This is a genomic window from Microcystis aeruginosa NIES-4325, from assembly GCF_008974145.1.
GTDB classification, from domain to species: domain Bacteria; phylum Cyanobacteriota; class Cyanobacteriia; order Cyanobacteriales; family Microcystaceae; genus Microcystis; species Microcystis aeruginosa_G.
The window spans coordinates 24579-128027 of record NZ_BJKP01000009.1; the positions used below are offsets into that span (position 1 = coordinate 24579).

The following is a 103449-nucleotide window of genomic DNA, read 5'->3' on the forward strand; positions in this document are numbered from 1 at the left end:
AAAAAGCTGAAAAGCTGAAAGGCTGACGTAGCAAGGGATAGAAAAAAGATCAAAAAAAATTGCCAAAAGGGGTTGACAAACTTAGGGAAGTTAGATACATTGGTAAATGCGCGGTTGAAGCGAAGCGAAAGCGAAGCGAAACAAACGACGCTGGAACCTAGACAAAACAATAGTTTGAAAGCCAAGCAAAACAGCCTCGTTTAGAAGCAATTCTATAACAAAAAAGTCAAACCCGCAAGGGGGAGACAAAAAAAAGTCAAAAGAATCAAACGATTCATCATGGAGAGTTTGATCCTGGCTCAGGATGAACGCTGGCGGCGTGCCTAACACATGCAAGTCGAACGGGAATCTTCGGATTCTAGTGGCGGACGGGTGAGTAACGCGTAAGAATCTAACTTCAGGACGGGGACAACAGTTGGAAACGACTGCTAATACCCGATGTGCCGCAAGGTGAAATCTAATTGGCCTGAAGAAGAGCTTGCGTCTGATTAGCTAGTTGGTGGGGTAAGAGCCTACCAAGGCGACGATCAGTAGCTGGTCTGAGAGGATGAGCAGCCACACTGGGACTGAGACACGGCCCAGACTCCTACGGGAGGCAGCAGTGGGGAATTTTCCGCAATGGGCGAAAGCCTGACGGAGCAACGCCGCGTGAGGGAGGAAGGTCTTTGGATTGTAAACCTCTTTTCTCAAGGAAGAAGTTCTGACGGTACTTGAGGAATCAGCCTCGGCTAACTCCGTGCCAGCAGCCGCGGTAATACGGGGGAGGCAAGCGTTATCCGGAATTATTGGGCGTAAAGCGTCCGCAGGTGGTCAGCCAAGTCTGTCGTCAAATCAGGTTGCTTAACGACCTAAAGGCGGTGGAAACTGGCAGACTAGAGAGCAGTAGGGGTAGCAGGAATTCCCAGTGTAGCGGTGAAATGCGTAGAGATTGGGAAGAACATCGGTGGCGAAAGCGTGCTACTGGGCTGTATCTGACACTCAGGGACGAAAGCTAGGGGAGCGAAAGGGATTAGATACCCCTGTAGTCCTAGCCGTAAACGATGGATACTAGGCGTGGCTTGTATCGACCCGAGCCGTGCCGAAGCTAACGCGTTAAGTATCCCGCCTGGGGAGTACGCACGCAAGTGTGAAACTCAAAGGAATTGACGGGGGCCCGCACAAGCGGTGGAGTATGTGGTTTAATTCGATGCAACGCGAAGAACCTTACCAAGACTTGACATGTCGCGAACCCTGGTGAAAGCTGGGGGTGCCTTCGGGAGCGCGAACACAGGTGGTGCATGGCTGTCGTCAGCTCGTGTCGTGAGATGTTGGGTTAAGTCCCGCAACGAGCGCAACCCTCGTTCTTAGTTGCCAGCATTAAGTTGGGGACTCTAAGGAGACTGCCGGTGACAAACCGGAGGAAGGTGGGGATGACGTCAAGTCAGCATGCCCCTTACGTCTTGGGCGACACACGTACTACAATGGTCGGGACAAAGGGCAGCGAACTCGCGAGAGCCAGCGAATCCCAGCAAACCCGGCCTCAGTTCAGATTGCAGGCTGCAACTCGCCTGCATGAAGGAGGAATCGCTAGTAATCGCCGGTCAGCATACGGCGGTGAATTCGTTCCCGGGCCTTGTACACACCGCCCGTCACACCATGGAAGCTGGTCACGCCCGAAGTCATTACCTCAACCTTTCGAGGAGGGGGATGCCTAAGGCAGGGCTAGTGACTGGGGTGAAGTCGTAACAAGGTAGCCGTACCGGAAGGTGTGGCTGGATCACCTCCTTAAAGGGAGACCTAATTCGAGACAGGGTGAAAAAAAAGTAGCCCAGTCTTCTGAATCAATCCCAAAAGGTCGGAACGAGGTATGTGGCTTTCAAACTAGGTTCTGGGTTCACACAAGACCTGAATCAGGAACAAGGGCTATTAGCTCAGGTGGTTAGAGCGCACCCCTGATAAGGGTGAGGTCCCTGGTTCGAGTCCAGGATGGCCCACCTGCACAGGTGGCAAAAACAGAAAAGGAAGCGAGGAATCAGCACCTTATCTTACTCATATAGTAAGAGAGAATGCTGGCTCTGAGTACAGAGTCCAGAGGAACCTTGAAAACTGCATAGAGCTAGGTGAAAAAGCCAAAAAAGAAGACCGCAAGGTCAAGCTAATAAGGGCTAACGGTGGATACCTAGGCACACGGAAGCGAAGAAGGACGTAGTTACCGACGAAACGCTTCGGGGAGCGGGAAGCAAGCACTGATCCGAAGATATCCGAATGGGGCAACCCTAAACACGACCACCTGAATACATAGGGTGGAGCGAGCAAACCTGGTGAACTGAAACATCTTAGTAGCCAGAGGAAAAGAAAGCAATAGCGATTCCCCCAGTAGCGGCGAGCGAAAAGGGAACAGCCTAAACCAAGTTCTTCGGAACTTGGGGTCGTGGGACAGTGACAAAAGACTGGGAAATTTAGACGAAGCGGCTGAAAACCGCACCAGAGAAGGTGAAAGTCCTGTAGTCGAAAAAGGCACCAGCTTAACTGCATCCCGAGTAGCATGGGGCACGTGAAATCCCGTGTGAATCTGCCTCGACCACGAGGTAAGGCTAAATATTCCCGTGTGACCGATAGAGAAACAGTACCGCGAGGGAAAGGTGAAAAGAACCCCGGAAGGGGAGTGAAATAGAACATGAAACCGTTAGCCTACAAGCAATGGGAGGACGATTGAACGTCTGACCGTGTGCCTGTTGAAGAATGAGCCGGCGACTTACAGGTTATGGCAGGTGAAGGGGGAAGACCCCACAGCCCCAGCGAAAGCGAGTCTGAATAGGGCGATACGTCATAATTTGTAGACCCGAACCCGGGTGATCTAACCATGGCCAGGATGAAGCTTGGGTAAAACCAAGTGGAGGTCCGAACCGACTAATGTTGAAAAATTAGCGGATGAGCTGTGGTTAGGGGTGAAATGCCAATCGAACTCGGAGCTAGCTGGTTCTCCCCGAAATGTGTTGAGGCGCAGCGGTAGTGGAAGTTTAGTCGGGGTAAAGCACTGTTTCGCCGCGGGCTGGGAGACCGGTACCAAGGCGAGGCAAACTCTGAATACGGCTAAAAAAACTACCAGTGAGACGGTGGGGGATAAGCTTCATCGTCAAGAGGGAAACAGCCCAGACCACCAGCTAAGGTCCCCAAATGATAACTAAGTGAGAAAGGAGGTGGGAGTGCATTGACAACCAGGAGGTTTGCCTAGAAGCAGCAACCCTTAAAAGAGTGCGTAATAGCTCACTGGTCAAGCGCTCCTGCGCCGAAAATGAACGGGGCTAAGTTATCTACCGAAGCTGTGGACTACATTGTAGTGGTAGGGGAGCGTTCTATAGGGGGTGAAGCAGTAGCGGCAAGCAGCTGTGGACTCTATAGAAGTGAGAATGTCGGCTTAAGTAGCGAAAATGTGGGTGAGAATCCCACACCCCGAAACCCCAAGGTTTCCTCCGCAAGGCTCGTCCACGGAGGGTCAGTCAGGACCTAAGGCGAGGCTGAAAAGCGTAGTCGATGGACAACGGGTTAACATTCCCGTACCGATTAATGATTGTGCCGGAGAACGGAGAAGGTCAACGTCAGCTGGATGTTGGTTACCAGTGCAAGCAGTCAAGGCGATGAGAGGTGGCGAAAACACCAGGAGCTAAGACGCGAGTCCCACCTCCCAAGGGAGGGAAGTGGCGTTGATCAAGCTTCCTAGAAAAGCCCGAACCACGTTAATCATTAATTGCCTGTACCCGAAACCGACACAGGTGGGGAAGTAGAGAATACTAAGGGGCGCGAGATAACTCTCTCTAAGGAACTCGGCAAAATGACCCCGTAACTTCGGGAGAAGGGGTACCCTCGCAAGAGGGTCGCAGTGAATAGGCCCAGGCGACTGTTTACCAAAAACACAGGTCTCCGCCAAGTCGTAAGACGCAGTATGGAGGCTGACGCCTGCCCAGTGCCGGAAGGTTAAGGAAGTTGGTCAGGAGTAATCTAAAGCTGACGACCGAAGCCCCGGTGAACGGCGGCCGTAACTATAACGGTCCTAAGGTAGCGAAATTCCTTGTCGGGTAAGTTCCGACCCGCACGAAAGGCGTAACGATCTGGGCACTGTCTCGGAGAGAGACTCGGCGAAATAGGATTGTCTGTGAAGATACGGACTACCTGCACCTGGACAGAAAGACCCTATGAAGCTTTACTGTAGCCTGGAATTGGCTTCGGGCTTCGCTTGCGCAGGATAGGTGGGAAGCTTTGAAACTCTCCTCGTGGGGAGGGTGGAGCTAACGGTGAGATACCACTCTGGCGAGGCTAGAATTCTAACCCTGACCCCTAATCGGGGCGGGAGACAGTTTCAGGTGGGCAGTTTGACTGGGGCGGTCGCCTCCTAAAAGGTAACGGAGGCGCGCAAAGGTTCCCTCGGTCCCGTTGGAAATGGGACGATAGAGTGCAAAAGCAGAAGGGAGCTTGACTGTGAGACCCACAAGTCGAACAGGGACGAAAGTCGGCTTTAGTGATCCGACGGCACCGCGTGGAAGGGCCGTCGCTCAACGGATAAAAGTTACTCTAGGGATAACAGGCTGATCTCCCCCAAGAGTTCACATCGACGGGGAGGTTTGGCACCTCGATGTCGGCTCATCGCAACCTGGGGCTGAAGTCGGTCCCAAGGGTTGGGCTGTTCGCCCATTAAAGCGGTACGTGAGCTGGGTTCAGAACGTCGTGAGACAGTTCGGTCCATATCCGGTGTAGGCGTAAGAGCATTGCGAGGAGCCTTCCTTAGTACGAGAGGACCGGGAAGGACGCACCGCTGGTGTACCTGTTATCGTGCCAACGGTAAACGCAGGGTAGCCATGTGCGGAGCGGATAACCGCTGAAAGCATCTAAGTGGGAAGCCCACCTCCAGATGATTGCTCTCATGGCATTAAGCCAGTAAGGTCTCGGGTAGACTACCCGTTGATAGGCTCTAGATGGAAGCTCGGTAACGAGTGCAGTCGAGGAGTACTAACCGACCGAGGGCTTGACCTCATTCTTCTTTCACCACTTTTTCTCTAGCTTTTGCAGTCTTGAGGGTTCTACCCTTCCTGGTGTCTTTAACGTGATGGCACCACTCCGATTCCATCCCGAACTCGGTTGTGAAACTTCACCGTGGCCAAGATACTTGTCGGGTTGCCGACTGGGACAATAGCTCGATGCCAGGATTATTCTTTCCCACCCTCCAATCCCACAAGATTGGAGGTTTTGGTTTTTAGGAAAAATCAGAGGATTTTAAATCTAAACCTCGCTCAAATATTGTATCTATGGCTAACATTTCTCCATCGCTAGTCATAAATTTATGATTTTTGGTTGCTTGGATAGTTTGCCCATTTTCTAGGGTGTATTCAAAGACTTCTTGTAAACCTCGCTCGTGCCATTGAGAGATTGGTTGACTATAGATAAAGCCATTTTTATCTACACTATAAACAGTGCAGTTAATTTCTTCGCTCACAATTTTAGCAATTGGTAATAATCCGTATTCCTCAGTTAAAATTAATGTCTCACCTCCCAGACAATATTCGGCAAAATTTACCATCTGTTCAAAGAGATTTTCAGCGATTCTTTTTTCTACGCCATTTTTAGCAGCACCATCGATAAACATCTCCCTTTGTTTCTGCATTTCGGAGGCTTTTTTCTTACCCATTGCTCGACGCAATAGATCCGCTTCTCCTAGGGAATAACCAGCTAAATCCTGCGCCATTTTCATGATCTGTTCTTGATAGACTAAAACCGCGTAGGTTTCCTTAAGAATTGGTTCCAATAAAGGATGATCATAACGAATGGGTTCTCTACCGTGTTTTCTGCCAATAAAGAGAGGAATTAATCCCGCATCTAAAGGACCGGGGCGATAGAGTGCTAGGATTGAAGATATGTCCTCAATCCCCGATGGTTTTAACTCTTTAACGATCTGTTTCATCCCCGATGATTCTAACTGGAAAATACCTTCTAAATCCCCTTCTTCTAGTAATCCGTGGGTTTTGATAATATCGGGAGGTAGTTTTTTATGTTCCCCTTTAGCCCGAATTTGCAGGGCTTTTCTTTCATCTAAAGGCAATTGATCTAGATCGATATCTATGCCCTGATTTTGTTTAATTAAATCGGCGGTTTTTTTCAAAGTAGTTAAATTTCTTAACCCTAAAAAGTCCATTTTTAACAATCCTAATGATTCTAAATCCTCCATAAAATATTGGGTAATTACCGCCCCATCATTATTTTTCTGGAGGGGAACCACTTCATCTAAAGGTTGGGAAGAAATGACGACTCCTGCGGCATGAACTCCGAAGGTTTTGTTAGTACCTTCGATACGAATTGCCATATCTAACCAATGACGCACATGGGGTTCTGTGTCGTATCTTTCTTTAAATGCTGGTTCGGGAGTTTCATCGGAAATCATCACTTTTAAGGGTGTGGGTTTACCGCGAGAAACGGGAATCATTTTCGCCATTTTGTCCGATTCGGCGTAGGGAATATCTAACACCCGCGCCACATCTTTTAAGACAGCTTTTGATGTCATGCGGTTAAAAGTAATGATTTGGGCAACATTAGCCTCACCGTATTTTTCCGTAACGTATTGGATCATTTCATCCCGTCTCTCGATACAGAAATCCGTATCAATATCAGGCATAGATTTTCGTTCAGGATTGAGAAAACGCTCAAATAATAAACCGTGATGAACGGGATCAATATTGGTTATTTTTAAAGAATATGCTACCAAAGAACCCGCCGCAGAACCGCGTCCTGGACCGACGGGAATATAATGATCTCTAGCATATTTTATATAGTCCCAAACGACGAGAAAATAGGTAGAAAATCCCATTTTCTGTAACATTTTTAATTCGTATTCAAGCCTTTCTTTGTAAACAGGTTCAATCTCGTGACGCGAAGGACATTTCAATCTTTCTAGTAATCCTAACCAAGCAATTTCTTCTACATAACTATCAGCAGTATGTCCCGCAGGAACTGGATAGTTAGGTAGTCTTGGTTCATTAAAGATGTTATAAGGTTCGACTTTTTCTGCTACTTCTAAGGTATTATTAATCGCTTCTTCAATCACATCTTCTGGCAGATGATCACGGAAAAGTAAACGCATTTCATCAGCAGATTTTAAGTATTCTGTGCCACTATAACGGAGGCGTTTGTCTTCAGTAATTAACTTGCCAGTTTGAATACAAAGTAAGGCATCGTGTGCCTCTACATCGTAACAGGAAATAAAGTGAGAATCGTTAGTAGCAACTACTTTAATTCCTAATTCTTTAGCAATGTTAACTATTTCTACATTAACAATCCTATCTTCTTTAGAACCGTGGTCTTGAATTTCTAAATAAAAATCATCACCAAAATTTTTTTTATACCATTTAGCAGTTTCCTTAGCCAATTTCCTGTTATTAGCCAAAATTGCTTGGGGAATCTCTCCACCCAAGCAAGCACTGGTAACTATCAATCCTTCGTGGTATTGTTGGAGTAACTCTTTATTGATACAAGGACGAGCAAAAATGCCTTTACCTTGAATACCTTTTAAATTAGAAATAGTCGTTAATTTAACCAGATTTTTATAGCCTTGTGTGTTTTTAGCTAAAACAACTTGATGATATTTTCGGTGGCGAAGATTGACTTCAATATCGCCATTGACTACATACATTTCGTTACCAATAATTGGTTTTATTCCCTTATTACGGCAGGTTTTAATTAATTCGATCGCACCATACATGACTCCATGATCGGTTAAAGCGATCGCCAGTTGTCCTAATTCGATTGCTCGATCAATTAGTGCTGGTAATTGGGAAGCACCATCAAGTAAGCTATAATCACTGTGAATATGTAAACCGACAAAAGACATAATTTTTCAGGCAAAAGTGACAGATAAAAAGAAAAAAACTAGAATTTACTGACCTTTAATTTTCAGCAATCACAGTCTATTTTTAGGGTTGATTCAGAATCCTATAGGGGAAATAACCTTCTTCTAAATTAAACCATTGTTCTCGGAGTTTCTGGTTATCATTGCTGCCGACAACAGTATCAACAAATTTTTTCCATTCGGGATCGTTTTTGGGTAAAATACAGCCATAAAGTTCGGTGGTAATCGGTTGACGGGGTAGTAGCACAAATTCTCGGGTATCCTGTCCTTGTTTAACGATTTCCCCCAGTAGAAGAATTCCATCACTAACCACTGCTTTAACTTCTCCCCTTTGTAATTTTGCCACTGCCTCACTTCGATCGCTGACAGCTTGCCAATTAGCCAGAGGATAGATATAACGAATAATACTATCGGTGGTGGTGTGGGGAATATAGGCAATCGCAACTGCCGCTAAAGTGTTATTAATATCTATTTTATCAACATTTTCACTTTTAGTTAGAAATTGCGCTCCTGTCATAAAATAGGGAATAGAAAAATTAACCCTTTCTAGTCTTTCTTCCGTAATTGTTGCCGCATTACAGGATAAATCTACTTGTCCCTGTTCCACTTGTTGAAAACGATTATTAGCCGTCGCTTCTGTAAAGGTTATTGTAACCGGTTTACCCAATTGTTGTTCTAATTGACGTTGGACTAAGCGCATTAATTCCACTCCGTAACCCGTCCATTGTCCCGTTTTCTCATCAATATAACTAAAGGGGACACCATCTTTTCTGGCTGCCGCTTTTAATTCTCCCGTGCGAGCAATTCTTTGTAAAACTGTTTCTGCTAAGACTGATAAATGTAGGTTATTTATCAGTAAAAGACCTAGAAAAATAAGGCAAAAGTTTTTAGACATATCAAGAAATCAAGAAAGAGATAGGGAAAAAAAGCTAACAGCCGACGCGCGATTAGCAAGTGCCGCTATATTTTAACTACGATCCTCAAATAATCCACTCAAACGTTCTACTTCTGTTTGTGCTGTGTACATAGGAGTTCCAGCCAGAATTCCGGTAACATTGCGGAAAGGTTGACCGATGTGCATACCTTGATGATCGATCGAAAATTCACGAATATCCTTATCGTGCATAGAACCGCGCATTTTTAAAACAGTGATACCGCGTCGCATTTCTCCATACATTTCCACATAGCGCAGCAGAATAATTGAATCAGTAATTGTAGAAATATGTGCCTCTGTAATCGAGGAACCTCCTAATAAAGTGGGAGTGGTGGAAGTAAATAATCCTCCCACCTCTTTTTGCTTAATAAAAGAAGTCAAACCGATAATAAATTCACGAAATCCTTTCAGATTAGAAACCCTTTCTAAAGCAGATAAACTATCTACTGCCACTCGATTCGGTTGAAACTCCTCGATAATTTCCTTCATCATAATTAAATGATTTTCTAAACCAGTGGTTTCGGGATAACGGCAGACTACCTTTAATTTACCTTCCTTTTCCATGCGGTCATAATCCACCCCCCAACCGGTAGCATTTCTAAATAACTGTTCGCGACTTTCCTCGAAGGCAAAAATTAAACATCTTTCCCCATTGGTTACTCCCCCAGCCATAAATTCTGTCACCATCAGGGTTTTTCCTGTTCCTGTGGCTCCCGAAACCAAAATAACCGAATCGCGGAAGAAACCACCCCCACACATTCTATCGAGTTCCAGGCTGCCGGAAGTAATACGAATATTAGAGGATTTTTGTTCTAATTCAATAGCTGATAAAGGAATAATCACGGCCCCTTTATTGGGAATAATTGTAAAAGGAAATTCTCCTTTTTGGTGATCGGTTCCGCGATATTTTAAAATTTCGATCGTCCTTCTTCTTTTCTCATCGGTTAAAACGTTGCGTAAAATCACCACATTATCGGCCACAAACTCCTCCACCCCATAACGACTGATTTCGCCGTATTCTTGGGTTCTTTCCGCGGTCATAATCGCTGTTACTTCCAATTCTCGCAAAGCGGTTGCCAGACGAAAAAGATCACTTCTCACTTGAGCGCTGTCACTTAAATGGCTAAAAATTGCGCCTAAAGAATCCATAGACACCCGTTTGGCTTTATTTTTGCGGATAGCAAACTCAATGCGAGCGATTAATGCGCCTAGGTCGTATTCTCCTGTCACCATCGGCTTTTCTTCCGGTTGGGGGGAAGCATCGACAAAGGCCCATTGGCGATTTTCCTCCCACTGCCGGATATTCCAACCAAAACCACCCATATTTTTTCTGAGTGCGTGGGGTGGCTCCTCGAAGGTGACAAAAACGCCATTTTCTCCATTTTTGATGCCTTCTGCGAGAAATTGACAGGCAAAGACCGTTTTAGCACTTCCTGCCGTCCCCGCTATCAAAGTTGCTCTTCCTTTCGGCAATCCCCCTTCCGAAAGAAAATCAAAGCCGGGGATTCCTGTTTCTAACTTCTCAATCAACTCTAGGGGATTATTTTGCGTCATTTAAGTTCTCTATGAAAACGAGCCAATGTTTATTGTACCTATTTCAGTGACCAGCGATACCAGAAATTCATCCCTAGTTTGACAGTTTGAGCATTGGTAATAAAATTTCCAAGACATAGTTTAAATGCCGGACAGCTTCACCCAAGAATAAATGGAAACTAGATAAGCAGGTAAATCTCGGCTACAATTAACCAAAACAGCAATAAACTAATAGTCAGAATCAAAGTAAGTTTTGTATTTAGTTGATTAATAGTATTCTTGACAACTTTGAGAGAGTTTAAGGTATAATCATACTTATTTGCTCTACTATGGAACATACAACCGATAATAATCAAAATCAGCAAGAAAGCGATAATCAAAAAGAAAAAATAGCAAGAGATAATAAACCCATCCTGAAGATTGATCCTAAGAAAACTATACCCTACATACAGGAAGGAATCAAACCGAAAAATAGATAAATTCTGTTTATTTCAGGGTTCCTTGAGAGGTGCCATTATTTGACGCATCTCAAGGAAAAATAAAGTAAATTTCTCTGACTATAAAGGAACTTGAGTAATCCAATCTTGATACTTTGGTTCCTGATTGAGAACGATAGAACTTAACTTTTCTTTTAACTGATAAGTAATCGGTTTAGCCGCGGGTAAAGAAAAAGTTTCAATCCTTTTAATCGGAGTAATTTTCGCCGCAGTGCCACTTAAAAACACCTCATCAGCGATAAATAACTCCGTCTTATCTACGGGTCTTTCAATAACCGGAATACCCAAATCCCGCGCAATAGTTAAAACACTATCTCTAGTAATACCCTCTAGGATATCTTGGTCAAAACTAGGAGTAATTAGCTGACCATTTCTGATGATAAAAATATTCATTCCCGTCGCTTCACAGACTTTACCCTGAGAATTCATTAAAATTGCCTCATCAAACCCGGATTCTACCGCTTCCGTTTTTGCTAAAGCAGAAGTGATATAAGCGGCGCTAATTTTACCTCGCAACGGGAAACTTCTATCCTCTTGACGATACCAAGAACTAATCCGACAATTAACCCCATCGGCTGCTAAATAATCATCCATTTCTAGACCATAGACTAGAAAATCCTTCTCGATACCATGCAATCGCGGGGCAATTCCCAACCCAGAACTATAGATAAGGGGACGAATATAAAAAGGTCGATGACACTGATTATTTTTGACAAAATCGATAATTATTTGATAGATTTTATCAGCAGGAATCTCGTAATTAAGAAACTTAGCACTTTGACTTAAACGCTGACAATGACGTTCTAATCTAAATAATAATATCTGTCCCGGATTGTTAGGGTCGGGAGTACCTCGTAAACCACCGAAAGCGGCAGTTCCGTAGTGTAGCGCGTGGGTAGCAATGGATAATTTTGCCTCAGTAAAAGGGATAAATTTATTCTCAAAATAGGCGAGAGGAAGGAAAGTAATTTCGGCGGTAATAGACATTTTTTTGTTGATTTAACCAAGAATTAAACGGGATTTACCCATGCGGAAAAATTTTGTTTCTGGCTATTAGAAGGATTTTCTACCCTGATAATTTCATAGCGAATCGTCTGCGGGGCAGCCAGTGGAACAGCAAGGGTTCGCAATTCATCGAGATGAAAGACTGTTATCTGAATAATATCACCTGCGCGGTAGTCTTTTAATCTTTCGTTTAACTGTTCCGCCGTCACCCGCAATCCATCGATAGCCAATAATTCATCATCAGCATTAATTCCCGCTTTTTGGCAAGGGGAACCCATCTCGACAAATTTAATTATTTCTTTACCCGCTTCACTCTGTACCCGCATTCCCAGATGAGGTATCGTCTCCCCATTGCTAACACCCCGCAGATAGAGTCCAAAGGGTTCAAGATATTGATTAAAGGGTAATTCTGCCAAACCGTCGATATAACGCTGGTAGAAGTCGCTTAAATCCACTCCCGCAGCCGATTCGAGAATTGCCTGCAATTCCCCATCGGTATAACCAATCTCCTCTTTACCGAAATGTTGCCACATCGAGCGTAAAACATCATCGAGGGAACGACGGTTATCGGTGTGGGTGCGAATTAGTAAATCCAGAAGCAGCGACAATAATTCCCCCTTGAGATAGTAGGAAATTTGACTATTATCACTATTGCTATCCCGTCGATAGAGTTTTATCCAAGCATCGAAACTCGATTCGCCTAGCGGTTGGACAAGACGGCCGGGTATATTGAGATAACGGGTTATTTCTTTGCTTAAAAGCTCTAAAAAAGTCTTACTATCGTATATTCCCGCCCGTAGAGGGATTATCATATCGTAATAACTGGTGGTTCCTTCGGCAAACCAGAGGGAAGAAGTATAATTTTCTGCATCATAATCGAAGCTTTCTAAAGCTTTTGGGCGAATACGCTTGATATTCCAGAGATGAAAGAACTCATGGGCGACTAATTGCAGAAAACGATTATATTTATCCTTATCTCGCAATCCCAAACGCGCATAGTTAAGGGTACAGGAATTTTTATGTTCTAGTCCCCCGTAACCAGCCGCCGAAAGATGTAGCAAAAAGAGATAATTATCATAAGGGAGTCCACCGAACATAGCGGACTCGGTTTGAATAATTTTAGTGGTATCAGCGATAATTTGACTAGGATTGGCGTTTCCCCGTCCCCAGATAGCTAATTGATGGGGTTTTCCCTCGACGACAAAATCGTATAACTGATGAGTCCCCACTTCCACAGGACTGTCCACTAGGGTATCGAAATCGGGAACGTGAAAGGTGTTTTTCTGTCCGGGTAAAGATTGTAAGGCAGTGGTAACGCGCCAATCGCCATGGGGGGGGATAATTGTCAGGGTGAGGGGATGTTTTTGATAATCGGGGATATAGAAAAATAAAGCAGCCCCGTTGAAGTAACCGTGAGTATCATCAAGATGGTTGGTTCTGACGGTTAAATCGTGGGCAAAAACGCGATATTTGACCGTTATTTCGGAACTGTCACCATTGTCAATCTGCCAGTGATTTTTAGCAACTTTGCGACTGTTAAGGTTAATAGCTTGAAAATCTTGAACTAAACGGGAGTATTCCCGCACTAGATAGGAACCGGGAGTCCAAACCGGCATTTTTAGGTTTAAAATCGGAGCTTGCCAACCGGTAATCTGTAGAGTGACTTCAAAGAGGTGTGAAGTCGGTTCCGACATAGCCACTTGATAGCTGAGACTTAAACGAGTTGAGGAGATGGTAGTGGGGGAAATAAGACTGGTCATCGGCATTAAAGAGGCTTTTAAGTTATTCTACTGAATCTGGCTATTAAACACTGATTATTTATTCCCCCTTTTGCAGGAGTGCCTCTCCTGATATGTAGCCTATACTCAACGGATTTAGTATTACTTGCGATTTTATCACTCAATCCAAGCTTTTGGGGGGTTCTACCCCCCAAACCCCCCGTTGGGGGCGTGGCGCCGCCCCCAAACCCCCCGCGCATTAGTTTTTCGGTGGGATGCTTACACGCAGCCGCTGACGCATCTGTAATAAATTAAGAGTCACTTCCCCTGCATGAGTGCCTCTCCTGATATGTAGCCTATACTCAACGGATTTAGCATTATGGCAGTGCGAAAAATCCGATGGTTTTCCCAGATTTGACCTCTTGCATAATTAATTTTTGATGGTTCAAAAACAGCAAAAATAAGGATTAAATGTCCTAAAATCTGTAAATATACTATTTAATTGATTATTACTTATTCTTAATTCTCCTGACTACTGACTACTGGCTACTGGCTCCTAACCCTAACAACAATTTTCGATTTTTACAAGCGGTCTATTTTACCGAGCAGTTTTGGAACTGTAACCCCCGCAAATCCTGCGAGGGTTTTTTGGCCGATTCAGCGTCTTTCTGCTGGGGGGGCGGGAGGAGCCACATCGGGGGGAGGAGTTACCGGTAGGGGAACCGAACGAGTTTCGGGATCCGCCACATTGACGGGAACGGTAATCGGTTCGGCTGCTGCGGGGGCCGTATTTTCAGGACTAGGAGCAGCGGCGCTGGTAGGACCGGTGCTAGTACGCCGACGACTAGAACGGCCTTGGCTGGGTTCGCTAGTATTAGAACGGACGATAGTTTGCTCACGACTTACCCGAACCCGTCGCCGTCTGCGGATAGGTCCTTCGCTGGGGGAACCCTCATCGCTGCTGGCTAAACGATTGTTAGTAGTTTGGGTAAAGTAGGTACGTCGGGGTTTAATGGGTTCCGCTTTTACTGTCACCGGACGTTTGCCTAAATTCGGTTCTGGGAAACCTTGATAGGGAATATCCTTAATTGCTTCTAACATAAATTGTCGCCACATCCAAGCGGACATGGTACTAGCTCCATTGGTGGGTTTATTATTGTCATTACCGAGCCAAATTCCGGTGACTAATTGGGGAATATAACCGACAAACCAAAGGTCGCGAGCCTTATCAGAAGTACCAGTTTTTCCCGCCACCGGACGACCAATTTGTGCAGGGGTTCCCGTTCCCGAATTAACCACATCCTGCAGCATCCAAGTCATCGTCGCTGCCGTGTTTTTATTCAGAGCAGTTTTCGGTTTAAAATTGGCTTGATAAATTACCTTACCATGGCGATCAAGTACCTGATTAATACCGTAAACTGGTTGATGCACACCATTATTAGCAAAAGTCCCGTAGGCGCTGGTCAATTCTAAAAGATTGACTTCCGAAGCACCCAAAGCCAAAGAATAAGTGGGTAAAAGTTTCGACTGGATACCCATATCTTGAGCTAATTTAATCACCGGATTCCAACCCACAGCCACTAACACCTGAACTGCCACCACATTCAGGGAAGAAGTCAAAGCATCGCGCATGGACACCTCGCGGCCGCTATACCTATCCCCGTAGTTTTCCGGTTTATAACCATCCACCACATACTGAGCATCTTTATAACTGGAATAGGGCGATTTCCCCGCCGCAATCGCCGCCGCATAGACAAAAGGTTTAAAAGTAGATCCCGGCTGACGTTTTGCCTGTGTCACCCGATTGAATTGATTCTTATCGTGGTCAATTCCTCCCACCATAGCCTTAATTTGCCCATTTTTGGGGTCAATTGCCACTAAAGCCGCCTGTTGGAAGTTCTGCCACCTGCCATAACGAGAAACCGCTCTTTCTACCACTTCCTCCGCTTCGCTTTGCCAACGAGGATTAAGGGTAGTTTTTACCACCACTCCCCCCGCTTCTAGGGTTTTAGCGGGAACCAGTTGCGGCAGTTCTTTTTCCACATAATCGGTAAAATAGGCCGCTTGCCGTTGCAGACGTTTTAGGGGACTGGTTTTCAGTACTAGGGGAGATGCGATCGCCAGTTGCGCTTGAGCATTAGTAATAAATCCCACCTCGGCCATAGTTTTGAGGACGATATTACGCCGTTCTAGGGCAGATTTAGGGTTTTCGAGAGGAGAATAGAGACTAGGAGCGGGAACAATGCCAGCAAGGGTGGCAGCCTCGGCTAGAGTTAATTTATCGACGGGTTTACTGAAATATAACCAAGCGGCATCGGCAAGACCGTAGGCCCCGGAACCGAGATAAACTAGGTGAAAATAACGCTCTAAAATCTGGTCTTTTGTGTATTTATCTTCTATTTTCTGAGCTATACGCATTTCCCGTAATTTGCGATCAAAACTTCTTTCTTGGGATAAAAAGACAATCCGGGCTAATTGTTGGGTGATGGTGCTGCCTCCTTCCACCACTCCCCCGGCTCTCAGGTTAGAAAAGAGAGCGCGAGCAATACCCTGGCCATCAACTCCCCCGTGTTCGCGAAAACGACGGTCTTCACTAGCGATAAAGGCTTCCTGTACCAGTTGGGGAACTTGGGCAATTTTCACGGTTTCGTAGGTACTAGGGCCATTTTGCTTGAGGATTTCCCCATTAGCTGCTTGAATGGTTAGGGTGCCGGGACGAGTATATGTTTGTATATCGGCGATATTTTGCGGTAAAGAGGTTTCAAGGCGATAAATGCCCCAACCTACCCCCAAAACGCCCCCTGTTACGCCTAATCCTACTCCCAAGTACAACCCAAAGCGGGGATGTTGTCGCCATTGCGGTAGGGGGGAATTGTCGATCAGGGTAGTAAATTTGTTCTTTAGAAGTTTTATTGTCTCTAGAGCCTTGCTACTGGTTCGGGAGACTAAATTAACCTTTTTTTCTTCGGAAGTGGCTTCTAGTGGCTTTTCTCCAGCAACTGGCGCAGATTTGGAGTCGATAGTATCAACTTTAGGGGCTTGCTCGGAATTTTCTAATTTATTAGCGAGATTATGAAAAAATTGACTAAGTTTTTGTTTGTATTTCATGTTAATTGAGCGGGTGAGGGTGAGGGTGTGGGGTGTGGGGAGAATAAATAAAAATAATCTCCTGTCTCCTGTCCCCTGACGACTGACTCTTTAAAGATCGCTAAATTGTCGCCACCATTGCTGGAGAGGGTAATAGACGAGGGGAGTCCAGAGACTACTAAGCAGAGCAGCAGTGAGGGCAATGCGTTGATAATCGATCCAAAGATATGCGAGATTTTTGCCTCCTTGTAGATAGTATTGAAAAGCGATCGCACCATCGGCGATTAAAGTCATAACAAAGACAATTAAGACCACGGCGATCAATTCTTCTTTAACATAACGTTGTCGGTGTAAACGGGAAGTGAGGAAACCGATCAGACCAAAAACCATGATATGGGAAGGATAATTAGAGGTAAGACTATCTTGAATAGCGCCGATCGCTAATCCGGCAACCACACTATCGAGACAAGAGCGATTGAGACTCCAACTAACCAACCAAATCAGTAACCAGTTGGGAGCGATGCCTAAAATCTCCATTCCAGGTAGCCGCATCAAGGAAAGAAAAGCACAGAGAAGCAGCGAAGCGATAGTGACTAAAATATTCAGTATAAAACGAGAACGGGCTGATAAACGGCTTAATTTCAGCATAATTCCCCCTCTCACTGCTGGGGTTGCGGGTGAACGAACACCCATTCGAGATTGTCCACGGTGGCGGTAAATTCAATTTTGGCGGTAGGGGCGGGATTTTCCTGTAAATTAAGGGAAATTATGCGACCGATGGGCAACCCTGGCGAAAAAAGACTACTAAAAGCCGAAGTTGTCACCACATCTCCTGGTTTGACATCGGGAGCTTTTTCAAAAAAGCGCAGGGTGGCGACTTGGGAATTCTGACCTTGAATCAAACCCATGGACCGACTACGATTTACCGTTGCTCCGATGCGACTTTGGGAATTACTGACCAATAAAACTTTGCTGGTGTGGGGAGTAACTTCCGTAATCCGTCCCACTAAACCGCCAATTCCCGTCACCGAAGCACCCACTGGCACACCATCGGCGCTACCCCGACCGATAATTACCTGTTGCCACCAATCATCGGCGCTGCGGCCGATAATTGGGGCAGAAATCAGGGGTTTTTTCTGGGTTTGATAATAACCAAGCTGTTTTTTTAATTGTTGATTTTGATATTCGACTTCACTTAAACGATTTTGTAATTCTCGCACCCGTTGATCGGCCAGAAGTTGCTCTTGCAGATTAGTTTCCTCTCCCTGAAAAGGACGAGTTAATAAACCATACAATTCTAAAATCGCCCCACTTTGATAGGTGCGAATGTACCAAGCTACCCCCAAAGCGGCAGCGAGCAGCAAAAGTCGCCATCCCTGCTGTGTCCATTTTCGTCGTGCTGAATACATGAGCGATTTAAAACCTCTTGGCTGTGTAGAGTGAGAATCCGTCCATTTTTCCGCTGCTGATGGCTAACGGCTAACCGATCCTAGTGACCTTTAGACATTGCGAGTTGTTTCATTAACGATCCGCTCAAAGAGTTTCTGATTTTTTAACACTTCTCCCGTGCCTTTGACCACACAGCGCAGGGGATCTTCAGCGACATGGGTAACGATACCAGTTTCGTGACTGACTAGGCGATCGAGTCCCCGTAATAAAGCACCTCCTCCCGCTAACATGATGCCGCGATCGATAATATCGGCCGCTAATTCGGGGGGAGTTTTTTCTAGGGTACGTTTGATCGCATCAACGATCACGGAAAGTGGCTCATCCATACTTTCCCGCACTTCTTCTGCTTTTATGGTCACGGTGCGGGGTAAACCGGACATAAGATGCAATCCCCGCACTTCCAGAGGAGGAAATTCATCTTCGGGGGAGGGATAAGCGGAACCAAGGCGAATTTTGATATCTTCGGCCGTGCGTTCCCCGATAATCAGGTTATGGACTTTTTTCAGATAAGCGATAACTGCTTCAGTGAGTTCATCCCCGGCCACACGGACGGATTCGCTGATCACAGTCCCATCGAGACTGAGAATCGCCACTTCCGTCGTGCCACCACCGATATCGATGATCATATTTCCCGTCGCTTCCGAGACGGGTAAACCGGCACCCAAGGCCGCCGCAACTGGTTCATCAATTAACCCCACTTCTCGCGAGCCGGCATTTTTGGCCGCATCCACCACCGCGCGTCTTTCTACCCCAGTAATCCCACTGGGAACACCGATTACCATGCGGGGATTGCCAATCGTGCCATCGAGCGCTCGTTTGATGAATTCCGCTAACATGATCTCGCAACTGTAAAAATCGGCGATTACCCCATCGCGCAGGGGTCGCAGTGCGGTGACATGGCCCGGAGTCCGACCGAGCATTTTTTTGGCCTCCTCCCCGACAGCGACCGGGTTACGATCTTGATCGATCGCTACTACCGATGGTTCCTCTAAAACGATGCCTTTCCCTGATACATAAACGAGGGTGTTTGCTGTCCCCAAGTCTATACCTATGTCCCTTGATAAGCCTAGTCCTCTAAAAAAACCCACTTGTTTTCACTCCTGTTCTTATAAAAAGTTACTATAGCTAGACTTTCGATCGAATCGACTTGGATTCTATTACGTTTTGTTTCTCAAGTCTAGTTAATTATCGCTTCTTTCTCCCCGGATTTACGCAGGTATTTGCCCTAATTTTCTCCCTAGCCACCGGTCAAGGCTAAGGTTTCGGGCTAAAATGAACATACTATTGTACTAAATCGAGGCTTTAAGACCATGAGTTTAAATCTGGTTCATTTGGTGGGACGAGCGGGGAGAGACCCGGAAACGAAGTATTTCGAGTCAGGTAAGGTTTTATGTACTTTCACTTTAGCGGTTAATCGTCGCTCTAAAAATAGCGAACAGCCGGATTGGTTCGATCTGGAAATTTGGGGCAAAACGGCGGAAGTGGCCGCTAATTATGTGAAAAAAGGCGGTTTAATCGGGATTAAGGGTTCTTTAAAAATGGATACCTGGAATGATAAAAACACGGGATTAGCTCGTTCTAAACCGGTGATTCTCGTTGATCAATTAGATTTACTCGGTTCTAAACGCGATAGTGAGGCTAATTCCGAGCGAGAATTTTAAAGCTTGAGCGGTATCATTTCCCGATTTTAGGTGTGTTAACCCCTAGTAACACACCCTTATTAGACCCCTTGTAAAAATCAAAAATTAGGGTAAGCGCATCTTAACAATCTTTGACAAAATGAACTTTATGTGAGTTGTTTACCCAGAGAGCGATTCAGGCATATTTGAGGAGAATTGGCCATCTCAATTGTTAAGCAAAAACCGACCAAATGTGAAGATTTCGTAACTATTCTGATTGACTGGTATCACTTGAAATGCCCATGCGGATCACAACATTGGCCAATTGTCAATAGCTTTTGAGATGCTCTCACCCTGACTTAGGAAGCAGAAAAATTAGCTAAATTAACAAGATGTACTCTCAGACAATTTCAAGAGAGATAGGCTTTTAGTGGCTTGAGAACAAGCTTTATAAATCTATTCATAATATAGCAAAAAATGGGTTGTTTAGGACGCTTTCAATTTTCAAACTCTTATCGGTCAAGGGTTTCAGCGATTGATTGTCCTAACCACCCCGATCTTTGCTATATTTATTATGAAAACTTTTCTGACTTTTCTTCAGCTATTTATGAATGTCTAAATGATGCCCATCTGAAACATAAAAAAGAACTGGATTCCCTGCTGACTCTACGATTTCAGAAGTTTAATAAATCTCAGATTATGAACGTCTAACGTATATCTCGACGCTTGACTACTGCTAATTCTGTTTTAGGTGTTTGAAAGCGAATACAGCGGATTCAAGCTTAGTCTGGTACATCCTCTAAGTGGAAAGACTTATCCAATAAGGAGTTGTCTGTACCAGATGGATAGATGAACCGCCGTAAATGAAAAGGCTAACGGTTAAAATAACTGGTAAACAACATCATTTATCTTTGCGCCTAACCTACCCTATTTTGCCTCCTTCTAACGCCAAAATTATTTTGATTTTAACTATCGGTGTGGTTTCGGTTTCTGCATCGGCAATTTTTGTCCGGTTAGCGATCGAAGCGGTAGGTAATGCTACGATCGCATTTAGTTTATTTTTAGCGACTTCCCGTCTGATCTTGGCTTCGGTTGTCCTAATTCCGAACTGGTTGACCTTATCACGCCAAAAAGTCCCTATTCAAGCCTATTATTACGCAGTGGGGGCAGGATTTTGTTTAGCTCTCCATTTTGCTACTTGGATTACTTCTCTATCCTACACATCGATCGCCGCTTCTACCACTTTAGTCACCACTAATCCCCTCTGGGTTTCTCTGTTGGGTTGGTGGTGGTTTCGAGAAAAACCGACAAAATTAACTTTTATCGGCATTTTTGTGGCTCTAACGGGGGGATTATTGATTGTTTTAGCCGATCGAGATGTCAGTAGTTCTTATCCTAACCCTTTATTGGGCAATAGCTTGGCTTTAATTGGGGCAATTCTCGTCAGTGGTTATATTCTCCTCGGACGGGAAGCACAAAGAAAGGGTTTAAATATTAAGAATTATATAACTGTAGCCTACACTACCGCAGGATTAGCTTTATTACCTTCTATTTTTTTATTCGGTCAAGGTTACGAAAGCTATCCCCTATCCGTGTATGTTTATGTGTTAATGATGGCGATTTTTCCGCAATTAATCGGTCATACTAGCTTTAACTGGGCTTTGCGATGGGTAGCACCGACAATAGTAACCATGGTAATTTTATTAGAGCCAATTGCCGCTAGTCTGTTAGGAGTGTTCATTTTTGGTGAAATACCAGCCCAAGAAGTCATTTATGGCGGATTAATTCTGTTAATTGGCGTAGGCATTGCTATTTTAGGCGGATAAGCTGTTAGTGTATCTAAATTACTGGTTAAATGTAATCTCGATCGCCGCTTGTGATCACAGACAAAGAATAGATTAGTGTAGAATGCTAACTGGATGAGAGTTTAGACAATCTGACTCACTTGAGCAATAGGGGTTGCGGGGAATTAATTCCCTGACTAGAGTTAGAAATATCCCATCATCTGGGTACTCTGTAGTTGAGGACTAAAAAAAGCCAGCAGTTTTGAGGAAAAACTTGGGAGGATTAGGAAGTGAAATCAAAAGGAAAGAGGATACCGCTAAAACTGTCATCATCTGAGTCAGGTTTCTCCCTGTTAGAAGTAATCATTGCCATTTTAACTATTACCGCTTTCTTAACGGGAACCCTACAGTTAATGGCAGTGGATGCCTTATATAAAGTTCGGTCAGAAAGACAGGCTCAAGCTAACTTTTGGATACAAGAAGACTTTGAGGATACTAAATATTTAGCTTCGACTTTAGATGTCAACTCCACCCCTGCCAACCCTAATATCAGTCTAAATGTGTGTACAGATAGAAGTGAGGGTTATGCCACAGCTTTAAGAAGAGAACTAACGGCTACTCCCGTCCCCAACCCTATACCGACGGACCCCCAGTTAGTAGCAACACGAGAAATTGTCGGTAAAAACTATTCTCTCTTTCGGACTTTTAATACTACTCTGGATAATCCCCATCGCCTTCGTATTGATTATCGAGTCCAATTGGCACAAGGTGAAACTGCTAACGATTACCGCAACCAAGAAAATGTTATTGCTAGAAGTTCTGTCGAGGTGATTCCCGATGCGTCGTTTGAATGTCCATAAAAATCAGGGTTTTACCCTGTTAGAAATTTTGGTAGCCTTGGCAATTACGGGAATTCTTGCCGCCTTAACCCTACCTAATTTATTAGCTTGGTTAAATAGCAATAAAGTCCAAGAAGCCACCGATTCTATACAATCAGCCCTAGAGGATGCCCAAAGACAAGCTGTCCGTCTAGGGAGAATTTGCACGATTAATTTTACTAACGGGACTGGCACTAATCCCACGGTTTATCGGCAAATAACCGCCAGTGAAGCAGGTTGTTTAGTGGCGACTAATACTAACGCGGGTTCCCTAAATCTGCCGCAGGAAATATTTATGGTGGTGAGTAATTTTCCTATCCAGGGCGGCAATCCAAGGATTCGCTTTTCTTTTCGGGGTCATGTGCCGGATTTAACCTTTGTTCCGCCGCAAAACCAAGCGATAATCGTATTATATCCCGCCGCCAATGCCTCCGCTGCGCCCTATCCTAACCAAGAAAGAAAGTGTATAGTTATCGCTTCTCTGTTAGGAATAGTTAAACAAGGTACTTATAACGGCACTTCTCTAACTAACCTCGATGCCCGTCAATGTCAAATCCGTCTCGATGGAACTGAACCCTAATCAGTTATCAGTTATCAGTTATCAGTTATCAGTTATCAGGTGTGAGTTTTTAGTTTACTGATTACTGTTCACTGTTCACTGATTACTGATTACTGTTCACTGTTTACTTTTGATTGCTCAGAAATAGTCGTAATTTCAATAAACTGAGAGTTTGACCGAGATTGAGGGGAAGGAGGGAAATGCCTTCTAACCGCGATTGTAACCAACCATCACCCCAATACCATTCGTGATAGCCATCGATGCCTTGACTCAAAAGCAAGCGTAAACACTGGTCATCGGCCGATAAAACCTGATGTTGTACGGGAATTAAACCTAACCAAGAGGTAAAAGTCAAACCTTCCTCTAATTTATCGGGTAGATTAGGCGAGAGCATTTGCGGCCACAGCCATTGACGGAGATGAGCGGTTTTGAGCAAACTATCCCGGATAGCCCGTTCACTGGCCGAGATTTCGATACGCAGCTGACTTTGTTGAAAATTGCCGAACATATTACTGTCTCCCAGTTAGAACCTACTTAGGTTTTATTGTCCAATAATTTTTGTTAAGTTAGTTAAAGAATAACCAAAAATTGCGACAGCGTTTTCCAAGGATAACAGTAAGTAGTATGGCAGATAAATTAATCCGCGCCACGGCCGCCGATGGGGGAATTAGAGTAGTAGGAGTGATTACCACCCGTTTAACCGAAGAAGCTCGCCAAAGACATCAATTATCTAACGTAGCCACCGCCGCTCTCGGTCGCACGATGGCATCGGCTTTACTCCTGGCTTCCAGTTTAAAAAAACCCGGTTCTAGGATCAATATTCGCATTAAAGGCGATGGTCCGCTAGGTGGGGTCTTGGTTGATGCCGGACTCGACGGCACGGTGCGCGGTTATGTGGACTATCCCCAAGTAGAATTACTCCCCAATGCTAAGGGTAAATTAGATGTGGGTCGCGCGGTGGGTAACAAGGGTTATGTGCGAGTCTTACGAGAAGAAAAAGGTGAGGAGAAAAATGAACTTCAAGAAAGCATCGTCGAGATAGTTTCTGGGGAAGTGGGGGAAGATATCGCCTACTATCTAGACCAATCGGAACAAATTCCCTCCGCTTTGCAAGTGGGGGTTTTTGTCGGTACGACCACAGGAGTAACGGCCGCTGGGGGAATTTTATTACAAGTTCTCTCGAAAGAGGCCGCCAGGGATGAGGTCTTAGTGGCTCGTTTAGAGTCGAGATTGCGAAAATTAACGGGATTTACACCCCTTTTACGGGCAGGAAAAGGCCTAGAAGATATTTTTCAGGAACTTCTCGGAGATATGGGTCTAGAAATTTTTCCGGCTGTGCAGCTGCTGCGTTTTGATTGTGATTGTTCTTTTGAACGGGCCCTAGGGGCTTTAAAATTCCTCGGGGTCGATGAATTAAAAGACATTATCGAAAAAGATAAACAAGCGGAAGCCATCTGTGAGTTTTGTCGGGAAGTGTATAATGCCAACGAGAGACAATTAATCGAATTAGTCGAGTCTTTACAGGCTGAATCTTGCTGAGAAGTCGGGCAATGAGCGCCATTAGGGTAAAATCTATCTAAAATATCTGCCGGGGAGTCGTGAATGTTTAAAGGAAAAGAATTAACCAAAAATCTAGTCAAACGAGAATCGATTGACTCCCTGACTCGTTGGCCAGAGAAAACTAAGTCTTTTCTTTTTCTCTTTTGGTACCGATACCAGCATCGTTTCACTTGGAAAGTTTGGGCGGCTTTATTTGTGGTGGTCTTTGGCGGTGTTGGCTTTCTCGCCACTTGGCAGTTATTAAATATGCAGAAGTCGCCCAATTGCCCCAAAATCTTCTGGCCTATCGCTTCTGCTTCCCTGCGTCTCTACTGCGCTCAACTTTCCGCCGATAGTCGCACCGTGGCAGGTTTACTCGAGGCAATTGCCCTAGTGGAAGCTTTACCCGAAGATCATCCCTTGCGATCGCAAGTTAATCAACAGTTGGAAGAGTGGGCGCGAGATATCCTTAATTTGGCAGAAAAAGACTATCAAGCGGGAAATTTGGGGCAAGCGATCGCTAAAGCTCGTCAAATCCCCAATAATATGGCAGTAGCGGCAATTATTGAAGAAAGAATCGCTAAGTGGCAAGGAACTTGGACGGAAGGCAACGATATCTTAAGCAAACTAGAGGAAAATCTTCGCGCTTCCAACTGGAATCAATCTTTCCGTCTGGCAGTGGATTTATTGAACTTAAATAACGAGTATTGGGCAACGGTTAAATATAATGATGCGATCGCTAAAATTACCGTCGCCCGGGAAGATAGCAGTAAATTAGATAATGCCTTCAATCTCTTTGCCAGGGGCGGTCTCGACAATTGGTTGAAAGTCATCGAAGAAGCTAGAAAAATTCAATCTAGCAGTTATGCCTATCAGGAGGCACAAAAATTAATCGGGAAAACCGAGGATAAACTAAAAGAATACGCCGAAAGATTAATTGAGCGGAAGCAATGGCAAGCTCTCCGGGATTTGGCTAACCAAACCCCCAAAGACCTCAAAATCAAAGAAGATGTCACCGATTGGTCTCTCTTGTCCGCAGCGGCCTTAGATGCGGAAGCCGGCACGGTGGAGGGATTGGAAGCAGGCATACTGGGACTAGAACAAATCGACCCTTCTCGACCTCTCCATCAAACGGCCCTAGCTATGAGGGAGCGCTGGCAGTTACAGGTACAGGATCTAAAAATATTGTCTGAAGCTAGAGATTTAGCACAAGCAGGTACGATCGAGCAGTATAGCGCCGCTATCGCGAAAGCGGGCGAGGTTCCCCAAGATAATCCCCTCTGGTCGCAAGCACAGCAGGAAATTGGCTCTTGGAATCGTCAAATACAAGTGATTGAAGACCGACCGATTTTAGAACGGGCGCGGGAAATAGCTCTCCCCGGCGATATTAATTCCCTCAGTAACGCTATTATTCAGGCCCGGGCCATTGGTAAGAATCGGGCATTATACACCGATGCCCAACGGGAAATTGGCGACTGGCAAGTGCGGATTGAACGCATGGAGGATCAACCCATTTTAGATCAGGCTCAAGCTTTGGCCAATCTCAAAGACTATAGCACGGCGATCGAAACTGCCAATCAAATTCCTCCTGGTCGCGCTCTTTCCGCAGAAGCGTTCCAAAATATCCGTCGTTGGCGCCGAGAATTGCGGGCCCGTCAAAATCTCCAACAGGCTAATCAATTAGCGGCGACGGGAACCCCAGAAGGTTTAACCCGGGCGATTGCTTTAGTTACCAATATTTCCACTAAAACCGATGCGGGTGTGCAACGGAGTGAATTGCTGGAACGTTGGAGTTATCAGCTTTTGTCTTTAGCCACGGCCCAAGCTAATAATGGCCGTTATCTGGAAGCTATTCGCCTTGCTGAATCCGTATCCCCAGAAAGTACCGCTTACAGTTCGGCTCGCTCCCAAATGCAGGGCTGGCGCAATATTCTCCAACCTCCGGCCCCGGCGCCAATAGTTGAATCGACTCCCCTTTCCCCAGAGTCCCCGATAGAAGCACCAAGTCCTGGTCGATAATCAGTTTTAGAGGCTGTTTTTGCCGTGAATTTCCCCTAATGGGACTTAGGCGTTTTCGGTTGCTCAGTAATAGGACAAAATTAACTTCTTGGTTAGCAGACAAGAGGTAGTTATACTAAATATTGTTATTAAAGACTGATTATTTATTCTCCCTTTTGCCTTCTGCATGAGTGCCTGTCCTGATATGTAGCCTATACTCAGCGGATTTAGTATTAGATATGTATAATTAATTGTGTCTAGCTACTTAACAATATCTGTGACATTGGCTCAAAAAAAGTAACTTTTTTCCTAACCAGAAATCTTTGACAAGATCGTGCAATTATGCTAAGTTCCATCAAGTACCATCCCACCTCTCGGTATCTACTCCCTTGACAGGAAAAAGGTTATTATGACCAATAATAGCTTTTTAAAGCTATGATTAGGGTTTTATCCCCAGAAAAGTACCTGTTTACTTAATAAAGAAAATTTGATGAACTTATATAATAATGCTTGGTAGTGAAGCTTCTCAATAATTGATTCCCCATGACTTGGTTATATAAAACCCCCGGCATTCCCGATGAACTGTTTGAACGTTTGCCCGGGATTCCCTTAAGTAAACGCGAGGTGAGATTATTGATGATTTCCGCTTTGCGGTTAGGCGATGGGGGGGTTTTCTGGGATATCGGGGCGGGAACCGGCACTATTCCCGTTGAAATTGGCTTATTATGTCCCAATAGTCCGATTATTGCCATTGAAAGGGATGAAGAAGTGGCCAGTTTAATCCGCCGTAATTGCGATCGCTTTGGGGTAAAAAATGTTACGGTTTTTGAAGGCAGCGCGCCCGATTGTCTGCCCAATATATCCCTAGCACCCGATCGGGTCTGTATCGAGGGCGGCAAACCGATTAAATCGGTCCTGCAAGAAGTGTGGCAATACCTGAAACCCAACGGCCGCATCGTGGCCACGGCCAATAACTTAGAAACCCTCTATCAATTTTCCGAAGGCTTTTCTAATTTACAGGCCCGTAATATCGAGATTGTCCAAGCGGCAGTAAATCGCTTAGAAACTAGGGGTATTCACCAAGTTTTTGCCGCCGTCGATCCCATGTTTATCCTGAGCGGCGATAAACTTTAATTGGGGATAACCTTCCATAAAGTTTTCTTAATCTATATAATTAGAACAATGCCGCCTAATTTCTCTGGATTAACCATGCCTTGGCCACGCATTGTCAGCGCTATTTTTGCTATTGCCTTCGCACTGGGAATTATTATCGTTGGGGGTTGGTATTTCACCCTCGGCATCGGTGTTATCGTCTTTTTGGGACAATTAGAGTATTTTCGCTTAGTTCGCGCCAAAGGCATTGAACCGGCCGCTAAAACCACTCTCGTAGTTTCACAATTACTACTGCTGACGGCAACTATGGCAGCCCCCCTCACCGATGCCATGTTTCCCCTGGCCGGGGCGTTAATTTGTTTTTATCTGCTCTTTCAGCCGAAAATGGCGACAATTGCCGACATTTCCACCTCAATTCTCGGTCTGTTTTACGGTGGTTACTTACCCAGTTATTGGATTCGTTTACGGGTCGGTTTTTCTCCCGAAAGTAGTCCCGTGGCCATGGCCAGTAACTTACCCCTGATGGGATATTGGCCGGAATCCTGGATGGAACCGAAATTATTCCCGGCTGCTTTGACAGTGACTTTTCTAGCTTTCGGTTGCATTTGGGCCGCCGATATCGGAGCCTATATCATGGGAAAATGGTTAGGGAAAACCATTTTATCACTGATTAGTCCCAAAAAAACTGTGGAAGGTTCCTTTTTTGGCATTTTAGGCAGTATAGCGATCGCCGAGTCGGGTGCTTGGTATTTAGATTGGCCCTATTGGCAGCTGACGGGTTTAATTTTGGGCTTATTAATTGGTATTGTCAGTTTATTGGGTGATTTGACCGAATCGATGATGAAACGCGATGCCGGGGTCAAGGATTCCGGGCAGTTAATCCCCGGTCACGGTGGTATACTCGATCGCACTGATAGTTATGTCTTCACCGCTCCCCTAGTATATTATTTCGTCACTTTACTGCTGCCCTTGTTGCGTTAGTAATTTGTATCTTCTCCAGTCGCCGCGCCCTTGGCAGTTCTCCAGTGCTAAATTAAAGATTAAATCCAAATTTGCGATTATGTCAGCAGTCGTCCATCCCCGGGGTAAAGTTTATCTTCTCGGTGCGGGAATCGGTCAGAGCAGTTTTCTCACCCTGCAAGCGCGAGCAATTTTAGCCACGGCCGAGGTTTTGCTGTACGATGCCCTAGTGGATAGTCAAATCTTCTCCCTAGTGCCGAAAACCTGTATTTTAGTCGATGTAGGCAAACGGGGGGGACAACCCGGGGCCGAGCAGAATCAGATTAATCGGATACTGGTTAATTATTGTCAAGAGGGAAAACGGGTTATTCGGCTTAAAAGTGGTGATCCTGGTGTTTTTGGGCGAGTATATCCTGAAATGTTAGCCTTAAAGCAGGCTGGCTGTGATTTTGAATTGATAACCGGTATTTCCTCCGCTTTAGCCGCTCCTTTATTGGCTGGAATTCCCCTGACGGAAAAGGATATTAGTCGCTGTTTTGCGGTCTTGAGCGCTCACGATCCCGAGTCTCTCGATTGGTCAGCTTTAGCTAAAATTGATACACTGGTACTATTGATGGCTGGTCAGTCTTTAGGGCAAATTATCGAGAAATTATACCAAAATGGGCGGAATATTGACGACTCGATCGCTATTATCCGTCAGGCGGGACGCAAGGAGCAACAAATTTGGCGCGGCACTTTAGAAAATATTCTCGCTCAAACCGCCGGAGTGTCCCTCTCACCATCTATTATGGTCATTGGTCAAGTTGTGGATCTGGCGATTATGTCCTCTCCCCCACCCCTAGGCGGTAAAACTATTGTTATTACCCGTGCCGCCGAGCAAACGAGTCAATTTAGCGAAATTTTGCAAAATCAAGGCGCAGAAGTCCTAGAAATGCCAGCTTTAGAGATTCGTCCCCCCGACCGTTGGCAAGGTTTAGACGATGCCATCGCTCAGTTAAAAGAGTTTGATTGGCTGATTTTAACTTCTGCCAATGCTGTTAATTTTTTCTTTGATCGCTTGACATTTTGGGGAAAAGATGCTAGATCTTTAGCGACAGTAAAAATCGCCGTGGTGGGCAAAAAAACCAGCCAAGTTTTGCACTCACGGGGATTAAAAGCAGATTTTATACCGGGGGATTTTGTCGCTGATGCTTTGGTAAAAGAGTTTCCCGACCCGATTAGGGGGCAGAAATTCCTCTTTCCTCGCGTGGAAACGGGAGGCAGAGAGATATTAGTGAAGGAATTAACGGCCAAAGCTGGTCAGGTGACGGAAGTGGCCGCATATTATTCCGGATGTCCGGCACGCATGGATAGTGGCATCTGGGAAGCGTTTCGAGATGGGAAAGTCGATATAGTCACCTTTGCCAGTTCCAAAACCGTCCAGAATTTTTATCAGTTATTGCTGCAAGAAACGGGAGAATTATCGGTTAATTCCCTATTAGAAAAAGTTTGTCTGGCTTCTATTGGTCCGCAAACTTCAAAAACCTGTCAAGAGTTATTTGGTCGTGTTGATATCGAGGCGCAAGAATATACCCTAGAAGGATTGACTAGCGCTTTAATCGAGTGGAGTAATACCTGACATCCTCGCCGCCGTATTTGCGGCAGCCCGGATTGGGAGGATCAAAGCCCCCCTGATCAAGAAGGATCAAAGCCCCCCTTATCAAGGGGGATTGGGAGGATCAAAGCCCCCCTGATCAAGAAGGATCAAAGCCCCCCTTATCAAGGGGGGTTGGGGGGATCAAACTTCCAATTACTCCACAAACTCCCTCAAAATTACTCAAAACTTCTTGATTAGTAAAGCGGATTACTGTTAATCCATAACCTGATAAAATTTGGGTTCTTTCTAAGTCATAGGCTTGAGCATCTTCCCTATTATGACTATCACCATCAATTTCAATCACTAATTTTAATTCGGGGCAATAAAAGTCAACAATAAATTGATCAATCGGTCTTTGGCGATGAACTCTATATTGAAAAATTTTTAAGTATTCATACCAAAGTTTTCTTTCAGCTTTGGTCATGTTTTTACGGAGTTCTTTAGCTCGTTCTACGAGTTTGGGATTGTAGGGTAGATGATGATGATTGGTTAATTGCATAAGCTTACTTTCTGGTTAGTCATGTTACCGTACTTAGCCCCCCTTATCAAGGGGGGTTGGGGGGATCAAACTTAACGTGATTGCAGTGTTATTTATTAAAAAAAGAAAGATTATTTTTCAACTAATAAGTTTAGCATATATAGAGTTTTCTGTTCGCACGAGGTACATTATTAATGTTGAAAAGCTTAATCAGCAAAGGTTTAACTGTGCCACCCAGGGGTGAGAACCGCTATAATATCCCTTATCAAGGAGTCGTAGGCGGGGGGATGAAACTTAAAGCGATTGCGTTTTTTTATTAAAAAATCAGGTGTTATTGTTGATAAGTTTTGCTGTTAGCAGGGGAATTTTGGGGGGCAGTTTTGAGGTTTGATCCCCCCAACTCCCCTTGATAAGGGGGGCTTTTTACTGGTTTAAGATGATGGGTTAATTGCATAGGTTTGATCCCCCCAACCCCCCTTGATAAGGGGGGCTTTTTACTGGTTTAAGATGATGGGTTAATTGCATAGGTTTGATCCCCCCAACCCCCCTTGATAAGGGGGGCTTTTTACTGGTTTAAGATGTCTAAATCTGTGATATATTACAGGTTACAAGTCTCTGCGCGAGAAAAGTGATATACCACCTCACAAACCCCTCTTCATCCTTCTTCAAGGGTAGGTGTGCGTGTTTACTACTTTTTAATAAAAAAGTTAGCTCATCATAGCTCAACCAGTTTCCGCTCCTGCGCCAACCCACCTCGTCAGCGAATTTTTTATACACATCATAATCGTATTCCCCTGGGACACCACCGCAATCCAGCCAGACTTTTTTCTGCACAGAAAAGCCAAATTTGCCGCCGCTATTATCTACCCAGAGCTTATCAATCGTGCGTAACTCTTCACAGGGAAAGTTGTTAATGCTTTCTTCATCTAGCCAGCCTTCATCTTCCCTTTTAGCAATTAACAACATTAACCGCATCGTTTCCTCATCGGCTTCGCGCCATTGGCCATTTTTCAGATAGGTTTCTAGTTGTGTAAAGAGAGAAGTCTGTCGTTTTTGTTCTAAAAATTCCAAACCGCGACGTTTTTTAACAGGTAATTCTCGATAACATCGCTCCGCTAATCCCTGAGCTTTAGGATTAGATTGATTATAAAAATAGACAATAAAATCAGTCGGATTAGTCAATAAAGTGGCATACATAATGCAAGCCTCGTACCAGAGATTTTGCTCCCAATTTTCCTTGAGTAAATTTTCCTGCTTTAACCGTTTAACTTCCAAAGCGATTAAATAAGACTGAAAAAGATTATGGGCAAACTCATAGTATTCATCTTTTTTCAAAATTAACTCGCTCACATGAATTAACCGCTCTACAAAATCCTTAGCCGAAGTGCTTTCAGGATAACCCAATTCCTGAATAAAATTTTGTGTAGAACTCAGTAATTCCGAATATTCAATCGTGGTTGTATTTCCCATTTTCAGGGCTAATTGTTGTAATACCCGTTGACGATGATTTTCCTCATTATTATCTAAAATCATATCAATGCCCCTAGCTTGAGGGCGAGTGATCAATTGCAGATCAAAAATTCGGCGAAATAAATCCACTCGTTGCTGAGGTAATTTTTGTCCCGAGCCAAAGTTTGCCCGATGTAACTGTACTATCATATTCAGATTTAAGGGATTTCTCGCCAAGGCTAATAGAGTAGAACTTTCCCCGGAATCATCGAGAGCAAATAACTGATTAATTAAATTCTTTGCTTTATTGTCGGCAGCTTCTTGTTTAGCTTTTAAACTTCTGCTAACTCTGGTTTCCTGCTCTTGCCAGAAATACCATTTATACACAAAATCCTGAATATTTTTATCGGTAAATTCATTAATAAACACCTTTTGCCGAGGTTTATGCTCAGAGCTAAACGCTTGATAGCCTTTGGGACGAGAGGTTAAAATAAAATAGTTTTGGCGAAAATCATGCCACTGTTTGCCAATCCATTGACTGACTTTTTCGGCATATTCGGGTTTAACTTCATCAAAACCATCAAACATCACTATAGCGGTAAGCGATTGAGTGAGATACAGACTAAGCTTTGCCTAGCATGGTTTATAGCTCGTGACACTGTACCTCATACGACTGCACACCGCTATAACATTCGCTGACGGGTTAAATGACTTTTAGCCCAGTTCTGAGGTAAATCTAATTCTTGAGAAATATCTTGTTTAAGATGTCGCTCAATTAAGGTTGGTAAATCCAATCCTTCTGTGGTGGTAATCACTTCCTGCCATCTCCGTAAACGTAAAAAGACAGGAATTAAAAAAGGTGCATTTTGTTTGGGTTGTTTTAGAGCGTAGTTATAGGCTAAATGACGCAATAAAGTTGTTTTTCCTCGGCCACCAGGAGCCAGAATTAACAACCGTAAATTTGTCCTCTTTTTAGCCCGTCGCAATAAATCCCAAATATCATCCCCCGTACCTTTAGATTCTTCTTCTGATCGCAGTTCTAATTGACTCAGATCCAAATTAATAAAAATTTCTTCTAGTTCTGGGGTAGAAAAACCAAAGATTGCATCTTCAATCCCTTCAATATCATCATAACGACAATCTGAATCCCGTAATTTAATTAAATATTTCCCGTCAGGATTAGCTAATTGCCAACGTATTTTTTCCAGTCCTTTGTCTAGCCAAACAAAAAAGCTTAAAGCTGTACCTTTACCGTGATCTTTACCTTTGGTTCTTGCCACTTCTAAAAACGCTTTACTCCAGGCTGATCCGTAGGTAAAAAAGCCCGTGACGATAAAGGTGACTCCCCCGACAATAATCGCGTTAACCGTGTCATGTTGACTAAGCCAAGTTAAGATGCCTGTAATGCTACCCCCGATAATTGGAAGGGAAGGAGCGGAGGTTCGGAGTTGATGGGCAACAAAAGCAGTGATTTTTCCCGTCCAAACTTGAGCCTGTTCCTTTTCCTGGTCAAAATCTGATTCTTTTTTCTCCTCAGATTCGGATTCTTCCGGCTTTGTGGTTTTATCGTCCATAAACCCCCTTTGATCAACCTCTTCTAATTATATTAGACCCCTTTGGAGTGGTGTTATTGGCTTATACCATTTTTCAAAAAGTGTTTCATACATGGTATTAAGTCAGTGGTTTCAATTAAATTGAAGATAGATTTTGGGTTCGATCCCCTCTGCCCCCCTTGATAAGGGGGGTGTTTGACAACTTAGCATCAAAATCTCTGTTTATTTTAATAATAATAAACGCTGGGGAGATAAAGTAACAGTCCAAGGCAAAGCTTGCTCCTTAATCTCTAACCATTTATCCTTATATAACTCTGCTTGGATATGAAAATCTCGGTCGTGGTTGGAGGGTTGATTAAGTTTCAGATAGAGAGTCACCCGATGGTGTCCTTCAATGGCATTAGCTAACCAACAGGGAAAAGTATTAATATTGCTTAAATCTCGACCAAAAATAATTTGATGGGCGCGAATTCCCGTATAGGCTAAATAGTCGGGAATTCCGGTGACGGTGTATAATTTAACATCCCAATCAATGGCTTCTAATTGTTGATTATTAATAATTATAGCACGGGAAAAATTCTTACAGCTGGTAATCTTGGCCAAACTAACGCTATCTGGTCGCTCGAAAATTTTCTGTTTAGAATTATTAGCAATTGCCCGCCCTTTTTCCATAACTAATAAATTCTCACATATTCGATAAGCTTCATCCATATTATGGGTAACAAAAATTGTCACACCATCGTAATTACTTAAAGTTTTGATCATCTGACGTTCTAATTGAGCGCGTAGATGGGTATCAAGGGCAGAAAAAGGCTCATCTAATAATAAAGCTTCCGGACGACTAGCTAAAGCGCGAGCGATGGCGACCCGTTGTTGTTGTCCCCCCGATAATTGATGGGGATAAAGGTTTTCCATGCCAAGTAACTGCACTAATTCTAATTGGTTGGCAATCTGCTGTTTAATAACTTTTTTAGATAAGTTTTTCGAGAGACCAAAAGCGATATTTTCCGCCACGGTGAGATGGGGAAAAAGAGCATAATTCTGCACCACAAAACCGATACGACGCTGACGACTGGGGAGATTAATTCCCTTTTCGGAATCGAAGAGAATGCGCCCATTTAAGACAATACGACCCCTTGAGGGCGTTTCCACCCCAGCCAGCGATCGCAAAATCAGGCTTTTTCCCGATCCCGAAGCCCCTAATAGTCCTAGTGGCTGATTTTGGCAGTTAAAAGTGACTGAAAGGTTAAAACAGGGTAAATATTTCTCTATATCAACAAATAAGCCTATTTTATCCCTATAAAGTTGATTTTCAGCTTCTAAAAGGGCAAAATCGCGACCCTCCCACGGTTGCATCCAGTCCTCCATCTCGTTAGGTTTGCTTTCTCCCAGTCGTCCTAATTGCTGTTTGCGTTGACTTTGCCAGAGATTAACGGCGATAATCCCCGATAGAGAGATTAATATGATAATAAACACCCATATCCAAGCCTCGGTCATCTCTCCTGCTTCCACAGCGAAGAAAATCGCCATCGGGATAGTTTGAGTTTGCCCCGGAATATTACCCGCTAACATCAAAGTCGCCCCAAATTCCCCCAAAGCGCGGGCAAAAGCTAGGGTTAATCCTGCTAATACCCCAGGAAAAGAGAGGGGCAAAAGTACGCGCCAGAATATTTTCCCTTCCGATGCCCCTAGGGTGCGGGCAACCTGTAGGATGTTGGCATCCACCTGTTCAAAAGCGCCGAGGGTGGTTTTGTACATCAGGGGAAAAGCCACCACCGTCGCGGTGATAATGGCGGCATACCAAGTAAAAACGACGCGAAAGTTAAATAAGTCTAATAACTGTCCTAATAGTCCGTTTTTGCCGAATAGGAGCAGTAAAATGAAGCCTAGCACCGTCGGGGGCAAGATTAAGGGCGCGATGAAAACTGCCTCGATTAGGGATTTCCACCGTCCGCGATAGCCCAACATCCAATAAGCGGCGGCAATACCGAGAAAAAAGATGATTATCAGGGCAATGGTGGCGGTTTTCAGGGATATCCATAGGGGGGAAAAATCTGACATTGTTTATCTGGCTATTCCGAAGCCGAATTTTTCACAAATGTTTTTAGCGGCTGCGCTGGTGAGATATTGGGCGAAAGTCTTGGCAGCTTGCGGGTTTTTACTGGATTTGATTACAGCTATCGGGTAAATAATCGGAGAATGGAGATTATTGGCAGCCGTAGCCACTACTTTTACCCGGTCGGAAATTTTGGCATCGGTGATGTAAACAATGCCAGCATCGGCGTTACCAGTTTCTACGGCGGCGAGAACATTACGGACGGAGGTGGTAAAGACCAGTTTTGGTTTTATTTGCTCTAAAATGCCGAGATTTTTCCAAACTTCTTCGCTGTACTGACCGACGGGAACGCTGCGCGGTTCACCCACAGCAATTCTTTGGACATTACTGTTAGTCAGAGAACGAAAATCGCTAATTTTTAGGGTGTAATTCTTGGGAACGATTAAAACCAGGCGATTAGTGAGCAGGTTTCTTCTGGTACTTGTATCGATTAAACCAGCTTTTGCTAAAGCGTCCATTTGCTTAGTGGCAGCCGAGAGGAAAACATCGGCCGGCGCACCTTGTGTAATTTGCCGTTGCAAAGCTCCCGACCCAGCGAAGTTATAGTTAATTTTAATGTTGCTATGGGCTTTTTCAAACTCTGGCTTGATTTCTTCTAGGGCTTCTTTGAGACTAGCGGCGGCAGAAACTAGAATTGTCTGGGTTTGGCCGGTGGTGATAGTAGATAAAAAAAGGTTTATGCCCGCAGATAATAAGCAACTAAGGGCAATTGAGCCGATAAAAGCCAGAAAATATCGTCTTTTCATCAATATTGATAGCAAGCGATCGATATTTATATTTCTATCACAACCAATCCACCGCCCAAAATCTGTATCTAGGGTTTGCGGCAAAAAGTTTTTCCTGGGGTGTGGGGAGAATAAATAGAAATAATCTCCTATCTCCTATCTCCTGTACCCTGACTCCTGAATCCTAGAACTTAGGAAATCGTGTGAATTTTGAGGAAATTAGTACCTTTAGTTTTCTGCATGGGAATTCCCGCCATAATCAGGATTTTATCGCCCGATTGGGCTAGATTTTTCTGAAGCAGAATTGATTCCGTTTGCTTTAACACATCCTCAAAAACAGATACCTGATGGTCAAGAAGAATCGGGATCACACCCCAGACTAGGTTGAGACGGTGATAGACTCGTTTATTGGGAGTCATGGCAATCACAGGAACCGAGGGACGTTCCTTAGAAGCCAGTAGCGAAGTGTAGCCAGAGGTGGTAAAAGTAACAATATAACGGAGATCAAGGGTTTGATCGATCGCCACTAAAGCCTCACTGAGAGCGTGAGTTTCATCGGACTGATTGGGGGGAACATTATCAAACTTGACATCCGCTTCCACATCATGGGCGATTTTGGCCAACATAGCCACCGCTTTGACGGGAAAATCTCCCACTGCTGATTCCCCCGATAACATCACCGCATCGGTTCCATCGATAATTGCATTAGCCACATCACTGGCCTCGGCCCGAGTCGGTCGGGGATTGTGAATCATGCTCTCTAACATCTGGGTGGCAGTGATGACGGGAATAGTTTTCATGTTGCAGAGTCTGATAATGCGTTTTTGCAACATAGGGACTTTTTCGGGACTTAATTCTACCCCCAAATCGCCCCGGGCCACCATAATGCCGTCACATTCCTCGACAATTGACTCTAAATTTTCGATCGCCTGCGGTTTTTCAATTTTAGCTATCACTGGCACATCCCCATGATTTCTCTCGGCTAAAAATGCCTTAATCGCTTTGATATCTTCTCCTTTACGAACAAAACTGAGGGAAACCCAATCAACCCCCTGAGAAAGACCAAATTCTAGGTCTTGTTTGTCTTTTTCGGTCATGGAAGGTAAGCGCAAATTGAGACGAGGTAGATTAACTCCCTTGCGACTTTTGAGAATTCCTCCCTCTAACACTTGACATTTTAGGGTTTTTCCGTTAATTTCAACGATTTTTAGCTCTAATAAGCCATCATCAAGGAGAATTTGCTCACCTAACTTGGCTTCCTCGGCCAGATAGGGATAATCGATCGAAACGGTGTTCGCTTCTCCCCGATACTCATCCATGGGTACAAGGGTGAGATAATCGCCGTCGTTGATGGTAATGGAACCATTGGGGAGATTACCGACGCGAATTTTTGGACCTTGTAAATCTTGCAAGAGAGTGATAGGATTGTCTAATTCTTGAGAAATTTGCCGTAAAAGGCTAACAACTCTCGCATGATCTTCGTAGCTACCGTGGGAAAAGTTTAGCCGCGCTACATTCATCCCCGCACCGATCATCTGCTTGAGGACTTCCGGCGAATTACTGGCAGGGCCGATCGTGGCTACGATCTTAGTTCTATGGGTAATAATTGACATGGAACCCTTACTGATCGATCTTGGGACGATTACATGATATTCACTTTAGGTTAACTAACGGTGAAGCGGAAAACAAATTAAGCTTTTCCACAGAGTTGCCATCGCTCCCGGTTCGCTGCTTCACCGTCAGGAATCAGCCATCAGCGGCAACGGTTGAGATCTTTAAGGTAGGATAAACTAATAACCATCTCCGCTCTTCGGCGTAGCTCAGAGACCACTCGTTTAGATTTCCTTATGACCAACACATTAGACGATAAAGCCATAGTCAAGGACTATTTTAACGCCACAGGATTCGATCGCTGGCGCCGGATTTATGGGGATGGCGAAGTTAACAAAGTACAAAAAGATATTCGCATCGGTCATCAACAGACAATCGATACCGTTATCGGTTGGTTAGAAAGTGATGACAATTTGCCCAATCTCTCGATCTGTGATGCCGGTTGTGGAGTCGGTAGTCTCAGTATTCCCCTCGCTAAAGCGGGCGCAACTATTTTCGCCAGTGATATTTCTGAGAAAATGGTGACAGAAGCCAAGGAAAGAGCAGCCAAAGAGTTAGCAGATACCAGTAAACTCACCTTTGCCGTTCAAGATTTAGAAGCATTAACCGGCCAATATCACACAGTCATCTGTCTTGATGTTCTCATTCACTATCCCACAGAAGAAGCATTAGGAATGATTAAACACTTGGGAACCCTAGCTCAATCCCGTTTAATCCTCAGTTTTGCTCCTAAAACCTGTTTATTAACCATTCTCAAGAAAATTGGTCAATTTTTCCCCGGTCCGAGTAAAACCACTCGTGCCTATCAACACAAGGAAAAAACTATTGTCGCCGCTCTCAACGAAAATGGCTTTAAAATTGAACGGACGAGTATGACTAGCACTCGTTTCTATTTTTCCCGTATCCTCGAAGCTGTCCGCAGTGAATAAAGAATGGCAGTCACCACCAGCAAATTAATCGAGTGGAAACAGCAAAAACGCGCGATTGTCACCCTCACAGCTTGGGATTATCCGATCGCGCGACTGCTCGATCGGGCAGGAATTGATATTATCTTGGTAGGTGATTCCTTAGCTATGACCGCTTTGGGCTATCCTACCACTTTACCGATCACCCTAGAGGCGATGATTCACCACGCGGCGGCCGTGTCTCGCGGGGTAAAACAAGCTTTAGTTGTCTGTGATTTGCCTTTTCTCAGCTATCAGGAAAGTGTCAGTCAGGCAATTCACTCGGCGGGAAGGATGTTAAAGGAAGCGGGAGTGCAAGGGGTAAAATTAGAGGGAGGTTATCCCGCTATGATCGAGACGATTAGCCGTTTAACCGAGATAGGCATCCCTGTTATGGGTCATATCGGATTAACTCCCCAGTCGGTGCATCGGTTAGGATACCGTCAGCAGGGAAAAACCCCATCGGATGCACAAAGATTAATCGAGGAAGCTTTAGCTTTGGAGAAAGCGGGAGTATTTGCCCTGGTTTTGGAACATATTCCCGCCAATTTAGCCGCTACTATTACCGATAAATTGATTATCCCGACGATTGGTATCGGTGCTGGGGAAGATTGTGATGGTCAGGTGTTAGTAACGGCGGATATCCTAGGATTAACCGAAAAAGCTCCCCCTTTTGCCAAAGTTTATGCTAATTTAAGCGAGACAATTACAAAAGCAGTGGTGGAATTTGCCAAGGATGTGAGGGGAATTGAATAGCGGCGAAAAGGCCACCTTTGGGGCCGGTTGTTTTTGGAAAACCGAGGACGCATTTCGGCGTTTACCTGGGGTTTTAGCCACTTCTGTGGGTTATATGGGGGGACATTTCCCCAATCCTAGTTATCTCGATGTGTTATCGCGAATTACCGGTCATGCGGAAGTGGCACAAATTGCCTATAATCCCCAAGAAATAAGCTACGAGGCGTTATTAGCCGTTTTTTGGTCGATCCATGATCCGACCCAGTTAAATCGCCAAGGACCGGACCGGGGAGAACAATATCGATCGATTATTTTTTATCACACCCCGGAACAAAAGTTAATCGCCACTGTTTGCAAGCGTCAACTACAACTATCGGGAAAGTTTCAGCAGGATATCGTTACTTTGATCGAACCCGCAGGAGATTATTATCTGGCCGATCAGTCCCATCAACAGTATTTAGAGAAAAAACAGGCTCGATCGGTCGGGGATTTCCAGAAGAAAATATAAAGACAGGTTCGGGGTATAATGTAAAATTGCTTTCGCAGGAGATCAGGAAAAATGCCCGAGGCGGTCGGAGTCATTCAAACGTTGGGTTTTCCCCCCGTTTTAGCGGCGGCGGATGCCATGGTTAAAGGGGGACGAGTCACCCTAGTTTATTTCGATCTAGCGGAAAGGGGCGAATTTTTGGTGGCGATTCGCGGTCCGATTTCCGAGGTTAAACCGGCAGTAGAGGCAGGATTAGCGGCGGCCATGACCGCTTTTGGTGGTAATGTGGTCAGCCATTACATCGTACCGAATCCTCCAGAAAATGTACTGGCGGTTTTACCAGTGCAGCATACGGCTAAGTCAGACCGTTTTCGCAGTTAATTTCCCTAGCGATTGGCCCCAAACTAGACTATAGTTAAAGACTGGAAAATAGATTGGATTCTATCAATTGAACTTATCTGATTTTTGTTATTAGGAGTTAATTTATGACAGCCCAACCCGCGGTGGGATCGATCGAGACAAAAGGTTTCCCCGGTATTCTGGCGGCCGCCGATGCGATGGTAAAAGCAGGACGGATCACGATTGTTGGTTATTTAAGGGCAGGAAGCGCCCGTTTTACCCTCAATATTCGTGGGGATGTACAGGAGGTAAAAACCGCTATGGCTGCCGGCATTGAAGCTGTCAATAAAACCGAGGGGGCAGCTTTAGAAACCTGGGTAATTATTCCCCGTCCTCACGATAACGTGGTGGCTATTTTACCGATCGATTATAGCGAGGCAGTGGAACCTTTTCGCGCCGCCGCCGATGGTGCGATCGCTCCAATCCGTCGTTAATATTCAAGGTCAATTTTTTGTGATCGGTTGGAATTTGTCTAATTTCAACTCGGTTTTTATTGATGTTCGCCCCTGCCTAAAGGTAAGGGGATGATTCATTCAACGAGTCTCCGCAAGAGGGCAGCATTTCTCCAACTAACCAAGAGGTAATCTCTCCTCAAGCTTGAGTTGGCCGCTATCATCAGTTACGATCTGAGTAAAACCCCACTAGCTAGTATTTGATGGCTGTGATCGCTCTCTTTTAAGTAAGGCACTAGCGAGAAAAATGCCCAGTATTGCCAATACAGCCATAGCATAAAAAGCATAAGTGTAAGTACCGAACCAATCGCGAATTCTACCGGTTACTAAAGTGCCGATCAAAGCACCGACACCGTAGGCAGTAAAAACAATACCGTAATTTTGGGCGTAGTGGTCAGGATTAAAGAAGTGGAGAGTGGTAGCGGGAGCCAGGGCCAACCATCCCCCTAAACAGAACCAAAATAGACAAAAAGCCACTAGATAGCTAGTAACCGCCCCTTTTTCGGCCTTAACCATCAACAGACAGCCGATCAAAATGAGTGTATAGGCCCCGATCGCTAAATAATGGGGTTTCCAGCGATCGCTTAACCAACCGAACAAAGGACGACTAATACCATTAAACAAGGCAAAGAGAGCCACACTACTGGCCGCTAACCCCGGCTCAATCTGAATAATTTCCTCAGCGACGGGACTAGAAATACCGATGGCACTCAAGCCAATTAAAGCACCAATGGCATAGCAAAGCCATAAACCATAAAATGAGCGACTTTTCAGCATATTCACTGGATAATTGGCCGGAAAGTCGGATTTTCGATTAGCTAAATTGGCGGGAGGTTGCCAGTCCCGCGGGGGTAACTTCATGGCGAGGGCAATAATCACAATAATTATTGTAAAGATAATCCCCAAAAATCTTAAACTTGGTCTAACGCTATATTCATTGATCAATCGATTGGCTAAAGGTGCGGTAATCAGGGGAGAAAGGCCAAATCCGATGATAGTTAAACCCACCGCTAAACCTTTTTTGTCGGGAAACCAGCGCGCCACCACTGCCATGGGAACACCGTAAGCGATGCCGACTCCTGTGCCGGCAATGACTCCGTAGGTCAGAATAATTGTCTGGATCTGAGGGGCAAAACTAGCGAGAATATAGCCTAAACCGACGATAATTCCGCCGATAGCGGTCATCCTGCGAGTGCCTACCCGGGAGATAAAAAAACCAGCGATCGGCATAGAAGCGGCATAAAATACTAGGGCTACAGTGTAGGGTAATAGGCTTTCCGTGGCGCTGAGATTTAACTCTGTTTCTAGGGGTTTTCTAAAGATACTCCAAGAGTAAACCGTCCCTAAACAGAGTAAAACGCCCATTCCTAGAGGTATTAATAACCATCTACCTTTGGCTGCGGGTAATCCCAAAACTGTCAACTCGGAATCGTAATTACTGGTAGTCATAGATCGCCGTGACTCTTTCTAGACTTGCTGGCCAGTATTCTAGATGAGGTCATGGCTAATGGGGCAAATTTTCCAGAAAATTTTCCGATTAAAAAGAGGGGCGAATTATTTCGCCCCCCTTAAAAGTCTCCCCCCATCTATAGCTGAGGGACTTCTGAGGACTTTTAACTAAACTGCCGCGAAGTAAACCTTCGACTTCACAGGGTCGGGAACCATGGTAGCATCCCCTTCTTTCCAACCGGCGGGACAAACTTCATCCGGGTGGGATTGGACGTATTGAATCGCTTTCAGAGTGCGGAGGGTTTCATCGACACTGCGACCAAAGGAAAGATTATTAATAGTAGCGTGTTGGATAACACCTTCTTTATCGATGATAAACAGACCACGCAGGGACACTCCCGCATCAGGATCAAGAACATTGTAAGCGGTGCTGATTTCTTTTTTCAGATCCGACACCAAAGGATAGGCCACATCCCCCACACCACCAGATTTTCTCTCGGTTTGAATCCATGCTAGGTGAGCAAATTCACTATCGACGGACACCCCTAAAATCTCGGTGTTGATGCTGGCAAATTCGCTAACTCGATCGCTGAAAGCGGTAATTTCCGTGGGGCAAACAAAGGTAAAATCGAGGGGATAGAAGAATAAAACGACGTATTTACCCCGATAATCCGACAATTTGATGGTTTTGAACTCTTGATCGAAAACGGCGGTCGCGGTGAAATCCGGCGCCGCTTGTCCGACTCTTAAGCAACCTTCGGCGGTCATACTCTTAATCTCCTTAATCTAGTTTCTGGGAAAATGCAACTATTTTTACATTCCTTAACAACTATATCATAGTCATAACGATTTTGAGTAGTCAGCCATCAGTTATCAGCAATCAGTTATCAGTGGCTAGTGGGGAGATGGGGAGATGGGGAGATAGGGAGATGGGGGTTAGGTGTTAGAGAGGTTTGATCGGGCGAGAGAAAAACAATTTATAGCGTTTCCTGTTCGCACGAGGTACATTATCAATATTGATTTTGATCAAGGTGAAGAATTGTAATTTTTGGCGTTGCTGATTTGAGATATGAATCTTCTCTTGTGGGATTTTTAAAACCTCGACCCAAACTAACTTTTGGATACGATGCACAGTTGGCATTCATAACTTGATTCAGCAACGCCAATCAATTATTGAAAATGTTCCCAATAGTAGTTTCTATAATGAAGGTTTTTCGTCAAAACATCTTGGGGAATGTAAAAATATATAAAAATATGTAAAGGTATATGAAGATGTGCGGAATGTCGGATTTAATAAACTGCATAATGTTCACTTTCGCAGCCAAAATAAGAATTTAAGGACAGCGAGAGAGATCGTTGCACGAGGAATTTAGCCCATTGTACAACCTAGTACAACTTTCTTGTCTCAACGCTCCGACCTGCTGCTGTCTGCTTTTACTTATAGTTGCAAAGGCTATGTCATCAAGCACTGGTAAATATCTATCCCTATCCCAACGTCAGCAACTTCTCGAAATCTTAACAGAACCAAATATCCCCGATATCGATCGCAAACGGATTCAAATCATTCTTTTCGCTGACGAGGGCAAATCCCAGGGCGAGATCCGTAAGCTTCTCGATTGTACTGCTGCCACCGCTAGTAAATGGATACTGATCGCCGAGAGTGGCAAGATCGATCGCTGGCAGAAATACCGCCGCGGTCGCCCGCCAAAAGTTGATCAACCTTACCTCGATCGCCTGAGGGAACTGATTACTAAATCCCCCCGGGATTTCGGCTATTCCTTTAAGCGATGGTCGGGAGTTTGGTTAGCGCGGCATCTAGAGAAAGAATTCGGGGTTGCGCTCACCCCTACCCACATCAATCGCCTCCGCAAACAGCTACAGCCGATCCGCATCGTCGATCTTTCTCCTTCAGCCAAAGCTTAAAACAACTATGCTCGATACTCACAGCCTCGTCAATCCCTGGCCAGAATTCCTGTCCGAAACCCAGTGGCGGAGTCTCCAGAAAACAGCGATCACCCTCTCTCCGGAAGCAGGCACCCTGTCCCTACAGCCCGGATTATACCTAGTCGTTCGCGGCAAAGTTCGGATAGCGAACTGGCAACAAAAAGAGATGATCGCGCTCAAAACCGATGAATTTTTCGGAGAATTCTCCCTCTTTCCCCGATCGGGTTTTCTGCCCTACTCGGTTCGAGTCTCCGCAAAGGCGGAACTACTTCTTATCCCCGAGTCCGCCCTGAGGCCGATCCTGAAAAAACACCCTGCCTTGAAAAAAACCTTACTGCAACGGGCGCGGGAAATCGATCAACTTCTTGGGACGAAGGCAGAAGAAACGGACAAAAAAAGCGATCGAGCCTATTTCCCCTCTCCGGCGCAGCGGTTAGGTCACTGGATCGGGCAATCCCTCCGCCGTTATCCCTTCTTCGAGCAACAGTCCGCCTCCGATTGCGGGGCGGCCAGTTTAGTCATGATCGCCCGTTATTGGGGCAAAAGAATCAGCGTCAACCGTTTGCGGGAAATGGCCAACGTCAACCGGGACGGGGCATCCCTGAAGGGACTGATCACTGCTGCGGAAAATATCGGCCTCTCCACCCGTCCGGTAAAAGCGACTCTAGAGGGATTAGGGAAACAGCCCCTACCTGCGATCGCTCACTGGGAAGGCAAACACTTCGTTGTTATCTGGAAAATTACCCCCAAACAGGTGATTATTGGGGATCCGGCGATCGGGCAATTAACCCTAAGTCGTGCCGAATTCACCAGTAAATGGACGGGATTCACCCTTCTGCTCCAACCGAACCAGAAATTCCGGGACACGAAAGAGGATAAAACCTCTCTCTGGCAGTTTTATCGCTTACTCGAACCCCATTGGTTTGTGCTGCTGGAAATTTTCGTCGCCTCGCTTTTTATCCAGATATTCGGCTTAATTACGCCGATTTTCACCCAGTTAATCCTCGATCGAGTAATCGTCCAGGGATCCTTAACCACCCTTTGGGCGATGGGTATCGGTGCGCTAATTTTCGGGTTTTTTCGGGTGGCAATTACTGGTTTACGGGCTTATCTTCTCGATCACACCGCTAATCGCATCGATACGGCATTAATCACCGGTTTTATCCGCCATACTCTCAGCCTTCCCCTCGGTTATTTCGAGTCCCGCTATGTGGGCGATATTATTTCTCGCGTCGGGGAAAATCGCAAGATCCAGCGTTTTCTCTCTGGGGAAGCTCTCTCGATTTTACTTGACTTATTAACGGTTTTCGTGTACGTGGCGGTGATGTTCCGCTATAGCTGGCAATTAGCCCTAATCAGTTTGGCGATCGTGCCACCGTTCTTTCTGCTGGCGTTAATTTCTACCCCTTTTCTGCAGCGAATATCCCGGGATATTTTTCAGGCGATCGCTAAAGAAAGCAGTTACCTGATCGAGATTTTAACCGGTATTCGTACCGTCAAATCTACCGCAACAGAGCGATCAACCCGTTGGCACTGGGAAGACCTTTTCTCGGTGGAGGTCAAGAAAAATTTCTCCGGGCAGATCATCGGCAATAATCTCCAAATCGTCAGTAATCTGATCGAATCTTTAGCGACGACGGGGTTACTCTGTTTCGGTGCCTATCTGGTCATTCAAAATCAATTATCGATCGGACAACTGATCGCCTTTAATATGCTTTTTGCCCAGATCATCGCGCCTTTTCAACGCTTAACTGTTCTCTGGACGCAATTTCAAGAAGTCAATATCGCCGTCGAGCGCATTAACGATGTACTAGAGGCGAAGCCGGAGGAGAATTTAGAGGAACTTTCCCGTCAGTTTCTCCCAGAATTACAGGGACATATTCGCTTTGAAAATGTCACCTTTCGCTACCACACCGACAGCGATCGCAATATTTTAGAAAACCTCAGTTTTGAGATTTTACCCGGTCAAACCGTTGCCCTCGTCGGTCGGAGCGGTTCGGGAAAAACCACGATCTCGAAATTACTGATCGGCCTCTATCCCCCCACCGACGGGAAAATCTCGATCGACGGTTACGATCTGAGTACGATCGCCCTCAGTTCCCTCCGGCAACAGGTGGGAGTCGTCGATCAGGATACTTTTCTCTTCGGTTCCACGATTCGGGAAAATATCAGTTTAGGTCATCCCGATCGCCCCCTAGAAAATGTGATCGAAGCGGCGAAATTAGCGGGAATTCATGACTTTATTCAATCACTGCCGATGGGGTACGAAACCCAGATCGGCGAGGGTGGAGGGCTACTTTCTGGGGGACAGAGACAACGGATCGCCATCGCTCGATCGTTGATGGGAGAACCTCGGTTATTAATCCTCGATGAAGCCACTTCCCACCTCGATACCGAATCGGAACGGATTATTCAAACAAATCTCCAGAAAATTCGCCAGAATCGCACGATGGTGATTATCGCCCATCGCCTCTCTACGGTGCGGAACGCAGATTGTATTCTCGTTCTCGATCGAGGGGTATTAGTCGATAGTGGAACCCACGAAGAATTAATGGCCCGTCCCGGGATTTACCGTAATTTGAACTCTAATCAATTGAATGAATAACTATGACCACCAATCTAGACAGAGAGCGCGATAACTGGTCTTTCCAAACCAAGGAATTGATCGATACTTTACCCCTACCCTGGACGCGTGGTTTACTCTATTTTCTGATTATTTTCGTCTCGATCGTTCTCCCCTGGGCGATATTCTCAAAAGTCGATGAAACGGGTGTCGGCCCAGGAAAACTGGAACCCCAAGGGGAAACAGTCAAACTCGATGCTATCGCGACGGGAAAAGTGGAAAAAATCTATGTCCGTGAAGGCCAAGAGGTGAAAGCAGGACAACCGATTTTAACCCTAGATTCCTCATTAATCGGCAAGGAAATACAACAAATCGAGGAGAAAATAGAAGGACAAAAAAGCCGTCTTTCCCAACATAAACTTGTCAAAAGTCAGTTAGAGATTTCTTTAACCACCCAAAGCCAACAAAATCGCGCGGCAGCAGCGGAAAAAGAAGCCTCGATCGAGCAAGCGCAGGAGAATGTGGACGCATTAATCAAGAAAGCGAAAATATCGCTAGAAGAACAACAGGCGCGGGTAAATCAAGCGAAAATCGCCCTCGCACGCAGTCAAACCGATTACCCGATTCTCAAAAGTCGTTATGAAACGGCTTTAAAAGAAGTCGATCGCTACCGAAAAGCGTGGGAGGATGGCGCAATCTCGCAGGTACAATTCATCGAGCGCGAGGACAATGCCAAGGAGCGCCAACAACTCTACGAGCGGGGAAAAGCGGAGGTGAAAGAAAATCAACATAAACTAGCGGAATTCGAAAGCACCTACCGTCAGACGAGTCAACAAACGAGCGCGGATATCGCCCAGGCGCGTCTGCAATTACAGGAGCGGCAGCGGGGTTATCAAAGTCTCCGCCATTCCAACGAGTTGGCACTCTTAAGGATACAGGAGCAGATTAAAAATCTAGAAACGGAGATCGCAACACTTGCATCGGAAATCGCCCAAACCGAGAGCCAACGGCAAGCGCTCCAAATCCAACTAAGTCAGAGGGTTTTAAAGGCGAATACCGACGGCACGATCTTTTCATTACCGATTAAACGCGCGGGTGTGGTGGTGCAGTCGGGAACGCGGATTGCGGAGATAGCACCGAAAGGATCGCAGTTTATTCTCAAGGCAGAAATGCCCACGGATCAAAGTCAATTTCTCCGCACCGGTATGCTGATAAAAGTCAAGTTCGATGCCTATCCTTTTCAGGATTACGGCATTATCGGCGGCAAGATCACCAAGAAATCACCGACGGCGATCGAAAAGGAAACGCCCAACGGAAAAATTAACGTTTTCGAGCTAGAAATTCAACTCGATCGCTCCTGCATTCAAAAGGGAAATCAATGTATTCCCCTCAATCCGGGGGATACGGCTACCGCAGAAGCGATCGTCCGTCAGCGTCGGGTGATCGATTACATCCTCGATCCCTTTAAGGATCTGCAAAAAGATGGGTTAAAACTCTAGTTTTTTTAAGTATCGAAGCCAAATTACTTACACTCCTCGCTAACCCTCTTGCCTATCTCAACTAGAAAATTAATTTCGCATAACTGTTTAAGGAGTCATTATGTCGCATAGTATCACCATCACCAATCAAGACCTTATCCAACAGCTTAAGCTATCGGGGAAAGTCCCCGAAATAGTGGAGGGAATTATCGCTCGGAAAATCATCACCGAAACCGCCACGGCAGCGGGGATTAAAAACACGACTGACGAGTTACAAAAGGCGGCAGATCAATTCCGTCTCGCCAAAGGATTACATAACGCCAAAGATACATGGAATTGGTTGCAAAAACAGGGCTTATCCCTAGACGATTTTGAGACGGTCATTCAATTCAGTTTACTATCGGGTAAATTAGCCGAACATCTTTTCGCAGACAAAATTGAATCCTATTTTGTGGAACACCAGCTAGATTATACCGGTGCGGTGATCTATGAGGTGGTGTTAGCAGATCAGGCGATGGCGGAGGAGTTGTATGAATCGATTCAGGAGGAGGAAATCAGCTTTCAGGAAGTAGCCCATCGCTATATCGAGGATGTGGAATTACGACGCAAGGGTGGTTATCGCGGTACTGTTTACCGTAAGGATTTACGACCGAATCTTTCCGCCGCAATTTTCGCATCGGATTCTTCTCGATTGTTGAAACCGCTGCAAGGAGATCGAGCTTTTCACCTGATTTTCGTCGAGGAAATCCTTAAACCAAAATTAACCGAAGAGTTGGCTCTGAAAATCGGTGTCGATCTGTTTAACGCCTGGGTAAAGGAGAAGATTCAGGAAATAGAATACGAGTTAAGTAATTAATTGTGGACGGGGTGGGTTATGCTCACCCCGCCCCTTAATTATTCTAAAACATTATTAATGGAGGTGATAAGCAGTGTACATGGACAAAACCAGCCCCCCACCGTACAGGAAACCACCCGCAAACCATCCAACCGGGCCCAATCCCGCCATCGCTACGAGTCCGATACCGCTACTGACCATTCCCAGGCCGACTTGAAACCCAGTATCCAAGCTCATTCCCCCTATAATTCTTTCTGTTTCCGAGAGCGTGAGGGTGATTGTTAGATCACTCCACTCAGATGGACTAAAACTGCCGGATGCATATAAGTCAGAGATTTGCATATCTTTAATTGTGATATTAGCCATGATATGGATAACTCCTTTTAAGGTATTAGACAGATTCTATTGTTCTCTTCATGAGCCCAAAAATCAATAATAAGTCCAGCCCTTTTTGATCATATTTGAGCTATTTATGTTTAAGTGGCCTGGCAAAATTATTTACCTATGCTAGTGCTTGTGTAGCTCATGTAAAACAAGGCTTTCAGACTCGCCTGATGAGTAATTTATTTTTCACAAAGACACCTCGATTAATTGCCTTATTGCGAAAATCAACCATGGTATACCTGTCTATTCTCAATAAGCACCCTTACTTTTCGAGGTGCCCTATATTCTCTACAAGGTTGTAGTTGTAGAATAGCCCGGATCACATTTTTTGAACTTAAAACAGTCATTTAAGTTCAAAAAATCTTTGAACATATCTTGTTTTCTCTTGTGCGGTTCCATAGTATTAGACTCAAAGACGCTTATCGTCTTCTATCAAATTCTAGCAGCAGTTAACTTATGGCTCTCGAACAAGTTCACGCTTTTTATCAAAAAGTCGCCTCCGATGAATCATTCCGTTCCCAAATCCAATCGGTAAATAGCAAAGAGGAATGTAGTGAGATCGTTAAAACTGCGGGGTTCAATTTCACACCACAGGAATTCGAGGAATACACTGCACAAATTCTAGAGTCCGATCGCCCCGATGAAGAAATTCAGGATTTAAGCGAGGAAGCTCTGGCGGCGGTCGCCGGTGGATTTATCGGCGGTTTTCTGAATATCTTAATTTACGGTCTGCCACCAGGGCGCGATCTACTTCTATAGATAGGACGACAGAATCGTTCGACCGATGTACCGATTACCGAGAGATAGTTTCGTGGATTTCTAATTCCAACCGACTCATAAATTTTATCGAGTATTCAACTTGTAAGGAGCTAATTATGTCTTTTGATCGCACCCCGAATTTTACCGAAAAACTAGCAACCGATCCCGATTTTCGTTTAAAGGTTTTGGACGAAATCGCTAACGATGACGAACTCAAAGACTTAACCGAAGAAGACTTAAAAGCGATCGTCGGGGGAGGTCTGAACATACACCAAATATACGGATCTCCTTTGCCTTTCCCCTTTATAATCGTTCGACCGATGTACGGATTACCGGCAGATCGTCTCGTGGATTTCTAATTCCAACCGACTCATAAATTTTATCGAGTATTAAACCTAGTAAGGAGCTAATCATGTCTTTTGATTGCACCCCGAATTTTACCGAAAAACTAGCAACCGATCCCGATTTTCGTTTAAAGGTTTTGGACGAAATCGCTAACGATGACGAACTCAAAGACTTAACCGAAGAAGACTTAAAAGCGATCTTCGGTGGACGGATGCAACAAGTATACGGCTCGACCAGCGGTGGCGGTGGCGGTCGTACTTACTACGCCTAAATCGAGGATAATTCCAATGACCGAATACCGTCGCATCAGCTACGCCGTCTGGGAAATCACCCTAAAATGTAACCTCGCCTGTCAGCATTGCGGTTCCCGCGCCGGCCATACCCGTAGCCACGAACTTACCACTGAAGAAGCCCTCGATCTCGTCCGTCAACTGGCCGAAGTGGGCATCAAAGAAGTTACCCTGATCGGGGGAGAAGCCTTCCTCCGTCCCGACTGGCTCGATATTGCCCGGGCGATCACCAACGCAGGCATGATCTGCGGTGTCACCACCGGCGGCTACGGCATCACCCTCGACACCGCCCAAAAGATGAAAGACGCGGGGATCAAAGTCGTCTCCGTCTCCGTGGACGGATTAGAAACTACCCATGATCGCCTGCGGGGGAAACCAGGTTCGTGGCAATGGGCTTTCCGCACCATGGGCCACCTCAAACAAGCCGGTATCCCCTTCGGTTGCAATACCCAAATCAATCGCCTTTCTGCCCCCGAATTTCCCCGAATCTACGAAAAAATCCGCGATGCGGGCGTATTTGCCTGGCAGATCCAGTTAACCGTCCCGATGGGGAACGCCGCCGATAACTCGGAGATTCTCCTTCAACCCTACGAACTCCTAGAACTATACCCGATGCTCGCCCGTGTCACCGAGCGAGCGCGACGCGAGGGGATAGACGTACAACCGGGCAACAATATCGGCTATTACGGCCCCTACGAACGTTTATTGCGGGGAGGGGACGCGTGGACATTCTGGCAGGGCTGTAGTGCCGGACTGGCGGCACTGGGTATCGAGGCCGACGGAGCGATCAAAGGCTGTCCCTCCCTTCCCACCGCAGCCTATACTGGGGGCAATATCCGCGATCGCTCTCTGCGCCAGATTATCGAAGAGGCCGAAGAACTGCGCTTCAACCTCGGTGCGGGAACCCCCAAGGGAACCGATCACCTCTGGGGATTCTGTAAAACCTGCGAGTTCGCCGAACTTTGCCGCGGTGGTTGTAGTTGGACGGCTCATGTTTTCTTTGATCGCCGGGGGAACAATCCCTACTGTCACCACCGGGCCTTAAAACAAGCGGAGAAGGGAATCCGAGAGAGATTCTACCTCGATCGCCCCGCAGCCGGAATTCCCTTCGATAACGGTCAATTCGCGCTGGTAGAAGAACCCTTCCATTCTCCCCTAGCCAATGATCCCCTCGCCTTCAGTGCCGACGCAATCCAATGGACAGAAAGCTGGCAAAACAAAACCCCCGTACTCACCCCCACAATCTAACCATGAACGAGAACCCGAACCCTATCCCCGCCATTCTACCCCGATCGGCGTGGGAGAGCCAGATCGCCTATCTCCGGGCTGTATTCCGGGCGAAAAAAGCACTGGATGAAATTGAACGAATTCAGAACGAGAAGACATGAACGCTCGATCTAATCCGCAGCTGCTAACCCCTCATCCCTCACTGAATCGCCCGTTTTAAACTACGGCAGAATTCTTCGAGGGATTTTAAACCATCGCTGGGGGAATTATCGGCCAGACGTTTAACCATGGCACTGCCGACAATTACCCCATCAGCACCCCAGTTTTTCACCTGTAGTGCCTGTGTCGGGTCAGAAATGCCAAATCCTACCCCTACGGGTTTATCGGTGACAGAACGGATAGAATCGAGCAATTCCTCCACTCTGGTGGCCACTTGGTTCCGCATTCCCGTCACTCCCGTGACACTAACCAGGTAAATAAAACCTTGGGATTGCATGGCGATCGCTTGTATTCGTTCCGGGGGACTGGTAGGCGCTACCAATAAAATCACTTCAATTCCCTTAGCGGCAGCTGGTTGCAGCAGACTTGCCGCTTCCTCTAAGGGTAAATCGGGAACCACCAAACCACTCACCCCGGCTGCTTTAATTTGGTCTAAAAAGACATCTATCCCGCGATGATAGATGGGATTATAGTAAGTAAACAGAATAATCGGAGCTTTCACCTCTCCCTGAGCATTTTTGACGATTTCTAGCACATCTTCCAACTTGACACCCCGATTTAAAGCGCGGGTGGCCGCCGCTTGAATAACCGGACCATCCGCAAGAGGATCGGAATAGGGAACCCCCAATTCGATCAGATCGGCTCCTGCTCGGTCTAAAATGCGTAAAGCTTGGGCAGTGGTAGATAAATCGGGATCACCGGCAGTAATAAAGGGAATCAAGGCACAATTCCCCTGGGAACGGAGAGAACGAAAACACTCGGAAACAGCAGTCATCGAAAATTACTGGAGACATAAAGCACCGTCTATTATCTCATGGCGGGGAATAGCTCATCGCTGGTCGCTGTTAGTTCGGGTAAAGAATTTTTTAAGGAATACTAAAAAATATTGACAAAACGGCGATCGAGGTTAGAATGAGCGCAGTCTGATAGTTTTGAGAAAATCTCTTCTATAAACTGGTTTTCATTCCGCTTTTTCCGGTACACAATAGGACTACCACCCGATCGGGTTTCGTATAATCAAACACCATATATCTATGCTTTCCATTTACATTCTGACCCATAACGAAGAAATTGATATTGCCGCCTGTGTGGAATCGGCACTTCTATCTGACGATGTGATTGTGGTTGACTCCTACAGTAGCGATCGCACTGTAGATATCGCTTCTCGTTATCCAGTGCGCGTGATTCAGCATCAATTCGAGAGTCATGGTAAACAAAGAACTTGGATGTTAGAAAATATCGAGACTAAATACGATTGGGTTTATATTCTCGAAGCAGACGAAAGGATGACACCCCAACTCTACGCAGAATGTCTGCGCGCCACGCAACAACAGGCATTTACTGGTTTTTATGTGGCCGAAAGAGTTATGTTTATGGGAACTTGGATCCGTCGCAGCACCCAGTATCCTCGTTATCAAATGCGTCTATTTAGAAAAGATCAAGTCTGGTTTAGCGATTATGGTCACACGGAAAGAGAAGAATGTCGAGGAAAAACCTCTTTTTTACAAGAAACCTATCCCCACTATACCTGTAGTAAAGGTTTAAGTCGTTGGATTGAAAAACATAATCGTTATTCTACCGACGAAGCGGCAGAAACCCTGCATCAGTTGGCTAACGGTGGTGTTAGTTGGAAAAAATTATTTTTTGGTCAAACCGAAGTAGATAGACGGAGAGCTTTAAAAGATTTATCTCTACGATTGCCTTTTCGTCCCTTGCTTCGTTGGTTTTATATGTATTTTATCTTGGCAGGAATTCTCGATGGTAAAGCTGGTTTTGCTTGGTGTACTCTGCAAGCTTTTTATGAGTATTTGATCCTCTTAAAAGTAGCAGAAATGAAACAGGGTTTACCCACTCCCCCCAAAGTGAGAAATCGGTTTCATCCCCCGCAAAATGGTAACAATAGTAATTCCCATAGGTCTGATTTCGTCTCCCTAAAAAGAAAAGCCGATTAACATTTAACCATTATTAATCAGTCAGCAATCACCTAACAACAACCTAGAGACAAAAAACAATCCCGATCTATGTATTGGGAATTTTAGTACAAATGCTGAGACTCTCTCTCCCCCTGCCATCTACCCACTTCATAATTCATCTCAAGCTGTACTGTATTTAAACTTCGTATTAGCATTTTAGTACAAATGCTAATACTCCCCCTGCCATCTACCCACTCCCCACTCCCCACTCCCTACACCCATCTCCCTATTTAATAACGGATGCGAGGATCAATGTAAGCATTGATGAGATCGATTAAAATACTGGCAAAAACCACTATTGTCGCAAAAAAAGCCATTAATCCCTGCACTGTTGGGTAATCCCGCAGAGAAATCGCCCGATATAACTGATTTCCCAAACCCGGCCAAGAAAAAGTAACTTCCGTCAAAACGGCACCACCTAAAAGAGCGGCAAAAGTTAATCCTAAAACAGTAATTACTGGTATTAGAGCATTTTTAAGCGCATGGGCGATCATAATCGTTTTTTCTGGTATTCCTCTCGCTTTTGCCGCATCTACATAGTCCGCTTGCAAAGTTTGTTTCAGATTAACTCGCACCATCCGTTCAAAAATTCCACTCAAAAGAATGCCGAGAGTAAAACTAGGTAAGGCTAGATAATACAAAGCTGTGGGCAACTTATCTAGTTGTAGAGTCATCAGACTATCAAGGGTGTATAAACCCGTAATTGTCTGGGGTGGAGTTTCACTCAAAGGAAAACGAGTCCCCAAGGGAAACCAGCGCAACTGTACCGCAAAAATTAGCTGTAAGAGCATTCCCACCCAAAAAATCGGCAAGGAATAGGTTATCAGTCCAAATAAACGTCCCCCTGCGTCTAAGGGTGTATTCGGACGGGAAGCGGTGATAATTCCCAATCCGACTCCCACTATCACCGCAATTAGCATTCCATAAAAAGTTAGTTCTACCGTCGCTGGAAAATGTTTAGCGATAATCTCCCATACCGTCACCCCCTTACTGGTTAAAGAGTCTCCTAAATTGAGGCGCATTAGGTGAAAAATATAGTCTAGGTACTGGAAAAATAGGGGTTTATTTAGTCCTAATTGTTCTCTTAGGTCATTTTTGGCACTTTCAGGGGCGCGGTTGCCTAAAATCGCATCTGTGGGATCACCAGGAGCAACACGCATCAGCAGAAAAACCACCGTGATGATCGTCCATAACATCAAGGGAGCTAGGAGTAAACGCACCAGTAAATAGGATTGTAAAGCAGCGCGGCGAGACATGAGGGCTTTCCGATCAGAAAATAGACTCTCAAGCAACCATACCCCAAAATCGACCTGGCGATCGAGAGGTACTGAAGAAAAAAATAAATTGAGGAAAAAGTTTAGTACAAGTAAACTAATTTTTCGCACCAGCAGTTCTGAGCAAGGGACTACCCCAAAAGCTGAAAAGCTGAAAGGCTGACGTAGCAAGGGATAGAAAAAAGATCAAAAAAAATTGCCAAAAGGGGTTGACAAACTTAGGGAAGTTAGATACATTGGTAAATGCGCGGTTGAAGCGAAGCGAAAGCGAAGCGAAACAAACGACGCTGGAACCTAGACAAAACAATAGTTTGAAAGCCAAGCAAAACAGCCTCGTTTAGAAGCAATTCTATAACAAAAAAGTCAAACCCGCAAGGGGGAGACAAAAAAAAGTCAAAAGAATCAAACGATTCATCATGGAGAGTTTGATCCTGGCTCAGGATGAACGCTGGCGGCGTGCCTAACACATGCAAGTCGAACGGGAATCTTCGGATTCTAGTGGCGGACGGGTGAGTAACGCGTAAGAATCTAACTTCAGGACGGGGACAACAGTTGGAAACGACTGCTAATACCCGATGTGCCGCAAGGTGAAATCTAATTGGCCTGAAGAAGAGCTTGCGTCTGATTAGCTAGTTGGTGGGGTAAGAGCCTACCAAGGCGACGATCAGTAGCTGGTCTGAGAGGATGAGCAGCCACACTGGGACTGAGACACGGCCCAGACTCCTACGGGAGGCAGCAGTGGGGAATTTTCCGCAATGGGCGAAAGCCTGACGGAGCAACGCCGCGTGAGGGAGGAAGGTCTTTGGATTGTAAACCTCTTTTCTCAAGGAAGAAGTTCTGACGGTACTTGAGGAATCAGCCTCGGCTAACTCCGTGCCAGCAGCCGCGGTAATACGGGGGAGGCAAGCGTTATCCGGAATTATTGGGCGTAAAGCGTCCGCAGGTGGTCAGCCAAGTCTGTCGTCAAATCAGGTTGCTTAACGACCTAAAGGCGGTGGAAACTGGCAGACTAGAGAGCAGTAGGGGTAGCAGGAATTCCCAGTGTAGCGGTGAAATGCGTAGAGATTGGGAAGAACATCGGTGGCGAAAGCGTGCTACTGGGCTGTATCTGACACTCAGGGACGAAAGCTAGGGGAGCGAAAGGGATTAGATACCCCTGTAGTCCTAGCCGTAAACGATGGATACTAGGCGTGGCTTGTATCGACCCGAGCCGTGCCGAAGCTAACGCGTTAAGTATCCCGCCTGGGGAGTACGCACGCAAGTGTGAAACTCAAAGGAATTGACGGGGGCCCGCACAAGCGGTGGAGTATGTGGTTTAATTCGATGCAACGCGAAGAACCTTACCAAGACTTGACATGTCGCGAACCCTGGTGAAAGCTGGGGGTGCCTTCGGGAGCGCGAACACAGGTGGTGCATGGCTGTCGTCAGCTCGTGTCGTGAGATGTTGGGTTAAGTCCCGCAACGAGCGCAACCCTCGTTCTTAGTTGCCAGCATTAAGTTGGGGACTCTAAGGAGACTGCCGGTGACAAACCGGAGGAAGGTGGGGATGACGTCAAGTCAGCATGCCCCTTACGTCTTGGGCGACACACGTACTACAATGGTCGGGACAAAGGGCAGCGAACTCGCGAGAGCCAGCGAATCCCAGCAAACCCGGCCTCAGTTCAGATTGCAGGCTGCAACTCGCCTGCATGAAGGAGGAATCGCTAGTAATCGCCGGTCAGCATACGGCGGTGAATTCGTTCCCGGGCCTTGTACACACCGCCCGTCACACCATGGAAGCTGGTCACGCCCGAAGTCATTACCTCAACCTTTCGAGGAGGGGGATGCCTAAGGCAGGGCTAGTGACTGGGGTGAAGTCGTAACAAGGTAGCCGTACCGGAAGGTGTGGCTGGATCACCTCCTTAAAGGGAGACCTAATTCGAGACAGGGTGAAAAAAAAGTAGCCCAGTCTTCTGAATCAATCCCAAAAGGTCGGAACGAGGTATGTGGCTTTCAAACTAGGTTCTGGGTTCACACAAGACCTGAATCAGGAACAAGGGCTATTAGCTCAGGTGGTTAGAGCGCACCCCTGATAAGGGTGAGGTCCCTGGTTCGAGTCCAGGATGGCCCACCTGCACAGGTGGCAAAAACAGAAAAGGAAGCGAGGAATCAGCACCTTATCTTACTCATATAGTAAGAGAGAATGCTGGCTCTGAGTACAGAGTCCAGAGGAACCTTGAAAACTGCATAGAGCTAGGTGAAAAAGCCAAAAAAGAAGACCGCAAGGTCAAGCTAATAAGGGCTAACGGTGGATACCTAGGCACACGGAAGCGAAGAAGGACGTAGTTACCGACGAAACGCTTCGGGGAGCGGGAAGCAAGCACTGATCCGAAGATATCCGAATGGGGCAACCCTAAACACGACCACCTGAATACATAGGGTGGAGCGAGCAAACCTGGTGAACTGAAACATCTTAGTAGCCAGAGGAAAAGAAAGCAATAGCGATTCCCCCAGTAGCGGCGAGCGAAAAGGGAACAGCCTAAACCAAGTTCTTCGGAACTTGGGGTCGTGGGACAGTGACAAAAGACTGGGAAATTTAGACGAAGCGGCTGAAAACCGCACCAGAGAAGGTGAAAGTCCTGTAGTCGAAAAAGGCACCAGCTTAACTGCATCCCGAGTAGCATGGGGCACGTGAAATCCCGTGTGAATCTGCCTCGACCACGAGGTAAGGCTAAATATTCCCGTGTGACCGATAGAGAAACAGTACCGCGAGGGAAAGGTGAAAAGAACCCCGGAAGGGGAGTGAAATAGAACATGAAACCGTTAGCCTACAAGCAATGGGAGGACGATTGAACGTCTGACCGTGTGCCTGTTGAAGAATGAGCCGGCGACTTACAGGTTATGGCAGGTGAAGGGGGAAGACCCCACAGCCCCAGCGAAAGCGAGTCTGAATAGGGCGATACGTCATAATTTGTAGACCCGAACCCGGGTGATCTAACCATGGCCAGGATGAAGCTTGGGTAAAACCAAGTGGAGGTCCGAACCGACTAATGTTGAAAAATTAGCGGATGAGCTGTGGTTAGGGGTGAAATGCCAATCGAACTCGGAGCTAGCTGGTTCTCCCCGAAATGTGTTGAGGCGCAGCGGTAGTGGAAGTTTAGTCGGGGTAAAGCACTGTTTCGCCGCGGGCTGGGAGACCGGTACCAAGGCGAGGCAAACTCTGAATACGGCTAAAAAAACTACCAGTGAGACGGTGGGGGATAAGCTTCATCGTCAAGAGGGAAACAGCCCAGACCACCAGCTAAGGTCCCCAAATGATAACTAAGTGAGAAAGGAGGTGGGAGTGCATTGACAACCAGGAGGTTTGCCTAGAAGCAGCAACCCTTAAAAGAGTGCGTAATAGCTCACTGGTCAAGCGCTCCTGCGCCGAAAATGAACGGGGCTAAGTTATCTACCGAAGCTGTGGACTACATTGTAGTGGTAGGGGAGCGTTCTATAGGGGGTGAAGCAGTAGCGGCAAGCAGCTGTGGACTCTATAGAAGTGAGAATGTCGGCTTAAGTAGCGAAAATGTGGGTGAGAATCCCACACCCCGAAACCCCAAGGTTTCCTCCGCAAGGCTCGTCCACGGAGGGTCAGTCAGGACCTAAGGCGAGGCTGAAAAGCGTAGTCGATGGACAACGGGTTAACATTCCCGTACCGATTAATGATTGTGCCGGAGAACGGAGAAGGTCAACGTCAGCTGGATGTTGGTTACCAGTGCAAGCAGTCAAGGCGATGAGAGGTGGCGAAAACACCAGGAGCTAAGACGCGAGTCCCACCTCCCAAGGGAGGGAAGTGGCGTTGATCAAGCTTCCTAGAAAAGCCCGAACCACGTTAATCATTAATTGCCTGTACCCGAAACCGACACAGGTGGGGAAGTAGAGAATACTAAGGGGCGCGAGATAACTCTCTCTAAGGAACTCGGCAAAATGACCCCGTAACTTCGGGAGAAGGGGTACCCTCGCAAGAGGGTCGCAGTGAATAGGCCCAGGCGACTGTTTACCAAAAACACAGGTCTCCGCCAAGTCGTAAGACGCAGTATGGAGGCTGACGCCTGCCCAGTGCCGGAAGGTTAAGGAAGTTGGTCAGGAGTAATCTAAAGCTGACGACCGAAGCCCCGGTGAACGGCGGCCGTAACTATAACGGTCCTAAGGTAGCGAAATTCCTTGTCGGGTAAGTTCCGACCCGCACGAAAGGCGTAACGATCTGGGCACTGTCTCGGAGAGAGACTCGGCGAAATAGGATTGTCTGTGAAGATACGGACTACCTGCACCTGGACAGAAAGACCCTATGAAGCTTTACTGTAGCCTGGAATTGGCTTCGGGCTTCGCTTGCGCAGGATAGGTGGGAAGCTTTGAAACTCTCCTCGTGGGGAGGGTGGAGCTAACGGTGAGATACCACTCTGGCGAGGCTAGAATTCTAACCCTGACCCCTAATCGGGGCGGGAGACAGTTTCAGGTGGGCAGTTTGACTGGGGCGGTCGCCTCCTAAAAGGTAACGGAGGCGCGCAAAGGTTCCCTCGGTCCCGTTGGAAATGGGACGATAGAGTGCAAAAGCAGAAGGGAGCTTGACTGTGAGACCCACAAGTCGAACAGGGACGAAAGTCGGCTTTAGTGATCCGACGGCACCGCGTGGAAGGGCCGTCGCTCAACGGATAAAAGTTACTCTAGGGATAACAGGCTGATCTCCCCCAAGAGTTCACATCGACGGGGAGGTTTGGCACCTCGATGTCGGCTCATCGCAACATGGGGCTGAAGTCGGTCCCAAGGGTTGGGCTGTTCGCCCATTAAAGCGGTACGTGAGCTGGGTTCAGAACGTCGTGAGACAGTTCGGTCCATATCCGGTGTAGGCGTAAGAGCATTGCGAGGAGCCTTCCTTAGTACGAGAGGACCGGGAAGGACGCACCGCTGGTGTACCTGTTATCGTGCCAACGGTAAACGCAGGGTAGCCATGTGCGGAGCGGATAACCGCTGAAAGCATCTAAGTGGGAAGCCCACCTCCAGATGATTGCTCTCATGGCATTAAGCCAGTAAGGTCTCGGGTAGACTACCCGTTGATAGGCTCTAGATGGAAGCTCGGTAACGAGTGCAGTCGAGGAGTACTAACCGACCGAGGGCTTGACCTCATTCTTCTTTCACCACTTTTTCTCTAGCTTTTGCAGTCTTGAGGGTTCTACCCTTCCTGGTGTCTTTAACGTGATGGCACCACTCCGATTCCATCCCGAACTCGGTTGTGAAACTTCACCGTGGCCAAGATACTTGTCGGGTTGCCGACTGGGACAATAGCTCGATGCCAGGATTATTCTTTCCCACCCTCCAATCCCACAAGATTGGAGGTTTTGGTTTTTAGGCTAATTTTTCCTAATAAACATAGATGATTTCCGGTTCTTCGTTACTTAGTATGGTTCGATAGGGTGGCATAAATGGACTAAATCCTTATCTGGCAAAAGATTTAATTGATTAGTTCGCTCTAGATCGAAAACAATTAACAAAAATCGCCAAATGTCTTTCTCTTTCCATCTAAAAATCGAGAAAAAAGCAAAGCCGCCCAACCATAAAAAAATTATGCAAGAGGTCTATAGTACAAGCTTAAAAATGGCTTTTAGTTGTCAGCTAAATTTTTAGGCCAATTTCGTCGAATTGCTTCAAGAGATTTGATTGCGAACTCCACTGAAAGCGGCATAGGCGATCGCTATAGCATCTACGGAGTCATTAATAGGCATTTTTGTCAATCCGAATAAATACTTAATTTGTTCAGCCACCTCAGCTTTAGTGGCCTTACCATGGACCAGATGACATTTCCAACTAGCTTGATGGAGGAAAATCGGTTCAATTCCCCCATCGCGGCAGCTAACCAGATTGATAATTCCCAATGCTTGCAGGACTCCACCGGCTGCCTTGATTTGCCGGTTAAAAAAGGGCATTTCCACGGCAATTTTCCCCGGTTTATATTCTGCGATTAACTCCTTTAAATCCCGTTCAATTTCGATCAAACGCTGGGCAGTAGAAAGATTTTTAGAAGTTTCGATCGTGCCGTAATCGACTAAAATCGGCATTAACTCACTATTGTCCCGGAGAATAGCCCAACCGACAATCGCTAATCCTGGGTCGATACCCAACCAAGTAGTCATAGATTAAGCCAAAAAATCTTGGACGATTTGGAGGATTCTTTGGGATGCTTGTCCATCTCCAAAAGGATTAATTGCATTAGCCATACGATCATAGGCGATTTTATCCCCTAATAATTCTCCCGCTTGTGCTAAAATTTGCTCCGGATTAGTACCAATTAATTTCGCTGTTCCCGCTTGCACTGCTTCCGGTCTTTCCGTGGTTTCTCGCAATACTAAAACCGGTTTTCCTAAACTCGGTGCTTCTTCTTGAATGCCCCCAGAATCAGTTAATAATAAATAACAGCGTTGAATCGCCCCCACTAACTCGGCATAATCGAGAGGTTCAGTTAAAAATACCCTCGGATGATTGCCCAAAGCGGACTGAATTGGTTCTCGGACAGTGGGATTGCGATGGAGGGGTAATAATAAGGCCGTATCGGCATATTTTTCTAACAACAAAGTGAACCCTTTGATAATATCCTGTAAGGGTTTGCCCCAATTTTCCCGGCGGTGAACCGTGGCTAATAAAACCCGATAATCTGACCAATTTAAGCCCGCAATTTGACATTTTGGTGCGGTTTTGGCTACAGTTAATAAAGCATCAATAACCGTATTACCAGTGTGGTAAATATTTCCTGTCACCCCAGATTTTTGTAAATTTTCTACGGCTAGAGTAGTGGGAGCAAAATGTAGGGTAGTCAGTTGAGAAATTAGGCGACGATTAGCTTCTTCGGGATAGGGATTATAGATATCATTAGTTCTTAATCCTGCCTCCACATGGGCGATAGGAATTTGTTTATAAAAGGCTGCTAAAGTGGCAGCAAAAGCGGTAGTAGTATCACCTTGCACAATAATTAAATCTGGTTTTATGCGCTCAAAAACTGTTTCTAAACCCCGTAAACTGCGGCAAGTAATATCAGTTAAAGTTTGACGAGTTTGCATAATATCAAGATTTTCGTCTGCTTTTAAAGCAAATAATTCCATCACCTGCGCTACCATTTCTTTATGCTGTCCCGTCAGAATTACATGGGTTTGAAACTGTTGCGATTCTTGAAAAGCACGAATAACGGGAGCTAATTTAATCGCTTCGGGACGAGTTCCAAGAGTAATACAAATTGATTTCAACATATTATTATCAGTTATCAGTTATTTTAGCCTTCAGGAGACAGGAGATAGGAGACAGGAGACAGGAGATTATTTTTATTGATTCTCCCTAATTCACAATTCACAATTCCTAATTCCTGATTCACAATTAATCACAATTCACATTTTATCGCTTGAATTGTGCTGTTTTGTCATTTTTCAATCGTGGAGGGTTGTTGAACAATAAATTGGGGATAGAGTTGCATTTGCTTAGGATTTAAAGAAGGTCGAGAGATGGTCAAAACTTTTTGTTTAGCTAACTCTTGAGTCATGGTATCTAAAGTTTGAGCGATACGCAAATTATATTCTAATTGTTCCCCAGAAGAAAGCAGATTACTTAAGCCATCAATTAAACGTCTTAAATTCTCGCGAAATTGGGGATCACCAATTAACTCATCGATATCGGAGGTGATTTTTTGAGTATTTTCAAAAGTCACCCTAGCGGATTCGAGAGTTTTTTGCAGTACGACTATTGTAGCAGGATCGTTAATAGTTTTAGTAATTTCTCGTAAATTATTCGATGTTTCCACCGCATTATTTAAAATAGTCTCGATATTTTGCATGACTTGTTTAGTATCAATTTCATCTAAACCAGCATTCAACCTCATGGCGGTATTATTGAGATTATTAGCGAGACTGCCAATACCTAAACTAGCTTGATTAATATTATCGAGAGTATTAACAATTTGTCCCCGATTTTCGCTGAGAACAGCATTGAGATTAGCGACTAATTGGGAAGATTGTTGAAAAGTTCTGCTGATTTGACTGCGATTTTCCTGAACGGTATTATCTAAAGTATTGACAAAACGGGAGGCATTATTAGCCGTATTAGTCACCGAGCGACTGGTGGCAGCTAATTCCAAAGATAGACGAGAGAGTTCTCTTTGAGCATTACGGATAGTCTGGGAGGTATCATCGGATAAACGGGCGATTTTTTTTGCTGCTATAGCGGTATTTTTGGTGACATCATTGAGATTGCCCACAAATTCAGGACTGGTAAAAGTATCCACTAAACGACCAACACTAGACATTAATTGTGTTCCTGTTGTCCCCTGTAAACGACTATTATTACAGAGAATTAACTGTTGATCACAGTCGGGACTAAGAGGGTCGAGATTTTTGGCCTCAGCACTTAAAGAAATTAAGGGAGTAATATCGATGGCTGCCTCCCCAATTAATCCGGAAAGATTGGTAGTAACAGTTACCTTACTAGGCATAACTAAAGTAGCAGAAGCAATCTCGGCAATAACTTCTACTTGATTACTCCCCGGTATAAAACTCGTAATTCTTCCCACTCTCACCCCGCGAAAACGTACCGGTGCCCCGACTTGTAACCCTTCCACGTCAGCAAACTCGAAGATTAATTGATAGGTTCTTTGACCAAATCCTCCCCCGCGAACCCAGATAGCGAGCGCCCCAAAGACCAATAATCCGCCTAGGGCAAACAAACCTAGTCTTCCTTCCCGTAAAGCTCGCGAACTCTGCATGATTTTTCTCTCATTCTCGATAGTTCTTAATTTAGCTTAATCTAGCTTAAACGATTGTCCTAATCGGGCCTTCAACGCTGGCGCTAAAAAATTGTCGGATCATGGGATGATCGGTACGATCGATATCTGCCACTACTCCCTGCCATTGCACTTTTCCCTGATAGAGAAATACTACTCGATCGGCGGTGCGTCGGATGGTACTTTGTTGGTGAGAAACCATTACATAGGTGTTTGCAGATCCCGATTTTTCATGGAGAGTCCGCACTAGATCCTCGATAATTGTGGAAGCTATCGGGTCTAATCCGGCGGTAGGTTCATCATACAGCAGTAATTCGGGATTATCGGCCTGATTATCAGGATTAGTGATAATAGCGCGGGCAAAAGCCACCCGTTTACGCATTCCTCCCGATAGTTCCGAGGGATAAAGGTCACTAATTCCCTGTAAACCAACCATTTCTAGGCTTTTTTCCACTAATTCCCTAATTCTGGCTTTTTTTAAATTAGTTTGTTCATAAAGATAAAAACCGACATTTTCCCCGACGGTGAGAGAATCAAACAGGGCCGTTTGTTGAAAAACTAAGGAAGTGCGCATCACTTCTCGACCATCTTCTAGCAATCCCTGACGCAATTGGCCTTTAATACGAATTTCTCCCGCATTTATCCCCGTTAATCCCGCAATTACTCGTAAAACCGTTGATTTTCCCGTTCCCGACGGTCCGATAATTACCAGGGCCTCCCCTCGATAAATGGTTAAATCTAATCCGTCGAGAATAACATTATCCCCGAATCTTTTCGATACTCCTCTCAATTCAATTAACGGTTCTTTCATCGTCGCTTAATTATCTTATAACCTCTGGAATTTTAGGGAGATGGGGAAGTGGGAAGTATTTTCAGTGAACAGTAAACAGTAATCAGTGAACTGAACTCTGATAACTGATAACTGATAACTGATAACTGACTTGATTCTGGCTGCTATAGTAGAAAAGCACCCATTGCTGACGATATCTGAGGTAGATTGCCGTGACTATTGCTTTAGACCAACTGCTTACCCCCGACATTTTTCGACCAGCGCGTTATTTGGGCAACGAGTTAGGTGCTAAACATAAAGAATGGGCAAGTGCTGTGGTTCGTTGGGTGTTAACCTATCCAGAAGTGTACGAAGTGGGGGCATCTAACCTCGGTCATATTATCCTCTACAATATCCTCAATGCACAACCCCGCCAACTATGCGATCGCACTTATTTACCTGCACCGGATTTAGCCCAAAAACTCAAAGAGACAAAAACCCCCCTATTTGCCCTAGAATCTCGTCGTTGCCTCACCGATTTTGATATTCTCGGTTTTAGTCTCAGTTACGAGCTAGGGGCTACTAATATTTTAGAAATGCTCGACCTAGCGGCAATTCCCTTGACTTGGAGAGAAAGAGATGCGGGTAACTATCCGCTAATTTTTGCCGGGGGACAAACTGCCACCTCTAACCCCGAACCCTACGCCGACTTTTTTGATTTTATCGCCCTTGGTGATGGCGAAGAATTATTGCCAGAAATCGGTTTAATTTTAGAAGAAGGTAAACTAGCTAATGTAAGCAAAGAAGAACTATTACTAGATTTAGCCCAAATTCCGGGGGTATATGTCCCCCGTTTCTACGATGTCACCCCAATCGGTGCAGTTATCCCCAATCGTGACGATGTACCGAAAAGAATTTTACGCCGGGTAGCCACTCCTATCCCAGCCTATTCTATCGGTTTAGTTCCCTTCGTGGAAACGGTTCACGATCGCCTAGTGGTGGAAATTCGTCGCGGTTGCACTCGGGGATGTCGTTTCTGTCAACCGGGGATGTTAACCCGTCCCGCGCGGGATGTGCAACCGGAAGCAGTAATCGAATCGATTGAAAAAGGAATGCGAGCGACGGGATATAACGAATTTTCCTTATTATCTCTCAGTTGCTCCGATTATCTAGCTTTACCTGCCGTGGGTATGGAGATTAAAAACCGTCTCCAGAATGAGAATATATCTCTATCCTTACCCAGTCAAAGAGTCGATCGCTTTGACGAAAATATTGCTAACATAATTGGAGGCAATCGTCAATCAGGTTTAACCTTTGCACCGGAAGCGGGAACCCAACGAATGCGCGATGTGATTAACAAAGGGTTAACCAACGAAGAATTACTCAGAGGGATAAAAACTGCCGTCGAACAGGGTTGGGATAAGGTCAAACTCTATTTTATGATCGGTTTGCCAGGGGAAACCGATGTGGATGTCATCGGTATCGTGGAAACGGTGCGCTGGTTGCGTCGGGAATGTCGTTTACCGAAGCGGAAACCCCTGGATTTTACCCTAACTATCTCGAATTTTACCCCTAAACCCCACACCCCCTTCCAGTGGCATTCCGTCTCAACGGCCGAATTTATCCGCAAACAGGAGTTATTAAAACAGGAATTCCAAGGCATGAGAGGGGTAAAAGTCAATTATACCGACGTCCGCATCTCGGCCATGGAAGATTTTATCGGTCGCGGTGACAGAAGTTTAGGGAAAGTGGTGCTGCGCGCTTGGCAATTGGGCGCCGGGATGGATGCTTGGTGGGATAATACAGAAAAAGCCTATCAAGCATGGTCCCAGGCGATCGAAGAATCTGGTTTAACGTGGAAATATCGTCAGATAGAACAGGGAGAATGGAATATTTTTGCCGATGCAGACAAAGATATTTTAGAGCGTCCTTTGCCCTGGGATCATCTGGATACTGGTATCGATAAAAAATGGCTAGAGGAGGACTTAAAACGCGCCCTAGACGCGGCAACGGTCCCCGATTGTTCCTTTGAGGGTTGTTCCCATTGTGGCGTTTGTAGCGTCGATTTTGGTCATAATATCGTCATTGAAGCGCCCCCGATTCCCGCTTTTGCTGGACATTTTCAACCCAATCAAGAACGCGCCCAAAGAATTCGGGTTTGGTTTGGCAAAATTGGCGAAATAGCCCTAGTTAGCCACTTGGATCTCGTGCGTTTATTTGATCGCGTCGTCCGTCGGGCTGCTATTCCCATTTCCTTTACCGGTGGATTTCACCCCGGTCCGCGCATTTCGATCGCAAATGCCTTATCCTTGGGAGCAACCAGTAGCGGTGAGATTGTCGATTTTGAATTGACAAAAGTGATGGATTTAGAGACTTTTGAACAGCAGTTAAGAGCGCAATTACCCGCAGATTTGCCAGTTTATCAGGTGGCAGAAATTCCCTTAAATGCCCCCGCTGCCACCCGTTTGTTAGAAAAAGCTGAGTATTTGCTCACTTTTAACAGTGAGGGAATTGACTGCCAACAATGGCAAAATTGGATCGAGGCGATTAAGCAAGCAACGGTGATGGAACGGGAAAAAACCACCAAATCCGGCAAAAAAGTCACGATTAATCTGCGAGAACAATTATATGAATTAGAGTTAAAAACTGTTGACAAACAAGCCGTTTTGTGCTACGTGGGCAGTTGTCGCAATGATGGCACTTTACTACAGCCCGATCATATCGTCGAGATGTTAGAAAGGGTTTCTGGGCAGGAAATTTCGCTGCTTAATTTTCATCGTCAGCGCTTGGTTTTAGGGGCTTAACCATCGTCAACTGTTCCCTTTATACTAAACTAAGAGAGTCAGCTAATCTTGATCGACTAATTCTAAGCAATCATCAATCAAAGCCGGCCGATCACTTTGAACAACCATCGGTAAAAAAGCCCCTTTTAAGCCTTTTTTAATCCTCTCAGGTGTTTGATCAAAAACCACAAATAAAGGATGAATTGTTTCTGCACCTTCACTAAACATATGTTGTTCTCTGGGGGGCATTAACCACTCATATTCTTGATCTAAACATATTTGTGTTTCCCGCCAGCGTTTCAACAAATCAGAGAAATCTTCTCCCGGACGATGGATAAAAATCAGGATTTCTGAACCTAATTTAATTTTCCATTCTGGATCACACATCAGAATAGCCAAATCACAGGCTAATTGTACCGTCTTTCTAGATTCCAGAGCAGAAGATGGACGAATTCTGACCAACGGTAAAGGAATAGTAATTAAACTCTCTTCAGGACGACGCAGACTAGGAATTAACTCTAAATAGGGGCGATATTGCCGCAACAATTTGATCGCTCCCTGACGACAGCTATATTCCGCTAATAAAGTTTCGTAAGACACAAATTCGCCTCATCAAATAAAGGGAGATGAAAATTAAAATCTTTCTGATTTCAGGCTGCCAGCAATAGTCATTCGACCGAATCTAAAACCTAACTGGTTAAGCTAAAAGCTTTGATGTGCTTAGGCTACCTCGAAAAATAGATTTACTCCAGCATTGCACCGCCTGAAACCCTCATAAAACCTTGTATTCTCAATTAGTGCGAAGATTTTCTCAATAATTCCAATTTATCTAGGTACTCCTTAGTAATTGATAACGGAAAAAAGTGAGAGATTTAACCCGGATTACACTGATAGACAAAATTAACAAATCAACTTTGCTGTCACTCATACTACCTAGTCCTCTATGCTAAGATGATCCAAAAAACGCAAGTTTTTAAATTGATGGGCAAAAAAAGTTTAATTTTACTCAATAACCAAGGCGTTATGTATAGGAAACCTCGAAGAATCGAATTTTGAGTGACGGAGTGCCTTGTTAGTTATTTAAAATTATTCCCTCTTTACCACTGTACTTCAAGGAGATTTCCTCAACCAACACTTTGTTAACAAAATCTTTTTTCGAGGTGTCCCTTAGTTTCTAACCTTCTTTTTAGGTAGGAGAATTGCCAGATACTGACTTTTGCCTCTTGCCTTCAGAAGCTGATTACTGATCACTGATCACTGATAAACTTATCCCAACGCCTCGAAGATTTTAAACATGGGCAGGTACATAGACAGAAGAATAGTTCCCACCATCCCGGCAATACCAACCATCATCAAGGGTTCGATGATACTGGTTAAAGCTTTAACGGCCTGTTCCACCTCATCTTCGTAGAAATCCGCAACTTTCATCATCATGGCATCTAATTCTCCCGTTTCCTCACCAATACTAATCATTTGAATTGCCAAAGCTGGGAAAACATTGGCTTTTTGTAGGGCTAAACTCATCATTCCCCCCTGCTGAATTTCCGCCTTGGCACCAGCGAGCGCATTGGCAATTACCTGATTACCCACCGTATTACAAACGATATCGAGAGAACTTAAAATCGGTACGCCAGAACGCGTCAGAGTTCCAAAAACCCGGCAAAATCTAGCCACAGCCGATTTTTCATTCAAATCACCAAAAAGAGGCATTTTAAGGAAAAAATGGTCAATTTGCAGACGACCCATCGGGGTTTTGTAATAGCGACGCAGTAAAAAAACCGTGGCAGCAACAGTGACAATCGGAATTAAAATCAACCAACTACGCATCACACCACTTAAAAAGAGCATAAATTGCGTTAAAGCTGGTAGTTCCACCTTTAAATCGGTGAAAATTTTCGCAAACACGGGAATTAAAAAGACCGTCATCCCGAAAAACACAATTACCGCCAAAATTCCCACCGTAACTGGATAGGTCATCGCTGATTTAATCTGGTTTTTCAAGCGGGCCATGTCTTCCAAAAGTTTCGAGAGACGGTTGAGCACTTCATCGAGTACCCCCCCCGTCTCTCCAGCTTCGATCATACTCACATAAAGTTGATCAAAACATTCGGGATGTTTGGCCATCGCTTCCGATAACGGACTCCCTTGCTGTACCTCAGCACTAATCGCTTGCAGGGCTTTTTTCATCTTCGGATTACCGCATTGCTCCCCCAAAACTCCCAAACATCTCACAATCGCCACACCAGCATTAATCATCACCGAAAATTGACGGGAAAAAACCGCTTTATCTTTGATGGAAATGCTGGCAAACATCGACTCTAAACCGGAAAGATCGATCTCTCCTCCCGTTTTTTTGACTTTACCGACGGCAGCATATTTCGCCTTCAGCATCATCCGGGCCTGTTCGGGAGACATGGCCTCAACTTTTTCTTGGAAAACTTTTCCAGATCTGTTTTTAACTTGTGCGACAAAAGTAGGCATAGGACAAATCAGTTATCAGTTATCAGTTATCAGTTATCAGTTATCAGTTATCAGATGGGAGTTTTAAGTGGCTAGATATTGTTAAGTGAAAACTTCCGTACTTTCTTTTCACTGATAACTGATAGGGGCTGACGGTCGCTTAAAGGTTACTATTTGTTATTAGAGCCGGGCTTTAGTTTTGGCATTAGCACTGGCCCCGGCGACAAGACGTTGTAATTCATCGGGTTTACCACTTTTAGAAATTGCTTCTTCAAAGGAGACAACACCATTAACAACTAAATTAGCTAATCCCTGTTCCATGGTTTGCATTCCTAATTTCATTCCCGTTTGAATTGCTGAGTAAACTTGCGGGGCTTTTCCTTCGCGAATTAGGTTAGCGATCGCTGGAGTTACTACCATGATTTCCTGTACCATTGCCCGACCAAATTCCCCCGGTTTAGGATTTTTTTTCTTGACTAGGTTTTGACTAAAAACTGCTAGTAAAGAATTGGATAACATGGCGCGAATTTGTGCCTGTTGGTTAGCAGGAAAAACGTCAATAATCCGATCCACTGTTCCCGCTGCCGAGCTAGTGTGTAGGGTTCCGAAGACTAAGTGACCAGTTTCCGCCGCCGTGATTGCCAAACTAATTGTTTCTAAATCACGCATTTCCCCCACAAGGATAATATCAGGATCTTCCCGTAAAGCTGCCCTTAATGCGTTAGCAAAACTCTTGGTATCTTCTCCTTTTTGTCGTTGGTGAAACAGGCTTTTTATATTAGGAAAAACGTATTCAATTGGGTCTTCTACAGTTAAAATATGCTCGGAACGAGTACGATTAATTAAGTCTAAAATTGCCGCTAAAGTGGTAGTTTTACCTGAACCTGTTTGGCCAGTTACGAGAATTAATCCCCTCGGTCTTTCCGATAACTCCCGGACTACGGCCGGTAAATTCAATTGTTCAAAGTTAGGAATTTTAGAGGACAAAGCCCGTAAACAAGCAGCATAAGCCCCTCTTTCTTTATAAACATTGACCCTAAATCTTGCCAATCCTTTCACCCCGTATGAACAGTCTAATTCCCAATTCTGCTCTAACTCTTTTCTTTGAGTATTATTGAGCATACTAAAAATCAATTTCTGACAATCTTGCGGCGTTAAAGATTCTTCATTAATCGGGGACAGTTTGCCACTAATGCGAAAATAGACCGGTGCCCCAGACTGAATGTGCATATCGGAACCGCCCATCTCGACCAATTGTTCCATTAAATCTTCGATCATCATGGCTTAAACTCCATCTATAAGGTACAATCAGTGAACAGTAACCAGTGAAAAGACTTTGGCAAAGTGCTATTTAAGACTACTCACTTAATACTCCCTACTTAAAACTCAAATCTGATAACTGAAAAACTGTCTTAATCACTAAATCGTGGTGTCATACAATAGGGACAATCGAGCCATTCTGGTTGTAGTTCAGCGCGACAACCACGACAGGTTAAACCGCTTTTCCGTTTGGCTTTTAATTCCGCTTCCAGACCGGAATCGGTAAATGTCACCCGTTCCACTTCTTCGAGGGTGGTGTAACCCTCGCGCACCAGATTTAAACTGTAAGCTAGGAGTGTCACCATGCCCTCATCGACGGCCGCCTCCTTAATCCGATCGGTGGTTGCTCCTTGGTTAATTAACTGCTGCAGTCGTTCACTATTTTGCATTACCTCATAGACACCGACGCGACCTTTATAACCACTGCCACCACATTTGGGACAAAGATTACCTTGCTCTTGCGCCTGTTCAATTTCTTCTATAGTTAGGGTATTAGCCTTATAAAAGGTCACTTCCCGTTCACTGGCAGCGGCAAGACCAAAACGTGCTAATTCCTCTTGGGTAGGGTGATAGGCGACTCGACATTCGCTACAGACGCGCCGCATGAGACGCTGGGCTAAGACTCCCAACAGAGAACCAGAAATCATAAACGGTTCAACCCCCATCTCATCGAGACGAGCGATCGCACCTGCGGCATCGTTAGTGTGTAGGGTAGTTAAAACCAAGTGACCGGTTAAGGCGGCCTCAATCGCCGTTTTAGCCGTTTCCTTGTCCCTAGTTTCTCCCACCAGAATTACATCCGGGTCTTGTCGCATGAAGGCCCGCAGAATCGAGGCGAAATCCATACCTTTTTCGCGAATTACTTGCACCTGGGTGATGCCTGGTAGAGAATATTCGATCGGGTCTTCGGCGGTACTAATATTAACTCCGGGGTGATTTCTTTCGGCTAGAACCGAGTATAAACTGGTGGATTTCCCCGAACCAGTGGGGCCTGTAACCAGCAGCAGACCAAAGGGACGACTGGCTAATTCCCGGACAATTGCCAGAGTGTTTTGATCGGTGATCAGTTTATCTAAACCCAACTGGGTAGCTGAGTTATCGAGAATCCGCAAACAGACTTTTTCGCCGTAGCGACTGGGCAGGGTATTAACCCGAAAATCCACTTTCCGCCCTTGATACATCCGCCGAATTTTACCATCTTGGGGAAGACGACGTTCGGCGATATCGAGATCGGCCATGATTTTAAAACGGGCTGTAACCGCCGAGGTAATTTTTTTCGGCAGTGGCTCAAAAGCTTGATAAAGAACTCCATCTCTGCGAAAGCGAATTTTCAGGAATTCTTCTTGGGGTTCGATGTGAATATCGGAAGTGCCTTCCTGCAGAGCCTTAGCTAGAATTTTATTGACCAGGTTGATGACGGGGGCTTGATTAGCGTCCCCCTCACCGAGCTCATCGGCCACTTCATCGTTAGGGACATTGCTGATTACATCAATGTTGCCGACAATGTCGGTAATATCCGAGAGTTTTTCCAGTTCTTTTTCTTTTTGGAGTCGGGCTTTTTCCTGTTCTAGCTCCGATTGAGCCGAGTGGAATTGTTCGAGTAATCTTTCATAGTCCTCGCTGGTAATCACTAAACGCTGTAAACCTAACTCCCTGGGGCGGAGAATACGATTGATATCGTCGCTAGCCTCTAGGTTGTCAGGATCGACCATGGCCATCAAAATCTTAGCTGGCTCTCCTTCGATCCGTCGCAAGGGGATGAGACGATAACGGCGACAAAGATCGATGGGAATCAAAGAATCGATCAACCGGGCCATTTCCAGTCCATCTACATCGCTCAACTCGGGGTCGATCGATTCGACTCCGTAGAGAATTTTTAATTCAAACAACTGGTTTTTCTTATACTGTCGCCGCAAATCCGGGGGCAAAGGGCGCCCGGTTAGTTGTTGTAATATTTCTACTAGCGATCGTCCCGATTTCCGTGTTTCCACTAGGGCCTGTTGCATTTGATCGGCACCGATATAGCCCGACTGCACCAATTTATTACCAAAGGGGGAAAGGTAATTGGGCAGGGCAACGGCACGGGTTTTCTTGGAAGAAAATGTCATAGACTATTCTTAACCTCTCCACTACCCTTGATTATTCCCAGTTTTCTTAGTCAAATTACATCCTAGCAAAAATTTTTCTAGATCACTGACAACCTATTGGGATAGCTTATATGTTAGGGGTCGAGAAGGTCGTCGCCGACCGCCCATCCCCTTTAGAACCGGGCTAGTGACTTTCCTCTCATACTAAATTCGGTTATTAAAAACTGATTATTTATTCCCCCCTTTGCCTCTTGCCTTCTGCCTCTTGCCTCTCCTCATAAGTAGCCTATGCTCAACGGATTTAGTATCACAAGGCTCCTAGCTCGACAGATAGGGCCGGCTAAATAAATCTAAAAACCTTGTGAGATAATATCTTTAGACTTTTTTGCCCCCAAAAAGTGCCTGCCATAAACCCTACTTAATTTCTACGGGTTCTAAATTATCGGCAGCAGTAAAACCAAAGAGACGGGAATAAAAATAAAATTCTGCATCTAATGCTCGTTTGATCGATTCAGCTTGACGAAATCCGTGTTGTTCTCTGGCAAAGGGAACGTAAGCAACGGGTAAACCTTTCGCTTTTAAAGCTTCTACCATCATTTCCGCTTGATTGGGTGGAACCACTCGATCTTCTAAACCTTGGAAAAAGATCACCGGACAGGATAACTGAGCGGTAAAATGAATAGGCGATCGCTGATAGTAAATTTCCTTTTCTTCGGGATAACGTCCCACCAATTTATCTAAATATCTCGACTCGAATTTATGGGTATCGGTGGCTAAAACCTCTAAATCACTAACTCCGTAATAACTAGCTCCTGCTTTAAAAGTATCATGAAAAGTTAAGGATGCTAAAGTTGTATAACCACCGGCGCTGCCTCCAGAAATTGCCAATCTTTCCCCATCGACTAATCCCTGATTAACCAAATATTTTGCCCCGTTGATGCAGTCTTCCACATCGACAATTCCCCAATTTCCCAGCAAACGCTGACGATATTGACGACCATAACCCGTACTACCGCCATAATTAACATCTAGATAGCCAAAGCCGCGACTTGTCCAGTATTGCACCCGCAGACTTAAACTAGAGGTAGCTGCGGCCGTCGGTCCACCGTGACTTTTGACTAAAAGGGGCGGTAATTCGCCATTGGGGGCGGTATAATCGGGGTTTTTGGGGGGATAATACCAAGCATAGGCAGTTAGTCCCTGACTGGTGGGAAAAGCGAGCATTTCCGGAATCGAGAAATAATCGCTAGAAATAGTTAAATTACTGGAAGATTTGAGAATTTCTCTAGTTCCTGTGGCTAAATCCATTGAGATAACCGCCGTTACTTCCTTGAAAGAACCGCCAATAAAAACTATTTTGTTCTCCCCAACTTGTAGGGAAAAAATGTTAGTATCATCAGTGATAATTTCTTGGAATTTTCGATTAACAGTATCGATACTTCCTAAATACCAACAACCATCTTTTGTATAGCTACAAATAATCTTTGATTCCCCAGCAAAACCGTAGTTAGATAAACCAAAAACCCAATGAGGATAGGCAAATTCAGCCTCTATATGTTCGAGAACTGGTTCGATTTGTTCATCGTATTTAAAGCAATAAAAGTTCCAAAAATTACTGCGATCACTGGTAAAATATAACTGTTGATCGGCTGACCAACGTGGTTCACACACTGACTCATTTTCACCACCAGCAATGACCCGAATATTACTCAAATAAAGATTATTAATATCGGCCACCCAGAGAAAAGAACTATCCCAGGGCATATTAGGATGATTCCAACTAATCCAAGCTAATCGAGAACCGTCGGCACTTAAGCGAGGAGAGGTATAAAAATCAGCACCAGATACTAAAGTTTCTATTTCTCCCGTATCCACATCGATGCTGACAATACTATTAACTGGTTCTCGATCTTTTTGGCTATGATCTTCACAAACACAGATTAAACGATTGCGAAATTTATCGAGAATTAAATCCGCATAACGACAGGAATTTTCTGGGGTCAGAGGTTGGGGTAAACTATCAGCAGTTTGGCGATAAATTCTTTGGTCAGAAAAATTACAAAAATAGATAATTCCCGCAACAATTAGATAGGAACCTCCTCCGTATTCATGGACACGAGTTCGCACATTAAAAGGTGCTGGAGTGATGTCTGTAGTTGTGCCGTCGGGGTTTAATTTAACTAAAACATTTCGCCCCTTTTCCTGTGGTCTGCCTTCTAACCAATAAATATCTTCTCCATCTAGAGTTACACCACCAAGACTAATCGATGCTGCCACAATTAGATCGGAGGTAATCGGTGATTTCCAGGAACCGTAAGCTGATATTTGATGAGACATTTTCGACTAAAGTAGTGATTCTAATGGTGAACTAACTTGATCAGAAACGCTGATAAATTAAGAAAATTCCGAGTAAACAGGACAAAGTAGGGATTGGCTGCATCCCTACCTGAATCTCTGTTTTTCTGCAATCGGAGCGGCGGGATTCGAACCCACGACCCCTACTACCCCAAAGTAGTGCGCTACCAAGCTGCGCTACGCCCCGATATTGATCCTTAACCATCATAGCGATAATCGCCGCATTTTGCAAGCTTTTTTTTCTTCCTTTCTCCCCCATCCCCGGAATTAGCGGCCAGCTATCTAGCTAATTGGGGAATACGTCCTTTTAATCCCGTCATTAATTGCAGGGCAAACAATTTCAAGGGGGGGAAACCGCGCATAATTGACAATCCGAGACGACGGATGAGAACGATGGGCGGCCAGTTATTGGAGAACAGGCGATCAAGAAAATCCGTGAAGCCTAAAATCGCTAAATTCTCCGATCTACGCCATTTTTCGTAGGATTTTAGGGTAGAAAGCGATCCTATATCCTCTTGCTTTTCCGCTGCTTCCTTTAATACCTGCGCTAAAGCGGCTGCGTCGCGAATGCCTAAATTTAAACCTTGACCACCGACGGGATGACAACAGTGGGCGGCATCACCAATTAAAGCCATTCGGGGTTTAACATAAGTATCACTCTGCATTAACTGTACGGGAAAGAGAGCGCGGGGGCTAACTAATGCTATTTTTCCTAGTAATCCCCCCGTATATGCTTCTAATTTGTTGATAAATTCCGCTTCGGGCATTTCTTGCAGCTTTTTCGCTTCTTCATGGGGATTTGTCCAAACGATCTGACAGCGATTACCCGGGATGGGTAAAATGCCCATGGGACCAGTGGGCCAAAATCTTTCAAAGGCGGTATCGTTGCGATCGAGTTGATGTTTAATGGTGAAAGCGACACAGGATTGCCAATATTTCCAACCTTTGGTTTTAATTTGCGCCCCTTGCCGGATAGCGGATCTGGCTCCATCGGCCCCGATAACTAATTTTGCGGTGATTTTTCGGGTTTGACCAGCTTTTTCCAGGGTGACAGTGGCTGTTTCTGATCCGTACTCCACTTCTAACACTTTAGCAGGGGATAACCACTCAATGCGATCGCAATCTTGGCTGGCATTGTGCAGGGCGGTTAAAATCACTTCATGTTCGCCCACATAGCCCAAATAATCGGTTTTTAGCTCATCGACCACAAAGGGGACAAAAATCGGAAAATCGGCATCAGAAAGGCGAATATGACGAAATTTACCGATACTGGGCGAGATTTTATCCCAGATACCCAAGCCTGTAAAAATACGGCTGGACATCAGCGAGAGGGCATAAGCTTGACGACGGGAGGCGGCCACCTCTAGGGGACGTTCCTCGATCATAGCGATATTTAATCCTGTATTTTTTAAAGCCACCGCTAGGGTGGTTCCGACTATACCGCCCCCGACAATGATTAAATCGTAGCTGTCCCGTCCTAACATATAAATATTTTTCTCAAAGATAATCAGTGACTACACTGATCTATTCTGACACGATTTTCGGGGTTGCTGTCGGGTTTGATTGTCTTGACCCCACCTAGCCATTAATAGACTTGAAAGGGTTTTGTCCGTTGCCGAGAGTTTCGGGTTAGGGTTGAGTAAGTGTTTTGGCTCTCTGGCAAGAGTGCCTCTCTTAACGAGGAAATCACCATGGAACTTTATCAACGAATTGCTGATTTTTATGACTCCTCTAGTGGACTGTGGGAGAGGATTTGGGGCGAACATATGCACCACGGTTACTACGGTCGCGGCGGCAAGATTAAACTCGATCGCCGTCAGGCACAAATTGATTTAATAGAAGAATTATTAACTTGGGGAAATGTCACCGGCGCTAATCAGATTCTTGATGTGGGTTGTGGTATTGGTGGCAGTAGCCTTTATCTGGCCGAAAAATTTCGCAGCCAAGGGGTGGGGATTACCCTATCCCCGGTACAAGCCGCTAGAGCCAGCCAAAGAGCGCAAGAGTTCAATTTAGAAGAACAAGTCAGTTTTTGTGTGGCTGATGCCCTAAAAACCCCGTTTCCTGACGATAATTTTGATCTGGTCTGGTCATTGGAAAGTGGCGAACATATGCCCGATAAAAGGCAATTTCTGCGGGAATGTTATCGGGTTTTGCAGCCCGGGGGGACTTTTTTGATGGCTACTTGGTGTCATCGTCCCACCACTTCCCTCGCTGGTAATTTAACGGAAGGGGAGATTAAACTATTAAACGAGATTTATCAGGTTTATTGTCTGCCCTATGTGATTTCTTTGCCGGAATACGCCGATATTGCCCGTGAAATTGGCTTTCGAGACCTAAAAACCGATGATTGGTCTCTATCGGTGGCCGCTTTTTGGGATGTGGTGATTGATTCGGCCCTAACCACAGATGCGATCGCTGGTTTGTTGGCAAGCGGTTACACTACTATTCAAGGGGCATTATCTTTAGGGTTAATGCGGCGCGGTTACGAGTCGGGTTTAATTCGTTTTGGCTTACTGCAAGGGAAAAAATAATCAGCTGGGCCATGATTAAAGTCCAGTGATCCTAGTCTAATTCCCCCTGGCAGCTGCAAAAGTTTTTTCCTTTCACTCTATCGACCGAGTTTTTCTTTCGCCAATTCAATTCTGAATTGGCGGCCCCTATAGTTTTCACTGATTATTACACAGAGTCGAGAAGAGCCCCCCAGACTCCCGGAATGATAAAGTTAGATAAGAAAATTAAAGACGGTGTGATCAAAGTGAAATTTTCTGCTAGTGCCTATTTTTCCCTGCTGCGCCATTGTGCCGTTCCTTTATTGTCGATCGCCACTTTTACGCCAATTCTCTTAACTTATTTAGCCAAGGAAAAACCAGAAACCCCGCAACCGCAGGCAAACCGGTCGACTGCTGCCTCCCCTTCCCCTATTATCCCATCTCCGATCGCACCCTTAACCGCGCCATCGCCGAAACTATCCCCCTCTCCCCAATCTTCTGCGACTCCAAAATCAGCGCCCTCTCCCCAATCTTCTCCCTCGGCGCCGAAAAAATTAGCGCCATCGGTTCAAACCTCCCCTAATACTTCCCCCGCTGCTGCGGCGAAACCGGTGACTAGACAACCTTTAGTGGTTCCCGCTAATTATACGCCGCCAGCCCTAGAAATTCGCGTGGCGATCAAAAGGGATGTGGCCAGTGTTTTGATTGGAGTTAACGGGCCGGCGGTGATCACTGACCGCCAAGGTCGCGCTTTAAAAACGATTGCCACTAACGAGGGTTTACCGGTCATTCCAGAGGCCAATGGCTTAAAAATGGGCGATTTATCGCTGCCAGAGGTGATTTTTGTGCAGCCCACCAGTGCCGATGGTTTAGTTTATGTGGATGATAGTTGGTATCGGGGTAAAGTGCTGCTGGTGGCCCAAGGCGATCGCTTGTTAGTGGTCAATCAGGTTAATTTAGAAGCCTATCTCTATAGCGTGGTGGGTAGTGAAATGCACTCCACTGCGCCAATGCACGCTTTAAAGGCACAGGCGATCGCCGCTCGTTCCTATGCCCTAGTACACATGATGCGCCCCGCTAATGCTTGGTTTCATCTGGGCAATACCCAGCGCTGGCAGGTATATAAAGGTATTCGATCGGAGTATCAATCGACTCACCAAGCGGTTAATGCCACTGCCGGGCAGATTCTCAGTTATAAAGGCGGTGTAGTCGAGTCTCTTTATGCCGCCACCGATGAAATTGTCGCTTGGGCCCACGGTGGTCGCGGCATGAGTCAAACTGGGGCTTATAAATTAGCGGAAAAAGGCCTAGATTATCAACAAATTCTCGGTAATTATTATCCCGGAGTTGGTTTAGCTCGTCTAGTTCTACAAAATTAAATTGATAAGCTTTCTCGACTGAAAACTCAAATCTGATCACTGATCACTGAAATGCCGAATGGCAGATTTCTGGTAACCGTATTACAATAAACTTTCAAAATGCTATGGCAGTAAATCTCTCTATGAATAGCCCCTTTCTCGACTACCTCAACGGCCCCAAGCATCCCGTCCTCGTCTTTGATGGGGCGATGGGAACTTCCCTACAAAGCCAAAATCTGACGGCCGAGGACTTTGGTGGGGCAGAATACGAAGGTTGTAACGAGTATCTTGTCCATACTAAACCTAGCGCCGTAGCCAAAGTCCACGAAGCCTTTTTAGCCGTGGGTGCGGATGTGATTGAAACCGACACCTTCGGGGGAACCTCGATAGTTTTAGCCGAGTACGATTTAGCCGATCAAGCCTATTATCTCAACAAAAGCGCCGCCGAACTGGCCAAAGCTTGCGCTAATAAATACTCTACCCCCGAAAAACCCCGTTTTGTGGCGGGGTCCATGGGGGCGGGGACAAAAATGCCCACCTTGGGGCATATTGACTTTGATACTCTCAAAAAAGCCTATGTGGAACAGGTAGAGGGTCTTTACGATGGCGGGGCAGATTTACTATTAGTAGAAACCTGTCAGGATGTCCTGCAAATTAAAGCGGCTTTAAATGCTATTGAAGAAGTATTTCAGAAAAAAGGTCAACGATTGCCCCTCATGGTTTCGGTGACGATGGAAACCATGGGAACGATGTTAGTAGGAACGGAAATTAACGCCGTTGTCTCTATTTTACAACCCTATAAAATTGATATTTTGGGACTTAATTGCGCCACTGGTCCCGATTTAATGAAACCCCATATTAAATATCTCTCGGAAAATTCCCCTTTTATTGTTTCTTGTATTCCTAATGCTGGTTTACCGGAAAATGTCGGCGGTCAAGCCCATTATCGTCTCACTCCCGTAGAATTAAAAATGGCTTTAATGCACTTTATTGAAGATTTGGGAGTACAAATTATCGGCGGTTGTTGTGGTACTCGTCCCGACCATATTCAAGCTTTAGCGGAACTAAGTCAGGGTTTAACTCCGAAATCTCGTCATTATCATTATGAACCCTCTGCCGCTTCTATTTATAGTACCCAACCCTATATTCAAGATAATTCTTTTCTCATTGTTGGGGAAAAATTAAACGCTAGTGGTTCTAAAAAATGTCGGGAACTGCTCAATGTTGAAGACTGGGATAGTTTAGTATCGATGGCGAAAGCGCAGGTAAAAGAAGGGGCGCATATTCTCGATGTCAACGTCGATTATGTCGGCCGGGATGGGGTGCGCGATATGCACCAATTAGCCTCTCGTTTAGTTAATAATGTCACCCTACCTTTAATGTTAGATTCCACCGAATGGGAAAAAATGGAAGCGGGGTTAAAAGTAGCAGGGGGTAAATGTATCCTCAACTCTACTAACTACGAAGACGGGGAACCGCGTTTTTATCAAGTCTTGGATTTAGCGAAAAAATACGGCGCAGGGGTAGTAATTGGAACCATTGATGAAGAAGGAATGGGCCGCACTGCCGAGAAAAAATTCCAGATAGCTAAACGGGCCTATTATGCAGCGATAGAATACGGAATTCCTCCCTACGAAATCTTTTTTGATCCTCTAGCTTTACCGATTTCTACCGGTATCGAAGAAGACCGAGAAAATGGCAAGGCTACTATCGAAGCAATGCGCCGAATTCGCCAAGAACTGCCCGAATGTCACATTCTTTTAGGTGTGTCTAATATCTCCTTTGGCTTGAATCCGGCAGCGCGTCAGGTATTAAATTCTGTCTTCCTCCACGAAGCAATACAGGTGGGTATGGATGGCGCAATCGTCAGCGCTAATAAGATTCTTCCTCTGGCAAAAATTGAACCAGAATATCAGCAAGTTTGTCGGGACTTAATCTATGATAATCGTCGTTTTGATGGCGATATATGTGTTTATGATCCCCTGACCAAATTAACCGAATTATTTGCGGGTAAAACTACTAAAAAAGACCCCTCTAGTAATGCTAATTTACCGGTAGAGGAACGCTTAAAACAGCATATTATTGATGGAGAAAGATTGGGACTGGAAGAGGCTTTAAAGCAAGCTTTACAGGACTATCCACCCCTAGATATTATTAATATTTTTCTCCTGGATGGGATGAAGGTAGTGGGTGAGTTATTTGGTTCGGGACAAATGCAGTTACCTTTTGTTCTCCAATCTGCCCAAACTATGAAAGCGGCCGTGGCTTTTTTAGAACCCTTTATGGAGAAGAAAGAGGGTGATAATAATGCCAAAGGGACTTTTATTATCGCAACAGTTAAAGGGGATGTTCACGATATTGGTAAAAATTTAGTTGATATCATCTTGACCAATAACGGCTATAAGGTGATTAATTTGGGCATTAAACAACCCGTAGAAAATATCATCGAAGCCTACAAAGAACATCAAGCCGATTGTATCGCCATGAGCGGTTTATTGGTGAAATCGACGGCTTTTATGAAGGAAAATCTAGAGGTTTTTAACGAAAAAGGAATCACCGTTCCTGTTATCCTTGGCGGGGCAGCTTTAACTCCCAAATTTGTCCATGATGACTGTCAAAAAACCTACAAAGGACAGGTTATCTATGGTAAAGATGCCTTCTCTGACCTGCATTTTATGGATAAATTAATGCCCGCTAAAGCTGGGGGTCAATGGGATGATAGTAAAGGCTTTTTAGCGGAGTTTGCCGAGGCAGAAAAAACCCCGGTTGTCGCCGAAGAATTAGAGGTTAATCCCGATACTATTTTTACCGATGGCAGCGTGGCCACCGAATTAGTTATTGATACCCGTCGTTCGGAAGCGGTGGCAGTTGATATCCCCCGACCAACACCGCCCTTCTGGGGTACTAAAATATTAACGGCAGCAGAAATTCCCATCGAGGAGGTTTTCTGGTATTTGGACTTACAAGCTTTATTTGTCGGTCAATGGCAATTTCGCAAACCACAAAGCCAATCGAAGCAGGAATACGACCAGTTTTTACAGGAAAAAGTTCATCCAATTCTAGCAGCATGGAAAGAGAAAATTGTCAAGGAAAATTTACTAAACCCCACATTAATTTATGGTTATTTTCCCTGTCAATCGTCCGGTAATTCCCTGTTAATTTACGATCCCGAATCGATACAAGCGGGCGAAAAACCCGAAAATCTGCAACCGATCGCCATTTTTGAGTTTCCTCGCCAGAAATCCGGTCGTCGTCTTTGTATTGCTGACTTTTTCGCCCCGCAGGAATCCGGTATCATCGACGTTTTCCCGATGCAAGCGGTGACGGTGGGGGAAATCGCCACGGAATACGCTAAATCTCTCTTTGATGCCAACGAATATACCGAATATCTCTATTATCACGGCATGGCTGTCCAAACCGCCGAAGCCATGGCCGAATGGACCCACACCCGCATCCGTCGCGAGTTAGGTTTCGCCGAGTTCGATCCCGATAATATTCGCGATATACTACAACAGCGTTACCAGGGTTCTCGCTATAGTTTCGGCTATCCCGCTTGTCCCAATATTCAGGATCAATACAAGCAACTAGATCTGTTAGGATGCGATCGCATTGGGATGTATATGGACGAAAGCGAACAATTGTACCCAGAACAATCCACCACCGCCATTATTACCTATCACCCCACCGCTAAATACTTTAGTACCTAATCAGTTATCAGTTATCAGTTATCAGTTATCAGTTATCAGGTGTGAGTTTTTATCGGTAAAACCCCACACCCTACACCCCACACCCTACACCCCACACCCTACACCCCACACCCTACCCCCACGAAAAACTTTTTGCCGCAAACCCTGATTAGGGCAGCCATTCCAGTAAAATTCCTAGGGAGCTATCTTTACGCGTGCGGGAATTTTGGGCTTGAATATCGGCGGCTAAACGTAAATTAGAGGTAATCGCATAACCAACCGAAAGAGTAGTCAATCCCACCTCGTTGTCACCACCGGGAGAGATAAAACTCTGACTAACGGTGATATCTGCGGCTCCCGTGCGAGAAAGGGCTAATTTGAGCTTTAATCCTAAGTTAAGCCCATCGGTGCTGTAATTTCCCGTTTGAATGTAACGATAGCCCACCATGGGAGCTAGATTGACATAATCACCCAAAGGGAGGAGATAGTATTGTAAATTTGCCCCTATTGCCGTCCTTTTGCCGTTAAAAGCCGTCTGATAATCGCCGCTTAGGGTTAAACTGGTTTGACCGAAAAACACATCTTCTACCCCCAAAATCACGCCACTGGAATTATCCCTAGAAGGAAACTCTGCATATCCCAAGCGGATACGAGTGCGGAAACTAGGATCGCGGCGAATGTCTTCGGCGATATCGGGTATTTTTTCTAACCAACGCTCTAAAACTGGACTTTCTTGCCGAATTTTTGGGTCTAGGTCTAAATCCGTTTCTGCCCACACAGCACCACTCGCCCCCCATAATAAACCAAGAGCGATCGCATTTACAGAACAGCAAGAGAGCTTAAACATGATTTGCATTATACCCAAGGATGCGGTCGGCAAGAGGCAAGAGAAAGAATCTGGCAATAAAGCTTTTAGCTTAACAAATTAGGTTTTAGATTCGGCCTTTGTTATCAGTGATCAGATGTGAGTTTTCAGTTCACTGATTACTGGTTACTGTTTACTGATCACTGAAAAGCCGACACTCCCCCAAAGGTTACAATAAAAGAAAGATCAGATTCCCCGTTAATTCTTGAGAGGACGGGGGGCAGTAGGAGCAGCAATAGTGGTTAGAATATTAAAACTTTCGCAATTAAGTGGCGCAGAACGGGCAAAACTTCAGAAAAGAGCCGAGTTAGATATTGATAACGCCCTCAAAGTCGCTCAAACGGTGATAGAAACCATCCGCGAACGGGGGGATGCCGGCGTTGTGGACTATGTGCGGCGTTTTGACTACGAGGGTGCGACGGTAGAAAATATCAAAGTCAGCGAGGCAGAATTTGAGCAGGCTTTTCAGTTAATTGAACCGGAAGTAAAAACTGCCATTGAACAGGCTTTCCGGAATATTCAAGAGGTACATCGTCGCCAAATGCCGGAAGAAATACAACTGGCAGAAATTGAAGCTGGTGTCTTTGCCGGCGAAAAAATCTCTCCTATCCCCAGTGTGGGTTTATACGTTCCCCGGGGCCGCGGCGCTTTTCCCTCGATGATGTTAATGTTAGCTATACCGGCAATGGTGGCAGGAGTGGAAAGAGTGGTCGTTTGCACTCCCCCCGATAAACAGGGCAACGTGGAACCGGTTTCTCTGGTGGCGGCGCGCATGGCTGGAGTCAAAGAAATTTATAAGTTAGGGGGCGTACAAGCGATCGCTGCTTTGGCTTTGGGAACAAAAAATATCAAAAGGGTTGACAAAATTACCGGTCCGTGCAGCGTCTATGGGGCGGCGGCCAAGCGGTTACTGTTCGGCACTGTGGATGTGGGTTTACCGGCAGGTCCGAGTGAGTCGATAGTTTTGGCCGATGAGTCCACCGATGCCCGTTTAGCGGCCTTGGATTTATTAATTGAAGCGGAACATGGGGCGGATTCGGCGGCTTTATTAGTCACCCATTGTGAACAGGTTGCGATCGCTGCTAGGGAATATGCTCAGGAATACCTGCAAAAACTCCCAGATTGGCGACGGGAATTTTGTGAGGCGGGTTTAGCCGCCTATGGGGGCATAATTTTAACCGATAGTTTGCAGCAATCCCTCGATTTCGTCAATGAGTACGCCCCGGAACATCTGGAGGTTTTAGTTAGTAATCCTTTTGCCATTCTGGGCAAGATTAAAAATGCTGGGGAAATCCTACTGGGAAATCATACTCCTTCCTCTATGGCTACCTACGCCATCGGGGTAAATGCTGTGCTGCCGACAGGAAGTTTTGCCCGTTCCTATTCCGCGGTTTCAGTTTATGATTTTCTCAAGCGCTCTACTTTGGCTTATGTCACCCCTGAAGGCTTTGAAAAGTTAAAAGAAACCACGAAAACTTTAGCCGAGTACGAAGGTTTTCCCGCCCATAAATTAGCAATTCAACACAGGGAAATTTTACTCTAAATACAGGGAATAGGAAACAGGGAATAGCTCTGATTTATTATCCTGTCTCCTATCTGCTACTATGATAAGAGCAGAGAATCAGGCAAGCATTTTATGAAAAAAGTAATTGTTATTTTAATTCTGGGTTTTCTGAGCGAACAAATATCAATAAAATCACCAATTTCTGGCAATCAAACCCTGAATAATTTAGCCCTAGCTAACAACAATAATCGTCCCACTCCCCAGAAAAAACCTAGTCCTTCTCCACAATTCCGCTGCGATGGTAGAACTCACTGTTCCCAGATGACCTCCTGTGCAGAAGCGACTTTTTTCTTGAGAAATTGTCCTAATGTCAAAATGGATGGAGATGGTGATGGAGTTCCCTGTGAAAGTCAATTATGTGGAAAAAAATCCTCAGAAAAATGTTTAAAAAGTTCTCCAGATAACTAATTTTGGTTCTTCACCCCAATTCTCTCATTTAAAGAATCGGGGTAGAAACAATTAAGAAGCGGTAATCACGGGAGAATTAAGATATTGATAATTCCAGTCCGATTGTTGCCAAACGCGACCATCAAGGGCAATTTGTTCGATTAAACTAGCTAATCGTAAAGCTTTTAAAGCTTGTTCCCCACCGACAGAAGGTTGGTTCCCACCGCGCACACAATGAACAAAATGTTCTAATTCTGCGTGTAGGGGTTCAATATTGCTAGTATAAACCTTTTCAATTAAACCATCTTGACGGTAGAGAACTTGACCGTAATCGGTGCTATAGTTAGCGGTGGTTTGCCGGTGAATGAGGATTTCATTATTGAGAAAATCCGCTTCCGTGAGAGAATTTTTACAGTGGGCTGCTAAACGGCGAATCTTGCGATGAGTCACCTTACTAGCGGTTAAATTAGCCACCACTCCATTACTAAAACCAAGGGTTGCAGTGACATAATCGAGATAACCGGAATCAGTGGCAGCGCGACTACCACTAGCGGTTAATTTCACCACGGGAGCAGCGACTAATTCTAAAATTAAATCTATATCGTGGATCATTAAATCTAACACCACCGACACATCATTAGCGCGCTGGGAATAGGGACTCATGCGATGGGATTCAATCGCTAGAATCTCCTCGGTTTTCAAGACCTTCGATAACTCCTGGAAAGCGGGATTAAAACGCTCGATATGACCCACTTGCAGAATACAATCGTGATCGGCTGCCGCGTTGACTAAAGATTCCGCTTCACTAATACTAGCGGCGATCGGTTTCTCGATCAAGGTATGTACTCCCCCTTGCAGACAGTCCATCCCGACTCGATGGTGTAACCGTGTGGGGACAGCGATACAAACCGCATCTACCCTAGGTAAGAGATCTAAATAATTTTCAAAAAAACGGACTCGGTATTTACTGGCAGTTTCCAGTCCCTTTTCGACGTTGACATCGGCCACCCCGACGAATTCCACGTCTTTTAATAAACTCAGGATGCGACTATGGTGTTGTCCCATGTTACCGACCCCGATAACCCCGACTTTAATCGGTTTGAGTTGATTTCTGTTACCCGGAAAGTTTGCTGGTTGATTGGACATGAATTTTAGACTCCTGTGTTCACACTCCCCACGCCACTTGATTAAATTAATCAAGCTGATTTTGTCGATGAATTACCAAGATGGTATCATGGTTATCCAGATTCTGACACGATGTCGGTGTCAATGGGGGTTCTGAGAAGATTTTCTGATTTCACCTGCGGGTTTTCACTCCTAAATGCTTATCAAAAAATCATCCCTGAGTAGCGAGGACTACATATGGACAATTCAACGGATTTTAACTCCTTACGGGGATTAAGTGTTTTTTTGCTAGGAATGATGGGATCTGGCAAATCCACCCTGGGAGAGTTGCTTTCACGACGGTTACAATATCGTTTTTTTGATACAGATATATTAATAGAAAGGGTCGCAGGGAAGAAAATCAGGGAAATTTTTGCCGACGAGGGAGAAGCGACTTTTCGGGAGTTAGAAACCCAAGTTTTGGCCGAATTATCCTCTCTGACTAAAACTGTGGTTGCCACCGGGGGAGGGATGGTTTTAAAACCGATGAATTGGAGTTATCTTCGTCACGGTTTAATGATTTGGTTAGATGTTCCTCTCGAAGTTTTGGTTAAACGTTTAAAACAAGATACCTCTCGTCCCTTGCTTCAGTCCACTGATTTAGAAAGTAAACTGGAATTATTATTAGAACAAAGACGAGGACTTTATGCAGAAGCAGATCTTCGGATTGTTGTTTCTGACCTAGATACACCTGCTGATATCGTTGAGAAAATTTTAACAGCAATACCGACGGTGATTAAAGATTTTCATCCAGAAAGAGACAATAACTAATGATAGCAGCTTCAATTTTTGATTTACCTGAACTAATTCCTGACCGAGAAATTCTGGAAATTTTAGCCCAAAGTCAGGCTATTCGTCTGGAAAGAATTATTTCCACCGGTCAAACCACTACCAGGGGTCAATGGTACGATCAATCCGAGTTTGAATGGGTGATTTTATTACAGGGATTCGCTGAGATTAGTTATGAAGATGGCAGCCAAGTTAATCTGCAAGCGGGGGATTATCTCCTAATTCCTCCTCACCAAAAACATCGCGTCGAATTTACCAGCAATAATCCCCCCTGTATTTGGTTAGCTATCCACTATCGCTAGTAAACTATAGTTTCTGACTATTGCCAGCGATCGAATAAATCGGTTAAAACGATATTAGAAAACAAAAAACCTTCGGGGTCGCTTAATCTTACCCTGGTATCCCCCTCAATTATTACTAGATTACGCTGTTTATGCGGATATAAGACCTCTAACATTGCTTTTTTGATTTCCGAACCAAAATTAGCTTCAATTGCGGGTAAACTCACCCCTTCCGCTAACCTTAACCCTAGCATCAAGGTTTCGAGAAGATCATCGATAAAACTATTTTTCTCCACGTCAATTGGGCAGCCTTCTTTTACCCAAGCGAAATAGTCGCGACTTTTGCGCGGACGGGTAAAACGTTGTTGATGAAGATAACTAGCAGCCCCCATACCAAAGCCGTAATAGGGACGATTTTCCCAGTAAACTCGATTATGTCGGCATTGATAACCCGGTTTGGCATAGTTAGAAATTTCGTAATGTTGATAACCGGCTAAAGCTAGTTTTTCACTGGCTAAAACATACATTTTTGCGGTGGTTTCATCATCGGGTAAGGGTTTTTTCCCCGGTTGATACTGTTTACCGAAAGGAGTAACCGCTTCTAAGACCAAATCGTAACAGGAAAGATGGGCCGGTTGCAGTTCGATCGCTTTTTCTAGGGAATTTTCCCAATCTGTCAGGGTTTGTTGTGGCAATCCCGAAATCAAATCCAAACTATAGTTAACTATTGCCAATCCCTGAATTAATTCCAATGCCTGATAGATATCCTTAACGGTATGCGATCGACCAGAAACCTGTAATAATGGTTCTTGAAAAGCCTGTACTCCTAAACTAACCCGATTGACTCCTGCGCTAAGATAACCCTGTAATTGTTCTAAACTAAAGGTAGCCGGATCAATCTCCATAGAAATCTCTATATCGGCCGCAAAATCAAACTTTTTGGCTAAAGTATCCAGAATTGCCCCTAATAATTCCACCGGTAACAGGGAAGGAGTCCCCCCCCCAAAAAAAATTGTTTCTAGGGGTTTCCCCGTCCCCTGACTAAGGCTAATTTCTTCTTGTAATATTTCCACATACTCAACCACAGGGGGAAAAGTCGCCGGATTGGTGTGATTACCGACGACAAAAATCGGGAAATCACAGTAAAAACAGCGCCGACGACAAAAGGGGATATGAATATAAACCGAGGTTACGGGGTGAAAATAGGGCATTTTATCAAGGAAAAAGGGAGAAGGGGGTTGGGGTGTGGGGAGAGAGAATTATGAATTATGAATTATAAATTATGAATTGGGAGTGGAGAGTGGGGAGAATAAATAAAAACAATCTCCTATCTCCTGTCTCCCGTCTCCCGTTTTCTGTCTCCCGACTCCTGACGACCGACTCCTACTGTAATTTCGTTTATCTTCGTTAAGATGTATTATGGCTGGGGAGAACATCTCCTAGAATGGAGGCAACTTTCCCGACACAAATTAGGAGAAGCCCACGGATATAATGTAAAAGTATCCATACTCATTATTTTATCTACCGTCATTCCCCTCTATCCTCTCTGGTATTATCCCCATGCTTGATGCTGTCATAATTTTATTATTCGTCTTCGCCATTGCCAGTATTGGTTATAGTGGTGTGGACTTGCTGCCAGTTGCTGTCCAGTCGCAAATCAGCAATATTGAAGCTTTACGCTGGTTATCGGCGGGTTTTGCCTCAATTATTGGTTTAGCCCTCGGTTTAGTTGCCCAAACTACCTATCGTCGTCTAGAAACCCAAGTACGACAAACTCCGATCGAAGTTATTTTAACCCGTTCGGTCGGTCTAGTTATTGGTTTGTTGATTGCTAATCTGATCCTAGCCCCGATTTTTTTCCTACCGATTCCCAGAGAATTCTCGTTTATCAAGCCGATAATCGCCATTTTAGGCAGTGTTATGTTTTCCTATCTGGGGGTTAGTTTAGCTGATACCCACGGTCGCACTTTTTTGCGTCTGATTAACCCAAATAGTATGGAATCAATTTTAGTGGCAGAAGGGACCCTGCAAGCGGCCGCCACCAAAGTTGTTGACACCAGTTGTATTATCGATGGTCGTATCGAACAATTGTTAGACACGGGATTTATCGAGGGACAGATACTCATTCCCCAATTTATCCTTCAGGAATTGCAACAGTTAGCGGATGGCAGTAACGACCAAAAACGAGTCAGAGGAAGACGAGGATTAGACATCTTAAACCGGATGCAGCAAGAATTCCCCGATCGCATTGTCATTCATCCCGCCGATTATGAGGATATTAGCACCGTAGATGCTAAATTAGTCCATCTTGCCCAAGAAATTAACGCCACCTTGCTCACTAACGATTATAATCTCAGTAAAGTGGCCAATCTGCAAAAAGTCACCATCTTGAATGTCAACGATCTCGCCCAAGCAGTACGCCCGATCTACTTGCCCGGGGATACTTTGGATCTGAAAATTCTCAAAGCAGGAAAAGAACCCACCCAGGGCATCGGTTATCTAGAAGATGGCACGATGGTAGTGGTAGAGGAAGGAAAAGATTATCTAGGGGGAGAATTGCGGGTAGTGGTGACATCTGCATTGCAAACCTCGGCTGGACGGATGATTTTTGCTAAACCCCAAAATTCCCTGATTGCTTGAAGGGAATAAAACCAAAAAAGCCTCAAATACAGGGCCAGAGGGGATTGTATTTGAGGCTTTTCATTTTTTAAGGGAAGTTAAGTCACTAACTGAACTATCTAGCCAATTTATATCTAAATTAGGCCGGTTTATTGATTACAGCCATAGACTGACGGGCAAAACTAAAATAACCATCCCAGAATTGTTTCTGACTATCGAGGGCAACTTTGGTGGCGGTTTCTTGGGCGGTTAGGTAGGATTTCACCCATTCTTGTTGATATTCGAGGGATTTAACCAAAGTTTCCGGAAACTCAAACACTGGTGTAGTCGTGGGAACACCATTACCCCAAGCGGACAGAAGTAGTTTCTGCCATTCTGCTAGGTATTTTTGGTATTCTTCAAGATAATTGGTGTTCATAGAAGTCAAACCGCTAACTAGCCCATCTGGAAGGAGATGGTGAGAAAGTGGGGCGGTGTTGCCACCTTCTCGAAAGCAAAAATTGCGCCGAGATAAAATATAATATTCTATCCCTTCTTTAATTATAACCTGAGTTTGCGATCAGCCCCAATCTTTATGCGATCGCAATGGGCTTGTCCTATTTTTTTGATGACTCGGAACTGACGCTAAAATAGTCCTACTCTAGCCATTTTCTCCCAACTATGATCGATCGCCCTATTCATGTAATTGGTGGAGGATTAGCGGGGACTGAGGCGGCGTGGCAGATAGCCCAAGCAGGTATTCCCGTGATCCTGCACGAAATGCGCCCAATTCGCTCTAGTCCCGCCCACCATAGCCAATTTTTAGCCGAATTAGTCTGTAGTAACTCCTTTGGTGCCATGGCGGTGGATCGCGCTACTGGGTTACTCCATGAAGAATTACGACGCTTAAATTCTCTAGTTATTGCCCAGGCCGATCAGCATAGTGTCCCCGCAGGAGGGGCTTTAGCGGTTGATCGAGGGGTCTTTAGTCGAAATTTGACGGAAATCTTGGCCAACCACCCTCTAGTCACCTTAAAACGTCAGGAGATCACGGAAATTCCCCAGGATGGTATCGTTGTTTTAACCACTGGACCGTTAACCAGTGCTGCTTTAGCCGCAGATCTGCAAAATTTTGCCGGACTGGACTATCTGAGTTTTTTTGATGCCGCTAGTCCGATTATTCTGGGGGAATCGATCGATCGATCGATCGCTTTTCTGGCCTCCCGTTACGATAAAGGTGAGGCCGCCTATCTCAATTGTCCTATGGATCGGGAACAATACCTGCATTTCTGGCAAGAGTTAAAACAGGCAGAACAAGCGGAATTAAAGGATTTTGAGCGAGAAAATGCCAAATTTTTCGAGGCTTGTCTGCCGATCGAAGAATTAGCCAGTCGGGGAGAGGATACCATGCGTTTTGGTCCCCTGAAACCGGTGGGATTAGCGGATCCCAGATATCCGGATCAACGTCCCTACGCAGTTATACAGTTGCGAATGGAAGATAAAGCGGGGCAATTGTGGAATATGGTGGGATTTCAAACTAATTTAAAATGGGGAGAACAAACACGGGTTTTCCGTCTGATTCCGGGGTTAGAAAAGGCCGAATTTGTCCGCATGGGGGTGATGCACAAAAACACCTTTATCAATTCTCCCCAGTTATTATCCTCCAGTCTCCAGTTTAAATCGCGACCGACGCTATTAGCGGCAGGACAGTTAATCGGCACGGAAGGCTATACGGCTGCGGCTGCTGGGGGATGGTTAGCGGGAACTAATGCCGCTCGTTTAGCTTTAGGATTAGAAACGGTGACATTGCCAACCACAACGATGATGGGGTCATTATTTGAGTTTATCAGCAGTGCCGAACCGAAACATTTTCAACCGATGCCGCCAAATTTTGGCATTTTGCCGAATTTTACCAGAAAAATCCGCAATAAACGGGAACGTTACGGTCAATATGCCGATCGCTCTTTGCAGGATTTAGAAGCATGGTTGAATCAGCTAAAAACTCCCTGTCTCGTCTAACTGTCAATCGCTAAATCGATCGCCCATAATAGAGAAGGAACCTATTTCTTTCTCTATCGCTATGCCAAACTCTGATTTTTTCCCTCCCCAATCCTACAGTCAAGAGGATGTGCAGGAAATTCTCTATTTGGCTATCTCCCGTCAAGGGGATAAGGGAGAAATTACCCGCCAACAGTTGTTAGAAATTGCCGACGATTTAGCTATTGAAGTTAAAGACTTAGAAGCGGCGGAAAAGGACTGGCAAGAGTCAAAAATGCTCAGTTATAAACGGCAAGAATTCGATCGCTTTCGTCGCGAGGAGCTAAAAAATAAAACCGTTCGCTATCTGATTATTAATAGTTTTTTTATTATCATTAATTTAATTAGTGCGGGAACAATTTCTTGGGCAATTTATATCTTTTTGTTGATGGGTTTACCTCTTTCTCTCTCGGCTTGGAAAACTTTTCAAAATCAAGGAATTGCCTACGAAGAAGCATTTAAACGCTGGAAAATTAAGGAGGAAATGAAAGAGTCTTTTACAAATCTTTGGACACAAGTTAAAAAGTTTTTACAGTTTTAATACTGTTGAAAAAGGAAGATTTTTAAGGGAAAAACTCTCTTCTAAAATCGGGCGTTACTTTCGATTTTTTCCCTCAATCCAAGCTTTTGGGGGGTTCTACCCCCCAAACCCCCCGTTGGGGGCGTGGCGCCGCCCCCAAACCCCCCGCGCATTAGTTTTTCGGTGGGATGCTTACACGCAATTGTTCATATATTTGTACCAGTTTAAGAGTCACTGATAATTGCTGATTATCGGTGTTTCTGCAAAATCGAGAGGCAGCCTTTTTGTTAACCACAAAGGACACAAAGTTGAGCTTTCCACGACTACTTACTGTCATCAAAAATATCTAACTGCTGCAGAGAGGGGGAATTATCCGACTTAACAGGTTTAATTTTCTTAATTCCTTGACGCAAACCGATCGCAATTTTACTATGTTTTTCGATTTGACCCATCACCTGCATGGCACGATCGATCACAGAAGCTGGTAAACCGGCTAATCTCCCCGCTTCGATACCATAGGATTTATCTGCGCCTCCCGGTCGTACTTGGTGCAAAAATACTATCTCATGGGGTAATTCTTTGACTGTTACCTGATAATTAGCCACATTCTCTAAAATTGAAGCTAATTCGTTCAGTTCATGGTAGTGAGTCGCGAAAATCGTCCGCGATTGCAGTACCGTGGCTAAATACTCCGCCACAGACCAAGCTATGGATAAACCGTCAAAAGTGGCTGTCCCCCGGCCAATTTCGTCTAATAATACTAATGATCTGTCCGTGGCGTGATTGAGAATATTGGCGGTTTCGTTCATTTCCACCATAAAGGTGGATTGGCCAGTAGCGAGGTCATCCACAGCCCCCACCCGGGTGAAAATGCGATCGCAGATAGAGATTTTGGCCGACTTTGCCGGGACAAAACTGCCGGTTTGAGCCAACAATTGAATTAATCCCACCTGTCGCAGATAACAACTTTTGCCACTAGCATTGGGACCGGTGAGAATAATCAAGTCGGGGTATTCTAAAGCTTCCTGATTGCCCAAATTAATCGAATTCGGCACAAAAAAGCCGGCCCCAAGGGATTGTTCCACCACGGGATGACGACCATCTTTAATATCGATAAGACGACCATCCGCGATTTCCGGGCGACAATATCCCTGATAAACGGCGATTTCTGCCAATGCTGCCAACACATCCAAAGCGGCGACTTTTGTGGCCACTTCCCGGATTTCTGGGGAAAATTCGGCCACTTGACGGCGTAAATCGCTAAAAATCTCGTATTCTAACTTATTTAATTCATCTACTGCCGTCAGAATTATATTTTCTTTCTCCTTTAACTCGGTGGTGATATAACGTTCCTCATTGACTAAAGTTTGCTTACGCACATAATCTTTTGGGGCGAAATCAGCTTTACTGCGGGGTAAACTGATATAATAACCGAAAGTTTTGTTATAACTAACCTTAAGGTTACTAATACCCGTTCTTTCTTTCTCTGTCGTCTCCAGATTCTTAAACCAATCGATTACGTCCTGATAGTCGCGCCGCAGGGCATCCAATTGGGCATCAATTCCCTCGCGAATCACCCCCCCTTCCTTGAGATGCAGCGGAGGAGATTCCACCAGATGCGCTATCACCTGCTGGCCTAATTTTTCTAAATCGGCGGGAATTTGCTGTAAAGCTTTCAAATATGGCGAATTTCCCGAAGCAACCAAAGCCGCTAAATCGGCTAATTTGACTAAAGATGCCGCTAGGGAAAGTAAATCGCGGGCGTTAGCAGTTCCTGCGCCGACACGGCCGCTTAAACGTTCTATATCGTAGATTTCCCTTAATTTTTGCCTAATATCTTGGCGCAGGGCAGGGTTATCCTTTAACTCTTGGATAGTATCTTGACGGGCGCGAATACCGCGAGAATCTAAGAGAGGTTGCAATAACCAACGACGTAAGGCGCGACTACCCATGGCTGTACAGGTACGATCGATCGCCCATAATAGAGAACCATAGAAGCTACCATCGCGCACCGTTTGGGTAATTTCAAGGTTGCGACGGGTTTGCCCATCTAAAATCAAAAATTCGGAGATAGAGTAGGTTTTTAAAGGTTGTAGGGGGACTTGATTGGCTTTTTGGGTATCTTCAATGTATTCTAATAGGCCTCCAGCTGCGCGAATAGCGAGGGGTAAATGTTCGCAGCCCATCCCTTCTAGGGAACGCATTTTATAGGTGATTAGGAGACGATTTTTCGCTTCTGTGAGAGTAAAGATAGTTTGGGGACGGAGAGAATAACAAAAACTATCGGGTAAACAGGGGGGGAGATGGTCGGATTTTTCCCCAGGGCGCAAAATACGGTTTAAATCGGGGGCATTGATGGGAAAAAGGATTTCCGAGGGTTGTAACCGGGTTAATTCTAGGCTTAAAGACGTTAAATCGCTGGCTTGGGTGGTGTAGAATTCTCCGGTGGAGATGTCTGCATAGGCTAATCCCCAATTTTCTCCAGTTATAACCACTGCGGCTAGAAAATTATTCTTTTTTGCGTTTAACATTCCCTCATCGGTGAGGGTTCCGGGGGTGAGAAGCTTGGTGATAGCGCGTTCTACTAGCCGTTTTTCGGCGGCTGCTTCCGTTGAATCTTCTACTTGGTCACAAATCGCCACCGCATAGCCTTTTTCCACCAATAAACGACTATAGCGCTCTAGGGCGTGGTGGGGAACCCCAGTCATGGCGACTCTCCCAATACCTTTACCCCCTTCCTTGCTGGTGAGAACTAATTCTAATTCTCTGGAGATAATCACCGCATCCTGAAAGAAACACTCGAAAAAATCGCCCACACGATAGAGTAAAAGGGCATTAGGATAGGTTTCTTTTACCTCCACATAATGCTGGTACATGGGGGTGAGTTTACTGCGATCGAGTCCGCGATAATCACGATGGGGATCCTTATTGGTAGCCGGTGGTTCTGGGGGAAAATCCGAGGGGAGAGTCATGGGTCAAAGAAAGCTGGACAATGTTTTAATCAACTATTCCCCACCCCTTGGCTAAGTGGGGAGTTTCTGACGCTTCTTCGTTGATGGCGGTTGCCTCATACTTTGCGCACAAGGTATAAGCTCACCGACTCTGCGTCACACATAGGCTCGTTCCAAGCGCCTGATATAATTAAGCATAACCTGAGGGATGGCTACATCGGCGTTGGGTTCTTCCTGGTTTCTTGTGTTACTTTTTGTTATAAATTAAAGCAAGTAAACAGCTTAAGTCGAAGATGGGTGGGGCTCTTTTAGAAAGACGTATGGCAAGTCAAACAAGCATCGCTGTGTGTCTTGAAGTAGTAGAACAACAAGCTTGAATCACAGTTGTGAGCAAAGGAACACCATCTTGATACAAAGCCCGATGATGCCGTTGATGCTCTTGCTGTAAATGAAAGTGCCAATAATTAGGCCAATCACCGCTAACCTGAAGGGAGCGAAGACGTAAAACCGCCTCAGCACCCTTGAGACTCCATCTCGCCCCCGTAATGTCCATGGGGTCTTTAATCAAGTAACGACAAGTCCCCTCAATGACCCCCGTAGCAATGGGAAAACCTGCCGCCAAATAATCTTGATAGGGGAGATAATCGCGATGATTAAGCAAATAATTGGCACATTTATCCACAGAAGTGGGTTGTTCGGGAGTCAATTTCAGCCGAGTAGCACAACCACGCATCGCGGAAGCGACAGAACTCGATTTACCTTCAAGAATAGGCAGTAAACGTTCACTCACCGAATCTTCGGCTGCTTGGCTACTGGGAGCATGAAACACAAAGGCTGCTTTCCAGAGATATTCAATCACATGAATCAGGTCGAGAACAATTGTCAGGCGGATGTCGTGTTTTTCAGCCGATTCTTGGAGTAGACGTAATTGTGTCTGATTACGATCAACTAAGGCAACCCAGTTTTTTTGTTGATGAGGATCACGGGACAAAGCTTCGTCAAATGCCTCGGAAATTACGCTTTCGGGTTCTTTGACCAAACTCGCCCATACCCGCTTGGCTTGTGGTCGAGGACGCTTGATACCCTGAGCGGGTTTGGGATTGACGATTTGTGCTGCGGTACGGCTCAATGGGTTAATGGTATAAACTGCCGCTACGGTAGCCATCCGCTTTGAGTTGCGCTTTTGGTAATGATTCGGTAGTAGTGGCGTAGCTCTCTTGCTTACCTGGTATGAATTGTGTAAAATATTTATTAATAAAAATAATTGGAACCCGATCAGTCTTTAAACTTCTAGCTTGATCATGACTTTTCTGATAAATATCTTTTTCTGGCTCCTGTCTGGCTTACTCAAATATCAGTCTAGCACCGAACAAAGTACCCCCCCCTAGTTCACCTCTATTCCCCTGTCCTAATTGTGGTTCTCACCATAGTATCAAGAATGGTTCTATTCATAATCGAAAACCCAAACGTCAATGTAAAGAATGTGGTCGTCAGTTTGTGATCAATCCCACTAATAAAACCGTCTCTGACGAAACCCAACAATTAATTGATAAACTCTTGCTCGAACGAATTTCCTTACGAGGAATTGCTAGAGTAACAGGGGTAAGTTGGTCATGGTTACAAAATTATGTCAACGTCTCGACTTCGCGGTTCGGCGGTTCGGCTGAGCTCACCGTCGAAGCCTCGACGTTGACCCGTTCGGATTTCGGCGTGACCTTTTTTCGAACGCTTCGCTCACGGCCGAAGCCTGAGAGAAGCCGAAGGGTGGTCTTTGGTTTTTTCTAAGACGATAAAGGTTTATATTTGGCTGGCAATTGATAGAAAAACAAGGGAAATTATTGGTTGCTATTTAGCCGTAGGTTGGGTTGACGTAAGGAAACCCAACTATAGTACGCTTAGATTGACCCAAGGAAACCCCACAAAAGGTCATGAGAAGCGATCGCCGATTCCGACGGATTTAGGTGTTGGCTGTTGGGTTTCGCTTTCCCCTAAAATTGAGAGGTCTTCTTTAACCTATTGATTCGCTCAACCCAACCTACAAAATTAGACTTTGATTAAGTATTGACTGATTCTAGATGCCTTAAAATCTGTTCTCTTAAATTATCCAAATAATTCTCTACCACATCCCAAACTGTATTAAGGTCAATTCCTCCTAAATAATCATGTACTAAAATATTCCTAAAACCAGAAATATTACGCCAGTCAACATCGGGAATATTTGCCTTTAATTCCTCCGAAAGCCGTTGAGTTGATTCTGCCAAGGTTTGTAAGCGTCTAATGATAGCATCGCTGATCATTGAATTAGCAAAAAACTCCTGTTTTCCTCCTTGGGAATACTCCTTAATTTTATCAATACAGTCTAAAATGTATCCAAGATAAACTTGATCTTCATTCATAACTTAATTGCCTCCTTTAAGATTCGCTGTTTAATTAGATGATGAAGGCTTTTTTCAGTTACTACATCCACTTTACACCCTAAGAGATCCTCTAAATCAAGTAATAATCCACCTGGAAACCAAGGGGATGTTTTAGCTAAATCATAATCAATTAAAAAATCAATATCACTATTTTCGGTTTCCTCACCTCTAGCAACGGAACCAAATACACGCACATTAAAAGCACCATGTTTGGTGGCAATTTTTAGGATATCCTCTCGTTTGTCTTGTATGAGTTGTTTTAGGGTCATAAAATAACATCCATCCCGAAGGTTTTTAATGAACAGTTAACAGACTAGACTAGAAAAAACTAAATACTGATAACAATTATCGTCGGTTGAATTGACCCAAGGAAACCCCACAAAAGGTCATGAGAAGCGATCGCCTATTCAGACGGATTGAGGTGTTGGCTGTTGGGTTTCGCTTTCCCTCTAAAATTGAGAGGTTTTCTTTAACCTATTGATTCGCTCAACCCAACCGACGGACTCAACCCAAGAAAAAGGACTAGACCGCGCCCAATTCCCGTAGGAGTTCCATAACCTTTTCATAGGCCGCCGCGTTTCCTTGCCGGCGGTACAGTTCAGCGGCTTGTCGGAAATCTCCGATCGCTTTTTCCGTTTCTTGTCGAGAGTAATAAAGAATCCCCCGAAAGCCGTAAGCCAGGGCCAATTGCGGATTAATCTCGATCGCTTTGTTGTAATCGGACAGAGCGAGGTCAGGTTCTTGCTGTTGGTGGTAATAAAGAACCCCCCGATTCAGGTAAGCCATTGCGTCTCGGGGATTAATGTTGATCGCTTTGTTGTAATCAGACAGGGCGAGGTCGGGTTTCTGCTGTTGGTAGTAAAGAATCCCCCGATTGACGTAAGCCTCGGCATCTCGGGGATTAAGCTCGATCGCTTTGTTGTAATCAGACAGGGCGAGGTCGGGTTTCCCCTGTTCTTTGTAAATAACCCCCCGATTGTAGTAAGCGTCGGCATCTCGGGGATTAATATTGATCGCCTGATTGTAATCGAACAGGGCGAGGTTGAGTTTTCCCTGTTCGTGGTAAAGATTCCCGCGATTGAGGTAAGCGATTGCGTCTCGGGGATTAATCTCGATCGCCTGATTGAAATCGGACAGGGCGAGGTCGGGTTTCCCCTCTTCGTGGTAAAGATTCCCGCGATTGAGGTAAGCCAGGGCGTATAGGGGATTAATGTTGATCGCCTGATTGTAATCGAACAGGGCGAGGTCGAGTTTCCCCTGTTCGTGGTAAAGAAACCCCCGATTGTTATAAGCCTCGGCGTATTGAGGATTAATCTCGATCGCCCGATCAAAATCGGATAAGGCGAGGTCGAGTTTCCCCTGTTCTTTGTAGAGATTCCCCCGATTGTAGTAAGCCATTGCGAATCGGGGATTAATCTCGATCGCCCGATCAAAATCGGATAAGGCGAGGTCGAGTTTCCCCTGTTCTTTGTAGAGATTCCCCCGATTGTTGTAAGCCATTGCGTACTGGGGATTAATGTTGAGCGCCTGATTGTAATCGGACAGGGCGAGGTCGAGTTTCCCCTGTTCTTTGTAGAGATTCCCCCGATTGTTGTAAGCCATTGCGTACTGGGGATTAATGTTGAGCGCCTGATTGTAATCGGACAGGGCGAGGTCGGGTTTCCCCTGTTCGTAGTAAAGATTCCCGCGATTGTTGTAAGCATCGGCATATCGGGGATTGATGTTGATCGCTTTGGTGAATTCAGCGAGGGCGAGATCGTATTTTTCCTGTTGGATGTAGTCAACTCCCCGGTTATAGTGGCCGATCGCGTCTTGATTGTTCCCTTGAGCGATCCGGGTTTCGGCTGGTTGTCGGCTCTCTAGCGCCATGACGGGGCGAACAGTCGCAAGGGTGGAAAGGCTGATTAGGCTAACGGTGGTAAGAAGGGCAAAGGATTTCATGGCTAGTTCCTCGGTGGGGATGGTTTTAAATTCTACTTAGGGTTGGCTGAATATCGGTGTAAATCCTGCTAAAAAAGGTTTTTGGGCTAAAAAAGCCTAAAAATATTATCCAACAAGGTTTTTAGATTTATTCAGCAACCCCTACTTAATTCATAGGCTGCTTTTTTGGGAATATACAGAATAGGCTTTTTTTGTCTAAAAAGCACTAGGCTACTACTATCTAAAGTAATTAGAAAGTAGTAAGAGCGATCACTTTTTTTTAAATCCTACAGTAATCATTTTTCCATAGCTCCTTTGCTTCCTTGTAGCCTTGTTTGATTGGCACTGTGAATTTATCTGTCACCAGTAAGACTTTTGATAATCTTTTTAGCCAATCGCTCATTAATTTCTCGATGTCTGGGAATTGGTTCTGTTTTTCCAGTATCTGGATTATGGTAAATATCATGTTTCCCTCCACGTCTAATCAAGTAGCAGCCAGCTTGCTCCAATTGTGCAATTAAATCATGTCTTTTCATGCGAATTCAAACTCTGCAACTCTCTTGATTCCGGGGATTTCTTCCGTAGTAAATGTTCTGTAGAGATCGATCAGGTTTTCGATTAATTCTTCTAAGTCAACACCTTGGGTCCAATGATCGGGAAATTCATTCAAATAGCCCAAGAACATCCCATCTGATTCTTTCCAATATGTATAGGGAATCCTCATGGTGAAATCCTCATTCTGCGTTGCTAACGATATTAAGTTGACCCCTATTATAACGGAATTGCTCTCAAGCCACGATCAGCTTTATTATCAGGGTTGGCAGCGAGATTGCCGCCTGACATTCGTTAATGCAGCCGACAAAATTTGCGATCGCCGATTCCGACGGATTTAGGTTTTGCGTGTTGGGTTTCCCTTTCCCCTAAAATTGAGAGGTTTTCTTTAACCCATTGATTCGCTCAACCCAACCGACGGACTCAACCCAAGAAAAAGGACTAGACCGCGCCTAATAGCCGTAGGATTTCCATAACCGCTTCATATAACGCCGCGTTTCCTTGCTGGCGGGACAGTTCGGCGGCTTGTCGGAAATCTCTGATCGCTTTTTCCCTTTCTTGTAGAGAGTAATAAAGAATCCCCCGATTGCTGTAAGCCTCGGCGAATCGGGGATTAATGTTGAGCGCCTGATTGTAATCGGACAGGGCGAGGTCGGGTTTCCCCTGTTGGTGGTAAAGAACCCCCCGATTCAGGTAAGCCATTGCGTATCGGGGATTAATGTTGATTGCCTGATTGTAATCGGACAGGGCGAGGTCGGGTTTCCCCTGTTCTTTGTAAAGAAGCCCCCGATTGTTGTAAGCCCCGGCGAATCGGGGATTAATGTTGAGCGCCTGATTGTAATCGGACAGGGCGAGGTCGGGTTTCCCCTGTTCGTCGTAAATAACCCCCCGATTGTAGTAAGCCTCGGCCAATCGGGGATTAATGTTGAGCGCCTGATTGTAATCGGACAGGGCGAGGTCGGGTTTCCCCTGTCCGGCGTAAAGATTCCCGCGATTGAGGTAAGCTTCGACGTATCGGGGATTAATGTTGAGCACCTGATTGTAATCGGACAGGGCGAGGTCTGGTTTCCCCTGTTCTTTGTAAAGATTCCCCCGATTGTAGTAAGCCTCGGCGAATCGTGGATTAATGTTGAGCGCCTGATTGTAATCGGACAGGGCGAGGTCTGGTTTCCCCTGTTCTTTGTAAAGAACCCCCCGATTGTTGTAAGCCTCGGCGTATTGAGGATTAATGTTGAGCGCCTGATTGTAATCGGACAGGGCGAGGTCTGGTTTCCCCTGTTCTTTGTAAAGAAGCCCGCGATTGACGTAAGCCTTCGCATACCGGGGATTAATGTTGAGCGCCTGATTGTAATCGGACAGGGCGAGGTCGGGTTTCCCCTGTTCGTCGTAAATAACCCCCCGATTGTAGTAAGCCTCGGCCAATCGGGGATTAATGTTGAGCGCCTGATTG

General features: G+C 45.2%; 78 protein-coding genes, 3 tRNA genes, 6 rRNA genes and 4 pseudogenes. 47 read left to right on the plus strand and 44 right to left on the minus strand.

The annotated features are described in order from the left end of the window. The first annotated feature begins 276 nt into the window (after nt 1–276). The 4 genes from MiAbW_RS06840 to rrf (MiAbW_RS06855) all read left to right on the plus strand — a co-directional run bounded on the left by MiAbW_RS06840 (nt 277) and on the right by rrf (MiAbW_RS06855) (nt 5180). Nucleotides 277–1767, plus strand: a 16S ribosomal RNA gene (locus MiAbW_RS06840). 132 nt (nt 1768–1899) lie between these two features. Beyond that, nucleotides 1900–1973 (plus strand) — tRNA-Ile (locus MiAbW_RS06845). Nucleotides 1974–2127: 154 nt separating this feature from the next. Beyond that, nucleotides 2128–5007, plus strand: a 23S ribosomal RNA gene (locus tag MiAbW_RS06850). Between the two features lie 55 nt (nt 5008–5062). Then, nucleotides 5063–5180 (plus strand): 5S ribosomal RNA (rrf, locus tag MiAbW_RS06855). The 16S, 23S and 5S rRNA genes sit together here with 1 tRNA gene alongside, the layout of an rRNA operon. Nucleotides 5181–5227: 47 nt before the next feature. Here rrf (MiAbW_RS06855) and MiAbW_RS06860 read toward each other — a convergent pair. From MiAbW_RS06860 to kaiC, 3 genes are all read right to left on the minus strand, one after another. Beyond that, nucleotides 5228–7852 (minus strand): DNA polymerase III subunit alpha, encoded by a 2625-nt coding sequence (locus MiAbW_RS06860; protein WP_151695483.1) that lies wholly within the window; start codon nt 7850–7852, stop codon nt 5228–5230. A gap of 82 nt (nt 7853–7934) precedes the next feature. Beyond that, complete coding sequence (locus tag MiAbW_RS06865; protein ID WP_151695484.1) at nt 7935–8765, minus strand: amino acid ABC transporter substrate-binding protein; 831 nt, start codon at nt 8763–8765, stop codon at nt 7935–7937. A gap of 72 nt (nt 8766–8837) precedes the next feature. Next, a complete protein-coding gene (gene kaiC / locus MiAbW_RS06870) occupies nt 8838–10358 on the minus strand; it encodes a circadian clock protein KaiC (RefSeq protein ID WP_002744832.1) in 1521 nt (506 codons plus the stop codon). A 308-nt stretch (nt 10359–10666) separates the two neighbouring features. Between kaiC and MiAbW_RS19545 the strand changes: the two genes are divergently transcribed. Beyond that, nucleotides 10667–10816 carry a hypothetical protein gene (locus MiAbW_RS19545; protein ID WP_172963190.1) on the plus strand — a complete coding sequence of 50 codons (150 nt, stop codon included), beginning with the start codon at nt 10667–10669 and terminating at the stop codon, nt 10814–10816. Nucleotides 10817–10894: 78 nt separating this feature from the next. On the opposite strand, the gene MiAbW_RS06875 is transcribed toward MiAbW_RS19545, so the two are convergent. The 6 genes from MiAbW_RS06875 to MiAbW_RS06905 form a co-directional block, all read right to left on the minus strand. Continuing rightward, the gene (locus tag MiAbW_RS06875; RefSeq protein ID WP_151695485.1) at nt 10895–11821 is read right to left on the minus strand and encodes a branched-chain amino acid transaminase; all 927 of its coding nucleotides are present in this window, start codon (nt 11819–11821) and stop codon (nt 10895–10897) included. Nucleotides 11822–11844: 23 nt separating this feature from the next. Continuing rightward, a complete protein-coding gene (locus MiAbW_RS06880; RefSeq protein ID WP_151695486.1) occupies nt 11845–13605 on the minus strand; it encodes a M61 family metallopeptidase in 1761 nt (586 codons plus the stop codon). A gap of 609 nt (nt 13606–14214) precedes the next feature. Next, nucleotides 14215–16665: a transglycosylase domain-containing protein gene (locus tag MiAbW_RS06885; protein ID WP_151695487.1), complete on the minus strand. Its 2451-nt coding sequence runs from the start codon at nt 16663–16665 to the stop codon at nt 14215–14217. Between the two features lie 90 nt (nt 16666–16755). Further along, on the minus strand, nt 16756–17337 hold the full coding sequence (gene mreD / locus MiAbW_RS06895) for a rod shape-determining protein MreD (RefSeq protein ID WP_151695489.1): 582 nt from the start codon (nt 17335–17337) through the stop codon (nt 16756–16758). Beyond that, on the minus strand, nt 17304–18053 hold the full coding sequence (gene mreC / locus MiAbW_RS06900; protein WP_151695490.1) for a rod shape-determining protein MreC: 750 nt from the start codon (nt 18051–18053) through the stop codon (nt 17304–17306). Before mreC ends, mreD begins: the two co-directional genes overlap by 34 nt. Nucleotides 18054–18143: 90 nt before the next feature. Beyond that, complete coding sequence (locus MiAbW_RS06905; RefSeq protein ID WP_151695491.1) at nt 18144–19181, minus strand: rod shape-determining protein; 1038 nt, start codon at nt 19179–19181, stop codon at nt 18144–18146. A gap of 222 nt (nt 19182–19403) precedes the next feature. On the opposite strand from MiAbW_RS06905, the gene MiAbW_RS06910 reads away from it, so the two are divergent. The 5 genes and pseudogenes from MiAbW_RS06910 to MiAbW_RS06930 all read left to right on the plus strand — a co-directional run bounded on the left by MiAbW_RS06910 (nt 19404) and on the right by MiAbW_RS06930 (nt 22954). Next, entirely contained in the window at nt 19404–19754 is a 351-nt protein-coding gene (locus MiAbW_RS06910) for a single-stranded DNA-binding protein (protein WP_151695492.1), read from the plus strand. A 528-nt stretch (nt 19755–20282) separates the two neighbouring features. Then, nucleotides 20283–20423 (plus strand): annotated as a pseudogene (locus tag MiAbW_RS06915) (IS630 family transposase); the annotation flags it as partial. A gap of 221 nt (nt 20424–20644) precedes the next feature. Continuing rightward, a complete protein-coding gene (locus MiAbW_RS06920) occupies nt 20645–21538 on the plus strand; it encodes a DMT family transporter (protein ID WP_151695551.1) in 894 nt (297 codons plus the stop codon). Nucleotides 21539–21846: 308 nt separating this feature from the next. Next, entirely contained in the window at nt 21847–22356 is a 510-nt protein-coding gene (locus MiAbW_RS06925) for a type 4 pilin (protein ID WP_151695552.1), read from the plus strand. Further along, nucleotides 22334–22954 carry a type II secretion system protein gene (locus MiAbW_RS06930; protein WP_151695493.1) on the plus strand — a complete coding sequence of 207 codons (621 nt, stop codon included), beginning with the start codon at nt 22334–22336 and terminating at the stop codon, nt 22952–22954. The genes MiAbW_RS06925 and MiAbW_RS06930 overlap by 23 nt, the downstream gene beginning before the upstream one ends. Before the next feature lie 103 nt (nt 22955–23057). Here the strand turns inward: MiAbW_RS06930 and MiAbW_RS06935 are convergent, their stop codons facing one another. After that, nucleotides 23058–23441, minus strand: coding sequence for a hypothetical protein (locus tag MiAbW_RS06935; RefSeq protein ID WP_151695494.1), 384 nt, complete (start codon nt 23439–23441; stop codon nt 23058–23060). A gap of 116 nt (nt 23442–23557) precedes the next feature. On the opposite strand from MiAbW_RS06935, the gene hslO reads away from it, so the two are divergent. From hslO to cobA, 5 genes are all read left to right on the plus strand, one after another. Next, nucleotides 23558–24472, plus strand: a complete 915-nt coding sequence (gene hslO / locus MiAbW_RS06940; protein WP_151695495.1) for an Hsp33 family molecular chaperone HslO — start codon at nt 23558–23560, stop codon at nt 24470–24472. 63 nt (nt 24473–24535) lie between these two features. Then, nucleotides 24536–26491: a chromosome segregation ATPase gene (locus tag MiAbW_RS06945; protein ID WP_151695496.1), complete on the plus strand. Its 1956-nt coding sequence runs from the start codon at nt 24536–24538 to the stop codon at nt 26489–26491. Between the two features lie 522 nt (nt 26492–27013). Continuing rightward, nucleotides 27014–27604 carry a precorrin-6Y C5,15-methyltransferase subunit CbiT gene (gene cbiT / locus MiAbW_RS06950; protein ID WP_002732225.1) on the plus strand — a complete coding sequence of 197 codons (591 nt, stop codon included), beginning with the start codon at nt 27014–27016 and terminating at the stop codon, nt 27602–27604. 48 nt (nt 27605–27652) lie between these two features. Continuing rightward, nucleotides 27653–28564 (plus strand): phosphatidate cytidylyltransferase, encoded by a 912-nt coding sequence (locus MiAbW_RS06955; RefSeq protein WP_151695497.1) that lies wholly within the window; start codon nt 27653–27655, stop codon nt 28562–28564. A gap of 79 nt (nt 28565–28643) precedes the next feature. Beyond that, nucleotides 28644–30161, plus strand: a complete 1518-nt coding sequence (gene cobA, locus MiAbW_RS06960; protein ID WP_151695498.1) for a uroporphyrinogen-III C-methyltransferase — start codon at nt 28644–28646, stop codon at nt 30159–30161. Nucleotides 30162–30276: 115 nt separating this feature from the next. Here the strand turns inward: cobA and MiAbW_RS06965 are convergent, their stop codons facing one another. The 6 genes from MiAbW_RS06965 to pyk all read right to left on the minus strand — a co-directional run bounded on the left by MiAbW_RS06965 (nt 30277) and on the right by pyk (nt 38113). After that, complete coding sequence (locus tag MiAbW_RS06965) at nt 30277–30678, minus strand: endonuclease domain-containing protein (RefSeq protein ID WP_151695499.1); 402 nt, start codon at nt 30676–30678, stop codon at nt 30277–30279. Nucleotides 30679–31239: 561 nt separating this feature from the next. After that, entirely contained in the window at nt 31240–32694 is a 1455-nt protein-coding gene (locus tag MiAbW_RS19940; RefSeq protein WP_238707208.1) for a GUN4 domain-containing protein, read from the minus strand. 95 nt (nt 32695–32789) lie between these two features. After that, on the minus strand, nt 32790–33680 hold the full coding sequence (locus MiAbW_RS19945) for a hypothetical protein (protein ID WP_238707209.1): 891 nt from the start codon (nt 33678–33680) through the stop codon (nt 32790–32792). 201 nt (nt 33681–33881) lie between these two features. Continuing rightward, the gene (gene modB, locus MiAbW_RS06975; RefSeq protein ID WP_151695500.1) at nt 33882–35720 is read right to left on the minus strand and encodes a molybdate ABC transporter permease subunit; all 1839 of its coding nucleotides are present in this window, start codon (nt 35718–35720) and stop codon (nt 33882–33884) included. A 3-nt stretch (nt 35721–35723) separates the two neighbouring features. Continuing rightward, a complete protein-coding gene (modA, locus tag MiAbW_RS06980; protein WP_151695501.1) occupies nt 35724–36521 on the minus strand; it encodes a molybdate ABC transporter substrate-binding protein in 798 nt (265 codons plus the stop codon). Nucleotides 36522–36691: 170 nt separating this feature from the next. Beyond that, complete coding sequence (gene pyk, locus MiAbW_RS06985; protein WP_151695502.1) at nt 36692–38113, minus strand: pyruvate kinase; 1422 nt, start codon at nt 38111–38113, stop codon at nt 36692–36694. Nucleotides 38114–38347: 234 nt separating this feature from the next. Here pyk and bchM point away from each other — a divergent pair, with 234 nt between their 5' ends. The 5 genes from bchM (at nt 38348) to MiAbW_RS07010 (ending at nt 41110) form a co-directional block, all read left to right on the plus strand. Further along, nucleotides 38348–39040, plus strand: a complete 693-nt coding sequence (bchM, locus tag MiAbW_RS06990) for a magnesium protoporphyrin IX methyltransferase (protein WP_151695503.1) — start codon at nt 38348–38350, stop codon at nt 39038–39040. 3 nt (nt 39041–39043) lie between these two features. Next, the gene (gene panB / locus MiAbW_RS06995; protein WP_151695504.1) at nt 39044–39811 is read left to right on the plus strand and encodes a 3-methyl-2-oxobutanoate hydroxymethyltransferase; all 768 of its coding nucleotides are present in this window, start codon (nt 39044–39046) and stop codon (nt 39809–39811) included. After that, entirely contained in the window at nt 39804–40298 is a 495-nt protein-coding gene (msrA, locus tag MiAbW_RS07000) for a peptide-methionine (S)-S-oxide reductase MsrA (RefSeq protein ID WP_151695505.1), read from the plus strand. The genes panB and msrA overlap by 8 nt, the downstream gene beginning before the upstream one ends. A gap of 51 nt (nt 40299–40349) precedes the next feature. After that, nucleotides 40350–40658: a carbon dioxide-concentrating mechanism protein CcmK gene (locus MiAbW_RS07005; RefSeq protein ID WP_002782143.1), complete on the plus strand. Its 309-nt coding sequence runs from the start codon at nt 40350–40352 to the stop codon at nt 40656–40658. 104 nt (nt 40659–40762) lie between these two features. Further along, nucleotides 40763–41110 (plus strand): carbon dioxide-concentrating mechanism protein CcmK, encoded by a 348-nt coding sequence (locus tag MiAbW_RS07010; RefSeq protein ID WP_008200430.1) that lies wholly within the window; start codon nt 40763–40765, stop codon nt 41108–41110. A 207-nt stretch (nt 41111–41317) separates the two neighbouring features. On the opposite strand, the gene MiAbW_RS07015 is transcribed toward MiAbW_RS07010, so the two are convergent. After that, a complete protein-coding gene (locus MiAbW_RS07015) occupies nt 41318–42577 on the minus strand; it encodes an L-lactate MFS transporter (protein ID WP_151695506.1) in 1260 nt (419 codons plus the stop codon). Nucleotides 42578–42745: 168 nt separating this feature from the next. Next, entirely contained in the window at nt 42746–43345 is a 600-nt protein-coding gene (locus tag MiAbW_RS07020) for a peroxiredoxin (protein WP_046662279.1), read from the minus strand. Nucleotides 43346–44032: 687 nt separating this feature from the next. On the opposite strand from MiAbW_RS07020, the gene MiAbW_RS07025 reads away from it, so the two are divergent. The 4 genes from MiAbW_RS07025 to MiAbW_RS07040 all read left to right on the plus strand — a co-directional run bounded on the left by MiAbW_RS07025 (nt 44033) and on the right by MiAbW_RS07040 (nt 49418). Further along, on the plus strand, nt 44033–44500 hold the full coding sequence (locus MiAbW_RS07025) for a helix-turn-helix domain-containing protein (RefSeq protein WP_151695507.1): 468 nt from the start codon (nt 44033–44035) through the stop codon (nt 44498–44500). Nucleotides 44501–44507: 7 nt separating this feature from the next. After that, nucleotides 44508–47126 carry a peptidase domain-containing ABC transporter gene (locus MiAbW_RS07030; protein WP_151695508.1) on the plus strand — a complete coding sequence of 873 codons (2619 nt, stop codon included), beginning with the start codon at nt 44508–44510 and terminating at the stop codon, nt 47124–47126. A gap of 2 nt (nt 47127–47128) precedes the next feature. After that, entirely contained in the window at nt 47129–48583 is a 1455-nt protein-coding gene (locus MiAbW_RS07035) for an HlyD family efflux transporter periplasmic adaptor subunit (RefSeq protein ID WP_151695509.1), read from the plus strand. Between the two features lie 100 nt (nt 48584–48683). Continuing rightward, nucleotides 48684–49418 carry a foldase protein PrsA gene (locus MiAbW_RS07040; RefSeq protein WP_151695510.1) on the plus strand — a complete coding sequence of 245 codons (735 nt, stop codon included), beginning with the start codon at nt 48684–48686 and terminating at the stop codon, nt 49416–49418. 54 nt (nt 49419–49472) lie between these two features. On the opposite strand, the gene MiAbW_RS19950 is transcribed toward MiAbW_RS07040, so the two are convergent. Then, complete coding sequence (locus tag MiAbW_RS19950) at nt 49473–49763, minus strand: hypothetical protein (protein ID WP_151695511.1); 291 nt, start codon at nt 49761–49763, stop codon at nt 49473–49475. Nucleotides 49764–50237: 474 nt separating this feature from the next. Here MiAbW_RS19950 and MiAbW_RS07050 point away from each other — a divergent pair, with 474 nt between their 5' ends. From MiAbW_RS07050 to MiAbW_RS07065, 4 genes are all read left to right on the plus strand, one after another. After that, nucleotides 50238–50540, plus strand: coding sequence for a Nif11-like leader peptide family RiPP precursor (locus MiAbW_RS07050; protein ID WP_151695512.1), 303 nt, complete (start codon nt 50238–50240; stop codon nt 50538–50540). A 116-nt stretch (nt 50541–50656) separates the two neighbouring features. Beyond that, the gene (locus MiAbW_RS07055) at nt 50657–50899 is read left to right on the plus strand and encodes a hypothetical protein (RefSeq protein WP_151695513.1); all 243 of its coding nucleotides are present in this window, start codon (nt 50657–50659) and stop codon (nt 50897–50899) included. Between the two features lie 53 nt (nt 50900–50952). After that, complete coding sequence (locus MiAbW_RS07060) at nt 50953–51156, plus strand: hypothetical protein (RefSeq protein WP_151695514.1); 204 nt, start codon at nt 50953–50955, stop codon at nt 51154–51156. A 16-nt stretch (nt 51157–51172) separates the two neighbouring features. After that, nucleotides 51173–52423 (plus strand): nif11-class peptide radical SAM maturase 3, encoded by a 1251-nt coding sequence (locus MiAbW_RS07065; protein WP_151695515.1) that lies wholly within the window; start codon nt 51173–51175, stop codon nt 52421–52423. Between the two features lie 178 nt (nt 52424–52601). On the opposite strand, the gene trpA is transcribed toward MiAbW_RS07065, so the two are convergent. Further along, nucleotides 52602–53396 (minus strand): tryptophan synthase subunit alpha, encoded by a 795-nt coding sequence (gene trpA, locus MiAbW_RS07070; protein WP_045358589.1) that lies wholly within the window; start codon nt 53394–53396, stop codon nt 52602–52604. Between the two features lie 259 nt (nt 53397–53655). Here trpA and MiAbW_RS07075 point away from each other — a divergent pair, with 259 nt between their 5' ends. Next, nucleotides 53656–54573: a glycosyltransferase family 2 protein gene (locus MiAbW_RS07075; protein ID WP_151695516.1), complete on the plus strand. Its 918-nt coding sequence runs from the start codon at nt 53656–53658 to the stop codon at nt 54571–54573. Between the two features lie 251 nt (nt 54574–54824). Here the strand turns inward: MiAbW_RS07075 and MiAbW_RS07080 are convergent, their stop codons facing one another. Further along, nucleotides 54825–55850, minus strand: coding sequence for an ABC transporter permease (locus tag MiAbW_RS07080; protein WP_151695517.1), 1026 nt, complete (start codon nt 55848–55850; stop codon nt 54825–54827). A gap of 431 nt (nt 55851–56281) precedes the next feature. Here MiAbW_RS07080 and MiAbW_RS07085 point away from each other — a divergent pair. The 4 genes from MiAbW_RS07085 (at nt 56282) to rrf (MiAbW_RS07100) (ending at nt 61185) form a co-directional block, all read left to right on the plus strand. After that, nucleotides 56282–57772: ribosomal RNA gene (locus MiAbW_RS07085) — 16S ribosomal RNA — on the plus strand. A 132-nt stretch (nt 57773–57904) separates the two neighbouring features. Further along, a tRNA-Ile gene (locus tag MiAbW_RS07090) sits at nt 57905–57978 on the plus strand. A 154-nt stretch (nt 57979–58132) separates the two neighbouring features. Continuing rightward, nucleotides 58133–61012: ribosomal RNA gene (locus tag MiAbW_RS07095) — 23S ribosomal RNA — on the plus strand. A gap of 55 nt (nt 61013–61067) precedes the next feature. Continuing rightward, nucleotides 61068–61185: ribosomal RNA gene (gene rrf, locus MiAbW_RS07100) — 5S ribosomal RNA — on the plus strand. Between the two features lie 346 nt (nt 61186–61531). Here rrf (MiAbW_RS07100) and MiAbW_RS07105 read toward each other — a convergent pair. The 4 genes from MiAbW_RS07105 to MiAbW_RS07120 form a co-directional block, all read right to left on the minus strand. Beyond that, entirely contained in the window at nt 61532–62017 is a 486-nt protein-coding gene (locus tag MiAbW_RS07105) for a crossover junction endodeoxyribonuclease RuvC (protein ID WP_151695518.1), read from the minus strand. Nucleotides 62018–62020: 3 nt separating this feature from the next. Beyond that, the gene (wecB, locus tag MiAbW_RS07110; RefSeq protein WP_151695519.1) at nt 62021–63124 is read right to left on the minus strand and encodes a non-hydrolyzing UDP-N-acetylglucosamine 2-epimerase; all 1104 of its coding nucleotides are present in this window, start codon (nt 63122–63124) and stop codon (nt 62021–62023) included. A gap of 167 nt (nt 63125–63291) precedes the next feature. Beyond that, nucleotides 63292–64626, minus strand: coding sequence for an MlaD family protein (locus MiAbW_RS07115; protein WP_151695520.1), 1335 nt, complete (start codon nt 64624–64626; stop codon nt 63292–63294). A 46-nt stretch (nt 64627–64672) separates the two neighbouring features. Then, nucleotides 64673–65455: an ABC transporter ATP-binding protein gene (locus tag MiAbW_RS07120; protein ID WP_151695521.1), complete on the minus strand. Its 783-nt coding sequence runs from the start codon at nt 65453–65455 to the stop codon at nt 64673–64675. 191 nt (nt 65456–65646) lie between these two features. Between MiAbW_RS07120 and MiAbW_RS07125 the strand changes: the two genes are divergently transcribed. Then, nucleotides 65647–68217, plus strand: a complete 2571-nt coding sequence (locus MiAbW_RS07125) for a TIGR03960 family B12-binding radical SAM protein (RefSeq protein WP_151695522.1) — start codon at nt 65647–65649, stop codon at nt 68215–68217. A 42-nt stretch (nt 68218–68259) separates the two neighbouring features. On the opposite strand, the gene MiAbW_RS07130 is transcribed toward MiAbW_RS07125, so the two are convergent. The 7 genes from MiAbW_RS07130 to MiAbW_RS07160 form a co-directional block, all read right to left on the minus strand. Then, on the minus strand, nt 68260–68796 hold the full coding sequence (locus MiAbW_RS07130) for a hypothetical protein (RefSeq protein WP_151695523.1): 537 nt from the start codon (nt 68794–68796) through the stop codon (nt 68260–68262). A 666-nt stretch (nt 68797–69462) separates the two neighbouring features. Further along, nucleotides 69463–70677 carry a type II secretion system F family protein gene (locus MiAbW_RS07135; RefSeq protein WP_151695524.1) on the minus strand — a complete coding sequence of 405 codons (1215 nt, stop codon included), beginning with the start codon at nt 70675–70677 and terminating at the stop codon, nt 69463–69465. Between the two features lie 159 nt (nt 70678–70836). Next, complete coding sequence (locus tag MiAbW_RS07140; RefSeq protein WP_151695525.1) at nt 70837–71937, minus strand: type IV pilus twitching motility protein PilT; 1101 nt, start codon at nt 71935–71937, stop codon at nt 70837–70839. Between the two features lie 131 nt (nt 71938–72068). Next, on the minus strand, nt 72069–74084 hold the full coding sequence (locus MiAbW_RS07145; RefSeq protein WP_151695526.1) for a GspE/PulE family protein: 2016 nt from the start codon (nt 74082–74084) through the stop codon (nt 72069–72071). A gap of 393 nt (nt 74085–74477) precedes the next feature. Continuing rightward, entirely contained in the window at nt 74478–76400 is a 1923-nt protein-coding gene (locus MiAbW_RS07150) for a S9 family peptidase (protein ID WP_151695527.1), read from the minus strand. A 131-nt stretch (nt 76401–76531) separates the two neighbouring features. Beyond that, a tRNA-Pro gene (locus MiAbW_RS07155) sits at nt 76532–76605 on the minus strand. A gap of 91 nt (nt 76606–76696) precedes the next feature. Then, nucleotides 76697–77902: an FAD-dependent hydroxylase gene (locus MiAbW_RS07160; protein ID WP_151695528.1), complete on the minus strand. Its 1206-nt coding sequence runs from the start codon at nt 77900–77902 to the stop codon at nt 76697–76699. A gap of 207 nt (nt 77903–78109) precedes the next feature. On the opposite strand from MiAbW_RS07160, the gene MiAbW_RS07165 reads away from it, so the two are divergent. The 3 genes from MiAbW_RS07165 to metH all read left to right on the plus strand — a co-directional run bounded on the left by MiAbW_RS07165 (nt 78110) and on the right by metH (nt 83975). After that, the gene (locus tag MiAbW_RS07165; protein ID WP_151695553.1) at nt 78110–78952 is read left to right on the plus strand and encodes a methyltransferase domain-containing protein; all 843 of its coding nucleotides are present in this window, start codon (nt 78110–78112) and stop codon (nt 78950–78952) included. 182 nt (nt 78953–79134) lie between these two features. Then, the gene (locus MiAbW_RS07170) at nt 79135–80289 is read left to right on the plus strand and encodes a SpoIID/LytB domain-containing protein (protein ID WP_151695529.1); all 1155 of its coding nucleotides are present in this window, start codon (nt 79135–79137) and stop codon (nt 80287–80289) included. A 122-nt stretch (nt 80290–80411) separates the two neighbouring features. Beyond that, nucleotides 80412–83975, plus strand: coding sequence for a methionine synthase (gene metH, locus MiAbW_RS07175; RefSeq protein WP_151695530.1), 3564 nt, complete (start codon nt 80412–80414; stop codon nt 83973–83975). A gap of 148 nt (nt 83976–84123) precedes the next feature. On the opposite strand, the gene MiAbW_RS07180 is transcribed toward metH, so the two are convergent. Continuing rightward, nucleotides 84124–84810, minus strand: a complete 687-nt coding sequence (locus tag MiAbW_RS07180; protein WP_151695531.1) for a hypothetical protein — start codon at nt 84808–84810, stop codon at nt 84124–84126. A 247-nt stretch (nt 84811–85057) separates the two neighbouring features. On the opposite strand from MiAbW_RS07180, the gene hisD reads away from it, so the two are divergent. Next, complete coding sequence (gene hisD / locus MiAbW_RS07185; RefSeq protein ID WP_151695532.1) at nt 85058–86362, plus strand: histidinol dehydrogenase; 1305 nt, start codon at nt 85058–85060, stop codon at nt 86360–86362. A 93-nt stretch (nt 86363–86455) separates the two neighbouring features. Then, complete coding sequence (locus MiAbW_RS07190; RefSeq protein ID WP_151695533.1) at nt 86456–86791, plus strand: excalibur calcium-binding domain-containing protein; 336 nt, start codon at nt 86456–86458, stop codon at nt 86789–86791. 51 nt (nt 86792–86842) lie between these two features. Here MiAbW_RS07190 and MiAbW_RS07195 read toward each other — a convergent pair whose 3' ends face one another. Beyond that, entirely contained in the window at nt 86843–87916 is a 1074-nt protein-coding gene (locus MiAbW_RS07195; protein ID WP_151695534.1) for a Gfo/Idh/MocA family protein, read from the minus strand. A gap of 216 nt (nt 87917–88132) precedes the next feature. Between MiAbW_RS07195 and MiAbW_RS07200 the strand changes: the two genes are divergently transcribed. Then, nucleotides 88133–88705, plus strand: a complete 573-nt coding sequence (locus MiAbW_RS07200) for a shikimate kinase (RefSeq protein ID WP_151695535.1) — start codon at nt 88133–88135, stop codon at nt 88703–88705. After that, entirely contained in the window at nt 88705–89025 is a 321-nt protein-coding gene (locus MiAbW_RS07205; protein WP_151695536.1) for a cupin domain-containing protein, read from the plus strand. The genes MiAbW_RS07200 and MiAbW_RS07205 overlap by 1 nt, the downstream gene beginning before the upstream one ends. 17 nt (nt 89026–89042) lie before the next feature. On the opposite strand, the gene hemW is transcribed toward MiAbW_RS07205, so the two are convergent. Further along, nucleotides 89043–90215, minus strand: coding sequence for a radical SAM family heme chaperone HemW (gene hemW, locus MiAbW_RS07210; RefSeq protein ID WP_151695537.1), 1173 nt, complete (start codon nt 90213–90215; stop codon nt 89043–89045). Nucleotides 90216–90416: 201 nt separating this feature from the next. On the opposite strand from hemW, the gene MiAbW_RS19955 reads away from it, so the two are divergent. Continuing rightward, complete coding sequence (locus tag MiAbW_RS19955; protein WP_238707210.1) at nt 90417–90572, plus strand: hypothetical protein; 156 nt, start codon at nt 90417–90419, stop codon at nt 90570–90572. Continuing rightward, entirely contained in the window at nt 90565–91644 is a 1080-nt protein-coding gene (locus tag MiAbW_RS07215) for a PIN/TRAM domain-containing protein (protein ID WP_151695538.1), read from the plus strand. Before MiAbW_RS19955 ends, MiAbW_RS07215 begins: the two co-directional genes overlap by 8 nt. A 118-nt stretch (nt 91645–91762) precedes the next feature. Here the strand turns inward: MiAbW_RS07215 and MiAbW_RS07220 are convergent, their stop codons facing one another. Then, the gene (locus MiAbW_RS07220) at nt 91763–92041 is read right to left on the minus strand and encodes a thylakoid-associated protein (protein WP_151695539.1); all 279 of its coding nucleotides are present in this window, start codon (nt 92039–92041) and stop codon (nt 91763–91765) included. A gap of 242 nt (nt 92042–92283) precedes the next feature. On the opposite strand from MiAbW_RS07220, the gene trmFO reads away from it, so the two are divergent. Both trmFO and MiAbW_RS07230 read left to right on the plus strand, forming a co-directional pair. After that, entirely contained in the window at nt 92284–93621 is a 1338-nt protein-coding gene (gene trmFO / locus MiAbW_RS07225) for an FADH(2)-oxidizing methylenetetrahydrofolate--tRNA-(uracil(54)-C(5))-methyltransferase TrmFO (RefSeq protein WP_151695540.1), read from the plus strand. A gap of 61 nt (nt 93622–93682) precedes the next feature. Next, nucleotides 93683–94180 carry a 2TM domain-containing protein gene (locus tag MiAbW_RS07230; RefSeq protein ID WP_151695541.1) on the plus strand — a complete coding sequence of 166 codons (498 nt, stop codon included), beginning with the start codon at nt 93683–93685 and terminating at the stop codon, nt 94178–94180. A 302-nt stretch (nt 94181–94482) separates the two neighbouring features. Here the strand turns inward: MiAbW_RS07230 and mutS are convergent, their stop codons facing one another. After that, entirely contained in the window at nt 94483–97131 is a 2649-nt protein-coding gene (gene mutS / locus MiAbW_RS07235; RefSeq protein WP_151695542.1) for a DNA mismatch repair protein MutS, read from the minus strand. A 307-nt stretch (nt 97132–97438) separates the two neighbouring features. Next, nucleotides 97439–98296, minus strand: a pseudogene (locus MiAbW_RS07240) (ISKra4 family transposase); the annotation flags it as partial. Nucleotides 98297–98411: 115 nt separating this feature from the next. Here MiAbW_RS07240 and MiAbW_RS19960 point away from each other — a divergent pair. Together MiAbW_RS19960 and MiAbW_RS07245 are read left to right on the plus strand one after the other, a co-directional pair. Next, nucleotides 98412–98699, plus strand: a pseudogene (locus MiAbW_RS19960) (IS1/IS1595 family N-terminal zinc-binding domain-containing protein); the annotation flags it as partial. A 179-nt stretch (nt 98700–98878) separates the two neighbouring features. Then, a pseudogene (locus tag MiAbW_RS07245) lies at nt 98879–98962 on the plus strand (ISNCY family transposase); the annotation flags it as partial. 202 nt (nt 98963–99164) lie between these two features. On the opposite strand, the gene MiAbW_RS07250 reads toward MiAbW_RS07245, so the two are convergent. From MiAbW_RS07250 to MiAbW_RS07275, 6 genes are all read right to left on the minus strand, one after another. After that, nucleotides 99165–99506 carry a HepT-like ribonuclease domain-containing protein gene (locus tag MiAbW_RS07250; RefSeq protein ID WP_045358548.1) on the minus strand — a complete coding sequence of 114 codons (342 nt, stop codon included), beginning with the start codon at nt 99504–99506 and terminating at the stop codon, nt 99165–99167. Beyond that, entirely contained in the window at nt 99503–99796 is a 294-nt protein-coding gene (locus MiAbW_RS07255; RefSeq protein ID WP_151695544.1) for a nucleotidyltransferase family protein, read from the minus strand. The genes MiAbW_RS07250 and MiAbW_RS07255 overlap by 4 nt, the downstream gene beginning before the upstream one ends. Before the next feature lie 253 nt (nt 99797–100049). After that, nucleotides 100050–101468 (minus strand): tetratricopeptide repeat protein, encoded by a 1419-nt coding sequence (locus MiAbW_RS07260; protein WP_151695545.1) that lies wholly within the window; start codon nt 101466–101468, stop codon nt 100050–100052. A 332-nt stretch (nt 101469–101800) separates the two neighbouring features. Next, nucleotides 101801–101983 (minus strand): type II toxin-antitoxin system HicA family toxin, encoded by a 183-nt coding sequence (locus tag MiAbW_RS07265; RefSeq protein WP_012267861.1) that lies wholly within the window; start codon nt 101981–101983, stop codon nt 101801–101803. Then, nucleotides 101980–102171 (minus strand): type II toxin-antitoxin system HicB family antitoxin, encoded by a 192-nt coding sequence (locus MiAbW_RS19965; protein WP_002800870.1) that lies wholly within the window; start codon nt 102169–102171, stop codon nt 101980–101982. Before MiAbW_RS19965 ends, MiAbW_RS07265 begins: the two co-directional genes overlap by 4 nt. 269 nt (nt 102172–102440) lie before the next feature. Next, a partial coding sequence (locus MiAbW_RS07275) for a tetratricopeptide repeat protein (protein WP_172967348.1) occupies nt 102441–103449 on the minus strand: 1009 nt, incomplete at its 5' end.

Bases quoted from the DNA above. Each gene is read 5' to 3' on its own strand.
- MiAbW_RS07190 (WP_151695533.1), top strand. From the start codon at position 86,456: ATGAAAAAAGTAATTGTTATTTTAATTCTGGGTTTTCTGAGCGAACAA.
- hemW (WP_151695537.1), bottom strand. From the start codon at position 90,215: ATGCCCTATTTTCACCCCGTAACCTCGGTTTATATTCATATCCCCTTT.
- MiAbW_RS07055 (WP_151695513.1), top strand. From the start codon at position 50,657: ATGTCTTTTGATCGCACCCCGAATTTTACCGAAAAACTAGCAACCGAT.
- modA (WP_151695501.1), bottom strand. From the start codon at position 36,521: ATGAAAAGACGATATTTTCTGGCTTTTATCGGCTCAATTGCCCTTAGT.
- MiAbW_RS07230 (WP_151695541.1), top strand. From the start codon at position 93,683: ATGCCAAACTCTGATTTTTTCCCTCCCCAATCCTACAGTCAAGAGGAT.
- mutS (WP_151695542.1), bottom strand. From the start codon at position 97,131: ATGACTCTCCCCTCGGATTTTCCCCCAGAACCACCGGCTACCAATAAG.
- MiAbW_RS19940 (WP_238707208.1), bottom strand. From the start codon at position 32,694: ATGTTTGATGGTTTTGATGAAGTTAAACCCGAATATGCCGAAAAAGTC.
- MiAbW_RS06910 (WP_151695492.1), top strand. From the start codon at position 19,404: ATGAGTTTAAATCTGGTTCATTTGGTGGGACGAGCGGGGAGAGACCCG.
- MiAbW_RS07215 (WP_151695538.1), top strand. From the start codon at position 90,565: ATGCTTGATGCTGTCATAATTTTATTATTCGTCTTCGCCATTGCCAGT.
- MiAbW_RS06880 (WP_151695486.1), bottom strand. From the start codon at position 13,605: ATGCCGATGACCAGTCTTATTTCCCCCACTACCATCTCCTCAACTCGT.
- MiAbW_RS07135 (WP_151695524.1), bottom strand. From the start codon at position 70,677: ATGCCTACTTTTGTCGCACAAGTTAAAAACAGATCTGGAAAAGTTTTC.
- MiAbW_RS07165 (WP_151695553.1), top strand. From the start codon at position 78,110: ATGGAACTTTATCAACGAATTGCTGATTTTTATGACTCCTCTAGTGGA.
- cbiT (WP_002732225.1), top strand. From the start codon at position 27,014: ATGACTTGGTTATATAAAACCCCCGGCATTCCCGATGAACTGTTTGAA.
- MiAbW_RS19965 (WP_002800870.1), bottom strand. From the start codon at position 102,171: ATGAGGATTCCCTATACATATTGGAAAGAATCAGATGGGATGTTCTTG.
- MiAbW_RS06865 (WP_151695484.1), bottom strand. From the start codon at position 8,765: ATGTCTAAAAACTTTTGCCTTATTTTTCTAGGTCTTTTACTGATAAAT.
- MiAbW_RS19950 (WP_151695511.1), bottom strand. From the start codon at position 49,763: ATGGCTAATATCACAATTAAAGATATGCAAATCTCTGACTTATATGCA.
- MiAbW_RS06860 (WP_151695483.1), bottom strand. From the start codon at position 7,852: ATGTCTTTTGTCGGTTTACATATTCACAGTGATTATAGCTTACTTGAT.
- cobA (WP_151695498.1), top strand. From the start codon at position 28,644: ATGTCAGCAGTCGTCCATCCCCGGGGTAAAGTTTATCTTCTCGGTGCG.
- MiAbW_RS07060 (WP_151695514.1), top strand. From the start codon at position 50,953: ATGTCTTTTGATTGCACCCCGAATTTTACCGAAAAACTAGCAACCGAT.
- metH (WP_151695530.1), top strand. From the start codon at position 80,412: ATGAATAGCCCCTTTCTCGACTACCTCAACGGCCCCAAGCATCCCGTC.
- MiAbW_RS07145 (WP_151695526.1), bottom strand. From the start codon at position 74,084: ATGACATTTTCTTCCAAGAAAACCCGTGCCGTTGCCCTGCCCAATTAC.
- MiAbW_RS07040 (WP_151695510.1), top strand. From the start codon at position 48,684: ATGTCGCATAGTATCACCATCACCAATCAAGACCTTATCCAACAGCTT.
- MiAbW_RS07195 (WP_151695534.1), bottom strand. From the start codon at position 87,916: ATGTCCAATCAACCAGCAAACTTTCCGGGTAACAGAAATCAACTCAAA.
- MiAbW_RS07105 (WP_151695518.1), bottom strand. From the start codon at position 62,017: ATGACTACTTGGTTGGGTATCGACCCAGGATTAGCGATTGTCGGTTGG.
- MiAbW_RS07075 (WP_151695516.1), top strand. From the start codon at position 53,656: ATGCTTTCCATTTACATTCTGACCCATAACGAAGAAATTGATATTGCC.
- MiAbW_RS07005 (WP_002782143.1), top strand. From the start codon at position 40,350: ATGCCCGAGGCGGTCGGAGTCATTCAAACGTTGGGTTTTCCCCCCGTT.
- MiAbW_RS07160 (WP_151695528.1), bottom strand. From the start codon at position 77,902: ATGTTAGGACGGGACAGCTACGATTTAATCATTGTCGGGGGCGGTATA.
- MiAbW_RS06955 (WP_151695497.1), top strand. From the start codon at position 27,653: ATGCCGCCTAATTTCTCTGGATTAACCATGCCTTGGCCACGCATTGTC.
- MiAbW_RS07080 (WP_151695517.1), bottom strand. From the start codon at position 55,850: ATGTCTCGCCGCGCTGCTTTACAATCCTATTTACTGGTGCGTTTACTC.
- MiAbW_RS07020 (WP_046662279.1), bottom strand. From the start codon at position 43,345: ATGACCGCCGAAGGTTGCTTAAGAGTCGGACAAGCGGCGCCGGATTTC.
- MiAbW_RS06945 (WP_151695496.1), top strand. From the start codon at position 24,536: ATGTTTAAAGGAAAAGAATTAACCAAAAATCTAGTCAAACGAGAATCG.
- MiAbW_RS06935 (WP_151695494.1), bottom strand. From the start codon at position 23,441: ATGTTCGGCAATTTTCAACAAAGTCAGCTGCGTATCGAAATCTCGGCC.
- MiAbW_RS07250 (WP_045358548.1), bottom strand. From the start codon at position 99,506: ATGAATGAAGATCAAGTTTATCTTGGATACATTTTAGACTGTATTGAT.
- MiAbW_RS06930 (WP_151695493.1), top strand. From the start codon at position 22,334: ATGCGTCGTTTGAATGTCCATAAAAATCAGGGTTTTACCCTGTTAGAA.
- bchM (WP_151695503.1), top strand. From the start codon at position 38,348: ATGACCAACACATTAGACGATAAAGCCATAGTCAAGGACTATTTTAAC.
- MiAbW_RS07025 (WP_151695507.1), top strand. From the start codon at position 44,033: ATGTCATCAAGCACTGGTAAATATCTATCCCTATCCCAACGTCAGCAA.
- MiAbW_RS06885 (WP_151695487.1), bottom strand. From the start codon at position 16,665: ATGAAATACAAACAAAAACTTAGTCAATTTTTTCATAATCTCGCTAAT.
- MiAbW_RS19955 (WP_238707210.1), top strand. From the start codon at position 90,417: ATGTATTATGGCTGGGGAGAACATCTCCTAGAATGGAGGCAACTTTCC.
- MiAbW_RS07120 (WP_151695521.1), bottom strand. From the start codon at position 65,455: ATGAAAGAACCGTTAATTGAATTGAGAGGAGTATCGAAAAGATTCGGG.
- pyk (WP_151695502.1), bottom strand. From the start codon at position 38,113: ATGTCAATTATTACCCATAGAACTAAGATCGTAGCCACGATCGGCCCT.
- MiAbW_RS07170 (WP_151695529.1), top strand. From the start codon at position 79,135: ATGATAAAGTTAGATAAGAAAATTAAAGACGGTGTGATCAAAGTGAAA.
- MiAbW_RS06875 (WP_151695485.1), bottom strand. From the start codon at position 11,821: ATGTCTATTACCGCCGAAATTACTTTCCTTCCTCTCGCCTATTTTGAG.
- trpA (WP_045358589.1), bottom strand. From the start codon at position 53,396: ATGACTGCTGTTTCCGAGTGTTTTCGTTCTCTCCGTTCCCAGGGGAAT.
- MiAbW_RS19945 (WP_238707209.1), bottom strand. From the start codon at position 33,680: ATGGACGATAAAACCACAAAGCCGGAAGAATCCGAATCTGAGGAGAAA.
- MiAbW_RS06965 (WP_151695499.1), bottom strand. From the start codon at position 30,678: ATGCAATTAACCAATCATCATCATCTACCCTACAATCCCAAACTCGTA.
- panB (WP_151695504.1), top strand. From the start codon at position 39,044: ATGGCAGTCACCACCAGCAAATTAATCGAGTGGAAACAGCAAAAACGC.
- MiAbW_RS07140 (WP_151695525.1), bottom strand. From the start codon at position 71,937: ATGATGATCGAAGATTTAATGGAACAATTGGTCGAGATGGGCGGTTCC.
- MiAbW_RS07200 (WP_151695535.1), top strand. From the start codon at position 88,133: ATGGACAATTCAACGGATTTTAACTCCTTACGGGGATTAAGTGTTTTT.
- MiAbW_RS07260 (WP_151695545.1), bottom strand. From the start codon at position 101,468: ATGAAATCCTTTGCCCTTCTTACCACCGTTAGCCTAATCAGCCTTTCC.
- mreC (WP_151695490.1), bottom strand. From the start codon at position 18,053: ATGTATTCAGCACGACGAAAATGGACACAGCAGGGATGGCGACTTTTG.
- MiAbW_RS07035 (WP_151695509.1), top strand. From the start codon at position 47,129: ATGACCACCAATCTAGACAGAGAGCGCGATAACTGGTCTTTCCAAACC.
- modB (WP_151695500.1), bottom strand. From the start codon at position 35,720: ATGTCAGATTTTTCCCCCCTATGGATATCCCTGAAAACCGCCACCATT.
- MiAbW_RS07150 (WP_151695527.1), bottom strand. From the start codon at position 76,400: ATGTCTCATCAAATATCAGCTTACGGTTCCTGGAAATCACCGATTACC.
- MiAbW_RS07115 (WP_151695520.1), bottom strand. From the start codon at position 64,626: ATGCAGAGTTCGCGAGCTTTACGGGAAGGAAGACTAGGTTTGTTTGCC.
- MiAbW_RS19545 (WP_172963190.1), top strand. From the start codon at position 10,667: ATGGAACATACAACCGATAATAATCAAAATCAGCAAGAAAGCGATAAT.
- wecB (WP_151695519.1), bottom strand. From the start codon at position 63,124: ATGTTGAAATCAATTTGTATTACTCTTGGAACTCGTCCCGAAGCGATT.
- MiAbW_RS07180 (WP_151695531.1), bottom strand. From the start codon at position 84,810: ATGCAAATCATGTTTAAGCTCTCTTGCTGTTCTGTAAATGCGATCGCT.
- MiAbW_RS07065 (WP_151695515.1), top strand. From the start codon at position 51,173: ATGACCGAATACCGTCGCATCAGCTACGCCGTCTGGGAAATCACCCTA.
- MiAbW_RS07050 (WP_151695512.1), top strand. From the start codon at position 50,238: ATGGCTCTCGAACAAGTTCACGCTTTTTATCAAAAAGTCGCCTCCGAT.
- MiAbW_RS07205 (WP_151695536.1), top strand. From the start codon at position 88,705: ATGATAGCAGCTTCAATTTTTGATTTACCTGAACTAATTCCTGACCGA.
- hslO (WP_151695495.1), top strand. From the start codon at position 23,558: ATGGCAGATAAATTAATCCGCGCCACGGCCGCCGATGGGGGAATTAGA.
- MiAbW_RS07255 (WP_151695544.1), bottom strand. From the start codon at position 99,796: ATGACCCTAAAACAACTCATACAAGACAAACGAGAGGATATCCTAAAA.
- MiAbW_RS07010 (WP_008200430.1), top strand. From the start codon at position 40,763: ATGACAGCCCAACCCGCGGTGGGATCGATCGAGACAAAAGGTTTCCCC.
- MiAbW_RS07030 (WP_151695508.1), top strand. From the start codon at position 44,508: ATGCTCGATACTCACAGCCTCGTCAATCCCTGGCCAGAATTCCTGTCC.
- MiAbW_RS07015 (WP_151695506.1), bottom strand. From the start codon at position 42,577: ATGACTACCAGTAATTACGATTCCGAGTTGACAGTTTTGGGATTACCC.
- kaiC (WP_002744832.1), bottom strand. From the start codon at position 10,358: ATGACGCAAAATAATCCCCTAGAGTTGATTGAGAAGTTAGAAACAGGA.
- trmFO (WP_151695540.1), top strand. From the start codon at position 92,284: ATGATCGATCGCCCTATTCATGTAATTGGTGGAGGATTAGCGGGGACT.
- MiAbW_RS07265 (WP_012267861.1), bottom strand. From the start codon at position 101,983: ATGAAAAGACATGATTTAATTGCACAATTGGAGCAAGCTGGCTGCTAC.
- MiAbW_RS07220 (WP_151695539.1), bottom strand. From the start codon at position 92,041: ATGAACACCAATTATCTTGAAGAATACCAAAAATACCTAGCAGAATGG.
- mreD (WP_151695489.1), bottom strand. From the start codon at position 17,337: ATGGGTGTTCGTTCACCCGCAACCCCAGCAGTGAGAGGGGGAATTATG.